Genomic DNA, 114014 nt, shown 5'->3' with positions numbered 1-114014 from the left:
GTCGCTGAACTGCCACGCGGGCAACCGCCAGCCGCCGCGGTCCTTCCAGCCGATCAGCCGCCCGTCACCGATGCGGTGGCGGATGCGGCTGGAGTCCACGCTGATGCGGTCCGCGGCCTGGCTCACCGAAAGCGCGGTATCGCGCAGCACGGCCTGCTCGGCTACGGTCCGGGCGCGCGGGTCCACCTCGCCGGTCCCCAGCGGGGACAGGTCCAGGCCGCTTTCGCCGAGGGCCTGGCGCTCGGCGGGGGTGAAGTGCGCGGACGGGTCGACCTGCGGCGTCGTGAGGCGCTTGGCGGCGTCCTCGACGAGGGAGAGGAACTCGGTGGCGGTGACCCGCAGTCCTGCCCGGGCCAGCACGGTCTCCAGCGCGACTGTCATGTCCCCAGCGTAGCGCGTCCTGGGCCAAAAGTGTGCGCAAACGTGCGCGCCAGCGTGAGGAATCACTGGACGTAGCATTCCCGTCGCACAGCGTGCCGCGTCCGTCCGGCTGACGGAGGACACCTGCCGGTTCGACCAGGTGACCGGCCGCGGACCGCCTCCGCGCGGCGGGATGATCTTCGTCGTCGCTGGCGAGTGCGCAGTGGATCAGCTCCGGCGGCGCCGCGTTGCGCGGCGCCGCCAGGTGCGTGGGGTGACGGCGGTGCGCTGCGAGTGGTCCGCTCGGGTGTTGCTCCGGTCGGAGCAGCTGGGCCGGGCGTGTCCGGCGCGCCGGTCCGGGAGGGTTGACGCGGCACCGCTCGACGCCGTTGACTGGGCCGTACCGACTGGTCGGTCTTTCGAGTGGGAGTAGCAGCGCATGAGCAAGCGTTTCGACGGACGGGTCGCCGTCCTGACCGGCGCCAGCCGCGGGATCGGCCTCGGCATCGCCGCCAGGCTGGTGTCCGAGGGCGCGAAGGTCGTGATCACCGCCCGCAAGCCGGAACCGCTGGAGGAGGCCGTCGAGTCGCTCGGCGGCTCCGAGCACGCCATCGGCGTGGCGGGCAAGGCCGACGACGTCGAGCACCAGGCCGAGGTCGTCGACCGCGCCGTGAAGGACTTCGGCGGCGTGCACATGCTGGTCAACAACACCGGCATCAACCCCGCCTACGGCCCGGTGATCGACGTGGACCACTCGGTCGCCCGCAAGACCTTCGAGGTCAACGTGCTCGCCGCGCTGTCCTGGACGCAGCAGGTGTACCGGGGGTGGATGCAGCAGCACGGGGGATCGATCCTCAACGTCTCCTCCGTCGCCGGGCAACGGCCCTCGCCGGGCATCGGCTACTACGGCGGCACGAAGGCGATGCTGTCGCTGCTGACCCAGCAGCTCGGCGTGGAACTGGCGCCCGACGTGCGGGTGAACGCGGTCGCTCCGGCCGTGGTGAAGACGAAGTTCGCCACGGCGCTCTACGCGGAGGACGAAGAGGGCGTTTCCGCGAGCTACCCGCTCAAGCGGCTCGGCGTGCCAGAGGACATCGGCGGCGCGGCGGCGTACCTGCTGTCCGACGAAGCGTCGTGGGTGACCGGGCAGATCCTCACCCTCGACGGCGGCCTGACCCTCACGGGAGGTGTGTGAGCGGTGCAGCTGTCGGACTCGGTGGTCGTGGTGACCGGTGGCGGCAACGGCATCGGTGCCGCGCTGTGCCGCCGGTTCGCCGCGCACGGCGCGGCGGTGGTGGTCAACGACCTCGACGCGGAAGCGGCGCGGTCGGTGGCCGATGAGATCGGCGGACTGGCCGCGCCCGGAGACGCGGCGACCGAGGACGGCGTCGCGGAACTCGTCGGGGCCGCGAACGAGCGCCACGGGCGGATCGACATGTTCTGCGCCAACGCGGGAATCGGCGAGTCCGGCGGACCGGAAGCCGCGGAGTCGGCTTGGGAGCGGTCCTGGGAGATCAACGTGATGGCGCACGTGCGGGCCGCGCGGGCGGTGCTGCCGCAGTGGCTGGAGCGCGGGCAAGGCCGGTTCCTGTCCACGGTGTCCGCTGCGGGGCTGCTGACCATGCTCGGCTCGGCGCCGTACTCGGTGAGCAAGCACGCGGCGCTGGGATTCGCCGAATGGCTCGCGATCACCTACGCCGACCGCGGGGTGACCGTGCAGGCGCTGTGCCCGCAGGGCGTGCGCACGAACCTGCTCGACGACACCGGCGAGACCGGCAAGTTGCTGCTCGGCGACTCGGCGATCGAACCGGAACAGGTCGCCGACGAAGTGCTGGCCGCGCTCGGCGACGACCGGTTCCTGATCCTGCCGCACCCGGAGGTCGCCGGGTACTACGCGCTGCGCGCGGCAGAACCCGGCAAGTGGCAGGGCGGCATGCGCAAGCTCCAGCGCGGTCTGCCCTGATCAACGCCCGATAACCTGGGGTGTCAGGCGTAGCGACAGGGAGGCGTGGAGATGGGTGGCGCGGATCTGCGCACGGCACCGGAAGTGGCCGAGACGGTGCCGCAGCGATTGCTGGCGGCGGCGACGCGGCTGTTCGCCGAGCACGGTTTCGAGACGACCTCGGTGCAGCAGATCGTGGACGCCGCCGGCGTCACAAAAGGCGCCATGTACCACTACTTCGGCTCCAAGGACGATCTGCTCTACGAGATCTACGCGCGGCTGCTGCGGGTGCAGACCGCCCGGATGGAACGCGACGCCGAGAGCTCCGCACCGGTCCAGGACCGGCTGCACGCGGTGGCCGCCGACGTGGTGGCGACGACCGCGGCGAACCTGGACGACACGGTGATCTTCTTCCGGTCGATGCACCTGCTGCACGCGGACAAGCGCGCCGAGGTCCGCGCGCAGCGCCGCCGCTACCACGAGCGGGTGCGGGCGTTGATCGAAGAAGGGCAGGCCGCCGGGACGTTCCGCGGGGACAAATCGGCGGAGCTGGTCGTGGACTACTTCTTCGGGGCGGTGCACCACCTGGGCACCTGGTTCCGCGAAGACGGGCAGCTGACCGGAGAACAGGTCGGTTCGCACTTCGCGGACCTGTTGATCGCGTCGCTGCGGCCGTAGCCGCTCCTGCAACGGAGTTTCCGGCTTTTCGAGTTTTTCGGAGGTGGCGTGTGAAGGCGTGGCAGCTCGAGGCGAACGGCGAGCCGCGGGACGTGCTCGGGCAGGCCGACGTGGCCGACCCGAGCCCCGGGGAAGGGCAACTGCTGGTGCGGGTGCTGGCGTGCCCGGTGAACTTCCCGGACGTGCTGCTTTGCCGCGGGCAGTACCAGATCACGCCGGACCTGCCGTTCACGCCGGGCGTCGAACTGTGCGGTGAGGTCGTCGAAGTCGGTGCCGGCGTGACCGGTTTCGCGCCCGGAGACCGGGTGCTCGGCTCGTCGGCGCTGCCCACGGGCGGATTCGCGGAACTGGCGCTGATGGATGCACCGCGGGCGTTCCCGGCACCGAAAGCGCTGTCCGACGCGGAAGCGTCCGCGCTGTTCATCGGCTACCAGACCGGCTACTTCGGACTGCACCGCCGCGCGGGGTTGCGCGAAGGGGAGACGCTGCTGGTGCACGCCGCCGCGGGCGGTGTCGGCAGCGCGGCCGTGCAGCTCGGCAAAGCCGCGGGCGCGAACGTGATCGGCGTGGTCGGCGGGCCGAAGAAGGCCGAAGTCGCGCGGGAACTCGGCGCGGACGTGGTCGTCGACCGGCACAGCGAGGACTTCGTGCCGATCGTCAAGGAGTTCACCGGCGGCCGGGGTGCGGACGTGGTGTACGACTCGGTCGGCGGGGACACCTACAAGCGCTCCACGAAGTGCATCGCGTTCGAAGGGCGAATCCTGATCATCGGGTTCGCCGGCGGCAGCATCCCGACGCCCGGGCTGAACCACGCCCTGATCAAGAACTACTCGATCGTCGGGTTGCACTGGGGCCTGTACAACGAGCGGAGCCCGCAGCTGGTCGCCGACGCGCACGAGGCGCTGACCGGACTGGCCGATCAGGGCCTGATCCGGCCGCTGATCAGCGAGGAGCTCGGGTTCGACGCGGTCGCCGACGGGGTGCAGCGGGTCGGCGAGGGCAGCACCGTCGGGCGCGTGGCCTACGTGCGGTGAGGCGCACCTGCTCGACTCCACCCGCGGAGCGGCGGCATCGGCTGCGGCGGATCTCGGAGGATTCCGTGGCCTGGCGTCGATTTCGTCGGCTCAGGGGTTAGGTTTCCGGCGGTTCCCCTGGTAGGGATGCGGAGACCGCGCCCGAGCTGTCCACGCAGGAGACCGCATGGCCGAGACCGCAGCCTCGCCGAAACCGTCCAGGCTGGATCGCGCACTAGCTGCCCTGGAACGGGTGGGCAACAAGCTGCCCCAGCCGTTCCTGCTGTTCGCGCTGCTGTTCCTGGTCGTCGCCATTGTGTCCACAGTGGTCGCGGCGGCCGGTGTCACGGTGCAGATCCCCGGCGCCGCGCAGCCGACTCCGGTTCGGGCGGCGCTGTCCGGACCGGGGCTGGCCTTCCTGCTCACCGAGATGCCCGGCAACTTCATCGGGTTTCCGCCGCTGGAGACGGTGGTCACGATCATGCTGGCGGTGGGGCTGGCGGAGCGGGCCGGGCTGCTGACCGCCATGATCCGGGCCGCGTTCGGGCGAGCGCCGCGCTGGGTGCTGCCCTACGCGGTGGGCTTCGTCGGCATCAGCTCCAGCGTGATGGCCGACTCCGCGATGATCGTCATCCCGCCGCTGGCGGCGCTGGTGTTCAAAGCCGCGGGCAGGCATCCGGTGGCCGGGCTGCTCGGCGGGTTCGCCGCGTCCGGCGCGGGATACTCCACCGCTCCGGTGGTGACCAGTTTGGACGCGCTGTTCTCCGGGATCAGCAACAAGGTCGCCGGGGTGCTGCCGGATCCGGGCACGACGGTGACGCCGGTGTCGAACTTCTACTTCAACCTCGTGTCGTCGGTGGCGCTGGCGTTGCTGGCGGGTTTCCTCATCGACCGCGTCATCGAGCCGCGCATGGTGCGCAGCGGTGTGCCCCGGGAGGAATCGGAGTCCGCCGCGGACGCAGAGCAGTCCACAGCGGACAGTGCGATTTCGGCTTCGCTGACCGGTTCGGAACGGCGTGGGTTGCGCTGGGCCGGAGTGGCGGCGCTGGTCACCACCGGGCTGGTGCTCGCGCTGGTGCTGTGGCCGGGTTCGGCGATGCGCAACGAATCCGGCGCGTTCCTGCCGGAATCGCCGCTGCTCGACTCGGTCACCACGCTGATCTTCGTGGCGTTCCTGGTGCCCGGCATCGCCTTCGGGATCCCGGCTCGGACGATCACCACGCCCGGTGACGTGCCGAAGCTGATGGGCGGCGTGCTGCGGGACATGACCGGATTCCTGGTGCTGGCGTTCATGCTCGGGCAGTTCATCGCGCTGTTCAACTGGACGAACCTGGGTTCCGCGCTGGCCGTCGGCGGCGCCGACCTGCTGCGCGTGCTGGGCCTGGCCGGCTATCCCGCGTTCCTCGGCTTCATGGTGCTGGCCTCGGTGCTGAACCTGTTCATCATCTCCGGATCCAGCCTGTGGACGCTGATGGCCTCGGTGTTCGTGCCGATGTTCGTGCTGCTGGGTTTCGAGCCGGGGTTCGCGCAGGCCGCGTTCCGGGTGGGCGACTCGGCCACCCAGATCATGACTCCGCTGAACCCCTACATGATCATTATCTTGGGTTACCTGCGGCGTTACGAGCCGTCCGCGGGACTCGGCACCCTGGTGGCGCGGATGACGCCGTTCGTGGTGCCGTTCTGGTTGCTGTGGGCGCTGATCCTGACCGTGTTCTACTTCGCCGACCTGCCACTCGGACCCGGCATGGGCATCCACCTGTGAGCGTCCGTCGTTGAACTAGTTCGCACTCGGACCGCGGAACGCGAGAACGCCCGCCCTGCGCGGCACGGGCGGGCGTTCTCGCGGGGTGCTTCAGAACAGCACGCGGGTCAGACCTTCGGAAACGCAGGCCGGCTTCGACTCGCCCTCGATTTCCACAGTGGACTCGACGGTGAGCTGCAGGCCGCCGTCGATCTCGGTGACCTCGACGAGCCGGGTGTGCGAGCGGACCCGCGAACCCACCCGCACCGGGCTGGGGAAGCGCACCTTGTTCAGGCCGTAGTTGATGCCCATCTTGACGTTCTCGAACCGGTAGGTCTGCGCGTTGAGCGCGGAAAGCAGGCTCAACGTCAGGAAACCGTGCGCGATGGTGGCGCCGAACGGGCCCTTCGCGGCGCGGTCGGGATCGACGTGGATCCACTGGTGGTCCAGCGTGGAATCGGCGAACTTGTCGACCTGGTCCTGAGTGATCGTCAGCCAATCACTGGTCCCGAGCTCGCCGCCCGCGGCCTCGCGAACCTCGTCGGGACTGGTGAACACGCGCATGGAATTCCTTTCGGTCGGGACGGCTCAGGCCGGTGGGAGACCGGTGAGTTCGGCGATTCGGGCGCGGTGGCGTTCCGCGGTGCCGAAGGCCAGTTGCGCGCTCTTGGCCCGCCCGAGGTACAGGTGCACCGGGTGTTCCCAAGTCATGCCGATGCCGCCGTGCAATTGCAGCGAGTCCTCGGCGGCCCGCACCGCCAGGTCGGAGCAGTACGCCTGGGCCAGTGCCACGGCCAGCTCGGTCTCGGCAGGGTCGGTTTCGGCGGGGTCGGCTTCGGACCGCCCGGACAACGCGTCCGCGGCGTTGCGGGCGGTGGCTCGCGCGGTGCTCAGCCCCGACCACAGGTCGGCCAGGCGGTGCTTGACGGCCTGGAACGAGCCGACCTGCCTGCCGAACTGGTAGCGGGTGAGCACGTACTCCACTGTGGAATCCAGGCAGTGCTGGGCGAGCCCGGTCTGCTCGGAGGCGAGCACCCCGGCCGCGATCCGCAACGCGTGGCGCAGCACTGCTTCGCCGTCGGAACTGACCTCGTGCGCCGGCGCGCCGGACAGCTCGAGCGTCCCGATCCTGCGGGTCAGGTCCAGGGAAGTCACCGGGGTGCACGTCACGCCGGGCGACGAAACGTCCACGCGGAACAGTGCTACACCGCCAGGGGTGCTGGCCGGGACGAGCACCGTGTCGGCCGCTTCCAGATCCACGACCGCTCGGACCGAACCGGTCAGCGTGTCGTTCTCCACCCGCACCGAAGGCGTCAACGGCGCTGACGGAGCCGTCGTCAGTCCAATGGCGACAGTGGCGATCCGGGATCCCGCGCCGATTTCGGCGATCAACTCCTTGTTCGCCGGTCCAGCGGCGCTCAGCGCGGATGTGGCGAGCACGGTGCCCAGGAACGGAACCGGAGCAACCGCGCGGCCGATCTCCTCGGCGACCACGGCGAGTTCCCGTGCGCTCGCGCCCGCACCACCGGACTCCTCCGGTACCGGCAACGTCGCGACGCCGAGATCACCGGCCAACGTGCGCCACAGCGCGAAATCGTACGGTTCCTCGGATTCGCAGCGGGCCAGCACCGCGGAAGAATCGCACCGGTCGCGCAGCACGCGGCGCACCGTGCCGCGCAGGTCCTCCTCGACCTCTCCGTAGAGCAGATCGGCACTCATCGGGGCAACTCCTTCCACGGGACGTCCTTGTCCGTGCGGATCTCCGGTGGCAGCCCAAGCACGCGCTCGGCGATCACGTTGCGCAGCACCTCGGAAGTGCCGCCCTCGATGGAATTCCCCTTCGCGCGCAGGTATCGGTAGCCGGGACCGCGTCCGGTGAACGCGACGTTCTCCGGCCGCCGCAACGTCCAGTCGTCGTACTCCAACCCGCGCTCGCCGGCCAGCTCCACCTCGAAACCGGAGATCTCCTGGTTCAGCCGGGCGAACGCCAGCTTCACCGCGGAACCTTCCGGGCCCGGGGTGCCCACCGCGAGCTGCTGGCGCAAGCGCTGGCCGGTGAGCCGGGTCGCCTCGGCCTCGACCCACAGCTGCAACAACCGATCGTGCGCGGCCGGGGTGCGGTTCTGCGGATTTTCCCGCCATTCCTGGGAAACCACGCCGATCATCCCGGACTCCCGGCCGGTGTTGCCGCCGCCGATGGCCACCCGCTCGTTCATCAGCGTGCCCATCGCGACCTGCCAGCCCTGGCCGACTTCGCCGAGGCGCTGCGAATCGGGGATGCGCACCCCGTTCAGGAAGACCTCGTTGAACTCGGCCTCACCGGTGATCTGGCGCAGCGGACGGACTTGCACGTTCGGGTCGGTCATGTCGCACACGAAGTACGACAACCCCTTGTGCTTGGGCGCGTCCGGGTCGCTGCGGGCGACCAAGATCGCCCACTTCGCCTTGTGCGCGAACGAGGTCCACACCTTCTGGCCCTCTACGACCCAGTCGTCGCCGTCCCGCACCGCCCGGGTCGCCAGCGCCGCCAGGTCCGAACCCGCTCCGGGTTCGCTGAACAGCTGGCACCAGATCTCCTCGCCCGTCCAGAGCGGACGGAGGTAGCGGTTGCGCTGCTCGTCGGTGCCGAACCGCAGGATGGTCGGAGCGGCCATGCCCAGGCCGATGCCGTTGCCTGCCGGGTCGTTGTCCGGTGCACCGGCCGCGGCGAACTCCGCGTCCACCACCTGCTGCAGCTCGCGCGGAGCGTCCAGGCCGCCGAGCCCGGCGGGGTAGTTCACCCACGCCAGCCCGGCGTCGAAACGCGCGCGCAAGAACTCCAGGCGGTCCGAAGTGGATGGATCGTGCTCGGTGAGGAACTCCCGGACTGCACTACGCAATTGTGCTGTGTCGGTCATTGCCGCACTCCTTCATGCTCCGGGTTCGTACTGCGGGCTCACGCCTTCGGACCACCGGCGACGTAGAGCACCTGGCCGGAGACGAACCCGGAACGCTCATCCAGGAAGAACGACGCGGCGTTGGCGATGTCGTCCGGAGCCCCGGCCCGGCCGACCGGGATCGTGGAAACCGCCGCATTCGAGAAGTCCTCGAAGCTGGCGCCGACCCGCTCCGCCGTCGCCTTCGTCATGTCGGTGGCGATGAAGCCCGGCGCGATGGCGTTGACCGTGACACCGAACTTGCCCAGCTCGATCGCCAACGTCTTGGTCAGGCCCTGCATGCCCGCCTTCGCCGTGGAGTAGTTGGCCTGGCCGCGGTTGCCCAGCGCCGAGGTGCTGGATAGGTTCACGATCCGGCCCCACTTGGCCTCCACCATGAACTTCTGCACCGCGCGGCTCATCAGGAACGCACCGCGCAGGTGCACCGACATCACCGTGTCCCAGTCCGAATCGGACATCTTGAACAGCATGTTGTCGCGCAGCACGCCGGCGTTGTTGACCAGCGCCAGCGGGGTGCCGAGCTCGGCGGAGACCCGATCGACGGCCGCGGTGACCTGATCGGAATCGCTCACGTCGGCACCGACGGCCAGCGCCTTGCCGCCCGCGGACTCGATCGCGGACACGGTCTCGGCGCACTGCTGCTCGTCCAGGTCGATCACCGCGACGGCGTATCCGTCCGCGGCCAGGCGCTGCGCGGTGGCCGCGCCGATACCGCGGGCGGCGCCGGTGACGATCGCGGTCTTTTCGGGCATGATTCCTCACTTCTGTTACGAGGGGCGGAAAAACTCCGGTGGCGGGCCTGCCCGCTCACCGGTACTTCTTGAGCTCCCGGCGAGCCATCGAACGGCGGTGCACCTCGTCGGGGCCGTCGACGATGTGCAACGTGCGGGCGTGCGCGTACAGGCTCGCCAGCGGCGTGTCCTGGCTGACCCCGGCGGCGCCGTGCGCCTGGATGGCGCGGTCCACAATGGTCGTCACCATCTGCGGCACCGCCACCTTGATCGCCTGGATCTCGGTGTGCGCGCCCTTGTTGCCGACGGTGTCCATCAGCCACGCGGTCTTGAGCGTCAGCAGCCGGTTCGTCTCGATGCTGATGCGGGCATCGGCGATCCACTGCTGCACCACGCCCTGATCGGCGATCGGCCCGCCGAACGCCCGGCGGCTCGTGACGCGGCGGCACATCAGCTCCAGCGCGCGCTCGGCCATCCCGATCGCGCGCATGCAGTGGTGGATGCGGCCAGGGCCGAGGCGCGCCTGCGCGATTGCGAAACCCTCGCCCTCGCCGGAAATGATGTTCTCGGCCGGGACGCGGACGTCGTCGAACACGATCTCGGCGTGCCCGCCGTGGTCGCCGTCGTTGTAGCCGAACACGTGCATGCCGCGCTCGATGCGCACGCCGGGGGTGTCGACCGGCACCAGGATCTGGCTCTGCTGGCGGTGCCGCTCGGCCTCCGGGTCCGACTTGCCCATCACGATCAGCACCTTGCAGCGGGGGCTCATCGCGCCGGACGACCACCACTTGCGGCCGTTGATCACGTAGGAGTCGCCGTCGCGCTCGATGCGGGTGCCGATGTTCGTCGCGTCCGAAGACGCCACCTCCGGCTCGGTCATGCAGAACGCCGAGCGGATCTCGCCGTCCAGCAGCGGTTTCAGCCACCGCTCGCGCTGCTGCGGGGTGCCGAACTCGGCCAGCACCTCCATGTTGCCGGTGTCCGGCGCCGAGCAGTTGAACACCTCCGGCGCCAACGTGGGACTGCGGCCCATGATCTCCGCCAGCGGGGCGTACTGCAGGTTCGTCAGCCCGGCGCCGTCCGCGCCCGGCAGGAACAGGTTCCACAGGCCGCGCTCGCGGGCCTTGGCCTTGAGCTCGTCGATGATCGGTGCGTGCGTCCACCGGCTGTCCGCGGCCGCGAGCTGCTCGTGCAGCACCGGCTCGGCCGGGTGGACGTGCTCGTCCATGAACTCGGTGAGCTGCGCGCGCAGCTGCTCGGTGCGGTCGTCGTACCCGAAGTCCACGCCATGCCTCCTAGGGAGTGTTTTGAAAGGGTGTGCGTAGTGGGTCACCCAGCGGAACCTCAGACGTCTTCTGGCTCCGGGATCTCCTCCTTAAGTAGCGCCCTACTCGGCGTCTGAGCTGTCCTCGCCAGAAGACGCCTGAGAACCCGCCGGTGGTCCGGCTGAGTCCTGGGGCACCGGCAAGCGGCTGGCGCCGCTTATGAAACAGTTCCTAGTCGAGTGCGGACAAGCCCTGCGCGACCAAGTGCTCGACCAGGGCTCCGACGTGCTCGAAGCCCTCGCCGACGGTCTGGCCGTGCACGTAGCGGTAGTGGATGCCCTCGCTGATCACCGCGAGCTTGAAGAAGCCGAACGCCACGTACCAGTCCAAATCGGACAGATCGATGCCGCTGCGGGCGGCGTAGCGGTCCCACAGCTCGCGGACCGGCGGGAACCCGTACTCCGGGCCGATGCCCTTGGCGATCGGGTTGTACTCGACGCCGTCCATGCCTTCCCAGTACACCTTGAGCAGGCCCACGTCGGTGAGCGGATCGCCGAGCGTGGCCATCTCCCAGTCGAGCACCGCCGAGATGTTGTGCTGCTCGTCGACCAGCACGTTGTCCAGCCGGTAGTCGCCGTGCACGATGCCGGCGTGCCGGGTCGGCGGCACGCGCTCGCCCAACCGCTGCGCCAACCGGTCGATGCCCGGGATCTCCCGGCTGTGCGAGGCCGCGAGCTGCTTGCTCCAGCGGCGCACCTGCCGCTGGAGGAAGCCCTCCGGGCGGCCGAAATCGCCCAGCCCGACCTGCTCGGGATCCAGCGTGTGCAGGTCCGCGAGCACGTCCGCCAGCTGCATGGACAGATCACGGCGCTGCCCGGCGTCGAGCTGCGCGGTCTGCTCCGGCGAGCGGTACACCGTGCCCGGCACGAACTCCATCACGTAGAACGGCGCGCCGATGACGTCCTCGTCCTGGCACAGCAGGTAAGTCCGCGGCACCGGCACCGAAGTGCCCGCCAGCGCCGACATCACGCGGTGCTCGCGGCTCATGTCGTGCGCCGTGGCCAGCACGTGACCGAGCGGCGGGCGGCGCACCACCCAGCGGTTCGCGCCGTCGCCGACGACGTAGGTGAGGTTGGAGCGGCCGCCCTGCACCAGCTCCGCGGTCAACGGTCCCGCGGTCAGGCCCGGCAGCTGCGACTCCAAGTGTTCGCGCAACCGGGACAGGTCCAGGCCGGGTGGGTCGCCAGCGCTCATCGGATCTCCTCCGTCGGTGAACTCGTTCTGCCTGCGGGAGCGGCCGCGCTGCCGCGCGCCGGTGTCACGGGGTGGTGCAAGGGGTCACGGGAAGTGCCGCGTGGTCAGCTCGGGGAACCAGGTGGCCAGTTCGGCACGGGTCTTCGCGGCCTCCGAATGCAGCACGCTGCGCAGGCCCAAGCGCTCGGCCGCCTCGATGTTCGGTGCACCGTCGTCGACGAACACGGCCTGCTCCGCGGGCAGGTCGAGCCGCCGCAACGTGAGTTCGTAGATCCGCGGGTCGGGTTTGCGCAGGCCCACCTCGCTGGAAATGACCGCCAGCTCGAACAGGTCCCGCAACGACTCCCACGGGTAGTTGTTCCCCCAGCTGTTCGACAGCAGAGCGGTGCGCACCCCGTGATCGCGCAGGTCGCGCACCAGCTGCAGCATCGACTCGTCCGGGCGCATGTTCGCGAACAGCCGGGAGAGCAACCCCTCCGGTTCGACGGTGTCGCCGTCGACGGTGCGCAGCCTGGCTGCGAGCAGCCGGTCGAACTCGGCGGCGGAGAGTTCGCCGGTCTCCAGGCGGTGGATCGGGGTGCCCGCCGGAGCACTCCGGGACAGCCACTCCTTCAACGCGGTGGAGAACGACTCCGGCTCGATGCCTTCAGCTTCGGTCCACGCCGAGATGGCCAACCGGCCGGGCGTGGTGAGCACCCCGCCGTAGTCGAAGATCGCGACGCTGGGGTTGGCAGGCATGACAGGGACCGTACCGACTAGCCGGTATGTGCGCCAGGGTCTGGAACGTTCCGGAAATGACCGCGGCCGGGTTCGGCGGTCCGGGCGGTCAGGACGGGAAGGCTGACCGGAAGCGCGCTGCGGTGCGCAGCAACGACGGAACGTCCGGAGTCGTGAACTGGAGATCGACGAAGGCATCCTGCACACCGAGCTCGGCGACGGCGTGCAAGTAGTCGACGATGCGCTCCACCGGGCCCTGCACCGGCCGAGCACCGGGCGGGCCGAGCTCCACGTTGACCCGCAAAGCCGTGGCGACCGGGGCGCGACCGGCCTCGGCCGCGAACTCGCGCAGCATTCCGAGCACCCGCTCCAGCGCGGGCAAGGGCAAGGCCACGCCGAGCCAGCCGTCACCACGCGTGGCCGTGCGGCGCAAGGCGGCCTCGGAACTGCCGCCGAGGTAGATCGGCGGGCTCGGCTGCACCGGCTTCGGCTGGAAATCACCCGGCGAGACGGTGCTGAAGCGGCCCTGATGCCGCACCGGATCCGGGCCCCACAACGCGCGCAACGCGGTCAGCGCGTCGTCCAGTCGAGCGGCGCGCTGGTGCCACGGGACGCCCGCTGCCTCGTACTCGTCGCGCATCCAGCCCAGCCCGAAGCCGGGGATCAGCCGGCCATTGCTCAGCCGATCGACGCCGGTGAGCGCGCGGGCCAGCGCGATCGGTGCGTACAGCGGCGCGTTGAGAGTGCTGGTGCCCAGCGCGGCGCGATTCGTGGCGGACGCGGCGACGGTCAGCACCAGCAGCGGATCCAGGCTCGCTCGCATCCGGTCGGGGAGCGAACCATCGGCGGAACCCGGGTATGGCGTACTGGGATTGCGGGGCGCGTGCAGGCGCTCTCCCGCCCACAAGCTCTCGAAACCCATTCCCTCGGCTTCGGTTGCGACCTCGTGCACGCAGGCCGGGTCGGCGAACGGGCCGAATTGGGGAAGTCCGAGTCCTAGGCGCATGCGGGCAGCTTGGCATCGATCATTCGTGCTGCGCCACGGCCGCCGTGGCCTCGTCGCGGTGCGCGTGATCCGAGGGTTCCGGGCCGGGCGGACCGCGTCGAGCGATCAACGCGCTCAGCAGGTGGCCAGCATCTCCTGCAACGCCGACTTCTCCTGCTCGGTGACGGTGAGGCCGTAGGAGTGCTTGACCGTGACCCAATCCGTCGAGTATTCGCACCAAGTCGCCTTCGCCGGCTTCCACTCGGACGGGTCCTTGTCGCCCTTGGCGCGATTGGACTTCGCATCGGCTGCGACCAGCTGCGGCAGGTTCATGTCGTTGGCGAACTGCTCGCGGCGCTGGTCGGTCCACTCGTCGGCACCGCTGCGCCAGGCATCGGCCAGCGGCACCATGTGATCGATGTCCACATCGGACCCGCTGCGGACGGTGCCGCCGGTGTAGCTGCTCACCCACGATCCGGAGGTCGACTCGCACGCGTTGTTCACCGCCACGTCCTCGCCGTCGCGGCGCAGCACCGCCTCCCGGGTGTTGCAGTTCTTGCCCGCCTGCGGCGCCGGTTTCCAGTGCTCGAAGCGGTCGCGCGAGTAGCCGTCCATCGAACCTTCCGGCGCGACCTCGAGCTGGGCGAGCTGCGCGGCGGCCGGAGCGTCGGAGGACGCGGCGTCCGGGGCCAACCGGTCCAGCAGCCCGGACTCGAACACCACCCACCCCGCGGCGATGATCAACGCGGAGAGCACCGAGATCCACAGCGGGGTGCGCTTGCTCGATCGTGCAGTCGACATGCTCGCTCCGGCTCGGGGTGTTCGGTGATCGCGGGCATTCGATCACGAAGCGGGTGCCGGAGGTACCGCTGTGCGCGCGAGATCACCGCTGGAAGTGGGCGCCGCCCGAGGCGCGGTACAGGTCGCGGAGCAGGCTCACCTCGGCTCCGTGGTGGATCAGCTCGCGGTTGAGGTGCAGCACCAGTGCCAGGTAGGGGCGGTCGGCGAACGGTCCCTCGGCGGCACCGACCGGGCGGGACCAGGCCTCGGCGTCCATTCCGCCGATGCCGTCGCGCCACTGGCGGTGCTGGTGGTCGAGGTGCTTGAGCGCGACGGTGGCGCCGGCGGGGTAGTGGGTGTGGTCGATCCGGTACGAGCCGTCGCCGAAGTGGTTGGACACGCGCATCGCCAGCACGTGATCGGCGATGTGGCACAGGCGCCAGGCGATCGTGGTGAACGGAGGAGGGGTGGGTTCGGGGAAGGCGAAGTCGAACTCGTGGCCCCGGTCGGTGGGCCGCACCGACCAGCAGCCGGGGACCGGTTCCCAGAAGTACTCCTCGTCGGTCAGGCCATCCAGGTGCGGGCGCCATTGGTCCCAGTAGAAGTCGAGCTGGTCCAGCACTTCCTCGCGTGCGTGCATGCGGCGGAGGTTACGGGCGAGGGCGGACGGTGCGGGCGTGATCACTCGGTCGTGTAGTGGTGAACGGGTGTTCGATCGTGGATCATGGGGTTGTGGTCGGGATTTCTGCGCGTCCGGGGCTCGCCGAGGAGGTCGGCGAGCTCGGTTCGCGCGTGCCTCGACCACGGGAGGACGGCGAGTCGGATCGCGGCGGTGTGGTGGCCGAATCCGACGACGAGCTCGTCGCGGAGATCCGGCGCGGTGAGCAAGTCATGCGGGATGCGCTGTTCGGTCAGCTGCTGCGGATCGCCGAAGCCGAGCGGCGCGGTCTGCACGGCACCAGCGGAGCGCGGTCGGTGCAGGCCTGGTTGCGGGAGATGCTGAACCTGGCCGCGGGCGAGGCGCGGCGGCGGGTGCAGGTGGCGAGGGAGGTCACCGAACGAGTCGGGCTCGGTGGAGAACAGCTGCCACCCGCCCTGCCGGAGACCGCTGGAGCCATGCGCAACGGCGAGATCACGCTGGCGCACGCAGGGACCATTGTGGACGGTGTTGCGGCGATGCCGCCGGGGGTCGACGCCACCGAGCGGCACGCGGCGGACGCCATGCTGGCGCGGCAGGCGCGCGAGTTGCCGCCGCACGAGCTGCGCTCCGCGGGCGAGCACCTCCGGTACCTGCTCGACCAGGACGGCGCGTTGCGCACCGAGGAATACCAGGTCGAGCACCGCGAACTGCGGATCGCTACGGGGCGCGACGGCATGACGGTCCTGAACGGACGCCTCGACCGGGAGTCGGGCGCCGAGTTGCGCGCGGCGTTGCAGCCGTTGGCCGCGCCGCGGCGGGAAGCCGACGGAGTGCCGGACACGCGCAGCCCGGCCAAGCGGAACGCCGATGCATTCGTCGACCTGCTCGAGCGCAAGCACGGCGATGCGCGTGCGCAGGTGCGCGTGACCATCGATTACGACCAGCTCACCGAAGGGTTGGTCGCTGACGGAGCTTGCGAAGAACGGAATCCGCAGCCGGACGTCTTCGGGCGGGCACCCAGGACGGGCGGCACGGTCGACAACACCGAGCAGCCGATCACGGCGGCCGCCGCGCGACGGCTCGCGTGCGATGCCGAAGTGCTGCCGCTCGTGCTCGGCGGAGACGGGCAGCCGTTGGACGTCGGGCGGTCCGAACGGACAGCGCCCGCGCACATCAGGGCCGCGCTGTCGGCGCGTGACGGCTCCTGCGCGTTCCCCGACTGCGACCGGCCGCCAGGGACCTCGCAGGCGCACCACGTGCGGCACTGGGCGGACGGCGGCGCAACAGCGCTGCACAACATGGTCATGTTGTGCGGACACCACCACAGGCTGATCCACCGTCAGCGGTGGGAAGTGACGATGGACGACGGGTGGCCTGCCTTCCTACCGCCGGTTTGGGTGGATCCGGCACGCAGCCCGCGGGTCCGGGCGAGAACTCGACATCAGCGGACTCGGGAACCGCCCGGGTGACTGCGGAACGCCCGCGGCGCACCATCCACCGGATGGTGCGCCATTCGGGATGTCCGCGGTCGCTGACGTTCGCGGGCTGGGCGATGGCAAGCAAGCGGTCCCTCCAGAACGGGGGGCTGGAGGGACCGCTGCAAGATCACCACGGGTTCAGCCGGCGTTGTCCTCCTTGAGCATGTCGGAGCACTTCTCGCCGATGGCCATCGTGGTGATGTTTGGGTTCACCGCGACCAGGAACGGCATCGCGGAGGCATCAGCGACGCGCAGACCGTCGACGCCCTTGACCCGCAGGCGTGCGTCCAGCGGCGCGTTCTGGTCGTCGGCCGCGCCCATCGGCACCGAAGCCGCGGGGTGGTAGACGGTGTTGTGCGTCTTCCTGATGTAGTCAGCGATCTCGTCGTCGCTGCGTACATCGGGGCCTGGGTGCAGTTCGGAACCGGCCCATTCGTGCATCGCCTGCTGCGAGACGATCTTCCGCGCGAGTTTGATGCCCTCGGTCATGACCCTGATGTCGTGCGGGTCGGTGAAGTACCGGGGGTCGACCTTCGGCTTGTCCCGGAAATCTCGAGTGCGCAACCGGACGTTGCCGATCGAGCGGCTGCGGGTGACGTTCGGCGTCAGGCAGAAGCCGTTCTCCGTCGTCGGGTATCCCTGCCGCATGGTGTGCATGTCAAACGGCACCGAACCGTAGTGGAACATCAGGTCGGGTCGGTTCAGGCCGGCTTCGGTGGTGGTGAAGATGCCGATCTCCCACCATTGCGTGGATTCGGTGACCATCGGCTGCTTCGCGTCCCATCCGATGACGCCTTCGGGATGGTCCTGGAGGTTGGATCCGACGCCGGGTGAGTCGACGAGCACGTCGATCCCGACTTCCCGCAGGTGTTCGCCCGGCCCGATTCCGGACAGCATCAGCAGCTTGGGCGTGTCGATGGCCCCGGAGGACAGCACCACTTCTTGCCGGGCGCGCACCGTGCGGGTGTGGACGAGGTCGGGGTCGAGGTAGGCGATCCCGGTCGCCCGCTTCCCGTCGAACTCGACCTTTTTGGCCCGCACTTCGGTGCGCACCTCGAGGTTCGGCCGCCTGCCCATGATCGGGTGCAGGTAGGACACCGAAGACGACGACCGCGTGCCGTCTTCCCGCGCGTTGATCTGGAACCAGTTCGCGCCGTGCGTGACGGTGCGTCCCGAGTTGAATTCGGTCGTCGGGATGCCCGCTTGTTCGCAGGCTTGCAGCAGCGCAACCCCGGACGGGTCGTTGGGCGGAACGCTGCGAATGTTCACCGGCCCGCTGCGCCCGTGGTGGTCGCCTGGTCCGTCGTTGGTCTCGAGCCTCTTGTACAGCGGGAAGACGTCGCTGGCGCCCCATCCGGTGGCGCCCATCCGTTCCCATTCGTCGAGGTCTTCGGCGGGCGCCCAGAACGCGATGCACGAGTTGTGCGAGGAGCAGCCGCCGAGCACGCGGGCACGGGCGTGCCGCATGTAGGAGTTGCCTTGCTCTTGCGGTTCGACGAGGTAATCCCAGTCGTAGCCGGATTCGAGCAGCGCCATCCACCGGTCGAGTTCGAGGATGGCTTTGTCCCCGACATCGGATGGTCCGGCTTCGAGCAGGCAAACGGTGGTGCCGGGGTCTTCGGAAAGGCGAGCCGCCAGCGCGGCGCCTGCGCTTCCGCCGCCCACCACGACGTAGTCGAATTCTTCGGCCATGGTCTCAGCTCCGTTCCCTTCAGGACAGTGCGGACTTGGTCGTATCGGTGTCGCCCGTGGCCGCGTGGTCGGCGAGCACGCCGACGCGGTGTCGCTGCACGAACCAGTAGTAGGCGAATCCGCCGAGCGCGGCGATGCCGACGAACAGCACGGAGCTCCACTGCAGGTACCAGTGGTAGGGCGGTTCGGCGTTGTAGACGTCGCGCCGCGGCCAGGCGAGGTTGGTGGTCATCCCGATTCCCCACAGCACCGCGAGCACGTTCACGGGCAGTCCCCACCGCCCGAGGGTGAATCGGCCTTCCTGCTTCCGGGAGGACCATTCGCCGCGCAGGCGGGCGACCAGCATGGGGATGGTCACCAGCAGGTACGACACGTAGATGAGGATGATCGCGAGGCTGGTGACGGCGGAGAAGATCTGCGGTTGCCCGATGTTGACGACCAGCAGCGCCACTGCGATGACGCCGATGACGATGGCCGGTACGACCGGCGTCTGAAAGCGTGGGCTGACTCGTGCGAGTTTCGACCCGCCGGGCAGTGCGTTGTCCCGCGCCATGGCGAATGCGATGCGGATGGCCGCGGTGTGCACCGCGAGCACGCACACGGTGATCGCCACGAACACCACGAGCAGGAACAACCGTCCGATGAGTGGTCCGAGCGAGTCGGTGAGCACGAACTGGAGGCCGACTTCGGTCAGCTCCGGCGCGTTGAGGTCTCTGGCGGCCATCAGCGCCAGCAGGATGATCAGCCCGCCGAGCACGAACGATGCGATCAGCGATCGCAGAATGGCTTTGGGCGCGTTCCGATGCGGGTTGATCGATTCTTCGCCGAGGGACGAGGCGGTGTCGAACCCGTACATCACGTAGGACGACGCGAGCGCGGCGACGAGGAACGCGCCGAGGTATCCGTGCGGGTTGGTGCTTCCGGTGTTCTGCGTTTCGAGCACGACGTCCGGCCCGCGGGTCGCGGCCACGGCCAGGAACAGGATCAGCAGCACGGCCGCGATCAGTTCGATGGTCACCCCGGCGCTGTTGATCCGCGCCATGAGTTTCACGCCGAAAGCGTTGACCAGCGTGGTGAACACGATCAGCATCGTCGCGAGCAGCACGCCGTTGGCGGCTTCGCTGGTTCCGCTCCCGTTACCGATGATTTGGAAAGCGCCCCATATTTGCGGGAGCGTGTGCTGGTAGGCGAGTGCGGTGGCGGCGATGGAAACGATCGACGCCAGCAGCATCATCCAGCCGGCCAGCCAGGCCACGTGTTTGCCCCCGAGCTTTTTCGACCAGTTGTAGATCGATCCGGCGATGGGGTAGTGCGAGGCCAGTTCGGCGAAGCTCAACGCCACCATCAGCTGGCCGAAGAACACCAGCGGCCAGGACCACCAGTAGGCGGGTCCTCCGGACGACAATCCGAAGTAGGAGAGCTGGAAGGTGCCGGTCAGCACCGAGATGTAGCTGATTCCTGCGGCGAAGGTGTGGAAGCCGCCGAGGGATCTTTTCAGTTTGTTGGTGTAGCCGAACTCGCTGAGCTCGGCGTCCCCGGTGGGCGCGCTCATGCCCGAACTCCTTTCCCGCGCTCGGTGTCCCGCGGGCTGCGGGGCCGAGCGGCGGGTGGTTGTTGCGCAGTATGGGTTTGTGCCTGCCCCCGGTCAGCGGCCGTCGAACCACCGCGGCGGCTGCGGGCGCAGGTTTTGATGGATGTGCTTGGCCTCCTGGTATTCGCCGAGCCCGGCGCGTCCGAGTTCGCGGCCGATGCCGGATTGTTTGTAGCCGCCCCATTCGGCTTGGGGCAGGTATGGGTGGAAGTCGTTGATCCACACGGTGCCGTGCCGCAGCCGGTGCGCGACGCGCTGGGCTTTGCTCACGTCGCTGCTGAACACCGCGCCGGCGAGCCCGTAGTGCGTGTCGTTGGCGATGCGCACGGCGTCGTCTTCGTCGGTGAAGCGTTCCACGGTGAGCACGGGCCCGAAGGATTCTTCGGTGACGGCGTAGCTGCCTTGCGCGACTTCGTCGAGCACGGTCGGCAGGTAGTAGTGCCCGTTGGCGTAGCGCTCGCCTTCGGGGCGGCGCCCGCCGGTGCGCAGCACAGCGCCTTCTTCCACGGCCTTGGCCACGTGCGCGGAAACTTTCTCGAGGTGTGCGGCGGAGATCAGCGGCCCGGTTTCGGCGTCTTCGTCGTAGGGCCCGCCGATGCGGATCTTCTCGGTTCGCCGCACGAGTTCGTCGACGAACTCGTCGTGGATGTCGTCTTGCACGACGAGTCGCGCCCCGGCGGAGCACACTTGCCCGGAGTGCAGGAACACGGCCATCAGCGCGTAGTCGACGGCGGTGTCGAAGTCGGCGTCGGCGAAGACCACGTTGGGGTTCTTCCCGCCGAGTTCGAGGGCGACCTTCTTGACGGTGGCTGCGGCGGAGGCCGCGATGGACCGGCCGGTGTGCAGTCCGCCGGTGAACGAGATGAGGTCGATGTCGCGGTGTTCGGCCAGCAGCGCGCCGGTTTCCGGCCCGCTGCCGAGCACGAGGTTGCCCACGCCTGCGGGCAGCCCTGCTTCGTCGAGCGCGCGCATCAGCAGGATCGCGGTGCTGGGCGTGAGCTCGCTGGGTTTGAGCACGAAGGTGTCGCCTGCGGCGATCGCGGGCGCGACCTTCCACGCGACCTGCAGCAGCGGGAAGTTCCAGGGCGTGATCATGCCGCAGACGCCGACGGGTTCGTAGCGCACGCGGCTGAACGAGTCGGGCGAGCCGGTGTCGACCACGTCGCCGCCGTTGATCCCGGCGAGTTTGCCGAAGTAGCGGAAGCAGGCGGCGATGTCGGCCATGTCCTGTTCGCTCTCCACCAGGCGTTTGCCGGTGTCGCCGGATTCGGCGCGGGCGAATTCGGCTTGGTCGCGCACCAGGATGTCGCTGACGCGCAGCAGCAGGTCACCGCGGTCCCATGCGGAGGTGTTCGCCCAGGTGCCGTCGTCGAAGGTCCGGCGGGCGGCGTGGATGGCCCGTTCGGTGTCGTTCCGGTCGCCTTCGGAGACGGTGGTGACGAGGGTGCCGTCGGCGGGGCTGCGGATTTCGCGCACGCCGCCGGCGCCTGCGGGTTGCCAGGTTCCGTCGATGAACAGCGTGTTCGGGCTTTCGTCGTTCGACATGGGTGTCCCTGTAGTTGGCTGCGTGGCGGGTTTGCGCGGGCTCTTCCGCGGCGCGCCGGTGCGGTCGGCGTCGGGGCGCGCCTGGCCGGGACGTCGGTGCCCTGCGGCGGCGCTGCCGGAGGACCCTAGCACCGGTCGTGTACATCTGTACATCATCGTGGTTCGGGGCTCGCGTTTCGGCGCTCACTTCAGGATCGTGCGCAGGGGAAACGCACGCAGCGTGATGTGGGCCGCAACGCTGCGAGGACGTTTCGTGGCAGGCTTGCCGCATGGTGTCGACGGGGGCTGCGACGCGCCGCAAGGATCCGGCGAGGAGGGAGCGCATCGCCAGGGCGGCGATCGACGTCGTGGCCGAGCGGGGGATCGAGAAGCTCACGCACCGCGCTGTCGCGGCTGCCGCCGGCGTGCCGCTCGGATCGACGACGTACTACTTCCGGACGCTCGACGATTTGCTCGCGGAGGCGTTGCGCCAGTCCGCGCAGGACGACGTCGCCGAGCTGCGCGCGTGGGCGAACTCGCTGTCCGGCGAGGACGACTTGGCCGCCGCGCTCGGTGATCTCATACTGCGCTACCTCGGCCCGCAACGTTCGCGCACTGTCGTGCAACACGAGCTCTACATGGCCGCGTTGCACCGGCCCGCGTTGGCGCACGTCAGCAACGAGTGGGACGCGGAGCTGGTGGAGCTGTTCACGTGCTATACCGATTCGGTGACGGGCCGTGCACTGTCGGCGCTTTTTTGCGGCTTGTTGCTGCAAGGCGTCGTCCGGGAGTCGGTGCCGAGTCGAGATGAAATCGAAACCACTTTCCGGCGCGTGCTGGCGCCTGCCGCAAATCGCTGACGCCGCAACGGTTTTCGGCCTCGGTGGCGGGGCGGCCGACCGAGGATGTCCCGCGGGTTTCGGAAATTCAAACAGTTGATCTTATGCGCGGTCGGGGTGGACAATGCACTCAGCGATCCGTGACACCGTTGCCCGGCGGCGCCTGCCGGTGAGGTCCGGCGTGATCTTTCCGGTCGGCAGGCTCGTCGCGGCAATGTCGCGCAAGTGGCGTCCGGGGTTCGCCGGTTCCTCCCGGCGGAGCACATCGCCGAAGGCTTTCGCGGGTGTACAACGGATTTTGCCGCGTCGGGGCGTGGCTCGCTCCCAGCAGAACAACTGATGATCAATGGGGTGAGACCGTGGGCTACAACAACGAAGATCGTGACCTGGTACCGCTGAAGTCCGATTTCGACACCGTCTGGTACGGCTACCGCCGTTCGCAGGTCCGGTTCTACATCCAGCAGACCGATGCCGAGGTCCGGATGCTCACCGAGGATCGCGACGCGGCGTTGAGCCAGGTCGCGGACCTCTCGGCGGAGCTGGAGCAGGCGCGTGCCGAGATCGAGCAGCTGCGCGAGCAGTACGACGCGGTCTGCCGCACGCCGATCGAGGAGACGGCGCTGTCCGACCGGATGCGCCGGATGGTGCGGCTGGCCCACGACGAGGCCGCGGAGGTCGTGTCGTCCGCGCAGGCGGCGTCCGAGCACGAGTGGGCGCGCGCCGAGCAGTCCGCCGCTGAGCTGCGTACCCGTTACGAGAACCTGGTCGCCGAGGCCGACCAGTGGCGCAGGCAGTCGGAGACGCAGCGCAACGAGGCGCTGGCCGAGACCCGCCGGGACATCCAGCACATGGCGCGCGAGGCCGAGGCGCACCGCCGCAAGCTGGACAACGAGGCGGAGGCCCGGCGCACCCAGGTGGAGAACGATTTCGAGATCTCCATGGCGGCACGCCGCGAGGAGGCCACCAGGGTCCAGGCCGAGCGCGAGCAGCGCAGCCGTGCCGAGGCGCAGCGCCGAGTCGTGGAGGCCACCGCCGAGTCGGAGCGCCGGCTCCGCCGCGCCGACGAGCACTCGGAGGCGATGCTGCGGATGCGGCAGGACCTGGCCAAGCGGGTGCGGGCGGCCCAGCAGATCATGGCCGACGCCGAGCCGTTCTTGACCGCGGTGGAGTCGGACGCGGACTCCGAGGCGGGGGACTCCTACGTCGCCGGTGTCGTGCACGACGATCTGCTCGGCGATGACCAGGAGGTGGATGTTCCCCGCCAGCGCGGCCTCACGGCGAAGGCGGCCGAGGCGGAGGCGGCCGAGGCACCGGAGCCAGCGGTCGCCGCGAACGCCGAGGCGGGGTCGGCCAGCTCCCGCTGAACCACCACCCGCGCGGGCGATCTCCGCTGGTGTGCCTGAGCTCGGGGCGCGCTGGTGCGTCCGCAGGCCGAGGTCCACGAGGCCCGGGTCGTCAGCTCGGACGGCCCGGCCTCGGCGGCCGGCGCGCAGCTCGGCCTGCCGCGACGGCTGCCCGGCCACGTCTTCCGCGGGTGTTGTGCCGATCCGTTACCCATTAGGTTCGTCGTGATCGATGGTCATGGGGAGGCGCGGTGCGTGGCTGGCTGGCAGCGGTAGTGGCCGGGTGCATGTTGCTCGCCGGGATGCCGGCCGCGGCACAACCCGTGGATGAGCTGCGGATTCGCCTGGAATCGGTGCCCGGCCTGACGGTGTTCGGCGAGCGGCCCACCGAGTCCGGCTTCCGCCTGCTGGATCTGGGTTTCGCGCAACCGGCCGATCACCACCATCCGGAACGAGGCGGTTTCGTCCAGCGCCTCACCCTGTTGCACCGCGGTTTCGACCGCCCCACGGTCGCCCACACCACCGGCTACGACCTGCCGGAGCAGCCGACGCGGGCCGAGCCGACACGGTTGGTGGACGGCAACCAGGTGTCCTTGGAACACCGCTTCTTCACCCCGTCCCGCCCGGAGCCCGCGGACTGGACCGATCTGGACATCTGGCAGTCGGCGACCGACGAGCACCGGGTGATCGAGGCGCTGCGTTCGGTCTACTCGGCCCACTGGCTGACCACGGGCGCGAGCAAGGGCGGGATGACCGCGGTCTACCACCGCCACTTCTACCCGCGTGACGTCGCCGCAACGATCGCTTATGTCGCGCCGAACGACGTGGACAATGACGACGACCGCTACGACGAGTTCCTCGCGAACGTCGGTTCCGATCCGGCGTGCCGCCGCGCGCTGACGACGGCGCAGCGGGAGGCGTTGCTGCGTCGCGACGAGATGCGCGCGAAGTACGCGGCCTACGCCGAGTCCCGTGGCATGACCTTCGATCGGATCGTCGGCGACGTGGACCGTGCGCTGGAGGCGGTGGTCGTGGATGCCCCGTTCGCGTTCTGGCAGTACCGCGGCCAGCAGGACTGCCCGAAGATTCCCGCGCCGTCGGCGAGCACGGACGCCCTGTACGCCTTCTTCGACGAGACGGTGCAGTTCGGCACCTACACCGATCAGGGCTTGGACTCCTACGTGCCGTACTACTACCAGGCGGGCACCCAGCTCGGCTGGCAGGACATCTCGCACGAGCCGCTGGCGGACCTGCTGCACGACCCGGAGATCGGCAGGCCGCGCGATTTCGTCCCGCGGGAGATCGAGATGAGTTTCCGCCCGGGCGCGATGGCGCGGGTGGACGCCTGGGTTCGCGGGCGCGGTTCGGAGTTGATGTTCGTCAACGGCGGCAACGACCCGTGGAGCGCGGAGCCGTTCCGTCTCGGTCCGGGAAGCCGGGATTCCTACCGCTACACCGTGCCCGGTGGCAACCACGGCTCGAAGATCGAGAACCTGCCGCCGCAGCAACGCGCCGAGGCCGAGGGGACGGTGCGTCGGTGGGCGGGTGTCGAGCGGCCACCTGCTCCGCTCCACACCGAACTGGACCGTCCGGTCGTGCCGCGGATGCCCCGCTAGTTCAAGCCTGAGCGGTCCGCCGGGCGGCCAGCCGGTCGAAGCCCTTCATCAGCCAGCGGTGCATCGGCCGTTCCACGACCTTGGTCAGCGCCCAGCCCAGCAACACACCGGTGACGAGGAACCCCGCGGTTTGCAGCGTCGGCCCGAAACCGAGGTCTTGGAGCTCGCGCGAGACCAGGTAGCCGACGCTCTGGTGGGTCAGGAACACGCCGTAGGAGATCCCGGCGAACCACTGCACGGCCCGCGCCGGCCGTCCCGAGACCACCTTGTTCCAGTCCGGCCCGCGTGCGGTCAACGCGATCACGACCATCCCGATGCACACCGCCACGGTCGAGCCCCAGTCGGCGACCAGTCCCTCCGGCGTTTCGGCGTAGTTGTGCAGCGCTTGTCCGATCATGCAGAAGCCGAGCAGCGCGGCGAAGTGCGGCCAGCTGATCCGCTTGGTCGACCACAGCCAGATCGCCACGCCCACCACGAACAGGTGCCAGCGGTGCACGCCGATCCCGTCGACGATCGTGCGGTACAGCTCCGGCGGTTGGGAGACCCGCAGCGGCCACTGCGCCATCGGCACCAGCACTGCCGCCCACAACACCACCAGGATCCGCCGCCCGTGCCCCCATCGGCTGCGGTACAGCACTGCGGCCGCGGTGAACCCCATGAGCTGCAGCGGAACCGTCCAGTGCGACCCGTCGATGAACGCGTAGTCCGCCGGTCGCCAGTTCCACAGCATGAGCAGGTTCCAGGTCAGGTCGTACCAGGTGGGCCAGAACCAGCCCTCGATCGCGGCGAGCCGGGTCAGCAGGAAGATGACCAGCACGGCGCCGATGAACGGCGGCAGCAGCCGCGCGATCCGCCCCCACCAGTAACGCAGCGTCGTACCGCGCCCGATCGTCACGCACGCGAAGTAGGCCGAGATCACCAGCAGCAGGCTCGCGCCCACCTGGTACGGGAACGCGATCTTGCGCGGGATCAGCTCGGGGTGCAGGTACACACCGAGGAAAGTCGCGTGGTAGAGCATCACCAGCAGCACGCAGCCGGCCCGCACGAGGTCCCAGCTGATCTTGCGGCGGCTCTTCGTGCCCGAGGCAGTGCGTGCTGGGGCGGTGGTTCCTTCAGGCACGCCGGTCACGGTACCAATCCGGTTGTGCCCGCTTTCGCTACCGACCCGCGGCTGCCCTGCGGTGCAGCTGGTGGCGATGGCACTCCGCTTAGCCCGGTGGGGTGAGCAGCGTTCGCCGCCTCGGCGCAGCGGCAGCAGATTCGGCGAGTGGTCGATCGGGTGCGCAGGCGGGTCCGGGTGGCGGGTGTCGTGCAGGGCGTCGGTTTCCGGCCGTTCACCCACGCGTTGGCTTCCCGCCTCGGTTTGGGCGGGCACGTCGGCAACGACGGCCACGGAGTGTTCATCGACGTGGAAGGTCCCGCCGCGAAGATCGAGGTGTTCCTCGGTGATCTGCGCGACCAGGCGCCGCCCATGGCGGTGGTGGACGGCATCGACGTCGTTGCGCTGCCCCCGCTCGGTGTGCGCGGGTTCCGGATCGTGCTGAGCCGCCGGGAGGATTCCCGCAGCACCTTCGTCCCGCCGGACAGCGCCACGTGCACGGAGTGCCTGCGCGAGCTGACCGACCGGGCGGATCGCCGCTTCGCCCACCCGTTCGCCAACTGCACGCATTGCGGCCCGCGCTTCACGATCGTCCGCGACATCCCGTATGACCGCCCTGCGACCACGATGTCCGATTTCGGGATGTGCCCGGCGTGCGCGGCCGAGTACGACGATCCGGTCGACCGCCGGTTCCACGCGCAGCCGGTGTGCTGCCCCGCTTGCGGTCCGGCTCTGAACCTGTCCGACGCCGCGGGAGCTCCCATCCCGGGCGACCCGATCGCAGCGGCCGCGCAAGCGTTGCGCCGCGGCGAGGTCCTGGCGGTGAAGGGCATCGGCGGCTTCCACTTGGCCGTCGATGCCCGAGCGGAGGCCGCGGTGGCGGAGCTGCGCGCCCGTAAGCACCGCTCGGAGAAGCCGTTCGCCGTCATGGTTCCGAGCGTGCGTGAAGCCAGGCGGCTGTGCGCGGTCGACGAGGCCGCGGAGCGCGTGTTGAGCTCGTGGCGAGCGCCGATCGTCCTGCTGGATCGCCTGGAGAGCACCGGCTTGGCCCCTTCGGTGGCGCCGGGCAATCGGCAGCTCGGCGTGCTCGTCGCCTACACCCCGATGCACCACTTGCTGCTCCGCGAGTTCGCCGGACCGATCGTCTTGACCAGCGGAAACGTGTCCGACGAGCCGATCTGCCACGAGGACGCCGAGGTGCTCGGCGCCCTCTCCGGCATCGCCGACGAGTTCCTCGGCCACGACCGCGAGATCCACATCCGCGCCGACGATTCCGTCGTGCGGATGTTCCGCGGCCGACCGATGCCGTTGCGCCGTTCCCGCGGCTACGTTCCGGAGCCGGTGCGGGTGCCGTGGGAGTTCCCGCATGCGGTGCTGGCCTGCGGTGCTGAGCTGAAGAGCACTTTCGCGCTCGCCCGCGGCAGGGAGGTGTTCGTCTCGCAGCACATCGGCGACTTGGAGAACTTCGAGACGTTGCGTTCCTTCCGGGCGGGCATCGAGCACTTCCGCAAGCTGTTCGGCATCGACCCGCAGGTGGTGGCGCACGACCTGCATCCCGAGTACCTCTCGACCAAGCACGCCCAGCACCTCCTGGAGACCGAGTTGGTCCCGGACATCGAGTTGATCGGGGTGCAACACCACCATGCGCACATCGCCGCGTGTCTCGCGGACAACGAGGAGGCGGGGCCGGTGCTCGGCGTGGCGTTCGACGGCTTGGGCTTCGGCACCGACGGGACGATGTGGGGCGGTGAGTTCCTGATCGCGGACTTGGCCGGTTTCCAGCGCGCCGCGCACCTGGAGCCGGTGGCGATGCCGGGTGGCCGGGCCGCGATCCTGCAACCATGGCGGATGGCCGCGGCGTTCTTGCGCGCTTGCCCGGACTTGGACGGTCCCGAGCCGGAACTGGCGCAGCGCAGGCAGAATTGGCGCGCGGTCACCGAACTCGCAGGCCACCCGGAGCTGTGTCCGCGAACCTCGAGCGCGGGAAGGTTGTTCGACGCCGTCGCGGCCCTGCTCGGGGTGCGCGAGCAGGTCGGCTACGAAGGCCAAGCCGCGATCGAGCTCGAACAGCTCGCCGACCCTGGCGAAACCGGCGAACTCGGCGAACCTCCCGGGTCCGTTGTGGACGGTGGGAAGCTCGTGCTGCGCAGCACCGATCTGGTGCGTTCGGTGGTCACCGAACTGCGGGCGGGAATCCCTGCACCGTCCGTGGCGGCCCGCTTCCACAACTCGGTCGCCCGTCTGATCGCAGAAACCTGCTCGCTGCTGCGGGAATCCACCGGCTTGTCGTCGGTGGCGCTGTCCGGCGGGGTTTTCCAGAACGCTCTGCTTTTGAACCGCGCGGTCACCGAGTTGGAGCACAACGGGTTCCGAGTTCTGGTGCACTCACGGGTACCTGCCAATGACGGCGGCATCAGCCTGGGGCAGGCCGTCGTTGCCGGAGCCCGGATCAGCTGAGGGTGTTCGCGGCCAGTTCGTCCACCCGCTCGCTGAGCCAGTCGTACCAGGCACGCATCCCCTGACCGGTATCCGCTGAAACGCGCAGCACTCGCACGGCGGGGTTGGCCAGCTGCGCATTGCGCACGAACCTGTCCACATCGAACCGCAGGTGCGGCAACAGGTCGATCTTGTTGAGCAGCACCATGTTCGCCGCGCGGAACATGTGCGGGTACTTCAGCGGCTTGTCCTCGCCTTCGGTGGTCGAGGCCACCACGATCCGGTGCTGCTCGCCGAGCTCGAACAACGCCGGGCAGACCAGATTCCCGACGTTCTCCACGAAGATCACCGACCGAGGTTCGGGGCGGAGGGTTCGGACGCCATCGGCGACCATTTCGGCGTCCAGGTGGCATCCCGCGCCGGTGTTGATCTGCACGACGTCGCGGCCGGTGGCGCGCAGTCGGTCGGCGTCGAAGTCGGTTTCCTGGTCTCCCTCCACCACGGAGACCGCGATTTTCGGTCCGAGTTCGGTGAGGGTGCGCGCGAGCAGTGTCGTCTTCCCGGAACCGGGCGAACTCATCACGTTGAGCACCAGAAGACCCGCGTCGTCGAACCACGCCGCGTTGCGGCGCGCGAGGCCGTCGTTCTTGGCCAGCACCCGCTGCTCCAGCAGCAAGGTAGCGGAGTCCGATGTGGACCGTTCGTGCCCGTGCCCGTGGCCATGGTCTACGCCGTTCTCATGCTCGATTTCGAGGCCTTGCCGGTGTTCCGGGATGATCCCATCAGCGGCACCGACTGCCCGGCCGTCCACCCGCGCCGACCCGTCCGAGCACCCGCATGTCGCGCACATTCACGCCATCTCGACTTCCTTGATCCGAAGTTCCTGTCCGGCGATCAGCGCGACGTTCGCACTGCCGCAGGAACACAGCGCGAGCACCGAGTCCACTTCGAACTCGCGCCCGCACGCCCGGCATTCCGCCCGCCCGCCCGGTTCCGTGATCTCCAACCGCGCCCCGGCCAGCGAAGTGCCCTCCGCGGCCAGCTCGAAGCAGAACCGCACCGAGTCCGTCACCACCCCGGACAACCGGCCGATCTCCAACCGCAGGCGGATGATCCGGGAATCACCGGCCGCATCGAGCACGGCTTCGACGACACCGCGGGTGATGCCGAGTTCGTGCACAGCGCCTCCGATCGCAGTGCCAGCTCAGCAGATCCGCGGCAGCGGATCGCCGACGAGCAGGTCCACCACCCGCGTACCGCCGAACGCGGTGTTGGCCAGCACCATCCCCGGCGGGTCGGCGCCGATCCGGCCGATCACCGCCGATTCCGCCCCCAGCGGGTGTTTCCGCATCGACGCCAGTGCCGCTTCGGATTCCGAGCCGTCGACGACGACAACGGCGCGCCCTTCGCAGGCGACGTAGAGCGGATCGATGCCGAGCAGTTCCGCGGCTCCGCGTACCTGCCCGCCGACCGGGACCGAACCTTCGTCGAGGACGACGGCCACTTCCGAGGCTCGCGCGATCTCGTTGAGCACGGTGGCGACTCCACCGCGGGTGGCGTCCCGCAGCGCGCGCACCCCGGGGACGTCGTCCAACAGGCTCGCGACGAGCCCGTGCAGCGCGGCGGTGTCCGAAACGATGTCGGCTTCGATGTCGAGTTCTCCCCGGGCGAGCATGATCGTCGCTCCGTGCGCGCCGATCGGCCCGGTCACCAGCACTGCATCGCCCGGCTGTGCCTGCGAAATCCCGAGCCTGTGGGAACCGGACAGGACGCCGACCCCGGTCGTGTTGATGTAGCAGCCGTCCGCTTTGCCCTTGTCCACGACCTTCGTGTCCCCGGTGACGATGCGGACCCCGGCGGCGGTCGCGGCTGCGGACATCGCGCGCACCACGCGCTTCAGGTCGGCCACCGGAAATCCTTCCTCGAGCACGAAGCCGGCCGACAGGTAGAGCGGATCCGCGCCGGAGACGGCGAGGTCGTTGACCGTTCCGTTGACCGCGAGATCACCGATGTTCCCGCCGGGGAAGAACAGCGGGGACACCACGAACGAATCCGTGGTGAGCGCGATCCTGTTGTGCGGCAACGAGATTTCGGCACCGTCCCCGAGCGGTTCGAGCAACTCGTTGCGGAACTCGGCCAGGAACAGCGCCTCGACCAAGGTCTGGGTGGCTTTGCCGCCCGCGCCGTGCGCGAGGGTGATCCGCTCTTCCTTGATCCGTGGCCGGGCTCCGCGGGCGCGCTCGATCCGGTGCAGCACGAGTTCTTCCGCATCGCGGGTCGGGTTCTCGGTCATGCTTTGCTCGCTTCCCGGACGCGTTCCCGGCTGAACCGGCCGAAGTTGTAGTAGGCCGCGCAAGCGCCCTCGGGGGAGACCATGCAGGTCCCGATCGGTGTCTCCGGTGTGCAGGCGGTGCCGAACACCTTGCACTCCCACGGTTTCAGCACTCCCTTGAGGACTTCACCGCATTGGCAGGACTTCGGGTCCGCCACTCGCACTCCGGGCAGCTCGAAGCGCTCTTCCGCGTCGAACCGCGAGTACTCCTCGCGCAGCCGCAGCGCGGAGTGCGAGATGAAGCCGAGACCGCGCCACTCGAAGTACGGCCGCAGCCGCATCGTGCGGGAAATGGCTTCCAGCGCGGCCCGGTTTCCCTGCCACGGCACGACCCTGCGGTACTGGTTCTCGACCTCGCTGCGGCCCTCGGCGAGTTGCACCAGCAGCAGGTGGATCGACTGCAGCACGTCGAGCGGCTCGAAGCCGGCCACCACCAGTGGTTTCCCGTACTCCTCGGCGATGAACCGGTACGGTGCGCAACCGATCACGGTGGACACGTGACCGGGCCCGAGGAATCCGTCCAGCCGCAGGTCCGGTGAGTCCAGGATCGCCTTGATCGCCGGGATGATCGTCACGTGGTTGCAGAAGACCGAGAAGTTCTTCAGCCCTTCCTGCTGCGCGCGCAGCAGCGTCATCGCGGTCGACGGGGCGGTGGTCTCGAACCCGATCGCCATGAACACGACGTGCTGGCCGGGGTTGTGCCGCGCGGCCTTCAGCGCGTCGAGCGGGGAGTACACCATGCGGATGTTGGTGCCTTCCGCGTTGGAATCGAAGAAGTTCCCGTCGCCACCGGGAACGCGCATCATGTCCCCGAACGAGGTCATCAAGACCTCGGGCTGCCGCGCGATGTGGATCGCGTCGTCGACACGTCCCATCGGGATCACGCACACCGGGCATCCCGGCCCGTGCACGAGCGTGATGTTCTCCGGCAGGTAGTCCTCGATGCCGTGCTTGTAGATCGCGTGCGTGTGCCCGCCGCAGACTTCCATGAACCGGTACTCCCGCGCCGGGTCCGCGAGCTTGGCGATCTCGGCAGCCAGTGCACGAGCTTTCGCGGCGTCCCGGTATTCGTCGACGAAACGCATCGACCCTCCTCTACTCGACGTCCGTGCCGCTCAGCGCGTCGAGCTCGTCGGCGTACGCCTGACCGACCGATTCGAGCAGTTCCAGCACGGCTTTCGCTTCTTGCTCGTCGATTGCCGACAGGGCGAATCCGACGTGGATCAGCACCCAGTCGCCGGGTCCGGGCGGCTGTTCGCTCAGCAGCCCGATGTTGATGACGCGGCGTACACCGCCGACGTCCACTGTGGCCAGATCGGAGCCGTCGCCGCGTACCTCGACGATCTCACCGGGAATCGCCAGGCACATCAGCTTCTCCCCGCTAGCGTTCCGGGCTCGCCGAGCGCGAGCAGGGTCAGTTCCCACAGGGCGTGGTACAGCGTGGTCTGCGCCTCCTGGATGCGGTGCACCGAGGTGGACGGGATCACGAAGAGGTGCTCGATGCTCGCGGATTCCGCCATTCGTCCGCCGTGGTCTCCGGCGATCCCCACGGTCAACATCCCCATCCGGGCAGCTGCCTCGAAACCGTCGAGCAAGTTCGCGGAATTCCCGCTGGTGGACAATCCGATGGCGATGTCGCCCGCGCGCCCGAACGCTCCGATTTGGCGCGCGAACACCACGTCGAAGCCGACGTCGTTGGACAGCGCGGTCACCACGGCGATGTCGCTGGTGAGTCCGAACGCGGGAAGCGAGCGCCGGTCCGGGTCGGAGTGCAGGAACAGGCTCGCGAGGTCTTGCGCGTCGGTGGAGCTGCCGCCGTTGCCGAACGCCAGCAACCGGCCGCCACCGGCGAACCGCTCGGCCATCGCTTCGGCGCAGGCGAGGATGCGAGCCCCGTCGCGGCGCAGGAATTCCGCCCGCAGCTCGGTGATCTCGCGTGCTTTCGACCTGGTCGATTCGCGCACTTCCACCAGCAGCGCGTCGATGTCCGCGATGGTCGGCGACAGGAACGGATACAGCATTTCCGCCCCGGCGGGTGCGGATTGTTCCACAGTGGTCACTACTCCTTCAGGACTGCGATGGCCTCGCCGGCGTGCGCGAGCACCGTGTCGCCCTCGCGGGCGTTCACCAGGCCGACGCTGATCTCTTCGCGGCCGTTCGTGGTCGACACGATGGCCAACCCGGAACCGAGCAGCCGCTCCACGCGCACTGCAACGGCTTGGTCCGAACAAGTGACGCAGGACTCGGCGGACTCGCAGGAGTTGCCGAGATCGGCGCTCATGCGGCTTCCCAGACGCCGGGCTGCTCGAGGAAGACGTGCACGAGCTCCCACAGCACGTGGTAGATCGTCACGTGCACTTCCTTGACGACACGGGGATCGTCGGAGTGCGCGACCAGCACGTGATCCAGTCCGGTGGCCGCCATCGCGCCGCCTTCGCCGCCCGCTAGCCCGATGCTCAGCAGTCCGCGCCGGTCGGCCTCGACGAGCCCGCGCAGCACGTTCTCGCAGTCGCCGTCGGCCGAGATCCCGAGGGCGATGTCATCGGGCTCGCCCAAGCACCGGACCTGATGCGCGAACACCTCGTCGATCCCGGCGCCGCGGGCGATCCCGGTGACGGTGGCGACGTCCGAAGTCAGCGACAACGCGGGCAGCGCGCGCTTGCCGACGATCACCGGGTGCACGAATTCCACGGCGACGTGCTGCGCGTCCGTGCTCGGTCCCCCGTTTCCGGACACGATGAGCTTGCCGCCCGCATGAAATCGCCGTGCCATGTCGTGGCAGGCCCGCGCCACCGCTTCGGCGTCCCCGAGCAGGCGTTCGACCGGCTCGACGCGGCGGTCGAACAGGTCTTGCAGCGCCTGCCCGGCGCTGTCGGTGGATTGCCAGGACATTCGTGCGCCACCTCGATTCCTGGGGGAGTCGCGCGGAAACGACCTTCAGCGTCGACCGCGGGTGAGCCGCGCACAATCCGAGTCCGATCGGGACGCCTGAAAGAAGGACCGGATCACATTCGTTCGATCCTGATGTAGCGCAGGATCTCGGGCAGCTGCATGGCGATGCCCGCGATGGCCACGACGGTCAGCGCGCCTGCGATCAGCAGCAGGTTTGGGTGCTTGATCTTTGTCCTGGTGTGCAACGGGATTCACCTCTCGCTTGGCGTGGCCGATTCGGCGAGTTCGGCCGTGAGTTCTTCGATGAGCCGCACCGCCTCGCCGATGGCGGTTTCGGGGACCGCACCGGTGCCGGGTTCGTACGCGACGACGTGGTGCACGTGCGGGAGTTCCTCGCAGTCGACCAGCCGCACCGTCGCGGGCTGGTGCCCGAGTCGCCGGGTACACGCTACGAGCGCCGCGTCGTATCCGCGTGCCGCGTGCACGAGGTCGCCGGTGCGGATGCCGAAGTCGTCGACGTCGACGCGCCCGGGGAGCTCGGCGGTGCGCAGCCGCTGTACCACTGTGGACCCGAATACGTCGGCCGGATTGAATCCGTCACCCAGCCCTGCGATGAGTGTTCGTGGGCCGGTGTCGCCGGGCTCGTCGAGCCGCTCGAGTTCTTCCGGTGTGAAGAAGAAGCGGTGTCCGATCTGGCTCATCGGCCCGAGGACGCGGGCGGGGTCGTCATCGAGTACGACCACGACGTGGATCCGTCCGTCGGCGCCGACCTCAATGCGATCCACCAGCGCGGTCCGGCCCGTCAGCGCCAGGTCGACGATGTCGGCCCGCTGCGATGGGCGCAGCCGAACGCGGGTTCCGGCGCGCCAACCTCGATCGCGGATCATGTGGCGGTTCCGTTCTCTTCGCCGGCGGTGAGCGCATCCACCACCGCGTCCCAATCCGTCAAACCGCGTCGCGACCGGTAGGCGCACAGCGCGTCGAACCGGTCTCCGGACAGCCGGAGCCACCGGTGACCGTGCGGGCCGGAGACGGCGTCGTGCCACACTTCCGCCGGGAGAGCGAAGATCGCCTCGCTCGACCAGGAAATGCGCCGGGTGCGAAGCGATCCTTGCCGGTCGGTGTGAAATATGGTGCCGCTGAACAAGAATTGCAGCGGCACCTCGTCTGCGCGCACGGCGTGGAAGTACTTCGCGACCGCGAGCTCGTTGTCGTGCCCGCATTCCACCGGCAGATCAGCGACGATCTCACCAGTGAACGCGGGCACCACAGTGGTCACACGTGCCCAGGTGAGCGGACGCATCGTGTCGACCCACCGCGACGGTGCGCCGAAGAGGTCGGCCAACAGCGCGGCTTGCTGCTGGCTGTAACGTCGCTTCGCCGGCGCGATGCGGATGGCGGTGCTCAGCGTGATCGATTGGATCGGCACGCCCGTCGTGTCCGAAACCCGGATCGCGAAGCGCAGCGTGGGAACCGCCGCGAGTTCCGCCGCGCGCGCTTCGGTCACGGCGAATGCGAGCTCCGTGTCCGCGTTCGGCGCGTTCACGACGGTGACAGGTTCGGCATCGAAGGCAGGATCGGATCCCGGTCCTTGGCGCGGACACCGGTGGAGCGGCGCGCGGTGGCGTGCCCGTCCGGCAGGTGCCCGGGTTGCTTCTCGTAGTTGCCGGTCTCATTGCCTTCCGCGATGCCGTCGATGTGCGACGGAGTGTCCGGGTGGATCCCGGACCTGCCTACTTCGATCTTGCTCATGTTCCGCTCCTCCTTGCCCGGATCAGCGCAGCCGCGCGAAGAACCGGTCGATGTGCTCCCACACCTCGGCACCACCGCCGAAACCGCGCCAGTGCGTCCGCAGCACTGCGGTGAGGCGGTGGCATTCGTCCAGCGGCAGCAGCCAGTACTCCGCTGGTTGGCGCAGACGGTCGATCAGCAGCGCCTCCACGTCGTCGTCCATATCGGACAGGACCGGGTTCGACGCTGTGACGGTCTTCCAGCACTCCGGGTCGACGTCGGTTCGCATGGTTCCGATCGGATTGGGGTAGAAGGCGGTGACCGCGCCGGACGCGCCGTCTCGGACGAAGAACGCCAAGCCGACCGGTACGCCGAGGGCGATCCAAGCCAGGTCGTCGAGCACGAAATCGTCCAGCCGGCGAGGTCGTGACCGAATGAGCCTGCGCTGCCCACCACCGTTGCCGTAATCGAATAGCACTCCGCACGAAGGGCACGCGCAGGAGACCGCGCCGCTGCCGGTGTCGAGCAGGTGCCGGTGCCGCTCGTCCAAAGCGTCCGCGCAAAGTTCGCATCGCGGCGCGGAATCGTCGCGAACCGCGGGACGTGAGTTCGCCTGCTGTGCGATGCGGCGCAGCACCGAGCCGGGCATCCGGCTCACCCCGCTTCCGGTACGCGGCCACCGGTGAACAGCGCATCGACCGGTATCACGGTCGGTGAACCGTTCTCGCCCGCGTCGTCGATCTCGATGTGGTCGATCTCGGGGGCGAGGCGCCCGAGCGGTTCCTCGATGGCGGAGCGCACGTTCTGCAACGTCGATCGGCATCCCGCTGTTTCGCAGCGGATTCGCGCGGTGTTCCCGGAAAGGCCGGTGAGCTCGGCGCCGACGCCTCGTTCCCGAACCTGCTGCAACGCCATCTCCACCCGAGTCGCGCAATCCAGCGGATGCTGGTCGTGCACCAGGAGAAGATGCGACACCAACTCGTCGCCGACGAACGCATCAACGACCTCAGTGGACTCGAGCGCGTGATCGACCATGCGGGTCAGTGCTTCTCCGTACAGCGCCACGATCTGCGCGACGGCTTCCATCGCCTGCACTGCGGGAACGAGACCGGTCTCCGCGCCGAGAGCGGACAGTTCCGCCTCGGTCCGTGCGACCCGGTCGCGGGCTTCCTCGTCGTCCCAAGGCATCGCGAACCTCGTCAGGATCCGAGGCCGAACATCGGTGAGTGCGATTTCCGCAGCACGCGACCGTTGCCCAGGGACATGTGCACACCGCACGGCAGGCACGGGTCGAAGCTGCGCACCGTGCGCATGATGTCGATCCCCTTGAAGTCGTCCTGCCCGTTCTCCTCGAAGATCGGCTGGCCCTGCACCGCGTCCTCGTACGGTCCGGGCGTGCCGTAGGTGTCGCGCGGGCTGGCGTTCCACGGAGTCGGCGGGTACGGGTGGTAGTTGGCGATCTTGCCGTCTTTGATCACCATGTGGTGCGAGAGCACACCCCGCACGGCCTCGTGGAATCCGACGCCGATGGCCTCGTCGGGCACCGTGAAGTCCTCGAAAACCTTGGTGTTCCCGGAACGGACTTCGGCCAGCGCGCGGTCCAGGAAGTACTGCGCCATTGCGGCCGCGTAGGCGACGAAGTACATCCGCGCGCGGTTGCGTTCGAGGGTGTTCGGGAACTTCGGCGGTGTCCACTCCAGACTCATGCCGGGCAGCCCCTGCCCGCGGGGCAGGTCGATCTGCACGCTGTGGCCGGTGGAGCGGACGTAGGGCGTGTTGACCTTGCCGGCCAGCGAGGTGGCCCACAGCCGGGCCAGCGGTCCGCCGCCGGTGTCCAGCGCCAAGTGGTCGTCGGTGCGCTTGTCGTACCAGCGCGGACTCATGACCCAGCTGTAATTGCCGCCGTCGAGGTCGCGTTTCTGCGGTGCGGGCAACGTGGTCTGGTTCCACGGGTGGCGCTGGTCGACCGGGTTCCCCAGTGGATCGCGGTCGACGAAGGTGTGCTCGGCCGTCCAGTCCTCGTAGTACGAACTGCCCAGCAGGATCCGCATCCCGAGGTTGATGTCCACCAGGTCGGTGGTGATCAGCTGATTGTCCACCACGATTCCCGGCGTCACGAACATCGCGTTTCCCGCGGCGTTGAGATTCCGGTACGAGTAGTCGACGACGCCGGGATCCTGGAAGCAGCCCCAGCAGCCGAGCAGGGTGCGACGCCTGCCGACTTCTTCGTAGCCGGGCAGCGCTTCGTAGAAGAAGTCGAACACGTCGTCGTTCATCGCCACCGCGCGTTTGATGAAGTCCAGCACCCGCACCAGGCGGACCTGGTAGTCGGTGAATACCTGCGGTGTGGCGACGGTTCCCACGCCACCCGGGTAGAGCGTCGACGGGTGGACGTGCCTGCCCTCCATGAGGCAGCACATCTCCCGCGTGATGCGCGACATTTCCAGCGCCGCCTTGTACATCTCGCCTTCGAACGGGTTGAAGGCGCGCATGATCTCGGCGATGGTGCGGTAGCCGTGCACGTCCCCGCGAGGTGCGTCCTTGCGTTCCGCGCGGGGCAGCAGCGACGGGTTCGTCTCGGCGACCATCTTCTCGCAGAAGTCGATGAAGACCATGTTGTCCTGGAAGATGGTGTGGTCGAACATGAACTCGGCGGCCTCGCCGAGGTTCATGATCCACTCACCGAGCGGCGGAGTCTTCACGCCGTAGGCCATGTTCTGCGCGTAGATCGAGCAAACCGCGTGGTTGTCGCCGCAGATCCCGCAGATCCGGCTGGTGATGAAGTGGGCGTCGCGCGGGTCCTTGCCCTTCATGAACACGCTGTAGCCGCGGAACAGCGACGAGGTGCTCTTGCACTCGGCGACTTCTCCGTTGGCGAAGTCGACTTTGGTGTAGATCCCGAGATTGCCGATGATCCGGGTGATCGGATCGAATTCGACGTCGACCAGGGTGCGCCGCTCGGTGTCCGTGGTGGGGTGGGTGGTCATCCGGGAGGGCTCCTTAGCTCTGTGCCCGGCCGTTCGGCCAGCGTGGCTCGTAGCCACTGGTGAGCGCCGGTTCCTTGTGGCGCCACTTGGGTTCCTTGTTCGCGGTGTGGTTGGTGATTCCGCGCATCGTGCGGATGAACGGGCCGTAGGCGCGCAGCAGTGTGGACGACAACGTGGCGCCGGGAGGCTCGTCCATGAACGGCATGAACTTGTCGGGGAAGCCGGGCATGGTGCAGCCGATGCAGATCCCGCCCACGTTGGGGCAGCCACCGATGCCGTCCATCCACCCGCGCTTGGTGACGTTGCAGTTGACCACCGGGCCCCAGCAGCCGATTTTCACCTGGCACTTGGGGGAGTTGTAGTCGGCGGCGAAGTCGGCCTGCTCGTAGTAGGCGGCTCGGTCGCAGCCCTCGTGCACGGTCTTGCCGAACAGCCAGGTGGGCCGCAGCTGGTCGTCCAGCGGGATCGTCGGGGCGAGCCCTGCGGCTTGGTGCAGCACCCACAGCAGGGTTTCCATGAAGTTGTCGGGCTGCACCGGGCATCCGGGCACGTTGACGATCGGAAGTCCGCCCGCGGAGCGGAAATCCCAGCCGAGGTAGTCGGCAAGCCCCATCGAGCCGGTCGGGTTTCCCGCCATGGCGTGGATTCCGCCGTAGGTGGCGCAGGTGCCGATCGCCACCACGGCCCACGCTTTGGGCGCTAGGCGGTCGATCCATTCGTTGACCGTGATGGGTTCGCCGGTTTCGGGGTCGTTGCCCATTGCGGTCCAGTAGCCGTCGCCGTTGATCCGTTCGTTCGGAATGGAGCCTTCCACGACGAGCACGAACGGCCCGAGTTCGTCGCGCTCGGCCTTGCGGAACGCCGTCATGAAGTCCTCGCCGGTTTCGTAGGCGAGGACCTTGTTGTGCAAGTGGACCTTCGGCAGACCCGGCACGGTGCCGAGCACGACGTCCTCCAGGCTCGGCAGCTTCGCGTTGGTCACCGAGACCGTGTCGCCGTCGCAGCTCATTCCCTCGGAGGTCCAGAGGATGTGCAGTTCGTCGATGGCCCGCGGCGGCGAGTCCTGCTCGGCCGATGTCGCACTCATGGCACACCTCGTGTGGTCGGATGGCCGCGTGCGTCTCCGGTGCCCCACGACCGCGGCGTGCTCCGACGGTAGGCGGGGTTTCGTTGCGGTGCAGGGGGATCTAGCTGCGCACCGGCACCGTGGTCCGAAGGTGTCAGGATGCCGCTGGGCAGTCGATGATCTCGTCGAGGAGGCCGCGGGTGAGATCGACGGCTTGGTCCACTGAGGCGTTTACCGCAGTGGAAAGACCGATCCTTTCGGAACAATCCACCGGCTCACATCCGACGACGAACGTTTTGCCGATCGTGCCACCGAGTTTGCGCAGCAGGCCGAGCACGACGTCGGGGGTCATGCCGTGCGCGTCCAGCACATCCGGTGCGGTGGTGGGCATTTCCGCCTCGATCACGGATACCGCGCCGGGCGTGCCACGTCCTGCGATGGCGTCGACGAGTACCAGCACGTCGTAGCCGTCGAGGAGCTCGTAGGCCAGGTGCAGCCCGCGGATTCCGAAGTCCGCGAAGCGAACCCCGTCCGGTGGCGTGCTTTCGGCGAGGCGTTCGACGACGTGGACGCCGAAACCGTCGTCGCCGAGGAAGATGTTCCCGATCCCGGCGACCAGGACGCGCATCAGTGCTCGTTCCGCGGGAAGCGCAGCGTCCCGTGCAGTCGTTCGAGGGCTTCAGCGGGCAGCTGCTCGACGCGGTCCAGCAGTTCCGCGGCGCGCGGATCGGTCTCGCGGACCTCGCGCTTCTCCTCGTCGGTCAAGGTCATCGTGCGCAGGGTGAGGATTTCGTCGATCTCGGTGGCGTCGAACAGGTCGCCGGGGCTCTGCGGGGCGATGGCGGGGTGGTCGTAGAGGATGATGGGCGAGGACAGCACGACGTCCCGGTCTTGCGGGTCGCCGACCAGCACCGGCCAGGTGTTGGTGTTGCGGCAGGCGGCCGCGATGTCCTGCGCCCACTTCGGAGGGTCCAGCAGCGAGAGGAAGCTCCCGTCGCGCACGGCGAGCATGGTGTGCACCGAAGCCAGCGAGCGGCGCAGCACGTCCTCGCGCACGTCAGCCGCGCTCGGTGTCCACTCGGATCGGTTCTCCACCCGGACTTGGATGGTGCGCACGTCGCGGGAGTGCTCCACGCGCCGGCTCTCGATGTGGATCAGGCCGGGAACGCGGTAGCGGTGCCAGTTCGCACCGTCCCGGCGGTCGGTTCCGGCGGGCAGCTCGAACATCACGGTTCGTGGTTGTTCCAGCGCGGCCAACGGCACCGGCACGGCGAACTCGCGCACGATTCCTTCGTCCCAAGGCTTTTCTCCGCCGCGGTGGCGCAGTTGCAGGCAGCGGACTCGAATGTCCACTGTGGTCGAAGGGGTGGCCTCGAGCGCGCATTCGGTTCGTGCGAACCAGTTCTCCGCCGCACCGGCCCCGCGGGGCGCGAGCACGCCGAACTGCCAGCGCATCCGGTTCTTCAACGCCGAGGCGCGGTACGGGTAGAGCAGGTAACCCTCGAACAGCACGGCGTCCGCCACCGCGCGGGCCTTGCTGAGCGTCATGCGGCCACCTCCCCGAGGTGTGCGAGCTCGCGCACGGCCGGCCCGCGGGCGAGCGAAAGGTGCTGGACGAGCGGCAGTGTCAGCCGCCGGACCGGTGGCCGCAACGGCGGCGCACGCGACCGGGGGAGACGGTTCAGCGGCTCCACCGGTAGCGGCGTTCCGGCCGTCCCGCACCGCCGTGGCGCAACCGCACCTCGGCGCGGCCGGTGGCGACGAAGTGCTCCAGGTACTTGCGCGCCGATACGCGGGAGAGTTCGGCGGCCTGCGCGCACTCGCTGGCGGACAGGTCGCCCTCGGTGCCCTGCAGCACCCGCTGCACGACCGCTGCGGTTTCGCTGGCGAGCCCTTTCGGCGTGCTCGCCCCGCGTTGCGGCGTGCCGAACAGCCGGTCCACGTCCTGCTGCGCCGCAGGTGCGTCGCCGGGCAGCTCGCTCAACCGCTCGTGCAGTTCCCGGAAGCGCTCCAGCTGCTCGCGCAACGCGTCGAAGCTGAACGGCTTGATCAGGTAGTGCAGCGCTCCGCCGCGCACCGCCCCGCGCACGGTGTCCAGGTCCTGCGCCGCGCTGATCACCAGCACGTCCGGTTCGGCCGCCGGCCGGTCGTCGGTGCGCAGCGCGCGCAGCACGCCGAGCCCGTCCATGTCCGGCAGGTAGATGTCCAGCAGCACCAGATCGGGCCGCAGGTCGGCGACCGAGCGCAGTGCTTCCGCGCCGGAATGCGCCACGGCGACCACCTCGAAGCCGGCGACCCGCTGCACGTAGCCACTGTGGATCTTGGCGACCATGAAGTCGTCGTCCACCACCAGCACTTTGATCACGCGCGCACCTCCGAGGTCAGCCGGGCGGTGAACACTGCGCCGCGTTCGTTGCGCACGTCCACCCCGCCGCCGCGGCGGCGGCAGATCTGCCTGGTCAGCGCGAGCCCGAGGCCGCGTTGCTCGTCGCGGGCGGCTTTGGTGGTGAAACCGTGCCGGAAGACCTCCTCGACGATCTCCGGCGCCACCCCCGGCCCGGAGTCGCGGACCACGACCGTGATCGCGCCGTCGCGCTGGCGCAGGTCGGCTTCGATCCGGCCGTCCGGGCCTTCGGCCGCGTCCAGCGCGTTGTCCACGAGGTTGCCCAGCACGGTGGTCAGGTCCGCGGACAGCTGCTCGTCGAGCTCGCCGAGTTCGCTGTCCTCGCTGAGCCGCAGCTGCACGCCCCGTTCGGCGGCGAGGCTGAACTTGGCCACCAGCAACGCTGCGGTGGCCGGGTCGGCGATGCGCCTGCCGACCTCCGCGCGCCACTGTTCGTGGGTGTGGCTGACCCGGTCGACGAACCGGGCCAGTTCGTCGTACTCGCCGAGTTCGATCAGCCCGGAGATGGTGTGCAGCCGGTTGGTGAACTCGTGCGCCTGCGCCCGCAGCGTGTCCGAGGTCGTGCGGTGCGCCGCCAGCTCCCGTTGCAGGTCGACCAACTCGGTGCGGTCCCGCATGGTGACCACCGCGCCGACCGCGGGCAGCGGCATCCGGTTGAGCACCACGACGCGCCCGTGCCGCAGCACGATCTGGTCGACTCCGCCGGTGCGGCCGGTGAGCACGTCGCGTGCGCGGTCGCCCAATCCCAGCGAGTCGATGTGCCTGCCCACGCAGTCGGCGGGCAGCGCGAGCAGCTCGCGCGCCTGGTCGTTGACCACGGTGATCCGGTTCTGCTGGTCGGCGCCGAGCACTCCTTCGCGGATGCCGTGCAGCATCGCCTCCCGGTGCTCGACCAGGCGGGTGATCTCCTGCGGCTCCAGCCCGAGCGTCTGCCGCTTCACCCGGCGCGCCAGCAGGATCGATCCGGCGATGCCGAGGAACCCGGCGAAGGCCAGCAGTCCCAGCGGTTCGCCCGGCGCTCGCTTGACGCCCGCGAAGAAGTCCGGGGTTTCCCGGCCCGCCGCGACCACGCCGACCACCCGCGCGCCCGGGCCGATCACCGGCACGTGCGCGACCAGCGAATCCACTCCGCCTGCGCGGACTTCGCCGACCCATGCGTGCCCGGACAGCACGGTGCTCGCGCCCAGCGGCAGCGGTTGGCCGCGCTGATCCGGATCGGGCGAGGTGAGCACGGTTCCCCGCGGATCCGCGATGATCACGTGGTCGGCACCGGAGAGGCTGCGCGCGCTCTCGGCGAACGCGGGCAGCGCGTCCTGCCGGAACGGGTCGAGCAGGCTCATCCGCACGCCCTCGGTGGCGGCGAGGTCCTCGGCCACCGACAGCATCCGGCGGCCCTCGGTGGCCCGGAACGACGAGCCCGACTGCGACACCGAGAACACCGCGATCGAGGTCAGCAGCAGGAAGATGATCACGAGCTGCCAGCCGAGGAACTGGCGCGACAGCGGTCCCCGCACCGGCCCACCTCCTCGTTGACCATGCTGACGGTAACCCGCTGACCTGCTGTGATCGCGCCCGGCCTCAGTGACACAACGACCAAAACCACCGTTACGTCCGCAACGCAGACAATCGGACCGCCGCTGTGCAGCATGTCCCGCGTCACTTGCGTCCCACCACGATGGAGAGGCGGGATCCCCGTGCGGCTGCGCACTGCGCTTTCCGTGGTCTTCTCGGTGCTGCTCGTGCTGCTGGTGCCACCGCTGATGAGCACCGGCTCCGACGAGGGCACCGACCAGATCCGCGGCTTGCGGATGCTGGTGCCGAACTCGCCAGGCGGCGGCTACGACGTCACCGCCCGCACCGCGGTCAAGGCGATGGAGGACACCAAACTCAACAGCAACGTCGAAGTGTTCAACCTGCCCGGGGCGGGCGGCACCGTCGGGCTCGGCCGGGTGGTCAACGAGCGCGGCAACGGCAAGCTCGCGATGTCGATGGGCCTGGGCGTGGTCGGCAGCGTCTACACCAACCACTCGCCGGTTTCGCTGGAAGACACCACGCCGGTCGCCAAGCTCGTCGAGGAACCGAACGTGGTGGTGGTCGCCAAGGACTCGCCGTACCACTCGCTGGACCAGCTGATCGCCGACTGGCGCCGTGATCCCGGGCAGACCCCGGTCGGCGGCGGATCCTCGCCGGGCGGGCCGGACCACTTGGCCCCGATGCTGATGGCCAAGGCGATCGGGCTGAGCCCGAAGCAGGTCAACTACGTGCCCTTCGACGGCGGCGGGGAACTGCTGGCCTCCGTGCTCGGCGGCAAGGTCGACTTCGGCGTGTCCGGCATGGGCGAGTACCGGGACCAGATCGAAGCCGGCGAGCTGCGCGTGCTCGGCGTCACCGGAGCGCAGCGGATCCCCGGCGTAAACGCGCCCACGCTCCAGGAGGCCGGCGTGGACGTCACGTTCACCAACTGGCGCGGCATCGTCGCCCCGCCCGGGCTTTCCGAGGCCGACCGCAACAAGCTGATCGACCTGTTCACCAGGCTCAGCGCCACACCCGAGTGGAAAGAGGCGTTGCGGCGCAACAACTGGACCGACGCGTTCCAGCCGGGCCCGCAGTTCGGCGAGTTCCTGCGGCAGGAGAACGACCGGGTCGTCTCGGTGCTCAAGGAGTTGGGACTGGCATGAACACCACCACCGGAACATCGTGGCGGGATTGGCTGCGGGAGCGCTCCGAACTCGGCATCTGCGCGCTGCTGGCCGCGCTCGGTGTGCTCGTGCTGCTCGACGCCGCCACCATCGCCTCCGACTTCACCCAGCGCGGGCCGCTCGGTCCGAAGACGGTGCCGATCGTCGTGGGCGTGCTGCTGCTGGTCGTGTCCGCCCTGCTGGCACGGGATGTGCTGCGCGGCGGGCGCGGCGAGTCCGAAGCGGGTGAGGACATCGACCTCACCGCGCCGAGCGACTGGCGCACGGTGCTGCTGCTGGCCGCGGCGTTCCTCGCGAACGCCGCGCTGATCAACGTGGTCGGCTTCCCGCTGTCCGGAATGATCTTGTTCTGGGGTTCGGCCTACGCCCTCGGCAGCCGCAACACCGCGCGGGACCCGCTGATCGCGGCGGTGCTCTCGGTCGTGACCTACGTGCTGTTCAACCAGCTGCTCGGGGTTCCGCTGCCGGGCGGTCCGCTGATGGGGGTGTTGTGACGTGGACTCGTTGCACTTGCTGATGCAGGGGTTCGCCACCGCGCTGACCCCGATGAACCTGGTTTGGGCCGCGCTCGGAGTGCTGCTGGGCACCGCGATCGGCGTGCTGCCCGGCATCGGACCGGCGATGGCCGTGGCGCTGCTGCTGCCGGTGACCTACGCGCTGGAACCGACCGGGGCGTTCATCATGTTCGCCGGGATCTACTTCGGCGGCATGTTCGGCGGATCCACCACCTCGATCCTGCTGAACACGCCGGGGGAGAGCGCGGCGGTGGTGGCTGCGATGGAAGGCAACCCGATGGCGCGCCAGGGCCGCGGCGCGCAAGCGCTGGCTGCGGCCGCGATCGGGCACTTCGTCGGCGCCATCGTCGGCATCTCGCTGTTGACGCTGCTGGCACCGACCGTTGCTTCGGTGGCGGTGAACATCGGCGCACCGGACTACCTGGCGGTCATGGTGCTGGCATTCATCGCGGTGACCTCGGTGCTTGGCAAGTCCCGCATCCGCGGGTTCGCCTCGCTGCTGATCGGGCTGACGATCGGGCTGATCGGGCTGGACGAGATGACCGGCCAGCAGCGGCTCACCTTCGGCATCCTGCACCTGGCCGACGGGGTGGACGTGGTCATCGTCGCGGTCGGGTTGTTCGCCATCGGCGAATCGCTGTGGGTGGCCGCGCACCTGCGGCAGACCTCCGGGAACGCGATCCCGGTCGGGCGGCCGTGGCTGGGTTCCGACGACCTGCGGCGGGCTTGGAAGCCGTGGCTGCGCGGGCCGGTGATCGGCTTCCCGTTCGGCGCGATCCCGGCCGGTGGCGCGGAGATCCCGACGTTCCTGTCCTACGTGGTGGAGAAGCGGCTGTCCAAGCGCCGCGATGAGTTCGGCAAGGGCGCCATCGAAGGTATCGCCGGGCCGGAAGCCACCGCCAGCGCCTCGGCCGCGGGAACGATGGTGTCGATGCTGACCCTCGGGCTGCCGACCACCGCGGTCGCGGCGGTGATGCTCGCGGCGTTCCAGCAGTACGGCATCCAGCCCGGCCCGCTGCTGTTCCAACGGGAATCGGAGCTGGTGTGGGCGCTGATCGCGAGCATGTTCATCGGCTCGGTGCTGCTGCTGGTGCTGAACCTGCCGCTGGCCCCGCTGTGGGCGAAGCTGCTGCGGATCCCGCGGCCGTACCTGTACGCGGGGATCCTGTTCTTCGCCGCGATCGGGGCGTACGCGGTCGGTGGCTCGCCGCTGGACCTGGTGGTGCTGTTCATCATCGGGCTCATCGGGTTCGCGATGCGCCGCTACGGGCTTCCGGTGCTGCCCGCGATCATCGCGGTGATCCTCGGCCCCACCGCGGAACAGCAGATGCGGCGTGCGTTGCAGATCAGTGACGGCGAAGTCACCGGTTTGGTGAACACGCCGTTCGCGATCACGGTCTACGTCATCGTGCTGCTGATCCTGCTGTGGCCGCTGCTGGCCCGGTTGCTGCCGCGTCGGCCGGGTGCGCAGGACGAACAGCACGAGTCCGACCGGGTGGAGGTCTGAGCCCCACCCTGCGCGGAGGCGGTGGCCCGTTCCGGAACCCCCGGCGGAACGGGCCACCGCCACCGGTCCCGCGTGATCAACGGAGCAACTAGAATCCTGCGGGTGTCCGAATACCGGATCGACGACTTGGCTCGCGCTGCGGGAACGACGGTGCGCAACGTGCGGGTCTACCAGGACCGGGACCTGCTGCCGCCGCCGCGCAGGCAGGGCAGGCGGGCCATCTACTCGGATGCGCACCTAGTCCGGCTGCGCCTGATCATGAACATGCTGGAGCGCGGCTACGCCTTCGCCCAGATCCACGAGATGGTCTCGGCCTGGGAGTCCGGACGCAGCCTCGCCGACGTGCTCGGCGTGGAAGAGGTGATGGGGCGTTCCTGGGCGGAGCAGGCGCCGAAAGTGGTGTCGTTGCCGCAGCTGCGGGAGATGTTCGGCGGCGAGCTGACCCAGCGCAACATCCGTCGCGCCCTGGACCAGAAGCTGCTGGAGCGCTGGGGCGCGCGGTTCGTGGCCCCTTCGCCGCAGCTGCTGGAAGCCGGTCGTGAGCTGGTGCAGCTCGGCGTTCCGCTGGCGCGAGTGCTCGACCTGGCCGAGCAGTTGCAGCAGGACGTCGACCGCGTCTCGGCCCTGCTGGTGTCGCTGGTGCGCGAACACGTGCTGCGGGTCGGTGCCGGGGCGGCGCTCAACGACGAAGAGGTCGCCCGGTTCTCCGACGTGGTCGCGCGGCTGCGGCCGCTGGCGATGTCGGCGCTGAACGCGGCGGCGGCGCGTTCGGCGGAACGGATCATCCCCGAAGTGCTCGGTGACCGGCTCGCGGAGCTGCTCGAACCCGGGACGACTTCCGATGGGGCGCACTGACCTGCAAAGACGGTAGACGTAGCGGTGGCGAGTGCGCCGGGCGACGGGCGTCAGCACGAGCGCGGTGCCGGTGGTCAGCGCCCTGCTGCCGGCGAGATCGACTTCGCGGTGTGGATGATCTGCGAAGCGCTACACGGCTACTCGGGCATGCAGAACTAGAGGCGTGGCGGCAATGGCCGACCGTCCGAGGTGGCCCCTCGGGGCGCCGCGTCGGCCGGATCCGCTGCACCTGCTCGGCCGAACCCGCCGCCGACCCTGTGCGGCGGGGGAGCCGGGTCGCGCAGCCGTCGCGACCCGGCACCGCTCAGCACGCCCGCGCGCTCACTTGCCCGAGCCCTCGAATCCGGCACGCCGCAGCGCGTCCGCCAGGGCTCCACCGGCCGGTGCCGAGTCCCGGCCCTTGCGCCCGCCGCGGCCTTGGCCCTCGTTGCGGCCCTGCCCGGTGCGGTTCTGCCCGGGGCGGTTCTGCTCGCCGCCGCGGCCTTGACCGCCGTCCTTGCCCTTGGCGCGGTCGCCGCCCTTCGCCTTGGCGCGGTCGCCGCCCTTCGCCTTGTCAGCACCGCGGTCGCCACCGCGTCCGCCGCCGGTGACGTCGTCGTCGAGCCGCAGCGTCAGCGAGATCCGCTTCCGCTGCACGTCCACGTCCAGCACCTTCACCGTCACCACGTCACCGGACTTGACCACGTCGTGCGGGTCGTTGACGAAGTTCTTCGACATCGCCGAAACGTGCACCAGGCCGTCCTGGTGCACGCCCACGTCGACGAACGCGCCGAACGCGGCCACGTTGGTGACCACGCCTTCCAGCCGCATGCCCGGTTCGATGTCGGTGACCTTCTCCACGCCTTCGGCGAACGTGGCGGTCTGGAACGTCGGCCGCGGGTCGCGCCCGGGCTTCTCCAGTTCGGCGAGGATGTCGGTGACGGTCGGCAACCCGACGGAGTCGTCGACGAACTCGGCCGGTGCGAGCCCCCGCAGCACCTTCGTGTTGCCGATCAGCGATCCCAGGTCGTCACCGGTCGATTCGAGGATCCGCCGCACCACCGGGTAGGACTCCGGGTGCACGCTGGAGGAGTCCAGCGGATCGTCCCCGCCGGGGATGCGCAGGAAGCCCGCGCACTGCTCGAACGCCTTCGGCCCGAGCCGCGCCACGTCCTTGAGCCCCTGCCGGGAGTGGAACGGCCCGATGTCGTCGCGGTGCGCGATGATGTTCTCCGCCAGCCCCGCGCCGATGCCGGAAACCCTGGTCAGCAGCGGTGCGGATGCGGTGTTGACGTCCACGCCGACCGCGTTCACGCAGTCCTCCACCACCGCGTCCAGCGAGCGCGACAGCTTCGACTCGGTCACGTCGTGCTGGTACTGGCCCACCCCGATCGACTTCGGGTCGATCTTGACCAGTTCCGCCAGCGGGTCCTGCAGCCGCCGCGCGATGGACACCGCCCCGCGCAGCGACACATCCAGCTCGGGCAGCTCGCGGGAGGCGTAGCTGGAGGCGGAATACACCGAGGCGCCCGCCTCGGACACCGAGATCTTGGTCAGCTTCAGCTCGGTGTGCCGCTTGATCAGCTCCCCGGCGAGCTTGTCGGTCTCCCGGGACGCGGTGCCGTTGCCGATCGCGACCAGCTCGACGTCGTGTTCCCGCGCAAGCCGCGCCAGCGTGTCGATCGCCTGGTCCCAGCGCTGCTGCGGCTTGTGCGGGTAGATCGTGTCGGTGGCGACCAGCTTGCCGGTGCCGTCGACGACGGCGACCTTCACGCCGGTGCGGTAGCCGGGGTCCAGGCCCATCGTGGCGCGGGTGCCCGCGGGCGCGGCCAGCAGCAGGTCCCGCAGGTTCGCGGCGAACACCCGAACCGCTTCTTCCTCGGCGTTCTGCCGCAGCCGCAGCCGCAGGTCGATGCCCAGGTGGGTCAGCACGCGGGTGCGCCAAGCCCAGCGCACCACGTCGTTCAGCCAGCGGTCCGCGGGCCGCCCCGCGTCGGTGATGCCGAAGCGGGCGGCGATAGCGCGTTCGTACTCGCTGGGACCGTCCGGCTCGGAGCCGTCGTCCGGCTCCAGCGACAGGTCCAGCACCTCTTCCTTCTCCCCGCGCAGCAGCGCCAGGATCCGGTGCGACGGCAGCGCGGTGAACGGTTCGCCGAACTCGAAGTAGTCCGCGAACTTCGCGCCCTCCTCCTGCTTGCCCTCCCGCACCCGGGAGCTCACCCTGCCCTGCTTCCACATCTTCTCGCGCAGCTCGCCTACCAGGTCGGCGTCCTCGGAGAAGCGCTCGACCAGGATCGCGCGGGCGCCTTCGAGAGCGGCGTCGGCGTCGGCGACCCCGTTGTCCGCGTCGACGTACTCGGCGGCGCGGGTCTGCGGGTCCTGCTGCGGGTCCGACAGCAGCAGGTCGGCCAGCGGCTCCAGCCCGGCCTCGCGGGCGATCTGGCCCTTGGTGCGCCGCTTCGGCTTGTAGGGCAGGTAGATGTCCTCCAGCCGGGCCTTCGAGTCGGCGGCCAGCACCCGCGCGCGCAGCTCGTCGTCCAGCTTGCCCTGCGAGTCGATCGACTCCAGCACGGTGTTCCGGCGCTCTTCGAGCTCCCGCAGGTACCGCAGCCGTTCTTCGAGCGTGCGCAGCTGCGCGTCGTCGAGCGCCCCGGTGATCTCCTTGCGGTAGCGGGCGACGAACGGCACCGTGGCGCCGCCGTCGAGCAGGTTCACGGCAGCGTCCACCTGCCGCTCCTGCACGCCGAGCTCCTCGGCGATCCGTTGATGCACAGCCGTCGTCACGATTTCCAACCGACCTTTCCTGATCTTCGCGGGGTCGTCGGCGGCATTCTGCCCGACCGCGCGAATCCGCCTGCCCGGGACACACGTCGGCGTGTCGGTCGCAGTGCCTTCCTCGCGCGCGAGTGCGGCTGTGACCTGCGGAATATCCTCATCGAGGGAGGTGGGCATGGAGTCGGCAACCACCGCGGGCGGCTCGATCAGCGGACTCCCGCCCGAGCCCGGGAGCTTCGTCGGCAGGCGCCGCGAACTCGCCGAAGCCCGCAGGCAGATGTACTTCGGGCGGCTGGTGACGCTGACCGGCCCCGGCGGCGTCGGCAAGAGCCGGCTGGCGCTGCGGCTGGCCCGCAAGGTCCGCCGCGCGTTCCCGGACGGTGTGCGGCGGGTCGACCTGGCCGCGTTGCAGGACCCCGAGCTGGTGCCGCAGACGGTCGCGGCCGTGTTCGGACTGCGCCCGAAAGCGGGCGATCCCACCGCCGACCTGCTTGAAGGGCTCAAGGACGCCCGGCTGCTGCTGATCCTGGACGATTGCGACCACGTCTTGCAGGCCACCGCCCGATTCGTGCGCAACGTGCTGGCGGTGCCCTCCGAAGTGCGTTTGCTGGTGACCAGCCGCGAGCCGCTCGGCGTGGCGGGTGAGCGGGTGCTGCCGGTCGCGCCGCTTTCGGTGCCGCAGGGCGGTTCCAGGCCGGCCTCGGTGCACGGCGACGTGTTCGCCGACGCGATCCGCCTGTTCGTCGACCGCGCCGCGGCGGTGCAGCCCGGGTTCGCGCTCGACGAGCACAACCGGGACACGGTGGTGCGGATCTGCCGCAGGCTGGACGGGATGCCGCTGGCGATCGAACTGGCCGCGGCGCAGCTGGCCGACTGCTCCCCGCGCGAGGTGCTGCGCAGGCTCGACGATCGGTTCAGCCTGCTGACCAGCGGCGATGATTCCTCCCGCAACGACGCGCTGGCGGAGTCGATCGGCTGGAGCTTCGGGTTGTGCACCGCCGACGAGCAGCTGCTGTGGGCGCGCCTGGCCGTTTTCATCGGCGGCTTCGACAGCGCCGCGGCCCAGGAGGTCTGCGCCTTCGGGCGGTTGTCCGCCCACCGGGTCGCGGAGCTGCTCGACGTGCTGGTCACCAAGTCGATCGTGTTGCGCGAGGAGCACGAGGGCCGCGCCTACTACCGCATGTTCGACAACATCCGGGAATACGGCCTGTCCCAGCTGCGCATGGCGGGAGAGGAGGATTCGCTGCGGGGGCGGCACCGGGACTGCTTCCACCGGCTGGCCGAGCGCTACAGCGCCGAGCAGTTCGGCCCGCAGCAACTCGAGTGGATCCAGCACATGATCCGGATTCACCCGAACATCCGCCAAGTGCTGGCCGCGGATCTGCGCGAGCCGGAATGGGCGGAGATGGCGGTGTGGACTTCCGTACTGCTGTGGCCGTACTGGTTCTCCGGGAACGCGTTGCGCGAGGGCTACGGGTGGTTGCGGCGTTCGCTGGAGCTGCTCACCGAGCGGACCGGACCCCGAGCGGTCGGTCTGTCCACCGCTGCATTCGTGGGCCTGCACCTGGGGGAGCTGGACGTGGCCCGCAGTTCGCTGGCCACTGCGGACGAGATCGCTGACGAGCTCGGCAGAACGGCACTGCGCACCCGGATGGGCATGGTGCACGGCATGGTGGCGATGGCCGAGGGACGGATGCGGGAGGCCGCCGACTTGCTGGAGCAGGCCGCGGCCGCGGAGAAGGTGGACGGCGATGCGTTCGGCTACGTCAATGCGATGATCCTGCTCTCCAGCGTCGCCTTCGTCTCGGGCGATCCGCGGGGCGCGACCGCAGCGGTGGAATGCCTGCGGTTGTGCGAGAGCAGCGGCGCGACGTGGACCAAGTGCTACGCGTTGTGGGTGGTGGCGCTGCACCGCTGGCTCGCCGGTGATCACCGGGAGGCGGCGTTGCTGGTGCAGCAAGCCGTCCGGTTGAACCGCTCGGCGCGGGACCTCAACGGGCTGGCGGTCTACCTGGACGTGCTGTCGTGGTGCACCACCGCGGCCGACCAGCCGCACCGGAATGCGCACCTGATTGGGGCCGCGGATGCGCTGCGCCGGATCAGCGGTGGCCGGATGGGCGAGTCGACCTACTTCGACGACTACAACGCGGCGGCGCTCGCGTGGGGGCGGCAAGTGCTGGGCGAGCGGGAGTTCCAGGCGGCCTACCAGCGCGGAGCGGAATGGAGCCGGGAGGAGCTGTTCGCCTACGTGCTGGAGGAAGGCATCGGCCGCCCGGAACCGGCTCGTCCGGAGCCGGGTCGTTCCGCCCCCGGCGGGCTGAGTCCGCACGAGCTGCGCGCCGCGGTCCTGTTCGGAGAAGGCGTCACCGGCGCCGACCTCGCCGCGCGCCTGGGCATGGAACGGCGGTCGGCCGAGCAGCTGCTCGAGGGAGTGCTGGCGCGGCTGGGTTTCCGCGACCGCGAGCAGATCGAGGACTGGCTGCGCGGACGGCAGCAGTAGCGGTCCGGACCCTGCGCGAGCATTGATCGGCGGTCCGGTAGGGTGAGCGCGGTCTCCGCTCGGGCGGATTGCCTACACGGGCTGTGACGATTTGGCGGTCACCTCGTCCCCCGTACTGAGCAAACTAGGTACCTGTGTACGTAATTACCGGGATGCACGTACACCCTCCGTGCCGGAGTCTGGGGTCTCGTGACACCCCCCGATCAACACACGAACCCCGAAGATGGCCGCGGGCCATCGACCCCGACCCCCGATCAACCGCAGAACCAAGACGTTTCCGCGGACAACAGCTGGCGGGCGTCGGCGCTGCGCGCCGACAACGCGGTGCGCTCCGGTGTCGACCGGGTGCGTCCGCACGCCCACCGGGCCTGGCAGCGGGTTCTTCCGCTGCTGCGCCGCATCTGGCTGGCGCTGTTGCCGCTGGTGAAGCGCGTGCAGGGCACGGCTGCTTGGCAGCGCGCCGAGCAGCGGGTGCGCCCGCTGGCCCGCGACCTCTCCGGCCGGGTCCGTTCCGCGACGTCCGAGTCGACCGCCGGGCAACACCGCAAGCAGCACCCGCGGCTGCGGGCGTTGCAAGCCGGTGGCGTCGTGGCAGCGGTCGGCGTGCTCGGCGTGGCGCTGGTCAGCATCGGCACCGGTTCCTCGTCCGATGACGTCCGCACCGCCGCGCATGTCGACGACATGCCCTCGGCCGGCCAGCAGAAGTCCCAGGCCGACGGGTCCGGTGGCGGCCTGTTCGGCGGCGACGACTCCGAGGAGCCGCCAGGGCCGGTGCCGGGACCGCCGGCGCACGGCATCGACGTGTCCAACCACAACGGCCCGATCGACTGGAAGCGGGTCGCCGGCGCCGGGCAGAACTTCGCGTTCGTGCTCTCCACCGACGGCACCGACTTCGCCAGTCCCAAGTTCGACCAGCAGTACCACGGTGCGAAGGACGCCGGGATGATCGCCGGCGCCTACCACTTCGCCCGCCCCGACGAGTCCGCCGAGGCGCAGGCCGACAAGATGCTGTCGGTCATCGACTACAAGAAGGACGGCAAGACGCTGCCGCCGGTGCTCGACCTGGAGCCGAACTCCTCCGGCAGCAAGTGCTACGGCCTCTCGCCCGACCAGATGCACCAGTGGACGCAGAAGTTCAACGACCGCATCAAGGCCGCAACCGGCACGGACGTGATCGTCTACGCCAACCCGTCGTTCTGGAAGCAATGCGCGGGCGGCACGGACAAGTTCGCCGACCACCCGCTGTGGGTCGCCTCCTACGGCGTGGACCAGCCGACTCCGCCTGCCGGGTTCCACAACTGGAACTTCTGGCAGTACACGGACAAGGGCAAGGTCGACGGCGTGCAGGGCAAGGTCGACCTGGACCACTTCAACGGCAGCGTCGGCGACCTGCAGAACCTCGCCGAGCAGTGAGGTGCCGAGCAGTGCGGTTCCGGGCGGCCTGACCCCGTCCGGAACCGCAGGCCGCGACGTGCCCCGAACCGTCGTGGCCCGCAGACCGGTGGCGACACCGGAAACGGACCCCGCCTGCTACCCCGAATGCAGGCGGGGTCCGTTGCTGCGCGAGCATCCCCGGGTGAGGTTCCGGATCACGGCCACCGACCGCACGGGCAGCACCGCCAGCTGGCTCCGGACGGTCCTCGATCGGGCTCACGCGCGCGACCCGGACGGCACTACCGTCGAGCTCATCCAGCCCGCGTGAGCGTCCTCACCGGTGCGAACCCCCGGTGGTCCGAGCCCGGTAGTCTCGCGCGGCAGCCGAAGGAGGTCACCATCCGCTACGACGGGTCCGCGGCCAAGGCCGCTCTGATCGTCAACGCCCACTCCCGCACCGGCGGGCGCGCGTTCGAGTACGCGCGGGATCGGCTGCGCGAGCTGGACGTGCCGCTGCACGCGGCGTACCCGCTGCAGGACGCCTCGCGGCTGGTGGAGACCGTCGAGTCCGCGGTCGACGACGGGCACGACCTGATCGTGCTGGGCGGGGGCGACGGCACGGTGAGTTCGGTGGTCGACGTGCTCGCGCACCGCGAGGTGCCGATGGGCCTGCTGCCGCTGGGCACCGCGAACGACTTCGCCCGCACCATGCACATTCCGGACGACCTCGACGCCGCTTGCCGCACCATCGCGCGCGGCCACGTGGTGGACGTCGACCTCGGGCTGTGCGGCGGGAACTATTACGTCAACCGTGCTTCGGCCGGTCTCGGTGCAGCCGTGGCGCAGCACATGTCGGCGTCGCTGAAGAAGCGCGTCGGCGCGCTGGCCTACCCGGTCGCCACGGTGCAAGCGCTGCGCAAGCACCGCCCGTTCACCGCGACGCTGGAATTCCCCGACGGCGACCACGAGCCGATGGAGTTCCCGGACCTGTTGCAGGTGTCGGTGGCCAACGGTCGCTATTTCGGCGGCGGCCAGGTCGCCGGGCCGGACGCCGGAATCGACGACGACACCCTCGACGTTTCGGTGCTGCGGCAAGGAAGCCCGCTGCAGCTGCTTTCGGTGATGCGCGAACTGCGCACGGGCAGCAGCACCGACAGCAAACTGGTGACCCACGTGCAGACCCGCTCGGTCGACCTGCGCACCGACGTCAACTTGGCGATCAACGTGGACGGCGAACTCGTCGCCACCACGCCGCAGCGCTTCACGGTCGCCCGCAACGCCCTGCACGTGATCGCACCACCGACCTGGACCGACGGCGAGTAGCGCGCTACCCGAACAGTTCGTCCGCCGTCGCGGGCATCCGGATGCGCCGTTCTTCCTGCAGCATGTCCATGAGCACGTCCCACGCCTTGTCCGGGTCGATCAGCTCCCGCGCCACGGCTTCCTGCATGAGTCCGGCGGTCTGCCTCGTGGGGATTCCCTGCCTGCTCGCGTAGCACACGGCTTCCTGGTCGTCGCTGATCCAATGCGAACCGCGCAACTCGGCGCGGTTGAGGATCACGTGGCAGGTCTGCGCCTCACCCAGATGCGCCCTCGGCCGCCGTGCGAGACCGCCGAACACCGTCCGGCGGATCGTCTCTACTTGTCTGATCTCCGCGGTGGTGTCGATCTCGATCGGTACGCCGAGCCAGCCTTCGTACTCGATCCGGCTCAACGCCGGGTGGTGCCTGCTGGAAGTGCGCGCCTCGTAGGCGATCGCTTCCACCCAGCGTCCGCGCCCGTCCAGCGTGTCTTGGAGGAGTTGCAGCCGGTCCACGGCTGCAAAGTTGCAAAGCACCGTGTTGTCGGGGAACAGGTACGGCCGGTTCATGGGTTGAAGACGGGCTCCTCGTCGGCGGGGTACGGACCGGACCACGCGCCGGAATCGAGCGTGTCGCGAAGGGTTTCCACCGGTAGGCCGCAGAGCTGGGCGACCGGGCGCAAGGTGATCTTGCCTTCCAGATAGGCGTCGAGAGCGTCGCCGGTCAGCGCCGCGGGGGAGCGCGAGTGCTTGCTGGCGTTGCGCCATTCGCCGTACTGGTCCGTGCGTTCGGTCAGATGCGCGCATTGCACGGTGCTCATGCGTCGGAATTGATCGCGTTGTGCCGGGCTGACTCGCGCCAGGCTGTGCAACCGCCAGGCGAGCGCGTCCGGCGAAACGGCCAGGTGCATGACCAGTTCTGCGAAGGCCCTCCGGTCGATCGGTGCGTCCGTGGCCAGCCGCCCGGCGATCACGGCTTCGGGCATGAGGAAGTGGGCGGCGAAGGAGTTGGCACGCAGTTCGCTGACCGCGCGCCGCCACTCCATGACGTCCTCGTCGACGTGCAGCTGATCGTCTCCGGCCAGGATGTGCGCGAGTTCGTGCGCGAGCGTGAACCGTTGCCGGGTCGGTACTTCGGTCGTGCCCACGACGATCACCCGGGCGTCGTCGTCGATCCAGGCCAGGCCGTCGAACCGCCCGTCGAGGTGCTGCACAGCCACTTCGATTCCGAAGCATCGTTCGAGCGTGGCGAAAAGGTCCGCACCGACACCTGGCGGGCCCTCGGGTAGCCGTGCCAGTGCTTGCTGTGCCAGGTCCGCACCTTGCCGGATGCCGAGTTCTGCGGGTGCGAACCGCAGCTCCGGAGTCGATCGGGCGCGATAGCCGAGTCCGGCCAGTCCGGCCCGGACTTCCGAGATGGTCTCGGCGGTTTCGATCGCCTTGTCCGCGACGGATCCGGCCGGCGTTGCCGCACGTGCCGCCACCGCGGGTTTCGAGCGTTCGGTGCCGAGCAGCCAATCGACGGTGACGCCGCCGATTTCGGCGATGTTGGCCAGATCCAGCGAGCTGAAGCGGCGCGCTCCGCTGAGCGACTTGGACAGCTTCGAAGCGTCGAGCCCGGCCTGCTCCGCGAAGGCGGTCCGGTTGAGGCCGGTCTTCTCGATCACCTCGCGTACTCGCTCCGAGATATCCATGACCGCCAAGATAGCTGATTTTGCGATTTTCGCAAAATGGTCGATCGGTGTGTTTATCGGGAAAGCCGGTAACCGCTACGCCGTCACGCGTACATCTGATTGGTCCGCCCGATTCACGCGCCGGTTCGCCTTCTCCTGAAAAACTTTCGCCTTGTCCTGAGTCCACCGTGCCGCACGGCCGGCGATCCCGGTCGGTGCGGCCGTTCTGGGGAGAGGAACGCACCGTGCTGAACACCCGTTGGAAACGCGCCGCGCTGGCCGGGGCGCTGCCGCTCGCGCTCGCGCTGCCCCTGCCCGCCGCGGCGGCTCCTGCAGCGCAACCGGCCTCTGCAGCGCAACCGGGTCCGGCAGCGCAACCGGCTCCGGTGACCGCCTACGACGACTCCTACTACCAGCCGGCGCTGGGCAAGACCGGCGAAGAGCTCAAGGTCGCGCTCAACGACATCATCAGCACCAACGACCAGCTCACCTACGACCAGGTGTGGGACGCGCTGAAGGTCACCGACCAGGACCCGGCGAACCCGGACAACGTCGTCCTGCTCTACACCGGCCGCTCCCAGGGCAAGGACACCAACGGCGGCGACGCCGACCAGTGGAACCGCGAGCACACCTGGGCCAAGTCGCACGGTGACTTCGGCACCGACGTCGGCCCGGGTACGGATGTGCACCACTTGCGGCCCACCGACGTGTCGGTGAACTCCGAGCGCGGCAACAAGGACTTCGACATGGGCGGCAGCGAGGTCGGCGAGGCGCCCGGCAACTTCACCGACGACGACTCCTACGAGCCGCGGGACGCGGTCAAGGGCGACGTCGCCCGGATGATCATGTACATGGCGGTGCGCTACGAAGGCGAGGACGGCGCACCGGACCTGGAGCTCAACGACAACGTCGACAACGGCGAAGCGCCGCTGATGGGCAGGCAGTCGGTGCTGCTGCAGTGGAACGCGCAGGACCCGCCGGACGACTTCGAGCGCAACCGCAACCAGGTCATCTTCGACCAGTTCCAGCACAACCGGAACCCGTTCGTCGACCACCCCGAGTGGGCGGGCGAGATCTGGCGCTGATCACCGGCACGCACCACCGGGTTCGCCCGGTGGTGCGTTGCTCGTCGCCGTGCCGGATGCGGCCGCCGGGCTCCGGCTGCACGGGATTTGTGGCCCGGCCCCGAAGTCCGGCGGCGTACCGCCCCCGCGACGACTTCCCTCGTCATCCCGCGCGCACGTCGTGGGCTGGGTGTTTGCCGTTCGGCGTCGCTGCTGAAAAAACTGCGTACCGGCCGTTTCGACGAGGGAGGACCGTGTCATGCGATCCAGCAGCGAAGGCATCGTGGCCACGCAGGCGGGCAGCCTGCCGCGCCCGGACGAGTTGATCGCGCTCAACGCCGCGGGCGCCGACGCGGCCCCGGCCGCAGGCGGTGAGCGGACGGCGCATTACCGGGCGAAACTCGACGACGAACTGACGTCGCTGGTCGCCAGGCAGCGCGACATCGGGATCGGACTCGTCGGCGACGGCGAGTTCGGCAAGGCCACCAGCCAGCAGGTGGACTACGGAGCCTGGTGGTCGTACTCGTTCCAGCGCCTCGGCGGGCTCGAGCTCGGCAAGGCGTCGCTGTCCGACATCGACACCAACCGCTCCGGCGCGGCCGGCATCCGGCTGACCAGCTTCGGCAACCGCCGCGACCGGGAGCGCTTCGCCGAGGCCTACGGCGACCCGGAATCCGGCGTCGACACCGGGCGCAAACCCCTCACCTTCCCGGTGTGCACTGGACCGTTGCACTACACCGGCCACGACGCGATCAACTCGGACATCGCCGGGTTCAAGCGCGCGCTCGGCGCGGCCGGCGTCGACGAAGGCTTCATGACCTCGATCGGCCCGGGCAGCTGTTCGCGCATCGGCAACGAGTACTACCGCGACGACGAGGAATGGCTCTACGCCTGCGCGGACGCGATGCGCGAGGAGTACAAGGCGATCCTGGACGCGGGCCTGATCCTGCAGATCGACGACCCGGCGATCGCGGAGAACTGGGACCAGATCAACCCGGAGCCGCCGGTGGCGGACTACCGCGCGTTCACCATGCAGCGCGTGGAAGCGCTCAACTACGCGCTGCGCGATCTGCCGAAGGACCGCATCCGCTTCCACCTGTGCTGGGGCAGCTGGCACGGCCCGCACACCACCGACCTGCCGCTGGCCGAGCTGATCGAGGTGCTGCTGGCCATCGACGTGCGCGCTTACTCGTTCGAGGCGGGCAACGTGCGCCACGAGCACGAGTGGAAGGTGTGGCGCGACGTCCCGCTGCCCGAGGGCAAGCTGATCCTGCCCGGCGTGGTCAGCCACGCCACCAACGTCGTCGAGCATCCCGAGCTGGTCGCCGACCGGATCGTGCGGTTCGCCGAGTGCGTCGGCAGGGAGAACGTGCTCGCCTCCACCGACTGCGGCCTCGGCGGGCGGGTGCACCCGCAGATCGCGTGGGCGAAGCTGGAGTCGCTGGCGGCCGGTGCCGAGCTGGCGACGCGGCGGCTGTGGCCGTGATCCTCGGCGGGCGGTGAACCGTGCGGCGGGCGGTCGTGCTCTCGACCGCCCGCTGGCGCATCGACTTTCCGGGCCGGACGCATAGTCTTGATCCGATGAGTTCGCCGCCTCCGCTGGTGCTGAGCAAGCCGGAACGGGCCGCGCTGCTGCGCTGGCTGCAACTGCCGTCCACGTCACCGGCCATCGCGCTGCGCTGCCGCATCGTGCTGGCTTGCGCGCAGGGGCCGGCGAACGCGGTGGTGGCCCGCCAGCTCGGCGTGTCCGCGCGGGTCGTCGGCCGGTGGCGCGGCCGTTTCCTGGAGGGGCGGCTGCCCGCGCTGCGGGACCGGCCGCGGTCGGGTGCTCCCCGGTCGATCACCGAGCAGCAGGTGCGGCTGGTGCAGCAGGCCACGTTCACCGAGCCGCCGCCGAACGGGCGGCGCTGGACCAAGCGGGACATGGCCGCCCGCACCGGCATCTCGGCCTCGTCGGTGACGCGCATCTGGCGGCGCCTGCGCATCTTGCCCGGCGAAAGCGGCGGTGATCCGGATCGAGCCACGCCGTGGTCGGCGCTGTACGTGGCACCACCCGAGTCGATCATGGTGCTGGCGGTGCGCGGCGCGGACGGCCCGGAGGACGCGCGCGGGACCGGCTCCCCGGCCGCGCGCAACTACGACGCGGTGCTGCGCAAACAGCTCGCCGCCACCTTGTCGCAGCGCTGCACCGCGCTGGGCGATCTCCGCGGGTTCCTGCGGAACCTGGAACCGCGGTTGTTCGGCGACCACGAGGTGCACCTGATCTGCCACGGGAGCCCGACGCGCCGCCTGGAGGCGATCCGCCGCTGGCAGGAGCGGCACGCTTCGTTGCACGTCCACTTCCCGCCGACGAAGGAGTTCTGGCTGCAACTGGTGGAGCGCCACTTCACCGCACTGCCGCCGGGCTGCCGCGCTCCGGGGGACACGCCGCTGTCGGTGCTGGCCCGCGCGGTGCGCAAGTGCAGTGCCCAGCGGTCCATGGAGCTGACCTGGTTCCACCCGTGAAAGCGGCCGGAACTTCTGGTCCAGGCGCGGATCGACGCGCTCGGCCCGACCTAGGTTCGGCGTTCATGGACGAGCACCGAACGACTCCGGAGCAACGACCTGCCCACCCCACCCGCCGCTTCGTGCTGACCGCCCTCGGTCTCGGCGCAGCGGGCGGTCTCGGCGCCGCGTGCGCGCCGAACCAGGCCCAGCCCGCGGGCGCCGCCGCGGACGTGCCCGCACCTGCCTGCGTGCTGGCCCCGGAGGCCATCGAAGGCCCGTACTACATCGACCGCGACCTGGTCCGCTCCGACATCGTGGAAGATCGCGGCGGAATCCCGGTCGCGCTTCGCCTGCGCATCGTCGACGGGGCGGCTTGCACCGCGTTGCAGGGCGCCGCCGTGGACATCTGGCACTGCGACGCGCGCGGCTACTACTCGGGCCACCTGGACCTGGACCCGAACGCGGCGCCGATGCCGGACCCGCACGTCGACCCGACCGACCCGTCGACGTTCCTGCGCGGCACCCAGATCAGCGACCGGGACGGGAACGTGCAGTTCCGCACCATCCACCCGGGCTGGTACTTCGGCCGCGCGATCCACATCCACGTGATGGTCCACGCGGGCGGCAAACGGGTGCACACCGGCCAGCTCTACTTCCCGGAAGACCTCAACACCCGCATCGAGCGGACACCCGGATACGCCGATCGTCCGCTGCAGCGCGTCACCAACGAGACCGACTTCCTGTTCCAGCAGGAAGGCGGACCGCAGAGCACGCTCGCGGTCGAACCGGCGGGCCAGGACGTCGGCGCGGGCCACACGGCCTCGATCACCCTCGGCGTGAACCCTGCGGTCACTCCGCCACCGGCGACCTTCTCGCCGCCGCGCTGAGCGCGGGATCAGCCGCGTCAGCGCGATCCTCGGCGAGCGGGAACCGCGCCGCGAAGTTCGCGCCTCGGCCGGAATCGGTGATGCCCAGAGTTCCTTGGTGCAGTGCGGCGATCTCCCGGGCGAGCGCGAGGCCGAGCCCCGCGCCGCCTTCGCCGCGGCCGCGTGCGCTGTCCAGCCGCGCGCTCGAAGACGTACTCGCGCGACTCGGCAGGGACGCCGGGTCCGTCGTCGGCGACGTTCAGGCGAGCGTGCCCGTCTTCGGCGCGCACGCTGATCCGCGCGCTTCGCGCCGCGTGCCGCTCGGCGTTGTCGGCGAGGTTGGTGATCAGCCGCACCAGGTGGCTGCGGTGGCCGTCGATGACGACTCCGCTTTCGAGGGCGGTGTCCCACTCGATGTCACCCGGTGCCCGGCGTTGCAGCACGTCCCGCACCAGTTCGCCGAGGTCGATCGCGGTTCCGCCGGTCGCCGGCGTCCCGTCCAGGCGCGCGAGCGCCAGCAGATCGCCGGTGAGCTGCTCCAGCCTCCCGAGGTCTTCGAGCGTGCCCGCGGCGATGTCCGGCCACTCCACCCGGTCCGGGTGCGCGCAGGCCACCTCCAGCGGTGTGCGCAGCGCGGCGAGCGGGCTGCGCAGTTCGTGCGAGGCGTCGGCGACGAATTGCCGCTGCCGCCGCACGGAGTGGTCCAGCCGGTCCAGCGTCTCGTTGAGGGTGCCCGCCAGGCGCGCCACTTCGTCCCGCCCGGCCGGTACGGGCATCCGCCCGCGCAGGTCGTGCGCGGACAGCCGGGCGAACTCGTCCCGGATCTCCTCCACGGGCCGCAATGCCCGGCCGGTGCTGAACCAGGTGAGCGCGGCGACGATGGCCAGCAGTACCGGCGAGGCGAGCAGCAGCGCCGCGGTCGCTGCCGCCGTTGCTTGCTGCACGGAACGGGTGGAGGCGCTGGCGACCAGGGTCGCGGTGCCGCCAGGGCCGACGACGGTCGTCGTGGCCGCGACCTGCCTCGCCGGTGCCGCGACCGGTTCGGCGGACGGAGCGGGTTGCGGCGCAGCACTCGTCTCGTTGGGTGCAGCGGGTTGCGGCGCCACGTTGGACTCGGCGAGCGGAGGTCGCTCCGACGGGCTCGGTCCCGCCGGTGGCACAGCGGCCGAGCGGTCCTCCGGCCGCATCAGCCGGACCGAGATCTCGTTCCCGCCGTCCGGCAGCGCAGCGCCGCGCCGGACCGCCTCGGTCGCTTCGGAGAGCTGTTCGTGCACCGTGGCTTCCAGATCGCTGGTGAGCCGGGACTGCAGGTACCCGACCAGCAGCAGCCCGATGCCGACCGTGGCCAGCGCGACGATGGCGGTGGCCGTCAGCGTCGTGCGGGTGCGCACGGACAACCGCCGCGGCCGCTCACTCATCCGCGGTGCCTTCCGGGACGAGCTGGTAGCCGTAGCCGCGCACGGTTCGGATGCTGCGGCGGCCGAACGGCGCGTCGATCTTGCGGCGCAGCGAGCTGACGTGCACCTCGACGAGGTTGGCGTCGGGTTCGGCTGCGAAGTCCCAGCCGCCGTCGAGCAGCTGCTGCTTGGACACCACCTGACCCTTGCTGCGGGCCAGCAGCTCCAGCACGGCGAATTCCTTGCCGGTGAGCGTGATGTCCTGGCCCGCGCGGGAGCAGGTCCGCTGCGCCGGGTCGAGCACCAGATCGCCCGCGTGCAGCAGCGGCGGTCGCGCGACCGCGCGGCGCCGCACGGCGGTGCGCAGCCGCGCGAGCAGGACCACGTACGAGAACGGTTTCGTGACGTAGTCGTCGGCGCCCGCGTCGAGCGCGTCGGCCTCGTCGTACTCGCCGTCCTTGGCGGTCAGCATGATGATCGGCGTCCAGTTCTGCGCCGCCCGCAATCGCGCGCACACCCGATATCCGTTGAGCCCGGGCAGCATGATGTCCAGCAGGATCGCCGCGTAATCGGTGTGCTCGGCCTGCCACAGCGCCTCGTGCCCGTCGCCGAGCACGTCGACCGCCCAACCTTCGGCGTTCAGCCCGGTCCGCAGCGCCTCCGCGACCCGTTGTTCGTCCTCCACCACGAGCACCCGCATGTGGATCAGCATGACACCGGTTCCTGAAGCGGTCTTCAGGTTCGTCCAGGTCCGCTTCAGCGCCCGCCGGGCAACGTCTTCGGTGTCGCGGAACGGCCGCGACAACCGACGACAAGGAGTTCGATCATGCCCAGCAAGCGAGTGACCCGCGCTGCGGTGCTGGTGACGGCGGGTGCCGCCTTCGGCATCGGCGGTCTCGGCATCGCTTCGGCCGAACAGGCGGCGCCGCGGCCGATCCCGAATGCCCCGGAGGCCGCTGCTCCGTCACCCGTGACGGAACCGGTCCCTGCTGCGGGGTCCTTCGTGGTCGTGCCCGCGAAGCCGGGCCCGGCTCCTGACCCGGGCTCCGTCGTGGCCGTGCCCGCACAGCCGGCTCCGGTTCCTGCTCCTGGAACTGGCGTGCCACCGGCCCCGGCTCCTGATCCCGGACCGGGTGTGCCGCCGGCGCCGGCTCCGGCTCCTGACCCCGGGCCGGGTGTGCCGCCGAGCCCGGCCCCGCCCGTTCGCTGAGGCGCTTCGGCACTGCACGGCGGACGCCGGGAGGTCGGCGGCCTCCCGGCGCCCGCGCGCGGCTCACTCGAACCGCGCGGTGTCCCCCGAGCCGCGCCGCACGATTTCCGGTTCACCGCTGGAGAAATCGATGACGGTGGTCGGCTCGGTGCCGCAATCGCCGGAGTCGACCACCGCGTCCACGACGTGGTCCAGCCGGTCCTTGATCTCCCAGCCCTGGGTGAGCGGTTCTTCCTCGTCCGGCAGCAGCAGCGTGCTCGACAGCAGCGGCCCGCCGAGCTCGGCCAGCAGCGCCTGCGCCGTGACGTGGTCCGGGATGCGGATCCCGACGGTCTTGCGCTTCGGATGCATCAGCCTGCGCGGCACTTCTTTGGTGGCGGGCAGGATGAACGTGTAACCGCCCGGCGTGCACGCCTTGATCGCGCGGAACACCGCGTTGTCCACGATCACGAACTGGCCGAGCTGCGCGAAGTTCCGGCACACCAGCGTGAAGTGGTGCCGCTCGTCGAGCTTCCGGATGGACCGGATGCGATCCACCCCGCTCTTGTTGTCCAGCCCGCAGCCGAGCGCGAAGCACGAGTCGGTGGGGTAGGCGATCACCCCGTCGCCGCGCACGACGTCGGCGACCTTGCCGATCGAGCGGGGTTGCGGGTTGTCCGGGTGCACGTCGTAGTACCTGGCCACCCGTCGACCCTAATCCCGCGCGGAAGCACCTCCGCTGCTGCCCACAAGGACGTCGCTGCTGCCCCCGGGATCCGGTCTTGACGTCCGGTTCAGCGGCGGTATGCGATCACGTGGGATCCGGCGGGCGAGCGCGCCGCGGCGCAAGTGAAGTGGCCGGAGTCCGGCGGAGAGGAATGCGATGAGCGAGCTCAAGACCGTCGTCCTGGACGACGACCCCACCGGCACCCAATCGGCCTCCGGCGTCGCGGTGTTGCTGCGCACCGACCGCAGCCACATCGCCGAAGCCGTCCGCGGCAACCGTTCGGTCTACGTGCAGACGAACAGCCGCGCGTTGCCCGAGCCGGAGGCCGTCGAGCTGGTCGAGCACATCCGCCGCACCGTGCAGGAGACCGCAGGCGCTCCGGTGCGTTTCGTGCTCCGCGGCGATTCCACGCTGCGCGGGCACGTTTTCGCGGAAAGCGACGTGTTCGCCACACCGGACGGCGTGCTGCTGTTCGTGCCCGCGTTCCCCGCGGGCGGGCGCACGACGCGCGGGGGAGTCCACTACGTGCGCCTCGGCGACCGTGAACTTCCGGCGGGGGAGACGGAGTTCGCCCGCGACCCGGTGTTCGGCTACCGCAGCTCCGCGCTGGCCGACTACGTCGCGGAGAAGGGCGACCGCGTCGGCGTGCCCGTGGACCTGGAGCAGGTGCGCGAGTCCGGGGGAGTGGCCCGCGCGCTGCTGGAAGCTCCGGCGGGTTCGGTCGTCGTTCCGGACGCGGTGACCGAGCAGGACGTCGACCTCATCCACACCGGGCTGCGCGAAGCCGAGCAGGCCGGACGCGCGGTGGTCGTGCGCTGCGGAGCACCGCTGGCGGCGCGCTGCGCCGACGCGGTCAGCCCAGGTCTGCTCACCACCCCGATCCAGCGCCCGGCCGGGCCGGTGCTGGTGGTGTGCGGCTCGCACACCGAGGCGGCCACGGCCCAGCTCGCCGAGCTCGCCGGGCGGACCGGCGAACCTGTCGTGCTCAGCACCGAAACCGCGATCGACGATCCGGAACGGGCGGCCGACGAGGTGGTCGGCCCGCTGCGGCAGCAGCTCGGAGGCGGTGTCGCGGTGCTGAGCAGTGAGCGGGTGCGCGCGGCGGGTCACGGCACGCTCGACCACGGCAGGCAGGTCATGACGGGCCTGACCACGGCCGTGCGGCGGCTGGCCGGTGCGGTCTCGGTGGTGGTCGCCAAGGGCGGCATCACCTCCGCCGAGGTCGCCACCAGCGGTCTCGGCGCCGATTCGGCGGTGGTGCGCGGCCAGGTGCTGCCGGGTGTTTCGATCTACGACCTCGCTCCGGACGGGCTGCCCTACGCCGTCGTCCCCGGCAACGTCGGTTCCCCGACGACTCTGGTCGAGGTCCTGGAGGCGGTTCGCGCGCTCTGAGGCGTCGGCTCCGGGAAAAACGCGAACATATTTCGTGTTCAACCGTGGTTCACTGCCCCGAAGTCCGTGTTTCGGACGATCTACACGTACCGGCGCAACGATGAGGCCGCCCGATGCCGAGATCCAGGAGCCGCCGTGAAACCGCACCGCCGTCTGCCCATCGCCCTCACCGCGACCACGCTCGGCGCCGTGGCCGCGCTGGCGGCGCCCACCGCCTTCGCGGGGACCAAGGCCAACGAACTGCCCGACCCGAGCACCTATGACTCCGCGATCGCCTGGCTGCCGGACACGCAGTACTACTCCGCGAGCCACCCCGAGCACTTCGACAACCAAACCCGCTGGCTCGCCGAGAACGCCGCGGCCCGCAAGATCGGCTACGCCGCGCACACCGGCGACATCGTCGACAGCGCCCTGCTCGAGAACCAGTGGAAGAACGCCGACGCCAGCATGCAGAAGCTGGACGAGGCCGGGCTGCCCTACGGCGTCGTGGAGGGCAATCACGACCGCGGCGGCGAGAACTACGAGAACTACTTCGGGCAGGAGCGCTTCGCGGACTCCCCGGTCTACGGCGAGCAGCGCGAGGACAACCGCCAGCACTTCGACCTGGTCGACGTCGGCGGCAAGCAGGTCATGATGCTGTACCTGACCTGGGACATGCAGGAGGAGGACTTCGCCTGGGCGCAGCGCGTGCTCGCCGAGCACCCGGACGTGCCCGCGATCGTCAACGTGCACGCCTACCTGAACACCGACGGCTCCTACGACCAGCAGGGCCAGGAGATCTTCGACCGGATCGTCAAGCCGCACGACAACGTCAAGGCCGTGCTGTGCGGGCACAACCACGGCGTCGCGCACAACGAGAAGGACCTCGGCGGCGGCCGCAAGGTCTCCGAGATCCTGGCCGACTACCAGAGCGCCGACGAGGGCGGCCTGGGCTACCTGCGGCTGCTGCAGTTCGACGTGGACGCGAACAAGATGATCGTCGACACCTACTCGCCGTCGCTGGACGACTCGAACTACTTCGACCAGGGCGACGACTTCACCGTCGACCTGTCGCTGTGAACCCGTACCGGTGAGCCCGCCTCGGCCCGGGGTGCGCCGTTCGCGCACCCCGGGCTGGTCTCGGCAGGACGTCGTCGTTGCTGTTCGCGGGTGTTCTCACCAGATCTTCATGAAAGTAAGGGTAGGCTAACTTCAACTCGGGTGTCAGTGCCGCTGCGCGGTCTGCTCAGTCACATGCGTCGTCGCACGCGCTGCGCGGCCGCTGCTGACGTGCGAGACGGGCTCGCACGACGAAAACGGGGCCGCCCGCCGATGCGGACGACCCCGTTGCGGAAGTGTGCGGCTCACCAGCCCCGTTCGCGCCACTGCGCGAGCTGCGGCCGCTGCTCGCCGAGCGTCGAGTCGTCGCCGTGCCCGGGGTAGAACCACGTGTCGTCCGGCAGCTCCGCGAACACCCGGTTCTCGACGTCGTCCAGCAACGACCGGAAGTCCTCCGGCGAGTTCGTCTTGCCCACCCCGCCGGGGAACAGCGAGTCCCCGGTGAACAGGTGCGGATGCCCGGCCGGGTCGCGGTAGAGCAGCGCGATCGAGCCGGGGGTGTGCCCGCGCAGGTGGATGACCTCCAGCGCGGACTCGCCGACCTGCACCGTCTCGCCGTGCTCGACCAGCCGGTCCGGCGGCACCGGCAGCTCCGCCGCGTCCTTCGGGTGCGCCACGGTGTAGCAGCCGGTCTGGCCCGCGACCGGTCCCAGCGCCTGCCAGTGATCGGGATGCTGGTGGGTGGTGACGATGGTGCGCAGCCGCGGCCGGTCGTCGTCGTGGCCGAGCAGGTCCGCGAGCCGTTCCGAGTCGTTCGCCGCGTCGATCAGCAGCGCGTCGCCGGTGCGGCGGCAGGTCAGCAGGTAGGCGTTGTTGTCCATCGGGCCGACCGACAGCTTCGTGACGGTCAGCGCGTCCAGCACCCGCTTGGCGGGCGCTCCGCCGGGTTCCACGTGTCCGGTGTACTCCACGCCGCGAACCCTATCGGTATTGCGCGAGGTGCGGCTCACAGCCACGTCGGCAGGTCGGGCACTTCGCCTTCCAGCTGCTCGCCGCGTTCCCGGCCGAGCAGCCAGCCCAGCAGCGCGCCGGGAGTGCCGCGCACCTGGGCGGGCACCGAGGTCGTGCCGCGCAGTTCCCAGGAGCGGGTGCGCCCGTCGGCGAAGTCCGCCACGACCGTCACCGCGGGCACGTCCGAGCGGCCGCCGAACCGCTGCACCACGTCTTCCAGCAGCTGTTCGGCGTCCGCGCCGGGGATCTCGTCGAACCCGAGGCCGCAGTCCAGGTCGACCGAGTGCACCCACAGCTCCAGCAGGCGCTTGCGCAGCACGTGACGCGCGGGCATCGGCTCGCCGCCGGCATCGACCTCCGCTTCCCATGCCGACGCGGGCAGCGTGCGAACCGCGTGCGCGAACCGGCCGTGCGCGGCGGCCAGGTCCTCCACCAGCAGCCGGTGCGGGCGCACCGAGCCTTCCTCGATGTCCGCGGCCCGGTCCGCGGCGCTCGGGTACATCGGGTGCTCCGCGCCGGTCTTCGCCCAGGTCAGCAGGTTCACCAGGCCGTCGGCGTTGCGGGCGAGGTGGGTCAGCACGTGCGAGCGCCGCCAGCCGGGCAGCAGGCTCGGCGCGCGAACGCTGGCGTCGTCGAGTGCCTCGGCCGTCGCCAGCAGGTGCTGCGTGCTGCGTTCGATCGCGGACAGTGCGGCGGTGACCTGTTCGGTCGGCTGCGGGGCTCCGGTGGGCGCGTGCGCGCCGCCGGCGCCGAGGACGGTGTCAGCCATCGGCAATTCCTTGACTTGTGCAGCGAATTTCCGGACCCACGAGGGGTGTCCGAGGGTAGGGGCAGACGTGGCCGGGCCGACAGTGCCCATTCCGGGGGAATTTGCGTATCGTCGCGGCGGGCGGGGCAGGCGCCGCCGGGCCGGGAATGCCCGCCGCGGCCGCCCGCGTTGTGCGTGCGAGAGCCGTGTGACGAGGGACGAGTCCGGGATTCCAGGAATTGTCGGTGCCTCGGCTTAGCATGGCGCGGCGACGTCCGAGCGTCACCGGGACGCACCGCGACCGGCCCGGCCGGGATGTTCCGAAACCGGATGTCCGGCCCGAGATGTCCGGGTTCGGCCCGGCTGCCGTCAACCCGGGACACCGGGCCGGTACCGGCGGTCCGCGAGCGCGGCCTCCGGGCACCGGCGGGGTCGCGGAACCGGCACGGCCCCCGGTGGGACCATTCGGCTGGGGAAGCACTCCGAGTCCCACCGGTGACCGGTACCGCCCGCAGGCGCGGTGTCCGGGCGTGCCTGCACCGAACCGGCGAGAACCTCCGAAGGGATCACAGTGGCCGACCGCCTCGTCGTCCGCGGCGCCCGTGAGCACAACCTGCGCGGGATCGACCTCGACCTGCCGCGCGACAGCCTCATCGTGTTCACCGGGCTGTCCGGCTCCGGCAAGTCCAGCCTCGCATTCGACACCATCTTCGCGGAGGGCCAGCGGCGCTACGTGGAGTCGCTCTCGGCGTACGCGCGGCAGTTCCTGGGGCAGATGGACAAGCCCGACGTGGACTTCATCGAAGGCCTCTCGCCCGCGGTGTCGATCGACCAGAAGTCGACCAGCCGCAATCCGCGCTCCACGGTGGGCACCATCACCGAGGTGCACGACTACCTGCGGCTGCTCTACGCCCGCGCGGGCAACCCGCACTGCCCGACCTGCGGTGAGCCGATCAGCAAGCAGACCCCGCAGCAGATCGTCGACCAGGTGCTGGAGATGCCGGAGCGCACCCGCTTCCAGGTGCTCGCCCCGGTGATCCGCGGCCGCAAGGGCGAGTACGTCGACCTGTTCGAGCAGCTGCAGTCGCAGGGCTACGCGCGCGCCCGGGTGGACGGCGAGGTGCACCAGCTGGAGTCGCCGCCGAAGCTGAAGAAGCAGGAGAAGCACGACATCGCCGTGGTCGTGGACCGGCTGACGGTGAAGGCGAACGCCAAGCAGCGGCTCACCGATTCGATCGAGACCGCGCTGCGGCTGGCCGACGGGCTGGTGGTGCTGGAGTTCGTCGACGTCGAAGAGGGCGACCCGAACCGCGAGCGCCGCTTCTCCGAGCACCTGGCCTGCCCGAACGGGCACGCGCTGGGCGTGGACGAGCTGGAACCGCGCTCGTTCTCGTTCAACTCGCCCTACGGCGCCTGCGCGGAATGCGCCGGGCTCGGCATCCGCAAGGAGGTCGATCCCGAGCTCGTCGTGCCGGACGAGGACCTGCCGCTGGGCGATGGCGCCATCGCGCCGTGGGCCGGTGGGCACACCGCCGAGTACTTCACCCGGCTGCTGACCTCGCTGTCCGAGTCGGTCGGTTTCCGGATGGACACGCCGTGGAAGCGGTTGCCGACGAAGGTGAAGAAGGCGGTCCTGCACGGCACCAGCGATCAGGTGCACGTGCGCTACCGGAACCGCTACGGGCGGCAGCGCTCCTACTACGCCTCCTACGAGGGCGTGATCCCGTTCCTGGAGCGGCGGCTGGAGCAGACCGAGTCCGACTACGCCCGCGAGAAGTACGAGGGCTACATGCGGGACGTGCCCTGCCCGGCCTGCGAGGGAACCCGGCTCAAGCCCGAGATCCTCGCGGTGACCATGCAGGGCGCCGATCGCGGCGAGCTCTCGATCGCGCAGGTCAGCGCGCTGAGCGTGCAGGACTGCGCGGATTTCCTGAACGGCCTGGTGCTGGGCCACCGGGAGGAGATGATCGCCGGCCGGGTGCTCAAGGAGGTGCAGGCCCGGCTGGGGTTCCTGCTGGACGTGGGCCTGGACTACCTGTCGCTGGACCGCGCGGCCGGGACGCTGTCCGGCGGTGAGGCGCAGCGCATCCGGCTGGCCACGCAGATCGGGTCCGGCCTGGTCGGCGTCCTCTACGTGCTGGACGAACCGTCGATCGGGCTGCACCAGCGGGACAACCACCGGCTGCTGGAGACGCTGAGCCGACTGCGCGACCTGGGCAACACCCTCATCGTCGTCGAGCACGACGAGGACACCGTGCGCAGCGCGGACTGGGTGGTCGACATCGGGCCGGGCGCCGGTGAGCACGGCGGCCACGTCGTGCACTCCGGCCCGTACAAGCAGCTGCTGGACAACGAGGAGTCGCTGACCGGCGATTACCTCGCCCGCCGCAAGCGGATCCCGTTGCCGCAGAGCCGCCGGGAGCGCAACCCGAAGCGGCAGTTGACCGTGGTCGGTGCCCGCGAGCACAACCTCGGCAAGATCGATGTGTCGTTTCCCCTGGGCTGCATGATCTCGGTGACCGGCGTGTCCGGCTCGGGCAAGTCCACCTTGGTCAACGACATCCTGGCGTCGAGCCTGGCGAACAAGCTCAACGGCGCGCGCCAGGTCCCGGGCAGGCACACCCGGATCAAGGGCTTGGAGCACGTGGACAAGCTGGTGCAGGTGGACCAGTCGCCGATCGGGCGCACCCCGCGGTCGAACCCGGCGACCTACACCGGCGTGTTCGACCACATCCGCAAGCTGTTCGCGGCCACCACCGAGGCGAAGGTCCGCGGCTACCAGCCGGGCCGGTTCTCGTTCAACATCAAGGGCGGCCGGTGCGAGGCGTGCGCGGGCGACGGCACGCTGCGCATCGAGATGAACTTCCTGCCGGACGTGTACGTGCCGTGCGAGGTGTGCGGCGGTGCGCGGTACAACCGCGAGACCCTCGAGGTGCACTACAAGGGGAAGACCATCGCCGAGGTGCTGGACATGCCCATCGAGGAGGCCGCGGAGTTCTTCGAGCCGATCAAGGCGATCCACCGGCACCTCAAGACCCTGGTGGACGTCGGGCTGGGCTACGTGCGGCTGGGCCAGCCGGCGCCGACGCTGTCCGGCGGCGAGGCGCAGCGGGTGAAGCTGGCCAGCGAGCTGCAGAAGCGTTCCACCGGCCAGACCGTCTACGTGCTCGACGAGCCGACCACCGGGCTGCACTTCGAGGACATCCGCAAACTGCTCGGCGTGATCAACGGGCTGGTCGACAAGGGCAACACGGTGATCGTGATCGAGCACAACCTGGACGTCATCAAGACTTCCGACTGGCTGCTCGACCTCGGCCCGGAGGGCGGTTCCGGTGGCGGCGAGCTGGTCGCCGAGGGCACCCCGGAGCAGGTCGCCGAGGTGGACGGCAGCTACACGGGCCGCTTCCTGGCGCCGATGCTCGCGGAGAGCTGAGCCGCGGTCCCGGCTCGCGGGGACACCGCGGGCCGGGGCGCGGGTTCTTGCCCGACCGCACCGGAATGCGGCGTTCACCCGGCCTGCAGTGATGCATCCTGCTGTGCATGATTCAGGATTATTGTTGCATTTGCATTGCGCTGTATTTCGTCGCCGTTCTCCTCATTCGTTCAGCGTATTGTTGCGCGGTTTTCCCGCTCGTATTCTCTGTGTCTGACAGGTCTGCACGGTTTTCCGCCGGTTCGGCTTGCGCGCTGATTCGGCGCGTTGCGGAATGGTTCGGAGGGAATGATGAGCGGCTCGGCGGCCGGTCCGCAGAAAGTGATTTGGGACGTCACCTACGCTTGCCCGCTGCGGTGCGTGCACTGCTACTCGGAGTCGGGCAGGAGGCCGTCGCGGCGGCTCGGCCGGGAGGGGCTGCTGCGCGTCACCGACGCGATCATCGAACTCGGTCCGGAGTCCGTCGCGCTGGCCGGCGGCGAACCGTTGCTGGTCAACGGCATTTTCGAGGTGGCAGCGCGGTTGCGCTCCGCGGGTGTGCAGGTCGCGTTGTTCACCGGCGGGTGGTCGTTGCGGGCCGAGATGGTCGGCGAACTCCTGCGCGTCTGCGACACCGTGGTGGTCAGCCTCGACGGAGCGACTGCGGAGGTGCACGACCGCATCCGGGGCAGACCGGGCTCGTTCGCCGCGGCGATGTCCGCGCTTTCCATGCTCGATAGCGCCATCGAATCGGGCGCGCGCGCCGAAATGGGCGTCGACGGCGTCGTGCTGCGGAGCAATTTCGACCAGCTGGAGCGGTATTGCACGGAAATCGCGCCGCGATTCCCGCGGTTGAGCGCGCTCGAATTCGGCGCGGTGGTCCCCGCCGGGCTGGCCAGTCGCACCGGATTCGGCGAGCACGAATTGCTGAGCGAAGGGCAGATGTCCGCGCTCGGCGGTGCCGAACTGCCGCGCCGCCTGCAGTCGCTGGCGCCCGATTCGGTGCAGGTCGGCTGCACCGACAACCTCGAGCTGCGGATGGGACCGGACGCACCGGATGAGCTGCCCGTGGTCCAGGTCGAACCCGACGGTGCGGTGCGGGCGATGCCCGTTTACGAGGGCACCGTCGGCACGCTGCTGTCGGAACCGGGCGACGTGCTCTGGCAGCGCGCGCTTCAGCGCCGCCGCGACCCCTTCGTCGTCGAAGTCCTCTCCGGTGTGCGCACCGTCCAGCAGTGGGCCGAGGCCGCCCGCACGCTCGATCGGCACTTCGGTTCCGAGCAGGTCCGCGCCCGCATCGACCGCCGCCCGGCCTTCGCGCCGTAGCGGCGGATCCGGCGTGAACGCGCCGCACCGGCGCGTTCGGTGTCCCGCGAGCGGGGGAGGAGGTGATCGTCATGGCGTGGCCGTCCTGGCCGGAAGGCATTCGCTGAGGCGGGCCGTGCCGAGCGGCGCCCCGGTTGCTCTGCCGCGGGCGCCGCTCGGACCCGTGCGGGTGATCTTGAACGACTCCGGCCTGTCGATGGGACAACCGCGGACGCCGACCGGAAACTGGGGAACCGGCCGTTGCGGGACCGGGACGGGGGCAGCAGGCACGGGGCAGCCGGGAACAGGTCTCAGCCGGCGACGAAGTGCCTCCCGGAACCGGGCATCGCCGGGGATCAAGGCACTGCCGGGGAACGAGACAAGGCCGGCAACGAAGCACTGGGGACCAGGCCACCGGGGAAGGCCGGCGCAGAGATCTGGGGGCGTATGCGGGCCTATCGAGCGTTGTTCGGACACCGGGGAGTTCCCCGCTTGTTCGCCGCGGTCGCGCTGACCCGGATCGCCCCGCCGATCCTCAACCTGAGCCTGCTGCTGGCGGCCGCGGCCGCCCACGGCTACGCGATCGGTGGCCTGGTGCTGACCGGGTTCTCGGTCGCCCTGGCGGTGTGCGTGCCGGTTTCCGGCAGGCTGGTGGACCGCTTCCGGCCGCGCGCGGTGCTGCTCGCCCTGCTGGTCGTGCACGTCCTGGCCTGCGCGGCAACGGTGCTGGCGCTGGCCGCGCAGGCCGATCCGGTGCTGTTGATCGCGGCAGCGATCGGGGTCGGCGGCAGCGCCCCGCCTGCCGCGCCGGTGATCCGGGCGAGCTGGCCCGCGATCCTGCCCGCCGAGCAGCTGCGCACCGCCTACGCGCTCGACGCGGTGCTGAACGAGACGATGGTCGTGGGCGGGTTGCTCGTGGTCTCCGGCCTGCTCGCGCTGGCAGCGCCGGTCGCGGCGGTCGGGGTCGCCGGCGTCTGCACCGCCCTCGGCGTGCTGATCGCAGTGCCGGGCCTGCGTGCGCCCGCCGAGCGTGTCCGCACCCGTGGCGTTCGCGGCTTCCTCGGCCCGCTCGCGCAAGGGCGGGTGCGGGTGCTGCTCGGCATGGCCGCGGCGGACATGGTGGCCTTCGGCTGCTTGCTGGTGGGGGTGTCCGCGCTGGCGACCTCGGCCGCCGCGCCGGAAGCCTCCGGCGTGCTGCTGAGCGTCTTCTCGGCCGGAGCCGTGTTCAGCGCGTTGTGCTACGGCATGCGGGAACGCGACACCGCCGCCCGCCCGCGACTGGTGGCGTTGCACGCCGTTTCGGCGTTGCTGCTGGCGATCGTGGCGGCGACGTCCGGACCGGTGCTCGCGGGCGTGGTCCTGCTGCTGCTCGGGCTGGTCAGCGGGATGCGGGACACGCTGCACCAGCTGGTCCTGGGCAGCGCGGCCGCGGCCGAGCACCGCACCGAGGCGTTCGCGTGGCTGACCACCTGCATGTGGGGCGGCAACGGCATCGGAACCGCCGTGGCCGGTCAACTGGTCGGCTGGTCGGGCGGTTCGCACCGCGCGGCACTGCTGACCGCGGCGCTCGCGGCCGGGGCGGCCTCGGTGCTCGCGCTCATGCTGCGGGCGCGCGCGGGTGCGCCGCAGGTTCAACGGCAGTCGTGAAGGCTCGCACGCGGTACGGCCACCGAGATGAGCGCAGCTGTCCTGGCCGGTGCGCGTCAGTCGGCGGGACAGGAGAGGGAACCACGGTCCGGCGTGGAGTCCGGCGGCGACGCGGATCGGCGACTATCGCGCTCAGACCAGCACGCTCAGCCCGGCCGCCACCGCGAACGCGCTCAGCGACAGGATCGTCTCCAGCACCGTCCAGGTCTTGAGCATCTCGGCGACGGGGATGCCGAAGTACCGCGAGATGATCCAGAACCCGCCGTCGTTGACGTGCGAGGCGATGATCGACCCGGCGCCGATGGCGACCGCGACCAGCGCCAGCTGCGGCTGCGAGTAGGCGGATCCGGCCAGCAGCGGCGCGACGATGCCGCCGGTGGTCACGATCGCGACCGTCGCCGAGCCCTGCGCGATCCGCATCCCGGAGCTGATCAAGTACGCCGATGCGATCACCGGCAGTCCGGTGGCCTGCAACGATCCGGCCAGCGCATCGCCCACCCCGGTTTCCGAGAGCACTTCGCCGAAGAATCCGCCCGCACCGACGACCAGCAGGATCATGCCCAGCGGCCGCAGCGCCCGCGCGGTCAGCTCCGCGATGTCCGCCCCGCCCAGGCCGCGCCGCGTGCCCAGCAGCCAGAACGCGATCAACACCGCGATGGTCAGCGCGACGACCGGATTTCCCAGGAACGTCAACGCGTCCAGCGCGGCACCGGGCGGCAGCGTGATGCCTGCGAAGGTGCCGCCGAGGATCAGCAGCACCGGCAAGCCGATCACCAGCGCCACCACGCCGAGCGGCGGTTCGCCGGCGTCCTCGGGCGGTTCGCCCGCCGTTTCCGGCACCGGCAGGTGGATGCGCTTGCCGATCCACGACGAGTACAGCACGCCCGCCACGACGAACGCGGGGAGTCCGCAGGCCAGCCCCATGATGATGAGCCAGCCCATGTCCACCCCGAGCAGCCCGGCGGCAACCACCGGCCCGGGGTGCGGCGGCAGGAAGGCGTGCGTCATTGAGAGTCCCGCCACCAGCGGCAGGCAGTAGAGCAGGATCGACCGCCCGCCCTGCCGGGCCGCGACGTAGACCAGCGGCGCGAGCACGAAGATCCCGATGTCGAAGAACACCGGAACGCCGAACACCAGCCCGGCCAGCCCCATCGCCAGCGGCGCGCGCCGCTGCCCGAACGCCGCCAGCAGCCTGCGGGTGAGCAACTGTGCGCCGCCGGAGTTCTCCAGCACCGCGCCGAGGATCGCGCCGAGCCCGACGATCGCGGTGATGTGCCCGAGGATGCTGCCGAATCCGTTCTCCAGCAGGGATTCGCTGCTCTTCTGCGCAGAGCCCACGATGTCGCGCACCGGCAATCCGGCGGCCAGCGCCAGCAGCAACCCGGTGATGATCAGCGCGATGAACGGCTCCACCCGGAACCGCATGATCATCGTCAGCAGCGCCGCGATCGCGGCCGCGGATAACGTCAGCAGCCCGGCGGTGTCGTGCTGCAGCCAGTGCACAACGCTGTACACAGTGGACTCCTCGGATTCAGGGGTTGCGGCGCAGGGCGCGCCCGGGAAGCGCCTCGGTGCGGTTTCCGTGTTCCAGCACCGGGATTCCGTTGACCAGCACGTGGTGCACGCCGTCGGCGGTCCGGCGCGGGTCGTCGAACGTCGCGGTGTCGGCGATGGTGTCGGGGTCGAACAGCACGAGGTCGGCGGCCGCGCCTTCCCGGATCCGGCCGCGGTCGGGCAGGCCGAGCCGGTCGGCGGCGCGCGCGGTCAGGTGCGCGACGCATTCCTCCAGGCTCAGCACGCCGAGTTCCCGCACGTAGTGCCCCAGGTAGCGCGGGAACGTGCCCCACGCGCGCGGATGCGGCCGCGAGCCCACGAGCAGGCCGTCGCTGCCGCCGGTGTGCGCGTGGTGGCGCATGATCGTGCGCACGTTGTCCTCGTGTCCGACGTGCATCAGGCAGGACGTGCCGAGGCGTTCGTCCACGAGCACGTCCATGTACAGCTCGGCCGGAGCTTTCCCCGCCGTGCGGGCGGATTCGGCGATGCTGCGCCCGACCAGCCCGGTGTTGCCCGCATCGCGCACGCCGTTGATCTCGATGCTGTCCCAGTCGATCGGCACGCCGTGGTTGCCGTCCGAACCGTCCACCTCCATCACGTGCCGGATCCGCTCCCGCGCCGCGGAATCCCGCAGTCGCTCCAAAGTGGATTCGACGCCGCCTTCGGCCGCCCAGCTCGGCAGCAGCGCGTGCAGCGAGGTCGCGCCCGGCAGGTACGGGTAGGTGTCCAGCGTGATGTCCACCCCGTCCGCCAGCGCACCGTCCACCATGGACAGCAGGTCGGCGGCGCGGTCCCGGTTCACCTCGAAGTTCATCGTGGCGTGCGCCAAGTGCAGTGCGCAGCCGGACCAGCGGCTGACCTCGATCATCTCCTCGTAGGCCGCCAGCGCGCCCGCGCCGTAGCTGCGGTGGTGCGGGCTGTAGAACCCGCCGTGCTCGGCCACCACCCGGCAAAGCTCCGCGAGCTCGGAGGTCGGTGCGTACATGCCGGGCGTGTAGGTCAGCCCCGACGACATGCCGAACGCACCCTCGCGCAGCGATTCCGCCAGCACCCGCCGCATCGCCGCGAGCTCGTCGCCGGTGGCCTCCCGATCGTCGAACCCGACGCACAGCATCCGCAACGTGCCCTGCGGCACCAGGTAGGCGGCGTTGACCGCGATCCCGCGGTCCAGCCGGTCCAGGTATTCCCGCACGCTGCGCCAATTCCAGTCGAACCCGGGCGGATCGTCGTTCCAGCCCGCGATCTGCGTGCGCAGCGCGGCAAGCGTGGCGTCGTCCACCGGCGCGTAGGAGAGCCCGTCCTGGCCGAGCACTTCCAGCGTCACGCCCTGCGAAACCTTCGCCAGGTGGTCCGGTTCGGCGAGGATCTGCAGGTCCGAGTGCGAGTGCATGTCGATGAACCCGGGCGCGAGCACCAGCCCGTCCGCGTCCACCACGTGCCGCGCGCCGAGCGTCCCGGGCTCGCCGATCGCGGTGATGCGGTCTCCGGAAACGACGACGTCACCGCGGTACGCGGGCCCTCCGGTGCCGTCGACCACCGTCGCCGCGCGGAAAACTGTGCCGGGGTGGGATTCCGGTGCCATGGCTGGCCTCCGATCGGGCGCGTGGCTGCGGCCGGGCCTGGCCCGGCGATGGACTCAGAAGAACGTGCGGACGAGGTCGACGACTTCTTCGCCGTCCACCACGGGAATCAGCGGCCACTTGTCGAAAACCGTGCAGGGGTGCGACAACCCGAACCCGACCCATTCGCCGATCCGCGGCCCGGGCTCGTCCACCGCGAGGAAGGCGTGCTGGTCGGCCAGCGAGGTGACCTTGCAGCCGGGCAGTTCGCGCACCACGCCGTCGCTGCCGCGATGCACCTGCGGTTCCGGCAGGTCCTGGTCGAAGGAGACGTCCCGGCGGCCCATCGTCACCAGCGCCAGCCCCGGCTCGGGACGCGAGGTCACCTGCGCCCAGATCCGCATCGCCGGGCGGAACGGCGACTCCTCGCCCGCCAGCCGGTGCGGCCTGCCGAACGGCGAGTTCCGCCGGTACAGCCCGTCGTCGTGGGTCACGTAGGCGCCGCTGCGCAGCACCGGGTCGACCGGCTTCGCCGTCGGCCACGCGGCGGCGAAGGCTTCGGCGACCTGGTCGAAGTAGGCGCTGCCGCCGCCGGTGACGATGATCCGCTGCACCTCGCCGAACAGCTCCGCCCGCGCGAGTTCGCCGACGACCTCCCGCATCCGCGCCATGTAGTCGTCCACAGTGGACAGCGCGGCGGCTGCGGTGCCGTGCGCGGCGGCACCCTCGTAACCGCCGACGCCCGCGAGCCGCAGCGCCGGCGACTCCGCGACCGCTCGCGCCACCTCCACCGCCTCCGGGACGGACCGCACACCGGTCCGCGCACCTTCCCAGCCGAGCTCCACGAGCACGTCCAACGGCCGGGAACCGCGCCCGGCCAGCGCCTCGGTCATCAGCCGCACCCCGTCGACCGAATCCACCCAGCAGCTCACCTCGAACTCCGGGTCCCGGTCGAGCTCGCCGGCCAGCCACGCCAGCCCCGCCGGGTCGAGCAGCTGGTTCGCCAGCAGCACCCGCCGCACGCCGAACGCCCGGTACACCCGCAGCTGGCTGATGTTCGCCGCCGTGACGCCCCACGCCCCGTGGTCGAGCTGGCGGCGGAACAGCTGCGGCGCCATCGTCGTCTTGCCGTGCGGGGCCAGCAGCACGCCGTGCCGCTCGCACCAGCGCGCCATCGTCGCGAGGTTGTGCGTGAGCGCGGAATCGTCCAGCACCAGCAGCGGGCCGACGAACCCGGCGTCGAAGAGCCGCGGGCGGCCGCTCAGGAATTCCCCCGCGGTGCGGCCGAACGCCTCCGCCGGAACGCCCTTGAACCGCCAGTCGAGCCGTTCCTCGCGCAGCGCGTCCACAGCGGACGCATCGATACCGGGACTTTCGGGCGTCGCGGACAACGAACCTCCAGAGATCGGGCCGCCGAGATGATAAGCACCACCGCAGTGCATTGGTCCAGACGAATCTGATGGAATCTTCCGGCCGCCGCACCGCGACCCGCGGGTCGGCCGCCGAACGCAGCACGCACCACGAAGGAGCACCGATGGCCCGCACCGTGATCACCACCGGCGACGCGCCGACCCCGCCCGCGGGCACCCCGCTGTCGCAGGGCGTGCGCAAGGGCAACATCCTGCAGGTCTCCGGGCAGACCCCGGTCGACCCGGCCACCGGCAAGCTGGTGCCCGGAGGCGTCGCCGAGCAGACCGAGCAGTCGCTGCGCAACGTGATCGCCGTGCTCAACGCCGGCGGCGCCGGGCTCGAGGACGTGCTGATGCTGCGGGTCTACCTCACCGACGTGTCGCAGTTCGCCGAGATGAACGAGACCTACGCCCGCGTGGTCGGTGAGCCGTTCCCCGCCCGCACCACCGTCTACGTCGGCCTGCCCGGGTTCGACGTCGAGATCGACGCCCTCGCCGTGCTCGGCGACTGACCGGCCCCACCGCCCCGCGCCCGCCTTCGGCGATGAGTGAACGGACCGTTCGTCCCACTAGATTGGTCGAACGGTCCGTTCGCTCGACGATGGTGGGCAGCGGAGGAGCCGGGCTGAAGTCGCGAGGGCCTCGCGGGTGCTCGTCGTGGCCCGGTGACCGCTCGTCGCGCCGACCTTGACATCCCCGTGCGGTGCTCGGAAGGTCAAGACCATTACCCGGCCCGCCGGGCAGCGCCCCGGCCGGTGACTCCTGGGAGGGCGCATGACCCGCAGCTCGGACGGCCGGATCGCGCAAGGCTGGGGCGGTCGCAAACCCAACGCCTGCCGGGCGATCGTCGTGCTGGCCCGCCGCAGCGGCACCGCGGTCGCCGGTCTGGTGACCACGCTGACCCGGCCCGCGGACCGGCTCGCGCCGATCCTGGTCTCGGCGGGCCCGGACCACCCCTCCTGCGAGACGGTGCAGCCGCCGACGCTGCTGGTCGGCCACGAGGTCGCCAACACCGCGCGCAGTGCCACGCTGATCGGCGGCGCCTGCCAGGTCGGGGTGGCCCAGGGCGTGCTGGACTCGGTCGCGGACGGACTGCTCGAACCCGACCAGGAGACCTTGGTGTTCGTCTCGCTGTGGCTCGACCACGACGCCGAGGACGAGACGGCGGTGCGCTGGTCGGCGCGCGAAGCGGTGGGTCTGGCGGTGCGCGAGGCGGTGCACGGGCTGCCGAAGGACGCGGCGCGCCGCCTGGTCGAGCAGCGCGACAACCTCACGCACCCGCACTACGGCGGGGAATGACCCCTCAGCGCACCGGCCCGGTGTACTTCTCCCCGGGGCCTTGTCCCGGCGGGTCCGGCACCGCGCTGGCTTCCCGGAACGCCCGTTGCAGGCTCTGCAGCCCGTCGCGGATCGGCGCGGCGTGCAACCCGAGGTATTCCGCGGAGGCGGTGACCAGCCCGGCCAGCGCGGTGATCAGCCGCCGCGCCTCGTCGAGGTCCCGGCCGGGCGCGCTGTCCGGTTCGTCGTCGCCGAGGCCGAGCTTCTCCGCGGCCGACGACATGAGCATCACCGCGGCCCGGCTGATCACCTCGACGCTGGGAACATCCACGAGTTCGCGGACGTTGTCCATGGGGTCGGCTGCGGCCGAGGCGCCGCTCGAAGGCACCCCGCTCGGGAGTCCACCGCTGGGCAGCCCAGTGCTCGAGGACATCGCCGCGGATTCGGCTTCCGAGGAACCCGCGAAATCCGCGGGCTCACCGGAATCGCCCGGGAGCTCCGGATTTTCGCCGGGGGATGGGGTCGACTGCGGTTCGTTCACGGCTGCTACCCTGGCATGAACGAACAGCTCCCGTGCAATCGGGGGCTGGCCGGGCGCCTGGCCGAAAACCAGGTCCGGCACAACAGTAAGAGACGAAAGTCGAGCCCCGTTGTAGTTCGGGGCGCCAAGTGGAGCCCCGCTCCCACCCGAGTGACCGCCTTCTGAAGGTCGCCGGGTCCCGGTCCCACCGGTGCGGCGCACGGGTGGTGCGAGCGGTATCGCGGTACCGGTTCGATCGGCAGGAGCAGGGTCGGCGCTGTTCCGGGTAATCCGGAATGCGCCGGGATCGCTGCACGTCCAGGGGCGAGCTTCACGCGCCGAGGCTGCAGCAGCGACGACCATCGAACCGAGGAGGCCCCATCAGCACGGAGACGCGCATCAACGACCGCATCCGCGTGCCCGAAGTCCGCTTGGTCGGACCCAACGGCGAACAGGTCGGAATCGTCCGCATCGAGGACGCGCTCCGGCTGGCGCAGGAAGCGGATCTGGACCTTGTCGAGGTCGCCCCGCAGGCGCGCCCGCCGGTCTGCAAGCTCATGGACTACGGCAAGTTCAAGTACGAGAGTGCGCAGAAAGCTCGCGAATCGCGCCGCAACCAGCAGCAGACCGTCATCAAGGAGCAGAAGCTCCGGCCGAAGATCGACCCGCACGACTACGAGACGAAGAAGGGCCACGTGTCCCGCTTCCTCGGCCAGGGTCACAAGGTCAAGGTGACGATCATGTTCCGCGGTCGCGAGCAGTCGCGTCCCGAGCTCGGCTTCCGGCTGTTGGAGCGGCTGGCCGACGACGTTTCCGACCTCGGGTTCATCGAGGCGAAGCCGAAGCAGGACGGCCGCAACATGATCATGGTCCTGGCTCCGCACCGGACCAACAAGACCAAGCAGAAGGCGACCGCGTCCTGACGCTTCGCCTCCCGCCTCCCGCCGGACGACCCGGTGACGCCCGCGCGGCACCGGGAGCCCGACGATGGGACGGCCGGTAGCACCGGTCGGCGTCGCAGCCGGCCGGTAGCGCACCGACCGGTCGGCCATCGGCCCGATCAGGTCCGCTGCGCCTCGCCAGAAGCGCGGTGGACCCCGTATGAGAAGGATGAGAGATGCCGAAGAACAAGACCCACAGCGGGACGAAGAAGCGTTTCCGGGTCACCGGCAGTGGCAAGCTGCGCCGCGAGCAGGCGGGCCGTCGCCACATCCTGGAGAAGAAGTCCAGCCGGGTGACCCGTCGCCTGGAGGGCACCGAAACGGTCGCCAAGAACGACGTCAAGAAGGTCAACCGGCTCCTGGGCCGCTGAGACCGCAGCGCGGACGCCGCGCCCCGAGCGGACCTTCCGCCGGTGCACCGGCTTCCCAGTGCTTCCAGCCCCCGGGCGGTCCCGCCGCCCCCGATGAGATCGACAGGACGGAACCGTGGCACGCGTCAAGCGGGCAGTGAACGCCCAGAAGAAGCGCCGCAGCATTCTCGAGCAGGCCAGCGGCTACCGCGGCCAGCGCTCCCGGCTGTACCGCAAGGCCAAGGAGCAGACGCTCCACTCGAACGTCTACGCCTACCGCGACCGGCGCGCCCGCAAGGGTGACTTCCGGAAGCTGTGGATCACCCGCATCAACGCGGCGACCCGGCAGAACGGTCTGAGCTACAACCGCTTCGTGCAGGGCCTGAAGGCCGCCGAGGTCGAGGTGGACCGCAAGGTGCTCGCCGACATGGCGGTGCGCGACCCGCAGGCGTTCGCCGCGCTGGTGGACGTTGCCAAGCAGCACCTGCCGGAAGGTGTGGCCTGATCGCCGAGGGCGCGCACGCTGATCAGCGGCCCAGGACGGCTCCAGCGGCCGATGCGCCGAGCGCATCGACACCGCTGACGGAGCGTTCGTCCCGGGTCGTTGTCGCGCGCAAGCTCACTCGCCGCGTCGGCCGGGATCGCGCGGGTGCGTTCCTGGCGGAGGGCGCGCGTGCGGTGGGCGAGGCGTTGGCCGCGCACTCCGCGGGCCGGTTCCGGGTGCGCGAGGTGTTCGCCACCGCCGAGCGGGCCGGACGGCTGCAGACCCCCGCCGGGGTGCCGGTGCGGACGGTGACGGACAAGGCCGCCGCGTCGCTGTCGGAGACCGTGACTCCGCAGGGGCTCGTCGCCGTTTGCGAGCTTCCCGCGGTCACCGCGGCGGATGCGCTAGCGCAGCGCCCGGCGCTGGTCGCGGTGCTGCTGGGAGTGTCCGATCCGGGCAACGCGGGCACCGTCGTGCGGGTCGCCGACGCAGCGGGTGCCGGCGCGGTGCTGTTCGCCGGGGACACCGTGGACCCGTACAACGGCAAGGCGGTGCGGGCTTCCACCGGGAGCCTGTTCCACCTGCCCGTCGCCCGGGACCGGGACGCGATCGGAGTGCTCCGCGCCTGCCGGGACGCCGGGCTGCGCTTGGTCGGTGCGGACGGGCACGCGCGGGACGACGTGGACACCGCCGCGGTGCAGGGCGAGCTGAGCACTCCGACCGCGTGGGTGTTCGGCAGCGAGGCCCACGGGCTGCCGCCGGAGGTTTCCGCGGAGCTGGACACCTCGCTGCGGGTGCCGATCTACGGGGATGCGGAGAGCTTGAACCTGGCCACCGCCGCGGCGGTCTGCCTCTACGGCTCCGCACGCGCCAGGCGCCACGGACGGTGAAGCGGCGATTGCGCCCGCGGGACGAACACGCCGGTGACCCGGCTGCGCGAAATGTGCTCGACCTGGTCGCATAGACTCAGGTGGATGCGGCGCGCCCGTGTCACTCACCCAGTGAGCGCTCGCAGTGCGGAACTCGCCGGTCGGCGCCGGCGGACCCACACCGCGCCGGCGGCCGGGCTTCCGGGGTGCCCGGGATTCCGAACTGCGCAGCACCGGTGACGCCGGACGAACGACGGGAGTCATGCACTAACGATGTCTGCAGCCAACGACTCGTACGACCCCAAAGAGGTCGCCGCGCTCGCGCCGGAGACGCTCGACCGCGCCGTGGTCGAGGCCCGCAAGGCGTTCGACGAAGCGGCCGGCCTCGACGAGCTGGCCGCCGTGAAGCCCGCGCACCTGGGGGAGCGTTCCCCGCTGCTGACCGCCCGCCGCGAGATCGGCGCGCTGCCGCCGAAGGCGCGTTCCGACGCGGGCAAGCGGGTCAACGAAGCGCGCGACGCCATCCAGGGCGCTTTCGACGAGCGCCGCGCGGCGTTGCAGGCCGAGCGGGACGAGCGGGTGCTGCGCGAGGAGTCGGTGGACGTCACGCTCCCGTCGAACCGGGTTCCGGCGGGCGCCCGGCACCCGATCACGCAGCTCATCGAGCAGGTCGCGGACAGCTTCGTGGCGATGGGCTGGGAGGTCGCCGAAGGGCCCGAGCTGGAGGCGGAGTGGTTCAACTTCGACTCGCTGAACTTCGGCAAGGACCACCCGGCCCGCACCATGCAGGACACCTTCCACGTCGCCCCGGAGGACTCCGGCCTGGTGCTGCGCACGCACACCTCGCCGGTGCAGGTGCGCTCGCTGCTGAGCCGGGACCTGCCGGTCTACCTGGTCTGCCCGGGCCGGACCTTCCGCACCGACGAGCTCGACGCCACGCACACCCCGGTGTTCCACCAGGTCGAGGGCCTGGCGGTGGACGAGGGCCTGACGATGGCGCACCTGAAGGGCACGCTGGACGCGTTCGCCCGCGCGATGTTCGGGCCGGAGTCGGCGACCCGGCTGCGCCCGAGCTTCTTCCCGTTCACCGAGCCGTCCGCGGAGCTGGACGTGTGGTTCCCGCAGAAGAAGGGCGGCGCGGGCTGGGTCGAGTGGGGCGGCTGCGGCATGGTCGACCCGCACGTGCTGCGCGCCTGCGGCGTGGACCCCGGCCGGTACACCGGGTTCGCGTTCGGCATGGGCCTGGAGCGCACCCTGCAGTTCCGCAACGGCATCCCGGACATGCGGGACATGATCGAGGGCGACGTCCGGTTCACCGCGCCGTTCGGCGTCGAATCCTGACCCGTCCCGCCGCGAGAGAGTAAGGACCTGAGCAAGTGCGGATTCCGGTTTCCTGGCTGGCCGAGCACCTGGAGCTGCCCGCGGACGCCACGGCCGAGACCCTGGCCGACGCCTTCGTCCGGATCGGGCTGGAGGTCGAGGACGTCATTCACCTGGCGCAGGTGAGCGGCCCGCTGGTGGTGGGCCGCGTCGCCGAGGTCGAGGAGCTGAGCGGCTTCAAGAAGCCGATCCGGTTCTGCCGCGTGGAGATCGGCGCGGACGACGCGGGCGAGCAGCGCACCCAGGGCATCGTGTGCGGGGCCACGAACTTCGACGAGGGCGAGCTGGTGGTCGTGGCGCTGCCGGGCACGGTGCTGCCGGGCGGCTTCGAGATCTCCTCGCGCAAGACCTACGGCCGCGTCAGCGAAGGCATGATCTGCTCGGCCAAGGAGCTGGGCATCGGCGAGGACCACAGCGGCATCCTGGTGCTGCCCGCGGGCGTCGCAGATCCGGGCGCGGACGCGACCGAGCTGGTGGGGCTGGACGACTCGGTGATCGAGCTGTCCATCACCCCGGACCGCGGCTATTGCTTCTCGGTGCGCGGTCTCGCCCGGGAGCTGTCCAACGCGCTGGACGTGCCGTTCGGCGACCCGGCGGCGCGGAACGTGCCGGAGGACGAGCGCCCGTCGCGTTCGGTGCGCATCGACGACCCGGGCGCGTGCTCGCGGTTCGTGTTCCGCCGCGTTACCGGTGTGGACCCGACCGCGCCGACGCCGTGGTGGATGCGGCGGCGGTTGGCGCTGGCCGGGGTGCGTTCGATCTCGCTGTCGGTGGACGTCACGAACTACGTGATGCTGGAGCTGGGGCAGCCGCTGCACGCCTTCGACGCTTCCAAGCTCACCGGCGACGTGGTGGTGCGCCGCGCGGCGGAGGGCGAGCAGCTGACCACGCTCGACGACGTGTCGCACGAGCTGGACCCGGACGACGTCGTGATCTGCGACGAGACCGGCCCGGTGAGCCTGGCCGGAGTGATGGGCGGCGCGCGGACCGAGATCGGCGCGGAGACCCACGACGTGCTGCTGGAGGCGGCGAACTGGGATCCGGCGAGCATCGCCCGCGCGATCCGCAGGCACAAACTGCCCAGCGAGGCGGGCAAGCGCTTCGAGCGCGGGGTGGATCCGGCGGTGGCGCCGGTGGCCACCGAGATGGCCGCGCAGCTGCTGGTTCGCTACGGCGAGGGGCGCGTCGCGCAGGGCCGCACGGACGTGGGGGAGCCGCTGGCGCCGGATCCGGTGACGATGCCGCTGGCGCTGCCGGACAAGATCGCCGGGGTGAACTACGAGCGCGGCGTGACCGCGCGGCGGCTCAACCAGATCGGCTGCCGGATCGAGGTCGGCACCTCCGACGAGGGCGTCGGGCTGGTCACCGCGTACCCGCCCACGTGGCGCCCGGACCTGACCCGGCCCGCGGACCTGGTCGAAGAGGTGCTGCGGTTGGAGGGCTACCACACCATCCCGTCGGTGCTGCCGCCCGCGCCCGCGGGCCGCGGCTTGACCGCGTTGCAGCGGCGGCGCCGCGCGATCTCGCGGCGGCTCGCCTCGGACGGCTACGTCGAGGTGCTGCCGTTCCCGTTCACCTCGTCGGCGACGCTGGAGAAGCTGGGCGTGCCGGAGGACGATCCGCGCCGCCGCACCCTCGCGCTGCTCAACGCGCTGGAGTCGGACCATTCCGAGCTGGCCACGACGTTGCTGCCCGGGCTGCTGGATGCGTTGCAGCGCAACGTTTCCCGCGGCCAGCGGGATCTGGCGCTGTTCCACATCGGACAGGTCGTGCTGCCGGGCGAGCAGCAGCCCGCGGTGCCGGAGGTCGGCGTCGAGCAGCGCCCGTCCGAGGAACTGCTCGCCGAGCTCGACGCGGCCTTGCCGGAGCAGCCCACGCACGCGGCGGTGGTGCTGTCCGGCCAGCGCGAACGTGCCGGCTGGTGGGGCTCGGGCCGTGCCGCGGGCTGGGCGGACGCGGTCGAGGCCGCGCGCACCGTGGCCCGTGCCGCGAACGTCGAGCTGGAGGTCACCACCGGTTCGCTCGCGCCGTGGCACCCGGGTCGCTGCGCCGATTTGAAGGTCGACGGCACTGTCGTTGGCCACGCCGGTGAACTGCACCCGAAGGCGTTGGAGGCGCTGGGCCTGCCCAAGCGGACCTGCGCGATGGAGCTCGACCTGGATGCGCTGCCGCTGACCGATCCGCGCCCGGCCCCGTCGATCTCGGCGTACCCGCCGGTGCTGCTGGACGTCGCGCTGGTGGTGGACCAGGCGGTGCAGTCGGCGGAGCTGGTCGAGGTGGTGCGCTCCGGTGGCGGCGATCTGCTGGAGGATGTGCGGCTGTTCGACGTCTACGCGGGCGAGCAGCTGGCCGAGGGCAAGAAGTCGCTGGCGCTGGCGCTGCGCTTCCGCGCGGCCGATCGCACGCTCAAGCAGGAGGAGGCGACCGAGGCCCGCGATTCCGCGGTCCGCGCCGCTGAATCCCGCTTCGGCGCCGCGCTGCGGGGCTGAGCTTTCGAGCCGCATTGCGCGGCTGAGCTTGCGACGGCCCGGTGTGCTTGCGAGCGCACCGGGCCGTTTCACGTTCCGCGCCCCACGGTCCGCGGGGCGCAACTAGCCTCTGATCATGAGTGTTGAATCGACCGCCGCTGCGGGTTCCGCTGCCCGCCTGGGGGTGAAGTCGGCGGCCGTCGTCCTCGCGAGCCTGCTGCTGGGCGGGCTGACGTCCTTCGCGCAGAGTTCGCTCGGCCCGCTGGATCCGCTGGCGAACTCCTCCAGCGGCTGGACGCTGCTGACCGCGTTGATCATCTGGTTCGCCCGGGAGCCGACGTTGCCGTCCGCGGTGTTCGGCCCGGTGAGCTTCGTGTCGCTGGTGCTGGGCTACACGGTGGCCGCCGCGCTTCGCGGGTTGACCTACAACCCGCTGATGTTCGGCGTGATCGGGTTGGTCGTCGGTCCGTTCGTGGGTGTCGCCGTCGCCTGGTTGCGCTGTCGCGGTCCGCGCGCCGCCGCGGGTGCTGCGCTGCTGTCCGGCATAGCCGTGGGCGAAGGGCTGTACGGGCTGATCGTGGTCTCCCGCAGCACGGGATGGTTCTACTGGACGGCAATCGCGGTGCTGGGAATCGCGTTGCTGGTCGTCACCCTCGTCAAGCGCAGCGTCGCTGCGCGCGATGTGCTGCTCGGCGCCGGTGGCACTGCGCTCGTCGCGGTGGCGTTCTACGCGACCTACACGAGCCTGTAGGCGGTTGCGCCGGATGGCGTTGTCGCGGCGACCGTTCACCGCAACGCCGGTCGATCGCCGCACCCGGTTCGGCGGCACCCCGCGGGACCTGGCAAAGTCGATCGTGACGTGATCGCTACGCAGTGGTGTGCAGGAGTCGGCTCATGAGCGCGCAGGATCGGCTGGTCGCGGATCGTTACCGGGTCGAGTCGAGGCTGGGCAGCGGTGCGATGGGCGTGGTGTGGAAGGCGTGGGACGAGCGCCTGAACCGCACCGTGGCGGTGAAGGAACTGCACCTGCGCAAGTCGGCCAGCGACGCGGACGTGCAGGCGATGAAGCGCCGCGCGATGCGCGAGGGCCGGATCACCGCGCGGTTGATGCACCGGCACGCGATCGCCGTCTACGACGTGGTCGAAGACGACGGCCGCCCCTGCCTGATCATGGAGCACTTGGCTTCGCGGAGCCTGGACGCGGTGCTGGCCGAGCGCGGCACGCTGCCGGTCGCCGAGGTGGCCAAGCTCGGCGCGGACGTCGCGGGCGCGCTCGCGGCCGCGCACGACGCGGAGATCGTGCACCGCGACATCAAACCCGGCAACATCCTCGTCGCCGAGGACATCACCAAGATCACCGACTTCGGCATCTCCCGCGCCATGGGGGACGCGAGCACCACCGGAGTGCTGGCCGGAACTCCCGCGTACCTGGCGCCGGAGGTCGCCCAGGGCGGCAAGGCCGATTTCCGCACCGACGTGTTCTCGCTGGGCTCCACGTTGTACGCGGCTTTGCAGGGGAATCCGCCGTTCGGGCTGGGGGAGAATTCGATCGCGCTGCTGCACCGGGTGGCCGCCGGTGATTTCGAACCACCCGCCGACGGCGGCGATCTGACTCCGGTGCTGCTGCGGCTGCTGGCGACCGAACCGGCGCAGCGGCCGTCCATGCGGGAGACCGCCGACGCGCTCGCCGCGGTGGCGGACGGCAGGTCGCTGCCGGAGTCGTTCACGGCGGTTCCTGCCGCACCGCCGAAGCCGGAACCGGCGGCGACGCCCGCACCACCCGCGCAGCCCGCGACGGAGCCCGCTGCGGAACCGTCGAAGCGCCGCCGCTACGGCCTGGTGCTGGCCGGTTCGCTGGTGGTCGTCGGCGCGGGGTTCGGTGCCGCGGTGCTGACCGGGTTGCTGACCGCCGAGGACATCGCCGGACCGCTCGCCCCGGCCGAGCAGCCCCGCCCGGAACCCGCTCCGGCGCCGAGCCCGCCGCCGCAGCCCGCTGCACCGCAGACGCCGGAGTCGGTCGTGTCCGAGTACTACGCGCTCATGCCGGAGGACATCGACGCGGCCTGGCAACGGCTCACCCCGGACTACCAGACCAACCACGCAGGCGGTTACGACGCTTTCGAGGAGTTCTGGGACCCGGTCGAGAGCGTGCAGACCTCGGCCGTGTCGACCGAGGGCCCGAACACCGCGCAGGCCACGGTCACCTACCACTTCGACGATGGCCGCGTGGTCGAAGAACCCACCCGCTACACGCTGTCCCGCGACGGCGACACGTGGAAGATCGCCGCGACGACGGTGCTCAGCAGCAGCACCCGCTGAGGACAGGTGCGGGACGACGCCGAATCCTCACGAAGTCGCAGGCGGGCACTCCCGCGCGCGGTTTCGCGGCACGGCGCGGTGATTTCGCCCGGTCTCGTCTCACCTGGCGGCGCGTGAGAGTCTGCTCTGGTGCGTGAGCAGCAGGAACGCGCAGTGTTGTGCGACATCGACGGAACCCTGGTCGATTCGACCGCCATCGTGCAGCGGGTCTGGACGGAGGTGGCCGCCGGGTTCGACGCGGACGCGGCCGCGATTCTGGCGGTGTGCCACGGAAAACGCGATGTGGACGTGGTCTCCGAGTTCTTCCCCGAGCCGGTCCGCGGCGACGTGCTCGCGAAGATCGCCGAGCTGGAGTCCGACGCCGTCGACGGCGTGGTCGCCGTGCCCGGAGCCGCGCACCTCCTCGCGAACCTGGACCGCTGGGCGGCGGTGACTTCGGGCGGCCGCGACTTGATGGCGAAGCGGCTGCGCGCGGCGGGCCTGCCGCAGCCGGACGTGCTGATCGCCGCCGAAGACGTCCGCCGCGGCAAACCCGATCCGGAGGGCTACCGCGCGGCCGCGGACGCGCTCGGCGCGGCCTCGGCGGGATGCTTCGTCGTGGAGGACGCTCCGGCAGGTATCGCCGCTGGCCGCGCGGCGGGCGCGATGGTCGCCGCGGTGACCACGACCCACTCGGAGTCCGAGCTGGAGGATGCGCACATCGTGCTGCCGTCGCTGCCGTCGCTGCCGTCGCTGCCGTCGCTGCCGGAACTGCTGGAACTCGTCTGACCATGGTCACCCTGGACCGGTTGATCAACGTCCTCGGCGGCTACGGCGCGCGGCTGCGTTGCGCCCCGCGCGGCCGCGACGTCGAACTCCGCAGCGTCGCGCTGCAGGAACCGGCCGGTCCGGACGAGGTGCTGCTGACCGTCGGCGTGCCGGATACCGCGCTCGGCGAGCTGCTGTCGGCCACCCGGGCCGCTGCGGTCGTCGTGCACCGGGCCGACGAAGCAGTGCTCGACATCGCACGCGAACGCGGCGTCGCGGTCGTGCTCGTCGATCCGGAGGTGCCGTGGGGTCATCTCGCGGGCGTGGTGTACGGGCTGGTGCTGGAGGCGCGGGAAGGCGGCCCGACGGATCTGTTCGCGCTGGCGGACGCGCTCGCGGGCTCGGTCGGCGGCCCGGTGACCATCGAGGACCAGCATTCCGGCGTGCTGGCGTATTCGAGCAGGCAGGAGACCGCCGACCAGGCGCGGATGGCGACGATCCTGGGCAGGCGGGTGCCGGACGAGATCCGCGCCGAACTCACCGCCCGCGGTGTGCACGCGCACCTCGCCGCCTCCGACGCGCCGCTGTTCGTGGAGCCGATCCCGGCGCACGACTTCCACGGCCGGGTCGTCATCGCGGTCCGCGCCGGGCGGGAACTGCTCGGTTCGATCTGGGTCGAGGTCCCGGAGCCGTTGACCGGCGAGCGGGAGTCCGCGCTGCGCACCGGGGCAGGCACCGCGTCGCTGCACATGCTGCGCGCGCGGGCCGCGGCCGACCTCGAGCGGCGGATCGAATCGGACCTGGTCATCGAGCTGTTGGAGGGCAAGGACGACGCTGCGGCGGTACTGAGCAGGCTCGGTTTGCGCGGCGAGGACTTCCAGGTCGTGGCGTTGCAGGCGGAAGACACCGCGGTGCTGGTCGCCTTCGAGCGGGCCACCGCCGGTTTCGGCTGGGGCAGGCCGGGGCGCAGCGCGCTGTTCTCGAACACGGTCTACACGGTGCTGCCCGGCGAGGTGCCCGCCGCGGAGTGGGTGCGCAAGTTGATGCGCGGGGTGCCTGCCTCCGCGCGGGCCGGGATCGGTGGCGCGGCGAGCCCGCTGGAACTGCCGGTGAGCAGGCAGGAAGCCGACGAGAGCTTGGCGCTGGAATGCTCCGATCCGATCGTTTCCTACGAGCGCGCGTGGCACGAGATCCTGCTGCGGCGGCTGCGCAACGCCGCTTCCGGCGGCCGCATCCCTCCGCGCGGGCCGGTCGCCGACCTGCGCCGTCACGACGCGGCGAACGGCACTCGCTACACCGAGACGCTGCGTGCGGTCCTGCACGCCCAGGGCGACCAGGTCGCGGCCGCGGCGCGGCTGGGCGTGCACCCGAACACCGTGCGCTACCGGCTGCGCAAGATGACCGAGGTGACCACGCTCGACCTGGACGATCCGGACGAACGACTCGCCCTGGTGATCGCGCTGCGCGTCGCCTAGCGGCCGCGGAGTAGTGCCCGGATGCCAACGCGGCGCGCTCGGATTGTGCGCAGATGACAACGATCAGCGCTGTGTTCCCGGTCATGCTCGGAGCTGGACCGAGCGAAGGGAGCAGGCATGAACGGGACCGATCAGGCACCGCGCCGGGTGGTGGTCGCCGGAGCCGGCGCCGTCGGACTCTCGACGGCGTGGTTCTTGCAGGAGCACGGCGTGGAGGTGACCGTCGTCGACCGCGACGGCGTGGCGGCCGGTTCGTCCTGGGGCAACGCGGGCTACCTGGCCCCGGCGTTCTCCATCCCGCTGCCGGAGCCGAGCGTGCTGCGCTACGGGCTGCGTTCGCTGCTGGACCGCAACGCCCCGCTGTACGTGCCCGCGCGGGTCGATCCGAGCTTGTGGGCGTTCCTCGCGCGGTTCGCCAAGCACTGCACGATGCCCGCCTGGCAGCGCGCGATGCGCCCGTTCGTGCCGATGAACAACGAGTGCCTGGAGGCGTTCGACGCCCTCACCGACGGCGGCGTGGACGCCCCGACCCGCCCGGCGCCGATCACCGCGGCGTTCGAGAACCCCGAGCAGGTCGCCGACCTGCGCCGCGAGTTCGAGCTGGTCCGCTCCTTCGGCCAGGACGTGCAGATCGCTGAACCGTCCACTGCGGACGTTTCGGTGCCGCAGCTGTCCGAGCAGGTCGGCGCGGTGATGCGGATCGAGGGGCAGCGCTACGTCGACCCGGGCGAGTTCGTGCGCGCGCTGGCCCGTTCGGTCGAGGCCCGCGGCGGCGAGATCCGCACCGGTTTCAACGTCGACGAGGTGCGCCGCGAACAGGGCGGCGTCGCACTGATCTCCGGCGACGAGCGCCTGCGGGCCGACTCGGTCGTGCTCGCCACCGGCGCCTGGCTGAGTTCGCTGGCCAAACCGCTCGGCGTGCGCACCCCCGTCCGCGCAGGCCGCGGCTACTCGTTCACCGTGCCCACCGACGAGCCCGTTCCGGGCCCGATCTACCTGCCCTCGGTGCGCGTGGCCTGCACGCCGTACCAGGGCGGGCTGCGCGTGGCGGGCACGATGGAGTTCCGCTCACCCGACGCGCGCGTGTACCCGGAGCGCATCGAGGCGATCGTGCGTTCGTCGAAGCCGCTGCTGACCGGGGTGCACTGGGATCAGCGCCGCGACGACTGGGTCGGCGGTCGGCCGGTCACCCCGGACGGGCTGCCGCTGATCGGCGCGACCGCCGCGCCGGGAGTGTTCGTCGCGGGCGGCCACGGCATGTGGGGCCTGACCCTCGGCCCGCAAACCGGACGACTGCTCGCCGACCAGATCGTCACCGGCAAGCAGCCGGATCCACTCAAGCCCTTCAACCCGCTGCGCTGAGGTTGCAAGAGTCCCTCGGAAGGATTTGCGTAGCGGTTCGGGTAGCGGAACCTCAGCGGCTTCCTCGCTGTGGGATCGATTTCTGACGTATGCCCATACGCGGCGAAATCGCTGTCCTCGCGAGGAAGCCGCTGAGAACCCGCGGCGGTGCCGGTTGCTTGCATGCTCGCTGCTCAGCGGCTTCACCGCTGACAAGACAAGAACCAAGAAATCACCGTGACTCAGTCCGGATCGGTGTGCTCCACCGGATCCTGCGGCCGGGTGTCGACGGTGAGGCGGAAGACGTCGGGCCGGGCGTAGTGCCCGGCCACGTCGAAGTCGTACTTGCCTTCCGGGATCGCGCCGAGGTCGAGTTCGGCGTGCAGCACGGTTTCCGCGCCGGTCGACGGACCTGCGATGAGCTCTCCCAGCGGCGAGGCGATCAGCGAGTTCCCGGGTGAGAGCACCTCGTCCGCGGGCACGTCGAGCGGGTAGTCGTCCGGATAGTCGCTGCGGCGGGTGAACTGGTTGGCCGAGAGCACGAAGCAGCGTCCTTCGGCGGCCACGTGCCGCATGCTCGCGACCCAGCTTTCGCGCGGATCCGCCGTGGGCGCGCAGTAGAGCTGGACGCCTTGCGAGTACATGTGCATCCGCATCAGCGGCATGTAGTTCTCCCAGCAGATCACCGCGCCGAGCCGTCCCAGCGAGGTGTCGACCACGGGCATCGTCGAACCGTCGCCGAATCCCCAGACCAGCCGTTCCGCGCCGGTCGGCATGAGTTTGCGGTGCTTGCCCAGCAGCTCGCCGTCCGCGGAGAACATCAGCGCGGTGCAGTACAGCGTGCCCCGGCCGCGCTCGATCACTCCGATCACCAGGTGGGTCCCGTGCTTGCGGGCGATTCCGCCGAGCCGCTCGGTCGCCGGCCCCGGAACGTCCACACTGGACTCCCAGTAGCGCCGGTACCAGCGGCGGCCTTCGGGGGAGCGGCTTCCGACGGTTGCGCCGAACGTGATGCCGCGCGGGTATGCGGACACGAACGCTTCGGGCAGCACCACGAGCTCGGCGCCTCCGGCGGCGGCTTGCCGGACGAGTTCGGCCGCCTTGTCCAGGGTGGCGTCCCGGTCGAACGCGACGGGCGCGGCCTGCACCACCGCGGCTCGCACGATCTGCGGTTCGTCGCTGCTCATTCCGCTCTCCTGCCTGCTCGGTGCTGCCGCCCGCTGGGCCGGGGTGAGAACTTACCCACGCCGGCGGCGGCCGGTCGACACATCGCCACCCGCCTCCTCGGCGGTGTTGACACGCAACCGGATGGCTGCTTGTCTGACTGACGCAGCCGTTTGGTTGCATGTTTGGCCGTGGTGCACATGGACGAGGTCTTCCGGGCGCTCGCCGACCCGAACCGGCGCAGGTTGCTCGACGGTTTGAACGCCCGCAACGGGCAACGCCTGCGCGAACTGTGCGCGGGCCTGGAGATGACCCGGCAGGCGGTGAGCAAGCACCTGGCGGTGCTGGAGGCGGCCAACCTCGTCACCACGTTGCGGCGTGGCAGGGAGAAGCTGCACTACCTCAACGCCGAGCCGATCAACGCCATCGCCGAGCGCTGGATCAACCAGTACGACCGCGAGCGCGCGCACGCCCTCGCCGACTTGAAGACCGCATTGGAGCAGCCGCCGATGAGCAGCAGCGACGCTTTCGTCTACACCACTTACATCCGCACCACGCCGGAGCAGCTCTGGCAGGCGCTGACCGATCCGGCCTTCACCATCCGCTACTGGGGCTTGACCTTCGACACCGACTGGACTCCCGGCTCGGCGATGACCTGGACGGAGAACGGGCAGCGGACCACCGACCCGCAGCAGGTCGTCCTCGAAGCCGAGCCGGGCCGCAAGCTCTCCTACACCTGGCACACCTTCACACCGGAATGGGCGCAGGCCGTGGGCGTCGGCGAGGAGGTCGCGGCGAAACTGCGCGAGGAGCGGCGCTCCAAGGTGACCTTCGAGATCGAACCGCTCGGCGACATGGTCAAGCTGACCGTGGTGCACGACGGCTTCGAGCCCGGCAGCACCGTCCGCGAGATGGTCGGCCACGGCTGGCCGGAAATCCTCGCCAGCCTCAAATCCCTGCTGGAGACGGGAAAACCGCTCTTCGAAGCCGCGGAGTGAAAGCGCTGAGCGTGCTCGGCACTCGGCCTCCTTCCGCAGTCGGGCGCGGAACAGGTGTCCCCTCCGCCCGCGAGGTGGGTGTGGTCGTCGTGCCCCGGGTCATCAGGTGCGGGCGGGCAGGGCGACTCCGGTGAGGCGTTCGGATTCGGCCCACAGCCGTTCGGCGACCGCCTTGTCCAGCGCCTTGCGCGGCGGGCGAGCGGCCCGGCTCGGGCCGACCAACGACCACCGCGGGCCGTAGTAACCGCCGGCCACCACGTCCGGGCCGGTCGCTGCGTGCAGCAGCGGTTCGGAGCCTTGCACCACGCCTTGCGACGGCGTCAGCTTCGTTACGGTCCGCATCAGCGCGCTCGGCTCGCCACCGAGGCTCGGCCCCGAGGTCTGCAGGTTCGTCCGGGTGTAGCCGGGATGCGCACCGGTGGACAGCAGCGGCCAGCCGCGCGCGGCCGAGATCCGCGCGAGCTCCTTGGTCAGCAGCAGGTCGGCGAGCTTGGACTGCGCGTAGGCCGCGATCGGACCGTAGCCGCGTTCGAATTGCAGGTCGTCGAAGTTGATCCGGCCGCTATTGGCCACGGCACTGCTCATCGTGGCCACCCGCGGCGCGGTCGCGTCCAGCAGCAGCGGCAGCAGCCGCACGGTCAGCGCGAACGGGCCGAGGTAGTTGCTGCCCATCTGCAGCTCGAAGCCGTCGGCCGTTTCGATCCGGTGCGGCGGCATCATCACGCCGGCGTTGTTCACCAGCAGGTCCAGCGGCCGCCCGTCGCTGAGCAGGCCATCGGCGAACTCCTGCACCGAGGCGAGCTCGGCCAGGTCGACGCGGCGGACCTCCACCTCGGCGCGCGGATGCTCGGCGAGGATGTCGGCGCGCGCCTGCTCGCCCTTGTCCGGCGTGCGCACCGCGAGCACCACGTGCGCGCCCGCACCTGCCAGCCGCCGGGCGGTTTCCTTGCCGGTCCCGCTGTTCGCGCCGGTCACAACGGCGAGTTTCCCGCTCTGGTCGTGCACCTGGTACATGTCGAACCCCTAAGAGACCGCTGGGCTGTTACAGCGGCGAACCTAACAGACCGCCAGTCTGTTAACAACGGACCGGCGGTTCGTTAGGGTTCCTCGCATGTGCTTCCAGCGCGCCCGCAGCGAGCAGCAGCGGAACGAACGGCGGCGCCAGATCCTGGCCACCGCCGCCGCGATGCTCACCGAGATGCCGGTCGCGAAGATCAGCCTCAACGAGTTGAGCCGGCGCGTCGGGCTGGCCAAGTCCAACGTGCTGCGCTACTTCGAGTCGCGCGAGGACGTCCTGCTCGAACTGCTGGACGCCGAAATGCAGGACTGGATCGCCGAGTTGGAGCGGTCGCTCGAACCCGCCGAAGGTGCGCAGCGGCAACGCGAGGACCGGCTGGCCGCGGTCCTGACCGAGTCGCTGGCGCGACGGCCGGTGCTGTGCGACCTCAACAGCGCGCACGCCGCGGTCTTGGAGCACAACGTCTCCACCGATGTCGCCCTTCGGCACAAGCGCGAGACCAAGCGCGCCCTCGAGGAGCAGGCCCGGCTGATCCGCGGATACCTCCCGGAGCTCGGCGCGCACGACGCGACCCGCCTCGTCGCGATGATCGCGCTGCTGGCCGCATCGGCATGGCCGCTTTGCCGGCCGTCCGAGGCGATGCTGGCCGCCTACGCAGCCGACCCGGCGCTGGCCGAGCTGCGGATGAACTTCACCGACATGCTGCGGCGATCCTTGGCGGTGACGATCTCCGGGCTGCTGGCCCGAGCCGAGGACGCTCCGCTGGGAACGGGCCCGATCGACCCGAGTTGATTCACCGCGCTGGCGGCGGCGCTTGCTTGTCCTTTTCGGCTTGGGGGAGGTGGCAGCCGGTGCTGCCGTTGATCACGGTGTTCTTGGCGGTGCCGAAGCGGTATCCGCCGCCGAAGCGGTCGCTGCCTACGACCTGGTGATCGGAGGGTCGGCTGACGACGGTTTCCGGTGCTGCGAAGCCGTATTCGCGGCTCACGTCGGCGACGATCTGCTGGGCGCGGGGCCACTCGGCGTCGGGGATGTTGCCGTTGGCCCGCCACACGCCGAGGGTCTGGCTTTCGCCGATGTCGGTGAACGCGTCGAAGTCGGAGCAGCCGGCTCTGTTGAGTTCGCGCGTTTGCTCCCAACGCATCCAGGGGTATGCGGCCGTGAGCTGATCGCGGATCTTGGTGTGCATCTCGAGATAGCGTGCGCTGGCTTCTTCGATGCTGGGGCGACTCATGAGCTCGGCACGTTGCTCTTCCATGCTTCCTCCGAACTCAGGGCCGAGGTTGTTGCCTCCGCAGCCGGTGATGCTCAGGGCCACCAACGCGAGAAGCGCGATGCGTTTCAAGGTCCGTCCTTGGTTGTGGGGGCGTCCGATCATTGCCATCCATCCACCGCACGGTCCGGAAGCCCGGCCGCGACGACGCTGGCGTTGTATTGGCTGGTGTTCCCACGGTTGAGGTAGCCGTCGGGCCCGCCTGTGTTGTGTCCGGTCGACTCCTTGAGCTGCTGCCCGTCCGGGGCGACTGCGTCCTCAGTAGACAGTTCGTCGATTCCTGGTTTCCACGATGGGTCTCCGCCGAAGTGTCCGAGGTCGGCAACGACGTCCTGGTCCGATTCCAGGTTGTAGAGCCGGTCGTCCGGAACGTTGAGGTCGCTGGCCATCGGGGTTCCGATGCCGGGGGAACCCATGGTCAGCGCTGCATCGACCCCGGTCCCGTTCTCCTGCAAGGCATACCCGGTGGTGGTCGAGCCGTAGGAATGCCCCATCGCGACCAGGTTCGGGTCGTCGGGCCTTGATTCGTTGATGCCCCGGTAGAAGTCCGAAAGCTTCTCCCCGCCGCGCTCAGCGCCACCAGAACTTGCCACTGAATCACTCGGGTCAGCGGTTTCGGAAAGTTGCGGCGCTTCGTAGCCGAGCCAAGTGACAGCGGCGACTTTCCCGCCATCGCCGTACTGATCCGACTGCAACTGCGCGTCTTGCGCCAACATGTCCATGCTCCGGTCGTAGTCACCCAAGCTGCCGCGCTCGACCGCGCTGTCCATGCCGGGTGTGAACACGGTGACGTGCTCGGCGGTGTCGACGTTGCCGATGCCGACCGCTGCCTTGGTGCGTTCGCCGGAGGTGTCGAGCACGAGCAGTTGCCGATTTCCGCGCGCCATCGTGGATTCCACGTTGTCCAGGGACGTCAGCTTCGCCTGCACCTGGTCGAGCTGGCGTTGGTATCTGCTCTGGACGAGGTGGCCACCGGGTCCCGCCTGCGGCTTGTCGACCGCGCTTTGCAGCTGCGTCGCTCGGGCTTGCAGCGCGGCGCGCTCGTCGTCGATGCGGTTGACGTTGGCGGTGTGGCGCACGGCCGCCGGGATGCCGTCCATGTTGCCGAGCCAGGGCGGGGGAGCGGTCGCCAGCGCGGACTTCGTCTCGGCGGGCAGGGATTTCCACCAGTCCGCGTGCTGCGCCGGAGTTCCACCGGCGGGCGGTTCGATCGTTTCGCCGAGGCCGCGGGCGTCGCCGAGCTTGGCGGCTTCGGCGAGGTTGTGCGCTCCGCGGGTGTCGATCAGATCCTTGTCCGCGTCGCGGAGAACTTTGGCGAGTTCGCCGTCGGCGTCGTCGGCTCGCTGCAGAATCTGCTCGACCCGGTCGGCCAGCTCCGGGCGCACTTTGCGATGTCGGTCCGAGTCGACCGCCCGGGCTTGGTCGGGCGGGGTGTCCGGCGGTGTTCCGAGGTCTTCGATGTCGCCGCCGTCGCCGATGCGGAAGTTGTACGCGCGGGCTAGCGCATCGGCCTCGGCCAGCTGCTCGCGAACCGCCAGGACCTCGTCGGCGGTGGCGATCACCGTCGAGCGGACGGTTGAGACTTCGGTGACGAGTTCCCGCATCCGCTCGCCGAGTTCGCGATGCTTGCCCGCGGCGGAGTCGGCGGCTTCGCCGTGCCATTCGCGGGGTTTGCCGGAGTGGACGAGTTCGTCGTCGAGCCGGACCAGGCAGTCCTGTTCGCGCTTGAGGTCGTCGGCCGACTCGTCGAGCCGGCCCGGTTGCCAGCGGCGGATGTCTCCGATGTTGACCATCAGGCGCCACCACCGGGCTGCTTCAGCTCTGCCGAGGCGTTGCGTTCCCCCGCGCGGTAGTTCTCGGCGCTGGCCCGCAGCGAGTTCGCGTACTCGTCGGTGTCCCGGCACCAGGCGTCGATCGTGCCGCGCCAGCTCCCGCCGGTCGCCTTCGCCGCCGGAGCCGACGCCGACCCCGGCAACGCCCGCCCGATCTTCCCGGCCGCCACTTCCAGCCGCGCCTGCTTCGCCTGCTCAGCAGCGGATTCCGCGGAATCCGCCGCCCGTTCCAACTCCCCGGTCACGACCTCGTAGCCCATGGGCGCCCCTCCTCGTGCCGGAGGCGGACCTTAGCAGCGCACGCCACCCAAGATCCCCGTTTCGCCCATTTCTCCCCGAGTGAACGGACCGTTTGACCAATCTAGTGGGACCAACAGTCCGTTCACTCAGAGCACCTTGCTCGGATCGGGCGAAGTCGCTCCGCGCGTCGCCCCGCGGTTCGGCCGTAGAGCGAACGGACTGTTCGTCCAATCTAGTGGGACGAGCGGTCCGTTCACTCCTGGAGAACTCGGGATTTGAGCGAGTCGAGGAACGTGGTGAAGGTGCCGCGGTCGAAGGCGAGCACCGGGCCGTCGGGGGACTTCGAGTCGCGGATGCCGACCACCGAAGGCTCCACCGCGACCTCGACGCAGGCGCCGCCGTTGCCTTGGCTTCGGCTCGACTTGCGCCACGCGGCATCGGCCGAGACGAAGGCAACTTCCACGCAAGCGCCGCCACTTGAGCCGCTGCGGCTGGACTTGCGCCAGATTGCATTGGAGAAGTCCGGGGTCATGGCCACCACTCTCGAAGATCACCTAGCCGTATGACCCGGCCACCTTAGCGGTGAACTCGCGCGACTCCTCTTCCGGCAGCGAGGCCGAGCGCAGTCGCTCGAAAACGACGTTGTAGCGCGTGAACTCCTCAGGGTCGTCCAGGTAGCTCGCTCCGAGAACGTCTTCGAGGTAGACGGCCGACAGCTGCTGCTCTTTCAAACGTAGGAGGAAAACGGCGGATGCCACGGCGATGCGGTTCGGTACCGCGAAAGGCAAGACTCTGAGCTCAACGTTGGGTCTATGGGATGCTTCGATCAAGCTATCCAGCTGTTCACGCATGATGTCCGAGTTGCCCTGCACGCGCCGCAGCGCCGCCTCGCTGAGGACCACCTGCAAGTTGAGCGGCTTTTGCCGCCGGGTCAGGACCTCCTGCCGGTCCATCCGCGTCTGTACCTGCCGTTCGATCAACCGCGGATCCGCAGCCGGTTCCCAGGCTTCGATCGTTGAGCGGGCGTACGCCTCGGTCTGGAGCAGCCCGGTAACGATCTCCACTTCGTAGATCCGCATGTCCGTAGCCGCGTACTCCAGCGCGTGGAACCGCTGGAACCAGTCGGGCACGGCGTCCCGATACGTCGTGCGACGCGGGCTGCGCTTGGGCAACTGGCTCGCGAGGCCGATCAGGTACTTCCGGCGCTTGGCCGGTGCCTTGTAAAGCTCGGCCAGCTTCTCGACCTCTGCGGTCGTGACGCCCTGCTTGCCGCTTTCGATCTTGCTGATCTTCGGCGCGGTGCCGCCTACGACCGCCGCTGCCTCGGCGGCGGTGCGTTCGGATTCTTCGCGCAGGCGGCGCAGTTCTATGCCGAGCTGGATCTTGAGCATCTTCGGGTCCGGAGCCACGCCGATCATGGTGCCACCGTCACCGGGAAAACTGGATCACCTGATTCGGCGACTGTTTATGAGCAAGTTGCTCGCTAAGCTGAATCCATCAGGATCCCCGGTGAAGGGAGTCGGCGATGTCCGACGGTGAGGCTCAACTGCTCCGCGAACTCTCCGAGGGTGTGCGCCCGCGGCCGTTCGCGCTCTACGAGCTCGTGCGGGAACGCGGCGAGGTGGTCGACGCCGAGGTCTGCGTCTGGGGCCTGGACGTCAGCGCGCAACGCAGCCCGGACGGCCGCGGTCCGGGCGCGGTTTTCGTCGGCCCGGGCGGGATGATGGGCAACGCCGACTCGGGCGAGTCCACGCTGGAGATGTTCTCGCTGATCCGCGACGTCCGGTTGGTCTGGCTGTAGCCCGCACCACCCATCCTTGATTGATGTTGCATAAGAATGCATAATCATCCGCATGACGGTTCGGGTGGCAGTCGCGGGTGCGAGCGGCTACGCGGGCGGGGAACTGCTCCGCTTGTTGCTGGCGCATCCGGAAGTCGAGATCGGCACGTTGAGCGCGGGCGGCAACGCGGGCAGCAAGCTGGGCGCGCACCACCCGAACCTGGTGCCGCTGGCCGAGCGCGAACTCACCGAGACCTCCGCCGCCGAGCTCGCCGGGCACGACGTCGTGTTCCTCGCGCTGCCGCACGGGCACTCCGCTGCGATCGCCGCCGAACTCGGCGATGCCGCGGTGGTCATCGACTGCGGCGCCGACCACCGGCTCAACGACCCCGCCGACTGGCAGCGCTGGTACGGCGGTGAGCACCCCGGCACCTGGCCCTACGGCATCCCCGAACTCCCCGGCGGGCGCGAGAAGCTGCGCAGCACCAAGCGGGTCGCGGTCCCCGGCTGCTTCCCCACGGTCTCGTCGCTGACGCTGGTGCCCGCGCTGGCGGCCGGGCTGGTCGAGCCGGACGCCACGGTCGTCGCGGTCACCGGAACTTCCGGCGCGGGGCGTTCGCTCAAGCCGCACCTGCTCTCGGCCGAAGTCATGGGCTCGGCCAGCGTCTACGGCGTCGGCGGCGCGCACCGGCACACCCCGGAAATGATCCAGAACCTCTCCGCGGTCGCGGGCGAGTCAGTCAAGGTCTCGTTCACGCCGGTGCTCGCACCGATGCCGCGCGGAATCCTCGCCACCTGCACCGCTCCGCTGCGCGGTGATGTCGACGCCGACGCGGCCCGCAAGGTCTACCTCGACGCCTACGGCGATGAGCCGTTCGTGCAGGTGCTGCCCGCGGGGAGCTGGCCGCAGACCTCGGCGACGATCGGCGCCAACACCGTTCACGTGCAAGTCACAGTGGACTCCGACGCCGGTCGGCTGGTCGCGGTCGGCGCCGAGGACAACCTCACCAAGGGCACCGCGGGCGGCGCGGTGCAGTGCATGAACCTCGCGCTGGGCCTGCCCGAGACGACCGGGTTGCCGTTCGCGGGAGTCGCCCCGTGACCTGGACGCTGCACCTGCACGACGAACCTCTCGCGGTCGTCGCCACCGACGAGCCGCTGCCGGAGACCGGTCCGATCCGGGCCGAGCTGGTCACCGCGAAGGGCCGCACCCTCGTGCTCCCGTACGAAGCAGCCGCGGGCCTGGACACCGTCGAAGGGCCGTTCCGCGCACTGGAAGTACGCGGCCCGCTGGAGTTCTCGCTCACCGGCGTGCTCGCCGAGCTGCTGAACCCGCTGGCGCGCGCGGAGATCAGCGTCTTCACACTGTCCACTTTCGACACCGACTGGATTCTCGTCCCGGCCGAACACGCCGAGGCGGCCCGATCGGCGCTGACCGCCGAAGGCCACACCGTGCACACCGAGGAGTTCGCATGAGCGTCACCGCCCCCGCCGGTTTCCGCGCGGCAGGCGTCGCCGCCGGGATCAAAGCCGGCGGTGCCCGAGACCTGGCGCTCGTGGTCAACGACGGCCCGCAGTCCACCGCCGCGGGCGTGTTCACCACGAACCAGGTCAAAGCCGCGCCGGTGCTGTGGTCGCAGCAGGTGCTGCAGGAGCAGAGCCTGCGCGCGGTGGTGCTCAACTCCGGCGGCGCCAACGCCTGCACCGGACCGGAAGGCTTCCAGGACACCCACGCCACGGCCGAGAAGGTCGCGGAATCCCTGGAAATCGGCGCGATCGACGTAGCGGTGTGCTCCACCGGCCTCATCGGCGAACGCCTCCCGATGGACGCCGTTCTGTCCGGAGTGGACGGTGCGGCGAAGTCGCTGGCGGACACCGAGCAAGCCGCGACCGACGCGGCGACCGCGATCCTGACCACCGACAGCGTGCCGAAGCAGGCGCACGCCGCCGGAGCTGGCTGGTCCATCGGCGGTTTCGCCAAGGGCGCCGGAATGCTCGCCCCGAACCTCGCGACCATGCTCAGCGTGCTCACCACCGACGCCGTGATCTCCAAGGAATCCCTCGACGAGGCGCTGCGCGCGGCCACCCGCGTCACCTTCGACCGGCTCGACGTCGACGGCGGCACCTCCACCAACGACACGGTGCTCGTGCTCGCCTCCGGCGCCTCCGGCATCGAACCGTCCACTGAGGACTTCGCCGAGCAGCTCAAGAACGCCTGCACCGACCTGGTCCGCGGCCTGCAGCACGACGCCGAGGGCGCCACCAAGGCCGTCGACATCACCGTGCGCGGCGCGCGGACCGAGGACGACGCCGTCCGCATCGGACGGATCATCGCCGAGGACAACCTGGTCGGAACCGCGCTGTTCGGCTCCGACCCGAACTGGGGCCGGATCGCGATGGCGCTGGGCCGCGCTGGCGTCGGCATCGACGTCGGCAAAGCCGAGATCTCCGTCAACGGCGTACGGCTGTTCGCGGGCGGCCTGCCCGACCGGGACCGCAGCGAAGCCGACCTCACCCGCCGCGACATCGAGATCGCGGTGGACCTGCACCTCGGCGAGCACGAGGCGACGATCCTGTCCACCGACCTCTCGCACGGCTACGTCGAAGAGAACAGCGCGTACTCGTCATGACCACGTACCCGCAAAGCACCGACCGCCTCGCCCGCGCGGGGGAGAAAGCCGGCGTGCTGGTCGAAGCCCTGCCGTGGCTGGAGCGCTTCCACGGCGCGACCGTCGTGGTCAAGTACGGCGGCAACGCCATGGTCGACGACGAGCTCAAGGCCGCCTTCGCGCAGGACATGGTGTTCCTGCGGCTGGCCGGGCTGCGGCCGGTGATCGTGCACGGCGGCGGCCCGCAGATCACCTCGATGCTCGACCGGCTCGGCATGGCGGGGGAGTTCCGCGGCGGCCTGCGGGTCACCACGCCGGAAACCATGGACGTCGTGCGGATGGTGCTGGTCGGCCAGGTCGGGCGCGAACTCGTCGGCCTGATCAACCAGCACGGCCCGCACGCGGTGGGGATGTCCGGTGAGGACGCCCAGCTGTTCACCGCCGCGCGCCGCACCGCCCTGGTCGACGGCGAAGCGGTCGACGTGGGCCTGGTCGGCGACGTGGTCTCGGTCAACTCCGACGCGGTGCACGACCTGATCGACGCCGGACGCATCCCGGTGGTGTCCACAGTGGCCCCGGACGCGGACGGCGTGGTGCACAACGTCAATGCCGACACCGCGGCCGGTGCGCTGGCGAAGGAGCTGGGCGCGGAAAAGCTCGTCGTGCTCACCGACGTCGAAGGTCTCTACACCGACTGGCCGGACCGCTCGTCGCTGGTGTCCAGATTGGACGCGGACGAGCTGGAGCGGCTGCTGCCGGGCCTGGACTCCGGCATGGTGCCGAAGATGGAGGCGTGCCTGCGCGCGGTGCGCGGCGGCGTACCCCGCGCGCACGTCATCGACGGCAGGCTCGCGCACTCGGTGCTGCTGGAGGTCTTCACCAGCGCCGGCGTTGGAACGATGGTGCTGCCCAGCACGAAAAGCGAGGTCGAAAACTCATGACCAGCAACGTCACCGCCGCCCAGCGGTGGCAGACGTCCATGATGGACAACTACGGCACCCCGAAGCTGACCCTGGTGCGCGGCTCGGGCTGCACCGTCACCGACGCCGACGGCCGCGACTACCTGGACTTCGTCAGCGGCATCGCGGTCAACGCGCTCGGCCACGCCCACCCCGCGGTGGTCGAAGCGGTGACCGAGCAGATCGGCAGCCTCGGGCACGTCTCGAACTTCTACGCGCACGAGAACGGCTTGCAGCTGGCCGAGCAACTGCTGGAGCTGGCCGGGGCGAGCGGCCGGGTGCTGTTCTGCAATTCCGGCGCCGAGGCCAACGAAGCCGCGTTCAAGATCAGCAGGCTCACCGGCCGCAGCAAGGTCGTCGCCACCGAAGGCGGCTTCCACGGCCGCACCATGGGCGCGCTCGCCCTGACCGGCCAGCCCGCGAAGCAGCTGCCGTTCGAGCCGCTGCCCGGCGGAGTCGAGCACGTGCCCTACGGCGACGTGGCCGCGCTCGAGTCCGCGGTGGACGACACGACCGCCGCGCTGTTCCTCGAACCCGTGCAGGGCGAGAACGGCGTGGTCGTCCCGCCCGAGGGCTATCTGCGCGCCGCGCGCGAGATCACCTCGCGGCACGGCGCGCTGCTTGTCCTGGACGAGGTGCAGACCGGCATCGGCCGCACCGGCGAATGGTTCGCGTTCCAGCGCGACGGCGTCGAACCCGACGTGATCACGCTGGCCAAGGGGCTCGGCGGCGGACTTTCGCTCGGCGCCTGCATCGGCCTCGGTGAAACCGGTGAGCTGCTGCAACCCGGCCAGCACGGCACCACCTTCGGCGGCAACCCGGTCGCCTGCGCGGCGGCGCTGGCCGTGCTGCGCACCATCCGCGAGGACGGGCTGCTCGAACATGTGAAGTCCGTCGGCGAAGAACTCGCCGCGGGAGTGCGCGCCATCGACCACCCGCTGATCGCCGAAGTCCGCGGGCACGGGCTGCTGCTCGGCGTGCGCCTGACCGAACCCGTCGCGGCCAAGGTGTCCGCGGCCGCCCAGGAAGCCGGCTTCCTGATCAACGCCGTGCAGCCGGACGTGCTGCGGCTCAGCCCGCCGCTGGTCGTGCAGCACGACCAGGTGCGGCAACTGCTCGACCGGCTCCCCGAACTTCTCCGGCTCGCCGAATGACTTGCGAGCCCGAGTCCCACCACGATCCGCGGAGGTGACGCTGTGGCACCCCGGCACTTTCTGCGCGATGACGACCTCGGCCCCGACGAACAGGCCGAAGTGCTCGACCTCGCCGCCCACTACAAGACCGACCCGCACAGCGACGACGTGCTGCGCAACAAGTCCGTGGCGGTGATCTTCGAGAAGAACTCCACCCGCACCCGGCTGTCCTTCGAAGTCGGCATCCATCAGCTCGGCGGCCAGCCGATCGTGGTCGACGGCCGGATGATGCAGCTCGGGCGCGAGGAGACCATCGAAGACACCTCCCGCGTGCTGTCCCGCTACGCCGACATCGTCGTGTGGCGCACCTTCGCGCAGGCGCGGATGCAGTCGATGTCCGCGGCCTCGACCGTGCCGGTCGTCAACGCGCTCACCGACGAGTTCCACCCCTGCCAGGTCCTCGCCGACCTGCAGACCGTCCGCGAACGCCACGGCACGCTGGCCGGGCGCACCCTGACCTACCTCGGGGACGGCGCGAACAACATGGCCCACTCGCTGCTCATCGGCGGAGCCACCGCGGGAATGCACGTCCGCATCGGCGCCCCCGAGGGCTTCGCCCCCGCGCAGTGGGTGCTCGACGCGGCCAACAAGCGGGCCGCCGAAACCGGCGGATCGGTGGCGCTGCACACCGACCCGCGTACATCGGTGGACGGAGCCGACGTGCTCGTCACCGACTCGTGGACCTCCATGGGCCAGGAGAACGACGGCAAGGACCGGGTGAGCCCGTTCCGCCCGTTCCAGGTCAACACCGACCTGCTCGGCGCAACCGGCGTCGAGACCACCGTGCTGCACTGCCTGCCCGCGCACCGCGGCTGGGAGATCACCGACGAAGTCCTCGACGGCCCGGCAAGCGCGGTCTTCGACGAGGCGGAGAACCGGCTGCACGCGCAGAAGGCCCTGCTGAGCTGGCTGGTGCGGCGGCCATGAGCACCAGGGCGGCCCGGCAGGCCCGCATCGTCGAACTCGTATCGTCGATGGGGATACGCAGCCAGACCGAACTGGCCCGGCTGCTGGCCGGGGACGGCATCGAGGTCACCCAGGCCACGCTGTCCCGGGACCTCGACGAGCTCGGCGCGGTGAAGCTGCGCGGACCGGACGGCGGCGCCGCCGTCTACGTCATCCCGGAGGACGGCAGCCCGGTGCGCGGGGTGCAGGGCGGCACCTCGCGGCTGAGCAGGTTGCTCGCCGAGCTGCTGGTCTCCGCCGACGGCTCCGGCAACCTCACCGTGCTGCGCACCCCGCCCGGCGCCGCCCAGTTCCTGGCCAGCGCCATCGACCGGGCGGCGCTGCTGGAGGTCGTCGGCTCCATCGCCGGTGACGACACCGTGATGGTGGTGGCCCGCGAGCCGCTGACCGGCCTGGACCTGGCCGAGCGGTTCAGCAACATGGCCTCCGGCGAACGCGGTGCCGACGAGGCGGGCGAACACGACGCGGGCGAGCCCCCGCGGCAACCACAACCAGACCCGAACAGGAGCAACGATCATGAGTGAGCGGGTAGTGCTGGCCTACTCCGGTGGCCTGGACACCTCCGTGGCCATCGGCTGGATCGCCGAGGAGACCGGTACCGAGGTCGTCGCCGTCGCGGTCGACGTCGGCCAGGGCGGCGAAGACCTGGAGACGGTGCGCAAGCGGGCGCTGGAGTGCGGCGCGGTCGAAGCGGTCGTCGCGGACGCCCGCGACGAGTTCGCCGACCAGTACTGCCTGCCCGCGCTGCAGGCCAATGCGCTGTACATGGACCGGTACCCGCTGGTTTCGGCGGTGTCCCGGCCGCTGATCGTCAAGCACCTCACCGACGCGGCCAAGGCGCACGGCGCCACCACCGTCTCGCACGGCTGCACCGGTAAGGGCAACGACCAGGTGCGCTTCGAGGTCGGCATCGGCGCGCTGGCCCCGGACCTGAAGGTCATCGCCCCGGTCCGGGACTTCGCCTGGACCCGCGAGAAGGCCATCGCCTGGGCCGAGGACCGCGACCTGCCGATCGACGTGAGCAAGAAGTCGCCGTACTCGATCGACCAGAACGTCTGGGGCCGGGCCGTGGAGACCGGGTTCCTGGAGGACATCTGGAACGCGCCGGTCGAGGACGTCTACTCCTACACCGAGAACCCGGCCACCCCGCGCGAGGCCGACGAGGTCGTGATCACCTTCGACCGCGGCGTGCCGGTCGCCATCGACGGCCAGAAGGTCAGCGTCCTGCAGGCGATCCAGCAGCTCAACCAGCGCGCGGGCGCGCAGGGCATCGGGCGCCTCGACATGGTCGAGGACCGGCTGGTGGGCATCAAGAGCCGCGAGATCTACGAGGCGCCGGGCGCGCTGGCGCTGATCACCGCCCACCAGGAGCTCGAGGACGTCACGCTGGAGCGCGACCTGGCCCGGTTCAAGCGGACCGTGGCGCAGCGCTGGGGCGAGCTGGTCTACGACGGCCTGTGGTTCTCGCCGCTGAAGGACTCGCTGGACGCCTTCATCGCCGACTCGCAGCAGCACGTCAGCGGCGACATCCGGATGTCGCTGCACGGCGGCCGCGCGGTGGTCAACGGCAGGCGCAGCGAGCAGTCGCTGTACGACTTCAACCTGGCCACCTACGACGAGGGCGACACCTTCGACCAGGGCCTGGCCAAGGGCTTCGTGCAGTTGTGGGGCCTGCCCAGCAAGATCGCCGCGAAGCGCGACCAGGGCTGAGCGCGCAGGCATCGGGCGCGGTGGCGGGGAACTCCTCCGCCGCCGCGCCGCAGTCGTGTCGCCACGCCTTCCCGAGCGGACGGTGCTCCGCCCCGGACTTCCCGCAAACCCGACTCCCCACCCGAGGAAAACCGTGACCCAGCAAGGCAGCGAGCCCACCAAGCTCTGGGGCGGCCGCTTCGCCTCCGGCCCGGCCGAGGCGATGGCGGCGCTGAGCCTGTCCACGCACTTCGACTGGCGCCTGGCGCCCTACGACATCGCCGGTTCCCGCGCGCACGCCCGGGTGCTGCACCGCGCGGGCCTGCTCACCGGCGACGAGCTCGACGGGATGCTGCGCGGCCTCGACGAACTCGCCGCCGACGTCGAGTCCGGCGCGTTCCAGCCGGTCGTCGCGGACGAGGACGTGCACACCGCGCTCGAACGCGGCCTGCTCGAACGAGTCGGCAACGACCTCGGCGGCAAGCTGCGCGCCGGCCGCTCCCGCAACGACCAGGTCGCCACCCTGTTCCGGATGTGGCTGCGGGACGCCACCCGCCGCGTCGCCTCCGGCGTCCTGGACGTGGTCGACGCCCTGGTCAGCCAGGCGCAAGCGCACCCGGATGCGGTGCTGCCGGGCCGGACCCACCTGCAGCACGCCCAGCCCGTGCTGCTCGCGCACCACCTGCTCGCACATTGCCAAGCGCTGCTGCGCGATGTGCAACGGATGCGGGACTGGGACGCGCGCACCGCGTTCTCCCCGTACGGATCGGGCGCGCTGGCCGGTTCCTCGCTCGGCCTGGACCCGCAGGCGGTGGCCGAGGAGCTCGGCTTCGACGGCGCCGTGGACAACTCCATCGACGGCACCGCCTCCCGCGACTTCGCGGCCGAATCGGCGTTCTGCCTGGCCATGCTCGGGGTGAACCTGTCCCGCGTGGCCGAAGAAGTGATCATCTGGAACACCGCCGAATTCGGCTACGTCACCCTCGACGACGCCTGGGCCACCGGCAGCTCGATCATGCCGCAGAAGAAGAACCCGGACGTCGCCGAACTCGCCCGCGGCAAGTCCGGCAGGCTGCTCGGCAACCTGACGAGCCTGCTGACCACGCTCAAGGCCCAGCCGCTTGCCTACAACCGCGACCTGCAGGAGGACAAGGAACCGGTCTTCGACTCCGTCGAGCACCTGGACCTGCTGCTGCCCGCGATGGCCGGGATGCTCGGCACCCTCACCTTCCACACCGACCGGATGGCCGAACTCGCGCCGGCCGGTTTCACGCTGGCCACCGACATCGCCGAGTGGCTGGTGCGGCAGGGGGTCCCGTTCCGCGTGGCGCACGAAGCCTCGGGGGAGTGCGTGCGGCTGGCCGAAGCCCGCGGCGTCGGCCTGGACGAACTGACCGACGACGAGCTGTCCGGAGCGCACGCCGCGCTCACCCCCGCAGTCCGCGAGGTGCTCACCGTGCCCGGCTCGGTCGCCTCCCGCGACGCGGACGGCGGAACCGCCCCTGCGCGGGTCTCCGAGCAGCTCACGCGCGTCGTCGAAGCGGTCCGCGCGCACCGGGCGTGGTCGTCGGCCGGAGAACGCCGCGAACACGGCCGGTAGTGTCCGGGCCGTGCATCAGGTGACTAGCGACGAACTCGCGCACGACCCGCTTCGGGTGGCTCGGCGGCTGCTCGGCTGCGAGCTGCACTCGACCGGCCCCGAAGGCGAAGTGCGGGTGCGGCTGGTCGAGGTCGAGGCGTACCGCGGGGGCGACGACCCGGCTTCGCACTGCTACCGCGGCCGAACCGAGCGCAACGCCGTGATGTTCGGTCCGGCCGGGCACCTGTACGTCTACTTCGTCTACGGAATGCACTTCTGCATCAACGTGGTGTGCCTGACCGACGGCGTCCCCGGCGCGGTGCTGCTGCGCGCCGGGGAGGTCGTGGCGGGCGGCGAACTCGCCAAGCAGCGCCGTCCCGCCGTGCGCAAGCAGAGCGCGGTCGCCAGCGGGCCCGCCAGACTCGCAGGTGTCCTCGGGATCACCCGCGAGCACAACGGCATCGACCTGACCTCCCCGGATTCTCCGATCAGGCTCTACAACGGTGACACGGTCGACGAGGACGACGTCCGCACCGGACCCCGCGTCGGCGTCGCCACCGCGGTCGATCTGCCGTGGCGGTCCTGGATCGACGGCTCGCCGTCGGTCAGCACCTACCGGCTCGGCGGGCGCCGCAGAATCCGGGACCGGACGTAAAACCGCTGGCGCAGGTGCGCGAAACTGGTGCTCGTGAGCGAGCACATCCTTGACGAGCTGTCCTGGCGCGGCCTGATCGCGCAGTCCACCGACCTCACCGCGCTGCGCGCGGACCTGAGCGAGGGCCCGCTCACCCTCTACGCGGGCTTCGACCCGACCGCGTCCAGCCTGCACGCCGGGCACCTGATCCCGATCCTCACGCTGCGCCGCTTCCAGCTCGCCGGGCACCGCCCGGTGATCCTCTCCGGCGGCGCCACCGGTCTCATCGGCGATCCCCGCGACGTTGGCGAGCGGAACCTGCACGACGTGTCCACCGTGCGGGACTGGACCACCAGGATCGGCGATCAGCTCGCCAAATTCGTCGACTTCGACGAGTCACCGACCGGTGCGGTCGTGGCCAACAACACCGACTGGACCGCCGAACTGCCGGTCACCGAGTTCCTGCGCGACGTCGGCAAGCACTTCTCGATCAACACCATGCTGGCCAGGGACACCGTCAAGCGGCGGCTGGAGGGCGACGGCATGTCCTACACGGAGTTCAGCTACATGCTGTTGCAGGCCAACGACTTCGTGCAGCTCTACCGCAGGCACGGCACCCGGCTGCAGCTCGGCGGCTCCGACCAGTGGGGCAACATCGTCGCAGGCGTGGACCTGCTGCGCCGGCAGGAGAACGTCACCGGGCACGCGCTGACGCTGCCGCTGGTCACCGACGCCGAGGGCCGCAAGTTCGGCAAGTCCACCGGCGGCGGCAACGTGTGGCTCGATCCGGAGCTGACCTCGCCGTACGCCTGGTACCAGTACTTCGTGAACTCCGCGGACGCCGATGTCGGCAAGTACCTGCGCCTGTTCACCTTCCTCGACCGCGAGGAGATCGAGGAACTGGAGCGGCTCACCGCCGAGCGGCCCCAGCAGCGCGCCGGCCAGCGCAGGCTCGCCGAAGAGCTCACGACGTTCGTGCACGGCGCCGAGCAGACCCGCCAAGTCATCGCCGCCAGCCAGGCCCTGTTCGGCCGCGGCGAGCTCGCCGAACTCGACGAGCCCACGCTGGAGGCCGCGATGGCCGAGATCCCCACCGGCGAGGTCCGCCTCGCCGACGAGCCCACCATCGTCGACCTGCTCGTCGAAGCCGGCCTGGCCCAGGGCCGAGGCGCCGCCCGGCGCACCGTCAACGAGGGCGGGGCCTACCTCAACAACACCAAAATCGCTGATGAGAGCTGGTCCGTGGCGAAGGACGACCTGCTGCACGGCCGCTGGCTCATCGTCCGGCGTGGCAAGCGTCACACTGCGGGGATCAAGGTGCTGTACTAGCCTGATCTCGACGCCGGAAACGGTGGCTGACCTGCGGGTTCGCGATCTTCCGGCGGCGCTGCGGGCTGGCTTGACTTCGCCCCCGGCAGCGCGTAACTTTCTTGGAGTCAGCGCGGAACGGGCCGACATACGGACCGGGCGCGACGGGGGGACCGCAAACAACGCTTTCGCCGATGGTGTTAGCGTGGGCGGACCCGGTGAAACGAACTCAACATTGCTCCGCCGCCGCGGACCGGAAGGCCCCGAAAGCAAAAGGGACCCCCGGCGAAACCGCGAAAACGGGGGTAAGTTAGAGTGTTTCACATCAGCAAGACGAAGAGATGACTCCCCGGGGTTTTGGTGCCTGGTTGGTGCTGGGGTTCTGGTGTGGGTGTGTTCTTTGAGAACTCAACAGCGTGCCGATGATGGTGAGTGGTAGTACTTACTTTGTTTTTGCTCTGACCATTGTTTTGGTTGGGGTGCCTCGTTTATTTTTCGGGGCAGGATTTTTCTCTGATCATTGTTGGAGAGTTTGATCCTGGCTCA

At 70.0% G+C, this 114014-nt stretch carries 106 protein-coding genes, 1 rRNA gene and 1 pseudogene (2 of these 108 only partly in view); 54 read left to right on the top strand and 54 right to left on the bottom strand.

Annotated features, from left to right (window positions below; all coding sequences use genetic code 11):
• A protein-coding gene (locus tag V1457_RS29325; protein ID WP_200072031.1) for a DNA-binding protein crosses the window boundary here: on the bottom strand, positions 1-381 show its 5' portion. It extends 204 nt beyond the left edge of the window; only the first 381 of its 585 coding nucleotides appear in the window; its start codon is at positions 379-381; the stop codon falls past the left edge of the window.
• Positions 382-799: 418 nt separating this feature from the next.
• Between V1457_RS29325 and V1457_RS29320 the strand changes: the two genes are divergently transcribed.
• The 5 genes from V1457_RS29320 (at position 800) to V1457_RS29300 (ending at position 5755) form a co-directional block, all read left to right on the top strand.
• Positions 800-1555, top strand: coding sequence for an SDR family oxidoreductase (locus tag V1457_RS29320; RefSeq protein ID WP_338598406.1), 756 nt, complete (start codon positions 800-802; stop codon positions 1553-1555).
• Positions 1556-1558: 3 nt separating this feature from the next.
• Positions 1559-2323 (top strand): SDR family oxidoreductase, encoded by a 765-nt coding sequence (locus tag V1457_RS29315; protein ID WP_200072033.1) that lies wholly within the window; start codon positions 1559-1561, stop codon positions 2321-2323.
• Positions 2324-2374: 51 nt separating this feature from the next.
• Entirely contained in the window at positions 2375-2980 is a 606-nt protein-coding gene (locus V1457_RS29310) for a TetR/AcrR family transcriptional regulator (protein ID WP_200072034.1), read from the top strand.
• A gap of 50 nt (positions 2981-3030) precedes the next feature.
• A complete protein-coding gene (locus tag V1457_RS29305; protein ID WP_200072035.1) occupies positions 3031-4014 on the top strand; it encodes an NADPH:quinone oxidoreductase family protein in 984 nt (327 codons plus the stop codon).
• A gap of 166 nt (positions 4015-4180) precedes the next feature.
• Complete coding sequence (locus tag V1457_RS29300; RefSeq protein ID WP_200072036.1) at positions 4181-5755, top strand: AbgT family transporter; 1575 nt, start codon at positions 4181-4183, stop codon at positions 5753-5755.
• A gap of 90 nt (positions 5756-5845) precedes the next feature.
• On the opposite strand, the gene V1457_RS29295 is transcribed toward V1457_RS29300, so the two are convergent.
• The 10 genes from V1457_RS29295 to V1457_RS29250 form a co-directional block, all read right to left on the bottom strand.
• Entirely contained in the window at positions 5846-6298 is a 453-nt protein-coding gene (locus V1457_RS29295) for a MaoC family dehydratase (protein WP_200072037.1), read from the bottom strand.
• A gap of 24 nt (positions 6299-6322) precedes the next feature.
• Positions 6323-7453 carry an acyl-CoA dehydrogenase family protein gene (locus V1457_RS29290; RefSeq protein ID WP_295148148.1) on the bottom strand — a complete coding sequence of 377 codons (1131 nt, stop codon included), beginning with the start codon at positions 7451-7453 and terminating at the stop codon, positions 6323-6325.
• A complete protein-coding gene (locus tag V1457_RS29285; RefSeq protein ID WP_338598401.1) occupies positions 7450-8631 on the bottom strand; it encodes an acyl-CoA dehydrogenase family protein in 1182 nt (393 codons plus the stop codon). The genes V1457_RS29290 and V1457_RS29285 overlap by 4 nt, the downstream gene beginning before the upstream one ends.
• 38 nt (positions 8632-8669) lie before the next feature.
• A complete protein-coding gene (gene fabG, locus V1457_RS29280) occupies positions 8670-9422 on the bottom strand; it encodes a 3-oxoacyl-ACP reductase FabG (protein ID WP_200072040.1) in 753 nt (250 codons plus the stop codon).
• 55 nt (positions 9423-9477) lie between these two features.
• Entirely contained in the window at positions 9478-10686 is a 1209-nt protein-coding gene (locus V1457_RS29275) for an acyl-CoA dehydrogenase family protein (protein WP_338598398.1), read from the bottom strand.
• Between the two features lie 211 nt (positions 10687-10897).
• On the bottom strand, positions 10898-11920 hold the full coding sequence (locus tag V1457_RS29270) for a phosphotransferase family protein (protein WP_338598396.1): 1023 nt from the start codon (positions 11918-11920) through the stop codon (positions 10898-10900).
• A gap of 84 nt (positions 11921-12004) precedes the next feature.
• Positions 12005-12658: an HAD family phosphatase gene (locus tag V1457_RS29265; protein WP_338598394.1), complete on the bottom strand. Its 654-nt coding sequence runs from the start codon at positions 12656-12658 to the stop codon at positions 12005-12007.
• A gap of 88 nt (positions 12659-12746) precedes the next feature.
• Positions 12747-13643: a TIGR03619 family F420-dependent LLM class oxidoreductase gene (locus V1457_RS29260; RefSeq protein ID WP_200072044.1), complete on the bottom strand. Its 897-nt coding sequence runs from the start codon at positions 13641-13643 to the stop codon at positions 12747-12749.
• Positions 13644-13757: 114 nt separating this feature from the next.
• The gene (locus V1457_RS29255) at positions 13758-14423 is read right to left on the bottom strand and encodes an HNH endonuclease family protein (RefSeq protein ID WP_200072045.1); all 666 of its coding nucleotides are present in this window, start codon (positions 14421-14423) and stop codon (positions 13758-13760) included.
• 82 nt (positions 14424-14505) lie between these two features.
• Complete coding sequence (locus V1457_RS29250) at positions 14506-15042, bottom strand: DinB family protein (protein ID WP_338598390.1); 537 nt, start codon at positions 15040-15042, stop codon at positions 14506-14508.
• 92 nt (positions 15043-15134) lie between these two features.
• On the opposite strand from V1457_RS29250, the gene V1457_RS29245 reads away from it, so the two are divergent.
• Positions 15135-16511, top strand: a complete 1377-nt coding sequence (locus V1457_RS29245) for a DUF222 domain-containing protein (RefSeq protein ID WP_338598388.1) — start codon at positions 15135-15137, stop codon at positions 16509-16511.
• 147 nt (positions 16512-16658) lie between these two features.
• Here V1457_RS29245 and V1457_RS29240 read toward each other — a convergent pair whose 3' ends face one another.
• The 3 genes from V1457_RS29240 to V1457_RS29230 all read right to left on the bottom strand — a co-directional run bounded on the left by V1457_RS29240 (position 16659) and on the right by V1457_RS29230 (position 21348).
• Positions 16659-18212: a GMC family oxidoreductase N-terminal domain-containing protein gene (locus tag V1457_RS29240; RefSeq protein WP_338598386.1), complete on the bottom strand. Its 1554-nt coding sequence runs from the start codon at positions 18210-18212 to the stop codon at positions 16659-16661.
• Between the two features lie 19 nt (positions 18213-18231).
• Complete coding sequence (locus V1457_RS29235; RefSeq protein ID WP_200072049.1) at positions 18232-19764, bottom strand: APC family permease; 1533 nt, start codon at positions 19762-19764, stop codon at positions 18232-18234.
• Between the two features lie 93 nt (positions 19765-19857).
• On the bottom strand, positions 19858-21348 hold the full coding sequence (locus V1457_RS29230) for an aldehyde dehydrogenase family protein (protein WP_338598384.1): 1491 nt from the start codon (positions 21346-21348) through the stop codon (positions 19858-19860).
• Between the two features lie 269 nt (positions 21349-21617).
• On the opposite strand from V1457_RS29230, the gene V1457_RS29225 reads away from it, so the two are divergent.
• The 3 genes from V1457_RS29225 to V1457_RS29215 all read left to right on the top strand — a co-directional run bounded on the left by V1457_RS29225 (position 21618) and on the right by V1457_RS29215 (position 25125).
• Positions 21618-22187: a TetR/AcrR family transcriptional regulator gene (locus V1457_RS29225; protein WP_200072051.1), complete on the top strand. Its 570-nt coding sequence runs from the start codon at positions 21618-21620 to the stop codon at positions 22185-22187.
• A 338-nt stretch (positions 22188-22525) separates the two neighbouring features.
• Entirely contained in the window at positions 22526-23530 is a 1005-nt protein-coding gene (locus V1457_RS29220; RefSeq protein ID WP_338598382.1) for a cellulose-binding protein, read from the top strand.
• A 230-nt stretch (positions 23531-23760) separates the two neighbouring features.
• Positions 23761-25125, top strand: coding sequence for a S28 family serine protease (locus tag V1457_RS29215; RefSeq protein ID WP_338598380.1), 1365 nt, complete (start codon positions 23761-23763; stop codon positions 25123-25125).
• Position 25126: 1 nt separating this feature from the next.
• On the opposite strand, the gene V1457_RS29210 is transcribed toward V1457_RS29215, so the two are convergent.
• The gene (locus V1457_RS29210) at positions 25127-26245 is read right to left on the bottom strand and encodes an acyltransferase (protein ID WP_295148524.1); all 1119 of its coding nucleotides are present in this window, start codon (positions 26243-26245) and stop codon (positions 25127-25129) included.
• Between the two features lie 147 nt (positions 26246-26392).
• On the opposite strand from V1457_RS29210, the gene hypF reads away from it, so the two are divergent.
• Positions 26393-28681: a carbamoyltransferase HypF gene (gene hypF / locus V1457_RS29205; protein WP_338598377.1), complete on the top strand. Its 2289-nt coding sequence runs from the start codon at positions 26393-26395 to the stop codon at positions 28679-28681.
• Here the strand turns inward: hypF and hypB are convergent.
• The 20 genes from hypB to V1457_RS29105 all read right to left on the bottom strand — a co-directional run bounded on the left by hypB (position 28674) and on the right by V1457_RS29105 (position 43586).
• The gene (hypB, locus tag V1457_RS29200; protein ID WP_338598375.1) at positions 28674-29336 is read right to left on the bottom strand and encodes a hydrogenase nickel incorporation protein HypB; all 663 of its coding nucleotides are present in this window, start codon (positions 29334-29336) and stop codon (positions 28674-28676) included. The genes hypF and hypB overlap by 8 nt on opposite strands.
• A 174-nt stretch (positions 29337-29510) precedes the next feature.
• A complete protein-coding gene (locus V1457_RS29195) occupies positions 29511-29840 on the bottom strand; it encodes a hydrogenase maturation nickel metallochaperone HypA (RefSeq protein WP_338598373.1) in 330 nt (109 codons plus the stop codon).
• Between the two features lie 24 nt (positions 29841-29864).
• A complete protein-coding gene (hypE, locus tag V1457_RS29190; RefSeq protein ID WP_338598371.1) occupies positions 29865-30953 on the bottom strand; it encodes a hydrogenase expression/formation protein HypE in 1089 nt (362 codons plus the stop codon).
• Positions 30950-32077, bottom strand: coding sequence for a hydrogenase formation protein HypD (hypD, locus tag V1457_RS29185; protein ID WP_338598369.1), 1128 nt, complete (start codon positions 32075-32077; stop codon positions 30950-30952). The genes hypE and hypD overlap by 4 nt, the downstream gene beginning before the upstream one ends.
• 10 nt (positions 32078-32087) lie before the next feature.
• Positions 32088-32360 carry a HypC/HybG/HupF family hydrogenase formation chaperone gene (locus V1457_RS29180; RefSeq protein ID WP_200072059.1) on the bottom strand — a complete coding sequence of 91 codons (273 nt, stop codon included), beginning with the start codon at positions 32358-32360 and terminating at the stop codon, positions 32088-32090.
• Complete coding sequence (locus tag V1457_RS29175) at positions 32360-33013, bottom strand: SIS domain-containing protein (RefSeq protein WP_200072146.1); 654 nt, start codon at positions 33011-33013, stop codon at positions 32360-32362. Before V1457_RS29175 ends, V1457_RS29180 begins: the two co-directional genes overlap by 1 nt.
• 38 nt (positions 33014-33051) lie before the next feature.
• The gene (locus V1457_RS29170) at positions 33052-33273 is read right to left on the bottom strand and encodes a HypC/HybG/HupF family hydrogenase formation chaperone (protein ID WP_200072060.1); all 222 of its coding nucleotides are present in this window, start codon (positions 33271-33273) and stop codon (positions 33052-33054) included.
• Positions 33270-33884, bottom strand: coding sequence for an SIS domain-containing protein (locus V1457_RS29165; RefSeq protein ID WP_200072061.1), 615 nt, complete (start codon positions 33882-33884; stop codon positions 33270-33272). Before V1457_RS29165 ends, V1457_RS29170 begins: the two co-directional genes overlap by 4 nt.
• A gap of 113 nt (positions 33885-33997) precedes the next feature.
• Positions 33998-34129, bottom strand: coding sequence for a DUF6893 family small protein (locus V1457_RS29160; RefSeq protein ID WP_255520920.1), 132 nt, complete (start codon positions 34127-34129; stop codon positions 33998-34000).
• Between the two features lie 6 nt (positions 34130-34135).
• On the bottom strand, positions 34136-34771 hold the full coding sequence (locus V1457_RS29155) for a hypothetical protein (protein WP_338598364.1): 636 nt from the start codon (positions 34769-34771) through the stop codon (positions 34136-34138).
• Positions 34768-35430 (bottom strand): DUF6084 family protein, encoded by a 663-nt coding sequence (locus V1457_RS29150; RefSeq protein ID WP_338598362.1) that lies wholly within the window; start codon positions 35428-35430, stop codon positions 34768-34770. The genes V1457_RS29155 and V1457_RS29150 overlap by 4 nt, the downstream gene beginning before the upstream one ends.
• Positions 35427-35636: a hypothetical protein gene (locus tag V1457_RS29145; RefSeq protein ID WP_233627977.1), complete on the bottom strand. Its 210-nt coding sequence runs from the start codon at positions 35634-35636 to the stop codon at positions 35427-35429. Before V1457_RS29145 ends, V1457_RS29150 begins: the two co-directional genes overlap by 4 nt.
• A 22-nt stretch (positions 35637-35658) precedes the next feature.
• Positions 35659-36264 (bottom strand): DUF5947 family protein, encoded by a 606-nt coding sequence (locus V1457_RS29140; RefSeq protein ID WP_338605154.1) that lies wholly within the window; start codon positions 36262-36264, stop codon positions 35659-35661.
• 5 nt (positions 36265-36269) lie between these two features.
• Positions 36270-36803, bottom strand: a complete 534-nt coding sequence (locus V1457_RS29135) for a nitrogen fixation protein NifU (RefSeq protein ID WP_338598360.1) — start codon at positions 36801-36803, stop codon at positions 36270-36272.
• 11 nt (positions 36804-36814) lie between these two features.
• Positions 36815-38602 (bottom strand): nickel-dependent hydrogenase large subunit, encoded by a 1788-nt coding sequence (locus V1457_RS29130; protein WP_338598358.1) that lies wholly within the window; start codon positions 38600-38602, stop codon positions 36815-36817.
• A gap of 13 nt (positions 38603-38615) precedes the next feature.
• Positions 38616-39689 carry a hydrogenase expression protein HypE gene (locus V1457_RS29125; protein ID WP_200072067.1) on the bottom strand — a complete coding sequence of 358 codons (1074 nt, stop codon included), beginning with the start codon at positions 39687-39689 and terminating at the stop codon, positions 38616-38618.
• 133 nt (positions 39690-39822) lie between these two features.
• On the bottom strand, positions 39823-40296 hold the full coding sequence (locus tag V1457_RS29120) for a hydrogenase maturation protease (protein WP_295148562.1): 474 nt from the start codon (positions 40294-40296) through the stop codon (positions 39823-39825).
• Positions 40296-41216, bottom strand: a complete 921-nt coding sequence (locus V1457_RS29115) for a hypothetical protein (protein WP_338598355.1) — start codon at positions 41214-41216, stop codon at positions 40296-40298. Before V1457_RS29115 ends, V1457_RS29120 begins: the two co-directional genes overlap by 1 nt.
• A gap of 133 nt (positions 41217-41349) precedes the next feature.
• Positions 41350-42033: a response regulator gene (locus V1457_RS29110; RefSeq protein ID WP_338598353.1), complete on the bottom strand. Its 684-nt coding sequence runs from the start codon at positions 42031-42033 to the stop codon at positions 41350-41352.
• Positions 42030-43586 carry a sensor histidine kinase gene (locus tag V1457_RS29105; protein WP_307850199.1) on the bottom strand — a complete coding sequence of 519 codons (1557 nt, stop codon included), beginning with the start codon at positions 43584-43586 and terminating at the stop codon, positions 42030-42032. The genes V1457_RS29110 and V1457_RS29105 overlap by 4 nt, the downstream gene beginning before the upstream one ends.
• Before the next feature lie 180 nt (positions 43587-43766).
• On the opposite strand from V1457_RS29105, the gene V1457_RS29100 reads away from it, so the two are divergent.
• The 4 genes from V1457_RS29100 (at position 43767) to V1457_RS29085 (ending at position 47648) form a co-directional block, all read left to right on the top strand.
• Positions 43767-44750 (top strand): tripartite tricarboxylate transporter substrate binding protein, encoded by a 984-nt coding sequence (locus tag V1457_RS29100; RefSeq protein ID WP_307850201.1) that lies wholly within the window; start codon positions 43767-43769, stop codon positions 44748-44750.
• On the top strand, positions 44747-45265 hold the full coding sequence (locus V1457_RS29095) for a tripartite tricarboxylate transporter TctB family protein (RefSeq protein ID WP_295148578.1): 519 nt from the start codon (positions 44747-44749) through the stop codon (positions 45263-45265). Before V1457_RS29100 ends, V1457_RS29095 begins: the two co-directional genes overlap by 4 nt.
• A gap of 22 nt (positions 45266-45287) precedes the next feature.
• Complete coding sequence (locus V1457_RS29090) at positions 45288-46793, top strand: tripartite tricarboxylate transporter permease (protein WP_338605152.1); 1506 nt, start codon at positions 45288-45290, stop codon at positions 46791-46793.
• A gap of 102 nt (positions 46794-46895) precedes the next feature.
• The gene (locus V1457_RS29085; RefSeq protein ID WP_338598348.1) at positions 46896-47648 is read left to right on the top strand and encodes a MerR family transcriptional regulator; all 753 of its coding nucleotides are present in this window, start codon (positions 46896-46898) and stop codon (positions 47646-47648) included.
• Positions 47649-47969: 321 nt separating this feature from the next.
• On the opposite strand, the gene V1457_RS29080 is transcribed toward V1457_RS29085, so the two are convergent.
• The gene (locus V1457_RS29080) at positions 47970-50414 is read right to left on the bottom strand and encodes a Tex family protein (protein WP_338605150.1); all 2445 of its coding nucleotides are present in this window, start codon (positions 50412-50414) and stop codon (positions 47970-47972) included.
• Between the two features lie 163 nt (positions 50415-50577).
• Here V1457_RS29080 and V1457_RS29075 point away from each other — a divergent pair, with 163 nt between their 5' ends.
• From V1457_RS29075 to V1457_RS29065, 3 genes are all read left to right on the top strand, one after another.
• Positions 50578-52902: an ATPase gene (locus V1457_RS29075; protein ID WP_338598346.1), complete on the top strand. Its 2325-nt coding sequence runs from the start codon at positions 50578-50580 to the stop codon at positions 52900-52902.
• 189 nt (positions 52903-53091) lie between these two features.
• Positions 53092-54315: a GH25 family lysozyme gene (locus tag V1457_RS29070; protein ID WP_338598344.1), complete on the top strand. Its 1224-nt coding sequence runs from the start codon at positions 53092-53094 to the stop codon at positions 54313-54315.
• Between the two features lie 285 nt (positions 54316-54600).
• Positions 54601-55599 (top strand): lipid kinase, encoded by a 999-nt coding sequence (locus V1457_RS29065; RefSeq protein ID WP_338598342.1) that lies wholly within the window; start codon positions 54601-54603, stop codon positions 55597-55599.
• Between the two features lie 4 nt (positions 55600-55603).
• Here V1457_RS29065 and V1457_RS29060 read toward each other — a convergent pair whose 3' ends face one another.
• Together V1457_RS29060 and V1457_RS29055 are read right to left on the bottom strand one after the other, a co-directional pair.
• The gene (locus tag V1457_RS29060; protein ID WP_338598340.1) at positions 55604-56146 is read right to left on the bottom strand and encodes a hypothetical protein; all 543 of its coding nucleotides are present in this window, start codon (positions 56144-56146) and stop codon (positions 55604-55606) included.
• On the bottom strand, positions 56143-57270 hold the full coding sequence (locus V1457_RS29055; RefSeq protein WP_295145800.1) for an XRE family transcriptional regulator: 1128 nt from the start codon (positions 57268-57270) through the stop codon (positions 56143-56145). The genes V1457_RS29060 and V1457_RS29055 overlap by 4 nt, the downstream gene beginning before the upstream one ends.
• A 224-nt stretch (positions 57271-57494) precedes the next feature.
• Between V1457_RS29055 and V1457_RS29050 the strand changes: the two genes are divergently transcribed.
• From V1457_RS29050 to V1457_RS29035, 4 genes are all read left to right on the top strand, one after another.
• Positions 57495-58334 (top strand): endonuclease, encoded by an 840-nt coding sequence (locus tag V1457_RS29050; protein ID WP_338598337.1) that lies wholly within the window; start codon positions 57495-57497, stop codon positions 58332-58334.
• Positions 58335-58572: 238 nt separating this feature from the next.
• Positions 58573-59799 (top strand): cobalamin-independent methionine synthase II family protein, encoded by a 1227-nt coding sequence (locus V1457_RS29045; RefSeq protein ID WP_200072079.1) that lies wholly within the window; start codon positions 58573-58575, stop codon positions 59797-59799.
• Positions 59800-59894: 95 nt separating this feature from the next.
• On the top strand, positions 59895-60818 hold the full coding sequence (locus V1457_RS29040; RefSeq protein ID WP_338598334.1) for a helix-turn-helix domain-containing protein: 924 nt from the start codon (positions 59895-59897) through the stop codon (positions 60816-60818).
• A gap of 65 nt (positions 60819-60883) precedes the next feature.
• On the top strand, positions 60884-61687 hold the full coding sequence (locus V1457_RS29035; protein ID WP_338598332.1) for an intradiol ring-cleavage dioxygenase: 804 nt from the start codon (positions 60884-60886) through the stop codon (positions 61685-61687).
• Here the strand turns inward: V1457_RS29035 and V1457_RS29030 are convergent.
• The 3 genes and pseudogenes from V1457_RS29030 to V1457_RS29020 form a co-directional block, all read right to left on the bottom strand.
• Positions 61650-62853: pseudogene (locus tag V1457_RS29030) on the bottom strand (ATP-binding protein). The gene V1457_RS29035 and the pseudogene V1457_RS29030 sit on opposite strands and share 38 nt — an antisense overlap.
• 223 nt (positions 62854-63076) lie before the next feature.
• Positions 63077-63763 carry a response regulator transcription factor gene (locus V1457_RS29025; protein ID WP_200072152.1) on the bottom strand — a complete coding sequence of 229 codons (687 nt, stop codon included), beginning with the start codon at positions 63761-63763 and terminating at the stop codon, positions 63077-63079.
• 573 nt (positions 63764-64336) lie between these two features.
• Positions 64337-64957 carry an L-threonylcarbamoyladenylate synthase gene (locus V1457_RS29020; protein ID WP_200072083.1) on the bottom strand — a complete coding sequence of 207 codons (621 nt, stop codon included), beginning with the start codon at positions 64955-64957 and terminating at the stop codon, positions 64337-64339.
• Between the two features lie 178 nt (positions 64958-65135).
• Here V1457_RS29020 and V1457_RS29015 point away from each other — a divergent pair, with 178 nt between their 5' ends.
• Together V1457_RS29015 and V1457_RS29010 are read left to right on the top strand one after the other, a co-directional pair.
• Positions 65136-66371 (top strand): four-carbon acid sugar kinase family protein, encoded by a 1236-nt coding sequence (locus tag V1457_RS29015; protein ID WP_338598326.1) that lies wholly within the window; start codon positions 65136-65138, stop codon positions 66369-66371.
• Positions 66372-66506: 135 nt separating this feature from the next.
• Positions 66507-67430, top strand: coding sequence for a metallophosphoesterase (locus V1457_RS29010; RefSeq protein ID WP_338598324.1), 924 nt, complete (start codon positions 66507-66509; stop codon positions 67428-67430).
• A 284-nt stretch (positions 67431-67714) separates the two neighbouring features.
• Here the strand turns inward: V1457_RS29010 and V1457_RS29005 are convergent, their stop codons facing one another.
• Complete coding sequence (locus tag V1457_RS29005) at positions 67715-68380, bottom strand: MBL fold metallo-hydrolase (protein WP_295141118.1); 666 nt, start codon at positions 68378-68380, stop codon at positions 67715-67717.
• Positions 68381-68415: 35 nt separating this feature from the next.
• On the bottom strand, positions 68416-69189 hold the full coding sequence (locus tag V1457_RS29000) for a maleylpyruvate isomerase family mycothiol-dependent enzyme (RefSeq protein WP_338598322.1): 774 nt from the start codon (positions 69187-69189) through the stop codon (positions 68416-68418).
• A 550-nt stretch (positions 69190-69739) separates the two neighbouring features.
• Between V1457_RS29000 and uvrA the strand changes: the two genes are divergently transcribed.
• From uvrA to V1457_RS28985, 3 genes are all read left to right on the top strand, one after another.
• Entirely contained in the window at positions 69740-72601 is a 2862-nt protein-coding gene (gene uvrA, locus V1457_RS28995; RefSeq protein ID WP_338598320.1) for an excinuclease ABC subunit UvrA, read from the top strand.
• 291 nt (positions 72602-72892) lie between these two features.
• The gene (locus V1457_RS28990) at positions 72893-73906 is read left to right on the top strand and encodes a radical SAM protein (protein WP_338598318.1); all 1014 of its coding nucleotides are present in this window, start codon (positions 72893-72895) and stop codon (positions 73904-73906) included.
• A 471-nt stretch (positions 73907-74377) separates the two neighbouring features.
• Positions 74378-75532, top strand: a complete 1155-nt coding sequence (locus V1457_RS28985; protein ID WP_338598316.1) for an MFS transporter — start codon at positions 74378-74380, stop codon at positions 75530-75532.
• A 132-nt stretch (positions 75533-75664) separates the two neighbouring features.
• Here the strand turns inward: V1457_RS28985 and V1457_RS28980 are convergent, their stop codons facing one another.
• The 3 genes from V1457_RS28980 to V1457_RS28970 are packed head-to-tail and all read right to left on the bottom strand — an operon-like array spanning position 75665 to position 80036.
• Positions 75665-77047, bottom strand: a complete 1383-nt coding sequence (locus V1457_RS28980; RefSeq protein WP_295151250.1) for a GntP family permease — start codon at positions 77045-77047, stop codon at positions 75665-75667.
• A gap of 16 nt (positions 77048-77063) precedes the next feature.
• Positions 77064-78668 (bottom strand): D-aminoacylase, encoded by a 1605-nt coding sequence (locus V1457_RS28975; RefSeq protein ID WP_338598313.1) that lies wholly within the window; start codon positions 78666-78668, stop codon positions 77064-77066.
• A gap of 54 nt (positions 78669-78722) precedes the next feature.
• Positions 78723-80036 (bottom strand): amino acid deaminase, encoded by a 1314-nt coding sequence (locus tag V1457_RS28970; protein ID WP_338598311.1) that lies wholly within the window; start codon positions 80034-80036, stop codon positions 78723-78725.
• A 143-nt stretch (positions 80037-80179) separates the two neighbouring features.
• Here V1457_RS28970 and V1457_RS28965 point away from each other — a divergent pair, with 143 nt between their 5' ends.
• Together V1457_RS28965 and V1457_RS28960 are read left to right on the top strand one after the other, a co-directional pair.
• Positions 80180-80566, top strand: coding sequence for a RidA family protein (locus tag V1457_RS28965; RefSeq protein ID WP_200072093.1), 387 nt, complete (start codon positions 80180-80182; stop codon positions 80564-80566).
• A 262-nt stretch (positions 80567-80828) separates the two neighbouring features.
• The gene (locus tag V1457_RS28960) at positions 80829-81353 is read left to right on the top strand and encodes a formaldehyde-activating enzyme (RefSeq protein ID WP_338598308.1); all 525 of its coding nucleotides are present in this window, start codon (positions 80829-80831) and stop codon (positions 81351-81353) included.
• Positions 81354-81357: 4 nt separating this feature from the next.
• On the opposite strand, the gene V1457_RS28955 is transcribed toward V1457_RS28960, so the two are convergent.
• Entirely contained in the window at positions 81358-81684 is a 327-nt protein-coding gene (locus V1457_RS28955) for a DUF1844 domain-containing protein (protein ID WP_200072154.1), read from the bottom strand.
• Positions 81685-82148: 464 nt separating this feature from the next.
• Between V1457_RS28955 and infC the strand changes: the two genes are divergently transcribed.
• The 11 genes from infC (at position 82149) to V1457_RS28900 (ending at position 94247) form a co-directional block, all read left to right on the top strand.
• Positions 82149-82775, top strand: coding sequence for a translation initiation factor IF-3 (gene infC, locus V1457_RS28950; protein ID WP_233627980.1), 627 nt, complete (start codon positions 82149-82151; stop codon positions 82773-82775).
• 194 nt (positions 82776-82969) lie between these two features.
• Positions 82970-83164: a 50S ribosomal protein L35 gene (gene rpmI / locus V1457_RS28945; RefSeq protein ID WP_200072095.1), complete on the top strand. Its 195-nt coding sequence runs from the start codon at positions 82970-82972 to the stop codon at positions 83162-83164.
• Positions 83165-83279: 115 nt separating this feature from the next.
• Entirely contained in the window at positions 83280-83648 is a 369-nt protein-coding gene (gene rplT / locus V1457_RS28940) for a 50S ribosomal protein L20 (RefSeq protein WP_200072096.1), read from the top strand.
• A 74-nt stretch (positions 83649-83722) separates the two neighbouring features.
• On the top strand, positions 83723-84517 hold the full coding sequence (locus V1457_RS28935) for an RNA methyltransferase (protein WP_338605147.1): 795 nt from the start codon (positions 83723-83725) through the stop codon (positions 84515-84517).
• Between the two features lie 252 nt (positions 84518-84769).
• A complete protein-coding gene (gene pheS / locus V1457_RS28930) occupies positions 84770-85837 on the top strand; it encodes a phenylalanine--tRNA ligase subunit alpha (protein WP_295146438.1) in 1068 nt (355 codons plus the stop codon).
• A 35-nt stretch (positions 85838-85872) separates the two neighbouring features.
• On the top strand, positions 85873-88365 hold the full coding sequence (gene pheT, locus V1457_RS28925; protein WP_200072098.1) for a phenylalanine--tRNA ligase subunit beta: 2493 nt from the start codon (positions 85873-85875) through the stop codon (positions 88363-88365).
• 115 nt (positions 88366-88480) lie between these two features.
• On the top strand, positions 88481-89095 hold the full coding sequence (locus V1457_RS28920) for a DUF6518 family protein (RefSeq protein ID WP_200072099.1): 615 nt from the start codon (positions 88481-88483) through the stop codon (positions 89093-89095).
• Between the two features lie 143 nt (positions 89096-89238).
• Positions 89239-90663, top strand: coding sequence for a protein kinase domain-containing protein (locus V1457_RS28915; RefSeq protein WP_338598301.1), 1425 nt, complete (start codon positions 89239-89241; stop codon positions 90661-90663).
• A gap of 129 nt (positions 90664-90792) precedes the next feature.
• Positions 90793-91431 (top strand): HAD-IA family hydrolase, encoded by a 639-nt coding sequence (locus V1457_RS28910; RefSeq protein ID WP_307850204.1) that lies wholly within the window; start codon positions 90793-90795, stop codon positions 91429-91431.
• A gap of 2 nt (positions 91432-91433) precedes the next feature.
• Positions 91434-92885 (top strand): helix-turn-helix domain-containing protein, encoded by a 1452-nt coding sequence (locus V1457_RS28905; RefSeq protein WP_338598298.1) that lies wholly within the window; start codon positions 91434-91436, stop codon positions 92883-92885.
• 117 nt (positions 92886-93002) lie between these two features.
• Positions 93003-94247, top strand: a complete 1245-nt coding sequence (locus tag V1457_RS28900) for an FAD-binding oxidoreductase (protein WP_200072102.1) — start codon at positions 93003-93005, stop codon at positions 94245-94247.
• Positions 94248-94468: 221 nt separating this feature from the next.
• On the opposite strand, the gene V1457_RS28895 is transcribed toward V1457_RS28900, so the two are convergent.
• Positions 94469-95413: a carbon-nitrogen hydrolase family protein gene (locus tag V1457_RS28895; protein ID WP_338598295.1), complete on the bottom strand. Its 945-nt coding sequence runs from the start codon at positions 95411-95413 to the stop codon at positions 94469-94471.
• A 177-nt stretch (positions 95414-95590) separates the two neighbouring features.
• Here V1457_RS28895 and V1457_RS28890 point away from each other — a divergent pair, with 177 nt between their 5' ends.
• Positions 95591-96388, top strand: a complete 798-nt coding sequence (locus tag V1457_RS28890; protein WP_200072158.1) for a metalloregulator ArsR/SmtB family transcription factor — start codon at positions 95591-95593, stop codon at positions 96386-96388.
• A 102-nt stretch (positions 96389-96490) separates the two neighbouring features.
• Here the strand turns inward: V1457_RS28890 and V1457_RS28885 are convergent, their stop codons facing one another.
• Positions 96491-97402: an SDR family oxidoreductase gene (locus V1457_RS28885; RefSeq protein ID WP_338598293.1), complete on the bottom strand. Its 912-nt coding sequence runs from the start codon at positions 97400-97402 to the stop codon at positions 96491-96493.
• 97 nt (positions 97403-97499) lie between these two features.
• On the opposite strand from V1457_RS28885, the gene V1457_RS28880 reads away from it, so the two are divergent.
• On the top strand, positions 97500-98198 hold the full coding sequence (locus V1457_RS28880; protein ID WP_338598291.1) for a TetR family transcriptional regulator: 699 nt from the start codon (positions 97500-97502) through the stop codon (positions 98196-98198).
• A 1-nt stretch (position 98199) separates the two neighbouring features.
• On the opposite strand, the gene V1457_RS28875 is transcribed toward V1457_RS28880, so the two are convergent.
• From V1457_RS28875 to V1457_RS28855, 5 genes are all read right to left on the bottom strand, one after another.
• Positions 98200-98751, bottom strand: a complete 552-nt coding sequence (locus V1457_RS28875; protein ID WP_338598289.1) for an LppA family lipoprotein — start codon at positions 98749-98751, stop codon at positions 98200-98202.
• Positions 98752-98780: 29 nt separating this feature from the next.
• A complete protein-coding gene (locus V1457_RS28870; protein WP_338598287.1) occupies positions 98781-100472 on the bottom strand; it encodes an alpha/beta hydrolase in 1692 nt (563 codons plus the stop codon).
• A complete protein-coding gene (locus V1457_RS28865) occupies positions 100472-100771 on the bottom strand; it encodes a type VII secretion target (RefSeq protein WP_338598285.1) in 300 nt (99 codons plus the stop codon). Before V1457_RS28865 ends, V1457_RS28870 begins: the two co-directional genes overlap by 1 nt.
• Before the next feature lie 233 nt (positions 100772-101004).
• Complete coding sequence (locus V1457_RS28860) at positions 101005-101283, bottom strand: DUF397 domain-containing protein (RefSeq protein ID WP_338598283.1); 279 nt, start codon at positions 101281-101283, stop codon at positions 101005-101007.
• 22 nt (positions 101284-101305) lie between these two features.
• Complete coding sequence (locus V1457_RS28855) at positions 101306-102169, bottom strand: helix-turn-helix transcriptional regulator (protein WP_338598281.1); 864 nt, start codon at positions 102167-102169, stop codon at positions 101306-101308.
• A 107-nt stretch (positions 102170-102276) separates the two neighbouring features.
• Between V1457_RS28855 and V1457_RS28850 the strand changes: the two genes are divergently transcribed.
• The 13 genes from V1457_RS28850 to V1457_RS28790 form a co-directional block, all read left to right on the top strand.
• On the top strand, positions 102277-102552 hold the full coding sequence (locus V1457_RS28850; RefSeq protein WP_200072110.1) for a hypothetical protein: 276 nt from the start codon (positions 102277-102279) through the stop codon (positions 102550-102552).
• Positions 102553-102604: 52 nt separating this feature from the next.
• Positions 102605-103633: an N-acetyl-gamma-glutamyl-phosphate reductase gene (gene argC / locus V1457_RS28845; RefSeq protein WP_338598279.1), complete on the top strand. Its 1029-nt coding sequence runs from the start codon at positions 102605-102607 to the stop codon at positions 103631-103633.
• Complete coding sequence (locus tag V1457_RS28840) at positions 103630-104007, top strand: ACT domain-containing protein (RefSeq protein WP_338598277.1); 378 nt, start codon at positions 103630-103632, stop codon at positions 104005-104007. The genes argC and V1457_RS28840 overlap by 4 nt, the downstream gene beginning before the upstream one ends.
• Positions 104004-105161, top strand: a complete 1158-nt coding sequence (argJ, locus tag V1457_RS28835; RefSeq protein ID WP_338598275.1) for a bifunctional glutamate N-acetyltransferase/amino-acid acetyltransferase ArgJ — start codon at positions 104004-104006, stop codon at positions 105159-105161. Before V1457_RS28840 ends, argJ begins: the two co-directional genes overlap by 4 nt.
• Positions 105158-106081 carry an acetylglutamate kinase gene (argB, locus tag V1457_RS28830; protein ID WP_200072114.1) on the top strand — a complete coding sequence of 308 codons (924 nt, stop codon included), beginning with the start codon at positions 105158-105160 and terminating at the stop codon, positions 106079-106081. The genes argJ and argB overlap by 4 nt, the downstream gene beginning before the upstream one ends.
• The gene (locus tag V1457_RS28825; protein ID WP_338598272.1) at positions 106078-107253 is read left to right on the top strand and encodes an acetylornithine transaminase; all 1176 of its coding nucleotides are present in this window, start codon (positions 106078-106080) and stop codon (positions 107251-107253) included. Before argB ends, V1457_RS28825 begins: the two co-directional genes overlap by 4 nt.
• Before the next feature lie 42 nt (positions 107254-107295).
• On the top strand, positions 107296-108219 hold the full coding sequence (gene argF / locus V1457_RS28820; protein ID WP_200072116.1) for an ornithine carbamoyltransferase: 924 nt from the start codon (positions 107296-107298) through the stop codon (positions 108217-108219).
• Positions 108216-108782, top strand: coding sequence for an arginine repressor (locus V1457_RS28815; RefSeq protein ID WP_233627982.1), 567 nt, complete (start codon positions 108216-108218; stop codon positions 108780-108782). The genes argF and V1457_RS28815 overlap by 4 nt, the downstream gene beginning before the upstream one ends.
• The gene (locus V1457_RS28810; RefSeq protein ID WP_200072117.1) at positions 108775-109968 is read left to right on the top strand and encodes an argininosuccinate synthase; all 1194 of its coding nucleotides are present in this window, start codon (positions 108775-108777) and stop codon (positions 109966-109968) included. Before V1457_RS28815 ends, V1457_RS28810 begins: the two co-directional genes overlap by 8 nt.
• Positions 109969-110101: 133 nt before the next feature.
• Positions 110102-111547 carry an argininosuccinate lyase gene (gene argH / locus V1457_RS28805; protein WP_338598264.1) on the top strand — a complete coding sequence of 482 codons (1446 nt, stop codon included), beginning with the start codon at positions 110102-110104 and terminating at the stop codon, positions 111545-111547.
• Between the two features lie 10 nt (positions 111548-111557).
• On the top strand, positions 111558-112181 hold the full coding sequence (locus tag V1457_RS28800; protein ID WP_200072119.1) for a DNA-3-methyladenine glycosylase: 624 nt from the start codon (positions 111558-111560) through the stop codon (positions 112179-112181).
• Between the two features lie 33 nt (positions 112182-112214).
• Positions 112215-113489 carry a tyrosine--tRNA ligase gene (gene tyrS / locus V1457_RS28795; protein WP_200072120.1) on the top strand — a complete coding sequence of 425 codons (1275 nt, stop codon included), beginning with the start codon at positions 112215-112217 and terminating at the stop codon, positions 113487-113489.
• 499 nt (positions 113490-113988) lie between these two features.
• A 16S ribosomal RNA gene (locus V1457_RS28790) occupies positions 113989-114014 on the top strand (it continues 1499 nt past the right edge of the window).

This window comes from Saccharopolyspora sp. SCSIO 74807 (assembly GCF_037023755.1).
Lineage (GTDB): Bacteria > Actinomycetota > Actinomycetes > Mycobacteriales > Pseudonocardiaceae > Saccharopolyspora_C > Saccharopolyspora_C galaxeae.
Note: the sequence above shows the minus strand (reverse complement) of the source record. Positions and strands in the feature narration are given on the sequence as shown.

Bases quoted from the DNA above. Each gene is read 5' to 3' on its own strand.
- V1457_RS29295 (WP_200072037.1), bottom strand. From the start codon at position 6,298: ATGCGCGTGTTCACCAGTCCCGACGAGGTTCGCGAGGCCGCGGGCGGC.
- V1457_RS29225 (WP_200072051.1), top strand. From the start codon at position 21,618: ATGGTGTCGACGGGGGCTGCGACGCGCCGCAAGGATCCGGCGAGGAGG.
- V1457_RS29235 (WP_200072049.1), bottom strand. From the start codon at position 19,764: ATGAGCGCGCCCACCGGGGACGCCGAGCTCAGCGAGTTCGGCTACACC.
- V1457_RS29125 (WP_200072067.1), bottom strand. From the start codon at position 39,689: ATGAGTGCGACATCGGCCGAGCAGGACTCGCCGCCGCGGGCCATCGAC.
- V1457_RS28975 (WP_338598313.1), bottom strand. From the start codon at position 78,668: ATGGCACCGGAATCCCACCCCGGCACAGTTTTCCGCGCGGCGACGGTG.
- argJ (WP_338598275.1), top strand. From the start codon at position 104,004: ATGAGCGTCACCGCCCCCGCCGGTTTCCGCGCGGCAGGCGTCGCCGCC.
- V1457_RS29285 (WP_338598401.1), bottom strand. From the start codon at position 8,631: ATGACCGACACAGCACAATTGCGTAGTGCAGTCCGGGAGTTCCTCACC.
- V1457_RS29320 (WP_338598406.1), top strand. From the start codon at position 800: ATGAGCAAGCGTTTCGACGGACGGGTCGCCGTCCTGACCGGCGCCAGC.
- V1457_RS29265 (WP_338598394.1), bottom strand. From the start codon at position 12,658: ATGCCTGCCAACCCCAGCGTCGCGATCTTCGACTACGGCGGGGTGCTC.
- V1457_RS29175 (WP_200072146.1), bottom strand. From the start codon at position 33,013: ATGCTGTATCCGTTCCTGTCGCCGACCATCGCGGACATCGACGCGCTG.
- V1457_RS28870 (WP_338598287.1), bottom strand. From the start codon at position 100,472: ATGGTCAACATCGGAGACATCCGCCGCTGGCAACCGGGCCGGCTCGAC.
- V1457_RS29140 (WP_338605154.1), bottom strand. From the start codon at position 36,264: ATGCCCGGCTCGGTGCTGCGCCGCATCGCACAGCAGGCGAACTCACGT.
- V1457_RS29055 (WP_295145800.1), bottom strand. From the start codon at position 57,270: ATGGATATCTCGGAGCGAGTACGCGAGGTGATCGAGAAGACCGGCCTC.
- V1457_RS29255 (WP_200072045.1), bottom strand. From the start codon at position 14,423: ATGTCGACTGCACGATCGAGCAAGCGCACCCCGCTGTGGATCTCGGTG.
- V1457_RS29250 (WP_338598390.1), bottom strand. From the start codon at position 15,042: ATGCACGCACGCGAGGAAGTGCTGGACCAGCTCGACTTCTACTGGGAC.
- V1457_RS29180 (WP_200072059.1), bottom strand. From the start codon at position 32,360: ATGTGCCTGGCGATTCCCGGTGAGATCGTCGAGGTACGCGGCGACGGC.
- V1457_RS29075 (WP_338598346.1), top strand. From the start codon at position 50,578: ATGGAGTCGGCAACCACCGCGGGCGGCTCGATCAGCGGACTCCCGCCC.
- fabG (WP_200072040.1), bottom strand. From the start codon at position 9,422: ATGCCCGAAAAGACCGCGATCGTCACCGGCGCCGCCCGCGGTATCGGC.
- V1457_RS29230 (WP_338598384.1), bottom strand. From the start codon at position 21,348: ATGTCGAACGACGAAAGCCCGAACACGCTGTTCATCGACGGAACCTGG.
- V1457_RS28825 (WP_338598272.1), top strand. From the start codon at position 106,078: ATGACCAGCAACGTCACCGCCGCCCAGCGGTGGCAGACGTCCATGATG.
- hypE (WP_338598371.1), bottom strand. From the start codon at position 30,953: ATGACCGAGAACCCGACCCGCGATGCGGAAGAACTCGTGCTGCACCGG.
- V1457_RS29170 (WP_200072060.1), bottom strand. From the start codon at position 33,273: ATGAGCGCCGATCTCGGCAACTCCTGCGAGTCCGCCGAGTCCTGCGTC.
- V1457_RS29035 (WP_338598332.1), top strand. From the start codon at position 60,884: ATGGACGAGCACCGAACGACTCCGGAGCAACGACCTGCCCACCCCACC.
- hypD (WP_338598369.1), bottom strand. From the start codon at position 32,077: ATGCGTTTCGTCGACGAATACCGGGACGCCGCGAAAGCTCGTGCACTG.
- V1457_RS29135 (WP_338598360.1), bottom strand. From the start codon at position 36,803: ATGCCTTGGGACGACGAGGAAGCCCGCGACCGGGTCGCACGGACCGAG.
- argC (WP_338598279.1), top strand. From the start codon at position 102,605: ATGACGGTTCGGGTGGCAGTCGCGGGTGCGAGCGGCTACGCGGGCGGG.
- V1457_RS28885 (WP_338598293.1), bottom strand. From the start codon at position 97,402: ATGTACCAGGTGCACGACCAGAGCGGGAAACTCGCCGTTGTGACCGGC.
- V1457_RS29090 (WP_338605152.1), top strand. From the start codon at position 45,288: ATGCAGGGGTTCGCCACCGCGCTGACCCCGATGAACCTGGTTTGGGCC.
- V1457_RS29300 (WP_200072036.1), top strand. From the start codon at position 4,181: ATGGCCGAGACCGCAGCCTCGCCGAAACCGTCCAGGCTGGATCGCGCA.
- V1457_RS28855 (WP_338598281.1), bottom strand. From the start codon at position 102,169: ATGATCGGCGTGGCTCCGGACCCGAAGATGCTCAAGATCCAGCTCGGC.
- V1457_RS29095 (WP_295148578.1), top strand. From the start codon at position 44,747: ATGAACACCACCACCGGAACATCGTGGCGGGATTGGCTGCGGGAGCGC.
- V1457_RS29040 (WP_338598334.1), top strand. From the start codon at position 59,895: ATGAGTTCGCCGCCTCCGCTGGTGCTGAGCAAGCCGGAACGGGCCGCG.
- argB (WP_200072114.1), top strand. From the start codon at position 105,158: ATGACCACGTACCCGCAAAGCACCGACCGCCTCGCCCGCGCGGGGGAG.
- V1457_RS29310 (WP_200072034.1), top strand. From the start codon at position 2,375: ATGGGTGGCGCGGATCTGCGCACGGCACCGGAAGTGGCCGAGACGGTG.
- V1457_RS28960 (WP_338598308.1), top strand. From the start codon at position 80,829: ATGACCCGCAGCTCGGACGGCCGGATCGCGCAAGGCTGGGGCGGTCGC.
- V1457_RS29240 (WP_338598386.1), bottom strand. From the start codon at position 18,212: ATGGCCGAAGAATTCGACTACGTCGTGGTGGGCGGCGGAAGCGCAGGC.
- V1457_RS29015 (WP_338598326.1), top strand. From the start codon at position 65,136: ATGAGCGAGCTCAAGACCGTCGTCCTGGACGACGACCCCACCGGCACC.
- V1457_RS29025 (WP_200072152.1), bottom strand. From the start codon at position 63,763: ATGCGGGTGCTCGTGGTGGAGGACGAACAACGGGTCGCGGAGGCGCTG.
- V1457_RS28965 (WP_200072093.1), top strand. From the start codon at position 80,180: ATGGCCCGCACCGTGATCACCACCGGCGACGCGCCGACCCCGCCCGCG.
- V1457_RS28900 (WP_200072102.1), top strand. From the start codon at position 93,003: ATGAACGGGACCGATCAGGCACCGCGCCGGGTGGTGGTCGCCGGAGCC.
- V1457_RS29155 (WP_338598364.1), bottom strand. From the start codon at position 34,771: ATGATCCGCGATCGAGGTTGGCGCGCCGGAACCCGCGTTCGGCTGCGC.
- V1457_RS29260 (WP_200072044.1), bottom strand. From the start codon at position 13,643: ATGCGCCTAGGACTCGGACTTCCCCAATTCGGCCCGTTCGCCGACCCG.
- V1457_RS29165 (WP_200072061.1), bottom strand. From the start codon at position 33,884: ATGTCCTGGCAATCCACCGACAGCGCCGGGCAGGCGCTGCAAGACCTG.
- V1457_RS28990 (WP_338598318.1), top strand. From the start codon at position 72,893: ATGAGCGGCTCGGCGGCCGGTCCGCAGAAAGTGATTTGGGACGTCACC.
- V1457_RS28860 (WP_338598283.1), bottom strand. From the start codon at position 101,283: ATGACCCCGGACTTCTCCAATGCAATCTGGCGCAAGTCCAGCCGCAGC.
- V1457_RS28920 (WP_200072099.1), top strand. From the start codon at position 88,481: ATGAGTGTTGAATCGACCGCCGCTGCGGGTTCCGCTGCCCGCCTGGGG.
- V1457_RS29270 (WP_338598396.1), bottom strand. From the start codon at position 11,920: ATGAGCGCTGGCGACCCACCCGGCCTGGACCTGTCCCGGTTGCGCGAA.
- V1457_RS28890 (WP_200072158.1), top strand. From the start codon at position 95,591: ATGGACGAGGTCTTCCGGGCGCTCGCCGACCCGAACCGGCGCAGGTTG.
- infC (WP_233627980.1), top strand. From the start codon at position 82,149: ATGCGCCGGGATCGCTGCACGTCCAGGGGCGAGCTTCACGCGCCGAGG.
- V1457_RS29130 (WP_338598358.1), bottom strand. From the start codon at position 38,602: ATGACCACCCACCCCACCACGGACACCGAGCGGCGCACCCTGGTCGAC.
- V1457_RS29060 (WP_338598340.1), bottom strand. From the start codon at position 56,146: ATGAACCGGCCGTACCTGTTCCCCGACAACACGGTGCTTTGCAACTTT.
- rpmI (WP_200072095.1), top strand. From the start codon at position 82,970: ATGCCGAAGAACAAGACCCACAGCGGGACGAAGAAGCGTTTCCGGGTC.
- V1457_RS29120 (WP_295148562.1), bottom strand. From the start codon at position 40,296: ATGCGCGTCCTGGTCGCCGGGATCGGGAACATCTTCCTCGGCGACGAC.
- V1457_RS28955 (WP_200072154.1), bottom strand. From the start codon at position 81,684: ATGGACAACGTCCGCGAACTCGTGGATGTTCCCAGCGTCGAGGTGATC.
- V1457_RS28880 (WP_338598291.1), top strand. From the start codon at position 97,500: ATGTGCTTCCAGCGCGCCCGCAGCGAGCAGCAGCGGAACGAACGGCGG.
- V1457_RS28865 (WP_338598285.1), bottom strand. From the start codon at position 100,771: ATGGGCTACGAGGTCGTGACCGGGGAGTTGGAACGGGCGGCGGATTCC.
- V1457_RS29290 (WP_295148148.1), bottom strand. From the start codon at position 7,453: ATGAGTGCCGATCTGCTCTACGGAGAGGTCGAGGAGGACCTGCGCGGC.
- V1457_RS28810 (WP_200072117.1), top strand. From the start codon at position 108,775: ATGAGTGAGCGGGTAGTGCTGGCCTACTCCGGTGGCCTGGACACCTCC.
- V1457_RS28815 (WP_233627982.1), top strand. From the start codon at position 108,216: ATGAGCACCAGGGCGGCCCGGCAGGCCCGCATCGTCGAACTCGTATCG.
- V1457_RS28915 (WP_338598301.1), top strand. From the start codon at position 89,239: ATGAGCGCGCAGGATCGGCTGGTCGCGGATCGTTACCGGGTCGAGTCG.
- V1457_RS29045 (WP_200072079.1), top strand. From the start codon at position 58,573: ATGCGATCCAGCAGCGAAGGCATCGTGGCCACGCAGGCGGGCAGCCTG.
- V1457_RS29145 (WP_233627977.1), bottom strand. From the start codon at position 35,636: ATGAGCAAGATCGAAGTAGGCAGGTCCGGGATCCACCCGGACACTCCG.
- V1457_RS28905 (WP_338598298.1), top strand. From the start codon at position 91,434: ATGGTCACCCTGGACCGGTTGATCAACGTCCTCGGCGGCTACGGCGCG.
- pheS (WP_295146438.1), top strand. From the start codon at position 84,770: ATGTCTGCAGCCAACGACTCGTACGACCCCAAAGAGGTCGCCGCGCTC.
- V1457_RS29115 (WP_338598355.1), bottom strand. From the start codon at position 41,216: ATGACGCTCAGCAAGGCCCGCGCGGTGGCGGACGCCGTGCTGTTCGAG.
- V1457_RS29000 (WP_338598322.1), bottom strand. From the start codon at position 69,189: ATGGCTGACACCGTCCTCGGCGCCGGCGGCGCGCACGCGCCCACCGGA.
- V1457_RS28895 (WP_338598295.1), bottom strand. From the start codon at position 95,413: ATGAGCAGCGACGAACCGCAGATCGTGCGAGCCGCGGTGGTGCAGGCC.
- V1457_RS28850 (WP_200072110.1), top strand. From the start codon at position 102,277: ATGTCCGACGGTGAGGCTCAACTGCTCCGCGAACTCTCCGAGGGTGTG.